Source organism: Actinomycetospora straminea (assembly GCF_028737255.1).
GTDB lineage: Bacteria > Actinomycetota > Actinomycetes > Mycobacteriales > Pseudonocardiaceae > Actinomycetospora > Actinomycetospora straminea.
The window spans coordinates 1-115,343 of the sequence record NZ_JAQZAN010000010.1 but is presented as its reverse complement, the minus strand read 5'-3'; the positions used below and the strand labels follow the sequence as shown (position 1 = coordinate 115,343).

Genomic DNA, 115,343 nt, shown 5'->3' with positions numbered 1-115,343 from the left:
GGCGCTGCTGCCGGCCGACGTCGGGCTGGTCCTCGCCATCCCCGCGCTGACCGTCGTGCTCCGCCGGTTCGGCGCCCGGGGGACCGGGGCGCTCGGCGCCGGTCTCACCGCCGCGGGGCTGTTGCTGCTGGCGCTCGGGGCCTCCGCGACGTCCTACTGGCCGACCGCCCTCGCGCTCGTGGTGTTCGGCGCCGGCACGACGCTCGCCATCACGCCGGCGACGACGCTCGTCGTGGCCGGGCTGCCGGCCTCCCGCCTGACCGTGGCCTCCGCCTTCACCTACCTCACCCGCCAGGTGGGCGTGGCCGCCTCGAGCGCCGTCGTGGGGGCCGGCCTCCTCGTGGTCTACCAGTCCCGGGTCGCCGACGCCCTCGTGGGACTGCCCGGTCCGGCCGCCGCGCGGGCGTCGGACGGCCTCAGCGAGGTGGTCGGCCTGGCCCCCGAGCTCGGCCCCGCCGGTGACGCGCTCCTCGCCGCCGCCCGGTCCGCCTTCACCGCGGGCTACCAGGTCGCCCTCGTCGGCTGCGCCGCCGCGGCCGCCCTCGGTGGCCTGCTCTGCGCCCTGCTCGCCCCCTCCGGACTCACCGAGGTCCTCGACGCCCCGCCCGACCTCACCCCGACGACCACCCCGACGACCACCCCGACGACCACCCCGCCTGCCCGCACCCGGCCCGACACCCCTGGAGGCAGCTCGTGAGCCGCCACGCCCTCATCTCCGGAGCCAGCATCGCCGGACCCGCCCTCGCGCTCGAGCTCGCCCGGCGGGGCTGGCGCACCACCATCGTCGAGCGAGCACCGAAGCTGCGCGACGAGGGTCAGAACGTCGACGTCAAGGGCGCCGGACGCGAGGTCCTGCGACGCCTCGGCCTGGTCGACGCCGTCGCCGCGGCCACCACCGGCGAGCGCGGGCTGCGCTTCGTCGACGACGAGGGCCGGGTCCTCGCGTCGTTCCCCGTCTCCGAGACCGACATCGGCACCGTCGAGTACGAGATCCTGCGCGGCGAGCTCTCCCGGATCCTCGTCGACCGGACGTCCACGGTCACCGACTACCGGTTCGACACCCGGATCGAGGACCTCGAGGACCGTGGCGACCGCGTGGTCGCCACCCTCTCCGACGGCGAGACCCTCTCCGCCGACGTGGTCGCGATCGCCGAGGGCCTGCGCTCGTCCACCCGCGACCTGGTCCTGCCCGACGCCCGCATCCGCGAACTCGGTATGTACTGCGCCTACGTGACGCTGCCCCGCACCGACACCGACGACGCGTGGTGGAACTGGCACCACGCTCTCGGGCGCCGCAGCGTGCACGTGCGGCCCGACAACCTCGGCACCACCCGCGCGCTGCTGTCGTTCATGACCGACGTCCGGGGCCTCGAGACCCTCGACCGCGCCGACCAGGCGACCATCCTGCGACGCACCTTCGCCGACGTCGGCTACGCCGCCCCGCGCATCCTCGCCGCGCTCGACGACGCACCGTTCTACTTCGACGCGATCGGCCAGGCCCGGCTGCCGCGCTGGAGCGCCGGGCGTGCCGTCGTGGTCGGCGACGCGGCGGGCTGCGCCTCGCCGATCAGCGGCATGAGCACGAGCATCGCGCTGGTCGGGGCCCACGTCCTCGGCGGCGAGCTCGACCGCCACGACGACCACCGTACGGCCGTCGGCGCCTACGAGAGCCGGGTGCGCCCCTACGTCGAGCGGGCACAGCGGCTCACGCCCGGCGCCCCGGAGCTGGGCAACCCCGACACCCGGCTCGGCCGCGCCGGCACCCTCGCCTTCTTCCGCGCGATGTCCCACCCGCTCGTGTCGCGGGCCGCGGGGCTCCTCGGTCGTCCGTCCCGCCCGCCCGCCGACGAGATCGACCTGCCGGCGGACGACGCCCCGACCGCGGCCGTCACCTCGTGATGATCTCCCGGGGCGCCGTGCCGCTCCACGTCAACGTCTACGGGGGTACCGGTCCCGCGGTGCTGCTGCTCCACGGGGCCGGGGCCGACAGCAGGAGCTTCGACGTCCTCGGCCCCCTGCTCGCGGACCGCTTCCGCCCCGTCGCGGTCGATCTCCGCGGCCACGGCGGTTCCGGGGCCGGCCCGTTCACCTGGGACGCCGTGCTCGACGACCTCGAGACCGTCGTCGACGCCCTCGAGCTCGGGTCCCCGGCCGTGGTGGGGCACTCGGTGGGCGGCCTGGTCGCGGGCCGGTGGGCGGGACGCCACCCCGACTGCCCGGGGGCGGTCAGCCTCGACGGGCACCGGCAGGCCGGGGTCGACCTCGCCCACCACGACCCCACGGGGACCGGCCTCGACGCGCAGACCCTCGGCCTCGCCGCCGCGGACTACACCACGTGGTTCGAGCAGGTGTTCGCCGGCCTCGAGGCGCAGAAGCCGTCGACACAGGCGCAGGCGAGCGCGGCGGCCCGTGCCCTGCTGCGCGCCGACGACCTGCGCTCGTTCGAGGAGGTCACCGCGCCGGTCCTGCTCGTGGTCGCGGCGTCGAGCGGCCCGATGACGCCCCCACGATGGGAGCCCCTGATGAGGGCGTTCCGCAGCGGACTACGGCGGGACCTGCTCGAGCTCGCCCGGCATCGCCCCAACATCAGCGTCCAGGAGGTCGACGCGTCCCACGCCGTGCTGGCGGAGAGACCCGAGGAGACGTCCCGGATCGTCCACTCCTTCCTGGCCGCGTCCCGTCAGGGCGTCGAGGGCGCGCGCGGGTGCGTCAGGACGACCCCGTCACGGCGTCGAGCCGTCGGGTGACGACGTCGATGAACGCGGCGACGACGGGACCGGTCGCACGCCCCCGGTGCCAGACCAGGCCGATGAGGCGGTGCGCGAGCACGTCGGCGAGGGGGACGTACGCGACGCCGGGCTCGGCGCGGCCCGGGCGCGGCGCGGGCACGATCGCGACGCCGAGCTCGGCCGCGACCAGGCCCTCCAGGGTGCCGATCTCGGTGCTCTCGAAGGCGACGCGGGGGGCGATCCCCGCCCGGGCGCAGAGCTCGTCGGTCAGCCGACGGAAACCGATCGGTTCGCGCAGGACCACGAACGGCTCGTGCGCGCTCTCGGCCAGATCGATCCGGTCCCGGCCGGCGAGGGGGTGGTCGGCCGGCACCGCGAGACACAACTGTTCACGGTGCAGCGGTGCCCAGGCGAGGTCCTCGCCGTCGGGCGGCGAGGTGGTGAGCGCGACGTCGACGCGCCCGGCCCGGAGGTGCTCCAGGATCTCGTGCGCGACGCCCTGGGTGAGCTCGACGGTGACCCCGGGTGCCCGGGATCGGTGGGCGCGCAGGACGTCCGGGGTGAGCCAGGTGGCGATCGAGTGCAGGAACGCGAGGCGGATCGTCCCGCGCTCGGGATCGCGCCAGGTGGCGATGCGTTCCCGGGCGGTGTCGAGCTCGGCGAGGCCGCGGCGGGCGTGCTCGAGGAGGATCTCTCCCGACCGGTTGAGTCGCAGCCGCCGGTTGACACGGTCGAACAGCGGCGCTCCCATCTCCCTCTCGAGACGCCGCAGGGCACGGGAGAGCGTCGGCTGGGCGACCCGGAGGCGATCGGCGGCGCGGGTCATGTGCTCGGTCTCGGCGAGCACGACGAACCACGCGAGCTCGTCGATGGTCGTCACGGGGCCATCATGGCCGCCGGCTCGTCAGTCGCGGTCGAGTCCACCGCGCTTGACCAGTTGCGAGGCGATGACGTTGCGCTGGATCTCGTTGGTCCCCTCGCCGACGATCATCAGCGGCGCATCGCGGAAGTACCGCTCGACGTCGTACTCGGTCGAGTAGCCGTAGCCGCCGTGGACGCGCACCGCGTTGAGCGCGACCTCCATCGCGGTCTCGGAGGCGAACAGCTTGGCCATCCCGGCCTCCAGGTCGGCCCGGGCGCCGGTGTCGTACTTCTCGGCGGCGTGCAGGATCAGCTGCCGCGCCGCGGTGATCTTCGTGCCCATGTCGGCGAGGTAGTTGCCCACCGACTGGTGCTGCCAGATGGGCTTGCCGAACGTCTCCCGCTCCTGGGCGTACCGCAACGCGTCCTCGAACGCGGCGGTCCCGACGCCGAGGGCACGCGCGGCGACCTGGATGCGTCCGGTCTCGAGGCCCTTCATCATCTGGGCGAAGCCCCGACCCTCACGGCCCCCGAGCAGCGCGTCGCCGGGCACCCGCATGTCGGTGAAGTTCAGCTCGCACGTCTCGACGCCCTTGTACCCGAGCTTGGAGAGGTCCTTCGACACCTCGAGACCGGGCCCGTGCTCGACCAGCAGGATCGAGACGCCCCGGTGCGCGGGCTCGGCGGCGGGGTCGGTCTTGCACAGGAGGGCGATGAGCCCGGAGCGGCGGGCGTTGCTGATCCACGTCTTGGCGCCGTTGACGACGTAGTCGTCGCCGTCCCGGTGCGCCCTCGTGGTCATCGCCTGGAGGTCCGACCCGCCGCCGGGCTCGGTCAGCGCCATGGTGGCGCGCAGCTCGCCGGTGGCCATCCGCGGCAGGTAGCGGTCCTGCTGGTCGCGGGTCCCGAACTCGACGAGCAGCTTGGCGACGACGGTGTGCCCGCCCATGGCGCCGGCGAGGCTCATCCACCCGCGGGCGAGCTCGGCGGTGACGAGCGCGTAGCAGGGCATGGAGACCGGGGCCTCGCCCCAGGGCTCGGGGATCGCCAGCCCGTAGATGCCCATCTCCTTCATCTGCTCGATGAGGGCCTCGGGGTAGGCGTCGGCGTGCTCGAGCTCGTTGACGTGCGGTTTGACCTCACGGTCGACGAACTCGCGCACGAGGTCGACGACCGCTCGTTCCTCGGTGTCCAGCGTGGGCATGGCGGGCCTCTCGGTCAGCGGAAGCGGGCGGTGGCGGTCAGGGAGGGCGGACAATCCCGGGCCCCGACGGCGAGGGACGCCCCGTCCCCGTCGGGCGCACCGGCGGCGACCAGCGGCGTCGGGAGGAAGGCCGGTCGCACCAGTCGGTAGGAGAACTCGGCCACCACGGCGTCCGGCGCGCAGGTGCGGGGCAGCTCCAGGGCGAGCAGCGCGAGCAGCGGCCCGTGGACCACGAGGTCCGGATAGCCCTCGACGCCGGTGGTGTACGGGTGGTCGTAGTGGATGCGGTGGCCGTTGTAGGTCAGGGCGCTGAAGCGTGCGAGCAGCACCGGATCGGGCTCGAGGCCGCGTCGCCAGGGGCCCGGCAGCTCGGTCCCGTCGGCGAGGGGACGTCCGATCGACGGCCGGGTCCGGCCGGGGGTCTCCGAGCGGTACACGACGTCCTGCTCCTCGACGGCGACGTCTCGCCCGTCCACCGTCAGCTCCCGGCGCACCGTGACGAAGGCGCTCGCGCCACTCCGGCCCGACTTCACGGCCACGTCCGACACGCGCTCGCGGCACCGCAGCTCGGCGCCGACGGGGAGGGGGCCGGACGACCACAGGCGACCTCCGGCGAACATGCGTCGCCGCCGGGGCAGCGGCGGCAGGAAGGGGCCCTCGACGGGGTGGCCGTCCTCGCCGATGTCGGACGACGCCCGGTGCTCGAGCAGGGTGAACCAGTGCCACAGGGGAGGGAGAGGGGCGCCCTCCTCGAGGTCCGGCGGCTCGGCGTCGAGCAGGTCCGCGAAGGCGGCCGCCGGCCACGGGTCGATCGACCGGGCGGTGCTCACCTCCGGCGGGGCCCAGTCCTCGAGGAGGTCGGCCAGCTCCCGCGTGGTGGTTTCCGACATGGCGGGACCTCACGACGTCCGGGGGCGGGGGCGGCGCGGGGTGCGCCGCACGCTCAGCCTGCGCCCGGACGACGACGGGGGAAACGGCGACCTGTGCGCGAGATCGATGCACCGGGTGCATCGACGTCGGCGACGCGGCGGGCGCCGCCCCTCCGCGGGACGACGCCGTTCCCGCGGAAACCTGACCGACCGGCCCATGTCACCCCCGGACCACGTCCCGGCGACGGGAGGCCCTTGCGTCTGCGCTCCGCATGTCGCTATTTTCAAACCACCGGTGGATCGAAGGAGGATGGCCCGTGCGGTACGTCGACTTCCTGGACCGCGGCGCGGAACTGTTCGGCGAGCAGGACGCGGTGCGGTCGTCGGAGATCGTGTGGACCTACGACGATCTCGTCGCGATCACCCATCGCATCGCCCGTGGCCTGCAGCGCGACGGCTTCACCCCGGGGGAGCCGGTCGCGATCTGGACCCCCAACCACCCGCGGGGCTTCGCGTGCCAGTTCGGCGCGGCGCGCGCCGGCCAGCCCTGGATCCCGGTCAACGCGCGCAACGGCATCGAGGAGAACGTCGCGGTCCTGACCCGGCTCGGGGCGCGCCACCTGTTCTTCCACCCGAGCGTCGCCGCCGACGCCGCCCGGGCGCTCGCCGAGGTGCCGACGCTGCGGTCGGCGGTGCAGCTCGACGGTCTACCCGTCCTCGACGGCGTCCCGACGTTCGAGGACTGGCTGCCCGGACCCGGCCCGACCGTCACGTGCCCGACCGGGCCGGACGACGTCGTCATGCTGCCCAGCACGAGCGGGACGGCCGGGCGCCCCAAGGGCGTGCGGCACACCAACCGCGGCTTCGAGGCGATGGTGGCGAACTACCAGAGCCTCATGCACTACGAGACGAACCCCGTCACCGTGGCGGCGGCGCCGCTGACGCACGCGGCGGGCTACTTCGCCACCACGCTGCTGTCCCAGGGCGGCACCGTCGTCACGCTGCCCGCCCCCGAGCCGCTCGCGATCATGCAGGCGATCGAGGAGCACCGCGCGACGACGCTGTTCCTGCCCCCGACGTTGATCTACACGATGCTCGCGCACCCGCGGGTCGGCGACTTCGACTACTCCTCGCTGCGGTACATGATCTACGGCGGGGCCCCGATGGCCACCCACAAGCTGCGGGAGGCCATCGACGTCTTCGGGCCGGTCCTCGCGCAGACCTACGGGCTCACGGAGGCGCCGGTGGTCCTCGGGTTCCTCCTGCCCCGGGACCACGTCGAGGCGCTGGCGGACCCGGCGAAGGAGCGTCGCCTGCTCAGCTGCGGACGTCCCGGCCCCTTCACCGAGATCGCCATCGCCGACGACGACGGCCGGCTGCTCGGCGTGGGGGAGCGCGGCGAGATCGTCTGCCGGGGCGGCACCGTGATGGCGGGCTACGTCGACGACCCGGAGGAGGACGCGCGGGCCTTCGCCCACGGCTGGTTCCACACCGGCGACATCGGTGAGCGGGACGCGCAGGGCTTCCTCTACGTCGTCGACCGCAAGAAGGACATGATCATCTCCGGCGGGTTCAACGTGTACCCGGCCGAGGTCGAGCAGGTGGTGTGGGACCACCCCGCCGTCCAGGACTGCGCCGTCATCGGCGTCCCGGACGACCGCTGGGGCGAGGCCGTGACCGCGGTCGTCGAGCTGAAGCCGGGAGCGGAGCTCGACACCGCCGAGCTGATCGCGACGCTGCGCGCGCGGCTGGGCGGGGTCAAGACGCCGAAGTCGGTCCGGGTCGTCGACGCGCTGCCGCGCAGCGCGGCCGGGAAGGTGCTCAAGCGCGTGATCCGCGAGACCTACTGGAAGGGCCGCGACCGTGTCATCTGAGGCGTGGTCCGAGGCGTCGGAGCGGGGCCGGCCGGCGCTGCGCGTCGAGCGCCGGGCCGGCTGCGCGGTGCTCACGCTCGACCGCCCGGAGTCGCTCAACAGCCTCGGTTCCCCGCTGGTCGAGGCGCTGGACGAGGCGTGCGCCGCGATCGAGGACGATCCCGCGGTCCGCGGCGTGCTCATCCGCGGCAGCGGGCGCAGCTTCTGCGCCGGGGGCGACCTCGCCGAGGCGCGCCGGGCCCGCGCGTCCGGGCCGGGCGGCGCCGGGCGCTACTTCGCGACGATCTCGGCGGTGCTGTCCCGGATCGAGCGCCTGCCCGTGCCCACCGTCGCGGTCGTGCACGGGTGGGCCGTCGCCGGGGGGCTCGAGCTGGTGCTGTGCTGCGACCTGGTGCTCGCCGCCGACACCGCCCGGTTCGGTGACGCGCACGCCCGCTGCGGGCTCGTGCCCGGCGGGGGCGGGTCCGTGCGCCTGCCGCGGCGGATCGGGGTGAACCGGGCCAACTGGTTGACCTACACCGGCGAGAGCGTCTCCGCCGCAACGATGCAGCAGTGGGGTCTCGTGGCCGAGGTCCTGCCCGAGGGGGAGCTGTGGGCGGGCGCCGACCGGCTCGCAGCGACCCTCGGCCGTCGCAGCGGGGCGGGGCTGCGGGCCATGAAGCACCTGTCCGACGTCGGGGGCCGGCTCGCCGTCGACGAGGCCCTCGCACTGGAGGGCGCGGTGTGCGCCCGGCACGCCGAGTCCGCGGACGCCGCGGAGGGCTTCGCCGCGTTCGCCGACAAGCGGGAGCCGGGGTTCGCGTCGTGACGGCGCGTCCACGGCCCGCCCCGCCGGAGCCCGACGCCGACAGCGCGACCTTCTGGGCCGCGCTGCGCGAGGAACGCATCGCGCTCCAGCGGTGCTCGGCCTGCCAGCGGCTGCGCTTCCCGCCGATGGGCCGCTGCCCGTGGTGCGCCACGAGCGGCGGGGCGGCGGAGGACGTCCCCGGCACGGGGAGCGTGTACTCCTGGATCGTGGTCCACCGCGCCTTCGACGAGGCGTTCGCCGCCGACGTGCCCTACGTCGTCGCCACGGTGGACCTCGACGAGGGGCCGCGCCTCGCCCTGCGCCTCGACGAGCCGGACGGGGTGGACTTCGGCGCCCGCGTCCGGCCCCGGTTCCACCACCACGAGGACTGGAGCGAGCTCCGGATGGTCCTCGATGGCTGACCGCGCCGTCGCGGTCGCCGGCGTCGGGTACACCCCGTTCACCCGGTCCTCGGGCCGCCCGGTCCTCGACCTCGCCGCCGACGCGGCCGTCGCCGCGTGCGCGGACGCCGGCCTCACGCTCGCCGAGCTCGACGGCATCGCGAGCCACATGGTCGGGTCGGACTCCGAAAACTGCCAGGCCCTCGCGACGGCCCTGGCGCTGCCCGGGCTCCGGTTCGTCCTCGACCTCAACCAGGCCGGCCACGCCCCGTGCCACCTCGTCGGGCTGGCCGCAGCCGCGATCGCCACCGGGCGCGCGGAGCACGTGCTGGTCTTCCGCGCGCTCAACGGGCGGTCCGGGACCAAGGTCGGCTCGGCGCGCTTCCCCGGGCGCGGCGGGCAGTACCGGTACCCGATCGGCTACGACGCCTACCCGATGTACATCGCGATGTGGGCGCGCCGGTACCTGCACGAGACCGGGCAGGGGATCGAGGACCTCGGATCCGTCGCCGTGGCGCACCGTGCCTACGCGGTGCGCAACGAGCGCGCGGTCCAGCGGCGTCCGCTGGACATGGCGGGCTACCTCGCGTCGCCGATGGTCGCGGACCCGTTCCGCGCGGCGGACTGCACCACCGAGGTCGACGGGGCCTGCGCCCTGCTCGTCACGTCGCTGGACCGGGCGCGGGATCTCGCCCGGCCGCCCGCGGTCGTGGCGTCGGCGGCCTACCGCGCGGGTCCCCGGCCGGGTCTCGACATCGGCGACCACGTGCTGACCGGGGACTACACCCGCAACTTCACCGAGGGACTGCGCGACGAGCTGTTCGGGCGGGCCGGGCTGACCCCCGGCGACGTCGACGTGGCCGCGCTCTACGACTGCTTCACCAGCGCCGTCCTGATGAGCCTGGAGGGCCTCGGGCTCGCCGACCGGGGCGGGGCGGGTGAGCTGGTCCGGTCGGGCCGGCTCCCCGTCAACACCCACGGCGGCCTGCTGGGGGAGGGGTACCTGCACGGCATGAACACGGTCGCGGAGGCCGTGCTGCAGGTGCAGGGGCGCGGCGGCGACCGCCAGGCGCCCGACCACGAGGTCGCCGTCGCGACGTCCGGCGCGTTGATGGACGGGTCGGCCCTGCTCCTGCGGTCCGACCGCTGAGGGCACGAGGGTCGACGGATCGGGGAGGAGGACGAGGATGCTGACGCGAGGCGCGGTCCTGCGGGAGGTGCCCGGCCGGTACGAGGTCGTCGAGCTGGAGGTGGACGACCCGCGGCCGGGCGAGATCCGCGTGCAGATGGTCGCGAGCGGGCTCTGCCACTCCGACGACCACCACGCCACCGGGGACATGAAGGTCGGGATCCTCCCCTTCGCCGGCGGGCACGAGGGCTCCGGGATCGTCGAGGCCGTCGGGCCGCACACCCCGGGGTTCGAGGAGGGGGACCACGTGGTGTTCTCCTTCCTGCCCGCGTGCGGGCGCTGCCGGTGGTGCGCCACCGGCCACCAGAACCTCTGCGACATGGGTGCCGCGGCCGGCACGAACGCCCGGTGGGACGACCCGACCAGCTTCCGGCTGGCCCTCGACGGTGCCCCCGTCGGTCAGATGTGCGGGCTCTCCACGTTCTGCGAGCACACGACCGTGGCGACGGCCTCGGCCATCAAGGTCGACCCCTGGATCCCGCTGGAGACGGCGTGCCTGACCGGCTGCGGCGTGGGGACCGGGTGGGGCGCGGCGGTCAACTCGGCCGAGGTGGAGCCGGGTCACGTCGTGATCGTCATGGGTGTCGGCGGCATCGGGATCAACGCGGTGCAGGGGGCCGCGCACGCCGGGGCGCTGGCGGTCATCGCGGTCGATCCGGTGGAGTTCAAGCGGACCCAGGCGCTCGCGCTCGGGGCCACGCACGCCGTGGCGGACATCGCCGAGGCCACGGAGATCGGTCGGGAGCTGACCAACGGCCAGGGCGCGGACGCGGCGATCGTGGCGGTCGGGGTGACGACGGGGCGGCACGTCGGCGCCGCGCTGCGGGCGGTGCGCAAGGCCGGGACCTGCGTCGTCGTCGGGCTGGGGGCGACCAGGACGGGGGACGGCGACATCCCGCTCACCGAGCTGGTGCTCTACCAGAAGCGCCTGCAGGGCTCGCTGTTCGGCGCCTCCGCCCCCACCGCGGACATCCCGGCCCAGCTCCGTCTCCACCAGGCCGGGGCGCTCAAGCTGGACGAGCTGATCACCACCCGGTACACGCTGGACGAGATCGCCACCGGCTTCGACGACATGCACGCGGGCCGCAACCTCCGCGGGGTCGTCGTGTTCTGACCGGGCCGCCGCGCGCGTCCGCGAGCGGTACAGCACGCCGGGGGAGTTCCGCCGCGGACGGGGGTGGCCGCCGCGGCTTCAAATTCCACCCATCGTTTGGTCGAATGAAGCGACGCCACCTGAGGAGGTGCCATGTCCGGGGCCGCGCAGGACACCGAGCTGCTGGTCGAGCTGCTGGTCGAGGTGCAGGGGCCGGTCACGCGCTGGACGCTGAACCGTCCCCACCGGCTCAACGCCCTGAGCCCGTCGTTGGTCGCCGCGCTGGGGCGGGCGATCGACACGTTGCCCCCGTCCACCCGGGTGCTCGTCATCGGCGCCCGCGGCCGCGCGTTCTGCGCGGGCGGCGACCTGGAGGCCGTGTCGGCCCTCGGGGAGGGCCCGGGTCTCGAGCAGTTCCACGACGACATCAGCTCCACGCTGAGCCGTCTCGCGGCGCTCCCCGTGCCCGTCGTCGCGGCCGTGGGCGGCCTCGCCGTCGCCGGCGGCCTCGAGGTCGTCCTCGCGTGCGACCTGGTGGTCGCCGCCGAGTCGGCCGTCTTCGGCGACGGGCACGCGCGCTACGGGCTGCTGCCCGGCGGCGGCGGATCGGTCCGGCTGCCGCGGCGTCTCGGGTCGCCGCGGGCCAAGTACCTGCTCTACACCGGCGAGAGCGTGCCCGCGGCCACCATGGAGTCCTGGGGCCTCGTCTGCCGCGTCGTCCCCGACGCCGATCTCGACGCGGCCGTCGACGACCTCGCGGCCACCCTGGCCGCCCGCAGCCCGGACGGGCTGCGACGGATGAAGACGCTGGTCGACGAGGGGCTCGAGCTCCCGGTCGAGGAAGCGCTGCGCCGCGAGCAGGAGGCGGCCGCCGAGCACGCCCGGTCCGCGGACTACCGCGAGGGCGTCAGCGCCTTCCGCGAGCGCCGGACGCCGGCCTGGTGAGCGCCGCGGCGGCGCGGACGTGTCAGTCGATCGAGCACCCGCCGGGGCGGGGGAGGAGAGGACCATGACCAGCCACATCATCGGGGCGAGCACCACCGCGTTCGGGCGGCGTCCGGAGGTCGGCGTCAAGGAGCTGGCCCGCGAGGCGGTCGACGGCGCGCTCGAGGACGCCGGGACCACCCTCGACGCGGTGGAGGCGGTGTTCTTCTCCACCGCCATGCAGGGAGCCCTCGAGGGCCAGCACGCGGTCGCCGGGCAGATCGCGATGCGCGACATGGGCTTCCAGCGCGGGCCGGTGTTCAACGTCGAGAACGCCTGCGCCAGTGGCGACACGGCCCTGCTGCTCGCCGAGTCGCACGTCCGGGCGGGCAACGCCGACGTCGTCCTGGCCGTCGGGGTCGAGCGGATGACCGCGGACAAGGCGGGCTCCTTCGCCTGGTTCCACGGCGCCTGGGACGTGCACGACGCGGACGCCACGACGGCGGGCCTGCTGGCCCTCGGCGCCGACGTCCCGACCCCGGACGGGGTGGCCGAGCCGGCTCCCGAGGCGAAGAGCCTCTTCATGGACGTCTACGCGGCCCTCGCGAAGTACCACATGAAGCGCTACGGCCTGACCGACCGCCAGCTCGCGGCCGTGGCGGCCAAGGACCACCGGCACAGCGTGCACAACCCGTGGGCCCAGTACCGGCGCCCGTTCAGCGTCGACGAGGTGCTCGCGGCCCCGACGATCTCCTGGCCGATCAGGCTCCCCATGTGCGCCCCGATGTCCGACGGCGCCGCCGCGGTGCTCGTCTGCAGCGACCGCGTCCTCGGCCGCCACGGCGACCGCGCGCGGAGCGTGCCGATCGCGGCCGTGGAGCTCGCCAGCGGCCAGGACCGCTCCCCGGACGACCTCGACCGCCACCTCTCGGTGGTCGCCTCGACCCGGGCCTACGAGCGGGCGGGCATCGGCCCCGAGGACGTCGACGTCGCCGAGCTCCACGACGCCACCAGCTTCGGGGAGATCCTGCAGAGCGAGAACCTCGGGCTCGTCGCGCGGGGCAACGGCGGTGCCGCCGCCGAGCGCGGGGAGACGACCCTCGGGGGCCGTATTCCCATCAACGTCTCCGGCGGCCTGGTCTCCAAGGGGCACCCCATCGCGGCGACCGGGCTGGCCAAGACCTTCGAGCTGGTCACCCAACTGCGGGGCGAGGCGGGTGACCGCCAGGTCCCCGGCGCGCGCTGGACGATCAGCCAGAGCGGCGGCGGCTTCTACGGCGTCGAGGACGCATCGACCTGCGTCACCATCCTCGGCGGGAAGTGACGCGGCGCGGCGCGGGTCAGCCGTCGGGATCCGACGGGGCCCGCGCCGCGAGCCCGCCCACGACCAGGTCGGCGAACTCCTCGCCGACCTGCTGACCGGTCTTGCGGCCGTCGGCGCGGAACCAGCGCGACACCGAGTTCACCATCCCGAACAGGGCGAGCGCCGCGGTGCGCGGATCGACCTCCGCCCGGACGGTCCCCGCGGCCTGACCGGCGGTGAGCCACTCCTCGACGGCGGTCTCGTGGCGTCGTCGCTCGTCGAGGATCGGCTGCCGGCGCTCGGGGGGCAGGGCGCGCCACTCGGTGTGGAACAGGCTCGCGCGCTCGATGTTGTCGGCGACGTGCGCGGTGTCCGCGGCGACGAGGGCGCGCACCTTGTCCAGCGGCGCGGCGCCGGAGGCGACGATCCGCTCGAAGTGCTCGAGGGTGTCGTCGTGGTACTGCGCGATCAGCTCGAACAGCAGATCCTGCTTGCTGGAGATGTAGTAGTAGACGCTGCCCTTGAGCATGCCCAGCGCGGCGCCGATCTCCTGCGTGGTGGTGGCCGCGTACCCGCGCTCGTGGAACATCCGCGCGGCGACCTCGAGGACCTCCTCGCGACGGGCGTGCTGCTGGCGTCGCCGCCGCCCGGCAGGCCGGGCCCGTCCGGACCCGGTGTCCGCCGTGCTCGCGTCTGCACTGGACACGATGTCGACGTCTCCCTCGCGCTCGGCCCCGGTCGGGAGGCCAGGATAGGCCGGGACGGGCGGAGGCCGGTGTCCCCCGCCCGTCTCCCGTGCCCGGACGCGGGTGTCACGCCCCGCTCACCCGGGTGTCGCGATCGGCCCAGTACGGGTCGCGCAGGACCTTGCGCTGGAGCTTGCCGGTCACCGACTTGGGCAGCGGCTCGGTGACGAACTCGACGCGGGACGGCTTCTGGTAGCGGCCCAGTCGCTCGGCCACCAGGTCCATCAGCTCGTCGCCGGTCACCGCCGCGCCCGGCGTGGTGCGGCAGACCGCCAGGGGTGTCTCGCCCCACCGGGCGTCGGGCACGCCGAACACGGCGACCTCGACGACGTCGGGGTGGTCGGCCAGGACGGTCTCGAGCTCGGCCGGCCAGATGTTGAACCCGCCCGACACGATCATGTCGTCCACGCGGTCGAGCACGTAGAGGTAGCCGTTCGCGTCGAGCTTGCCGATGTCGCCGGTGCGGACCCAGCCGTCGACCAGCCGCTCGGCCGTACGGGCGGGGTCGCCCCAGTAACCGCGCATCTGGGCCTCGACCTGGGTCCAGATCTCGCCCTCGGCGTCGAGGCCGAGCACGCGGCCCTCGGGGTCCCGGATCTCGAGGCGGCAGAAGGGCAGCACCCGCCCCGCCGAGCGCATCGGGGTGGAGCCGGGCACGTCGGCGAACCACTCGGCGGGCGTGGCGATGGTCAGCGGCGTCGCCTCGGTCTGGCCGAACACCTGGTAGACGACGTCGCCGAACGCGGCGCGCCCGCGGTTGATCGTCGCGTCGGTGATGGGACCGCCGCCGACGAGGATGCACCGCAGCGCCGTGAGGTCCCGGTCCGGCACCGTCGGGTCGCTCGCGATGCCAGCGAGCATGGACGGGGCCGCGAACGTGTGCGTGACCCGGTGGCGCTCGGTGAGCTCGAGGAACGTCGGCACGTCGAAGGCGCCGTAGAGCAGGTTGGTGGCGCCGGCCAGCCACGCCGGGATGAACAGGTAGCCGGCGGCGTGGGAGATCGGCGCCGCGTGGCCGACCACGGAGTCCCAGCCGAGGGCGGGCAGCCGGTAGAACCAGTTGCGGCAGTTCACCAGCCAGTCGTGCTGGGTGTAGCCGACGCCCTTGGGGCGGCCGGTCGTGCCCGACGAGTGCCGGATGATGTACCAGTCGTCCGGGCCGACCTCGACGTGCGGGTCGACGTTCGACTGGGCCGCCAGCCAGTCCTCCCAGGTCTCGTCGCGGACCAGGACGTGCGCGAGGCCGTCGACCTCCTGCTCCAGTCCCTTCACCCCGTCGGCGTGGGCGGCCTCGGCGACCACCGCCACGACGCCGGTCTGCTCGATCATCACCTGGTGGGAGCGGCGCGAGTTGCGGGGGTAGAGCGGCACGCGCACCGCCCCGGCGATCGCCGCGCCGAGGAAGAAGTCCGCGGCCCCGAGGGTGTTGTCCTCGACCGCGGCGACCCGGTCCCCGGGCCGGACGCCCAGGGCACGCAGGCCGTTCGCCACCCGCACGCCCCGGTCCCAGGCCTGCGCGAAGGTCAGGCTCCGGTCGCGGGTGACGATCGCGGTGCGGTGTGCGTTGACGGTCGCCGCCTGCCGCATGAGGCCGGGCACGTCCATGGGTTGACCTCCTAAATCCACCGGTGGTTTGAATTGTGGGGGAGGTCGTCGGCGGGCACAAGGGTCGACGTGCCGTCGGAGCGGGCCTGCGCGTGCTCGGCCGATGCTTGCCCGCTGCATCTCCTATCTTGTATCAACTATTAGGACGGTCCTGTCCGGGCGCGGTGCGGCCCTGGTCCCCGGGACCGCGGAGCCGACGAAGGAGTGCGTCCATGTACAGCACGACACTGCAGGGGTTCGAGGACAAGGTCGTCCTGATCAGCGGCGCCGGCCGCGGTCAGGGGGCGAACCACGCCCGGGCGCTCGCCGAGGCCGGGTGCGACATCGTCGCCCTCGACACCACCACCCCGATCCCGGACCTCTACCGCGTCGCCGACCGCGACGACCTCGACCGCACGGTCAAGGAGGTGGAGGCGCGCGGACGCCGGGCGCTGCCGGTCGTCGCCGACGTCCGCGACGAGCAGCAGGTCAAGGCCGCGGTGCAGGAGGCGCTGGACACCTTCGGCAAGATCGACGTCCTGATCAACAACGCCGGGATGGCGGCGATCGACCCGATCCACGAGATGCGCAGCCACGTCCTCGACGCCGTCATCGACATCAACCTCAAGGGCCCGATGTGGCTGGCCAAGTACGTCGTCCCGAACATGATCGGTCGGCGCACCGGCAAGATCATCAACATCTCCTCGGCCGTCATCGGCAGCGGCCACGCGATGCTGTCCCACTACGTCGCGTCGAAGCACGGTGTCGTCGGCCTGACCCGGTCCTGGGCGACCGAGCTCTCCGAGTTCGGCATCGCCGTCAACGGCATCGCCCCGGCCACGATCAAGCCGGACCCCGACGGCGGCTCCTACATGGTGATCGGTCTCGCCGAGGCGCTGGGCGGCATCAGCATGGCGGAGTCCTACGAGCACTTCTCGGGGCTGGTGAACTTCGAGGGCTGGCGTGCCGAGATGGACGACATCACGAACGCCGTGCTCTACCTGGTCTCCGACAACGCCCGCGTCGTCACCGGGCACATGCTGCACGTCGACTGCGGCCAGGCCACGCGGTGACGACGGCACCACGGGCCCGCACCGCGGGCGCGTCGGAGGACGCCCCGCGGTGAGGGCCGTCCACCTCACCCGCCGCGGCCCCGACGGCGGGACGCTGACGACGGTGGACGCCGACGTCCCGGCCCCGCGCGAGGACGAGGTCCTCGTCCGGGTCGAGGCGTGCGGTCTGTGCGGCCACGACCAGGCCGACCGCTACGGCCTGACGCGCGGCGCCCCGCCCGACCCGCTGGTCCTGGGCCACGAGATCGCCGGGACGGTCGAGGCCCTCGGGCCCGCCGCGCGGGGTCTCGCGGTCGGGCAGCGGGTCGCCTCGAAGCAGTTCGCGACGTGCGGGCGTTGCCGGTGGTGCCGGTCGGGCGAGGAACTGCGCTGCCCGGACCGCGCGTTCGTGTACGGGGGGTTGGCCGACGACGTGCTCGTGCGGTCCTCCGCGCTGCTGCCCGTCCCGGACGAGGTGTCGTCGCCCGTGGCCGCCGTGGTCGCCTGCGCGGTCGGCACGGCGCTCCAGGCCTGCCGCGCCGTGGGGGTGCGCGCCGGCGAGTCGGTGCTGGTGACGGGCGCGGGCGGCGGCCTCGGGCTCCACGGGGTCCAGGTGGCCGCCGCCCTCGGCGCCCGGGTCACGGGGCTGACCGGCTCGCCGGAGAAGGCCGAGACCGTACTCGCCGCGGGCGCCGACCGGGTCCTGCACACCGCCGACGTGGTCGGCCGCCGGTCGTCACCCGGCCCCGCGGTGGACGTCGTGCTCGACACCGTCGGCGCGCCGGAGACGTTCACCGCCCTCCTGCGCGGTCTCGTCCACGGCGGACGGCTGGTGCTGGTGGGGCAGCAGACCGGCCGGCCGGTGTCCTTCCACCCGTTCCACCTCTTGTCCCGGGAGCTCGTCGTCACGGGGTCGGAGTCCACCAGCGCGGCGACGTTCGCCGAGGCCCTCCGGTGGGTGGCGTCCGGGACGGTGGTGCCGGTGGTCCGGCCGTACCCGATGGACATGGTCGCGGAGGCGTTCGCCGACATGGACCGTCGGGCGGTGGCCGGGCGGGCCGTGGTCGTACCCTGACCGTCGTCGGGGGGCCGGCCGGGACGGGAGGCGGCGACGTGTCGGAGCGGGATCTCCCGGCGCGCGGTCCTCGGCGCGGTTCGGCCGCGGCGCGCCTCGCCGCGCGGCGGCCCATGCCCGCGGAGGTGGAGACCTACGTCCGGGGGCTCATCCTCTCGGGCGAGTTGGGCGCAGGCCGGCTCGTGTCCATCGACCGGCTCGCCGAGGACCTCGACATGAGCCCGACGCCGATCCGGGAGGGCCTGCTGGCGCTGCGCGCCCAGGGCTTCCTCGCCCTCGAGCCCCGTCGCGGCTTCCGCGTGGTCGAGCTCCGGCCGTCGGACATCGCCGACATGTTCGACGCGCAGGCCTATCTGGCCGGGGAGCTGGCGAGCCGCGCGGCGGCACGGATCCCCGCCGAGGAGGTGGACCGGCTCGAGGCGGTGCAGGACCGGCTGGAGTCCGCCGCCGCCGAGGGCCGGACCGAGCTCGTCGAGGACCTCAACCACGAGTTCCACCGGACGATCAACAAGGCGGCGGGGTCGCCGAAGCTGACCCTCCTGCTGGCGGTGGCGGTGCGCTACGTGCCCCGCCACTTCTTCGCCAGCATCGAGGGCTACGTCGACACGAGCGTCGCCGACCACCGGGCGATCCTCGCCGCGTTGCGCGCGGGGGCGGTGGAGGATGCCCGCGCCCGGATGCGGGAGCACATCGACCACGGCGGTGCCCTGGTGCGCGCCAACCTCGTCCGCCGGGCCGCGGAGGACGCCGGCTGACCGCCGGCCCACGCCGCGGCCGGGACGCGACGGCGGCGGCGTGGTCACCACGCCGCCGTCGTCGCCCGGATGTCAGCCCGCCGGTCAGCCCGCCGTGACTTCTGCGCGGTCCCGGACGGTGGGCGCGGCGTCGCTCAGCGAACGCCCCGAGGTCTCCGGGAGGACCCGCAGGAGCACGAGGCCGACCACCAGCGCGATCACGGCCAGGTAGAGCCCCGAGGCGACGGCGCTGCCGACCGCGCTCCCCGCCGACGAGGCCAGCGTCGCCGCGACGAGCGGGGCCGTCCCCGCGACCGGACCGACACCGACGCTGAAGGCGAGAGCGGCACCGCTGGACCGGGTCCGCGCCGGGAACAGCTCGACCAGCACGATCGAGGACATCACGTTCAGCCCGGACTGCGGGATCGCGAACAGGCACATCCCGAGCAGCGCGAGCCACGGCGACCCGGAGCCGACGAGCAGGAGGACCGGCACCGCGAGCACGGCGTGCGCGAGCGCGCCGCCGATGTAGACGGGGCGTCGGCCGATGCGGTCGGAGACGCGTCCGGCCAGCGGGCAGATCGCGCTGTAGAAGACCATGGCGATCGAGGTGACGATCAGCGCCGTGCGGCGGTCGCCGGTGATCGACAGTGCGTTGCCGAAGTACGTCGCCAGGTAGTAGAAGCCCACGCCGGTCACCGAGGTGCAGGCGAAGGCGATGAGCATCGCCGGGCGCTCGGTGCGCAGCGCGTCGCGCAGCGGGGTGGCCGAGACCTCGTCCTGGGCACGGAGCTCGCGGTAGACGGGCGTCTCGTCGAGCTTCGACCGCAGGTAGAACCCGACGAGGCCGAGGGGCGCGGCGAGGAGGAACGGCACGCGCCAGCCCCACGACTGCATGGCCGCCGGGGTGAGCGCCGACTCCAGCGCGAGCACCGACGCCGTCCCCGCGACGATCGCGAGGCCGGCGGAGGCGGAGATCAGGGCGGCGCGCGCGCCGCGTCGACCGGCCGGGGCGTACTCGGCGATGAAGGCGGACGCGCTGGTCCACTCACCGCCCGCGGAGAGGCCCTGGACCGAGCGCAGCAGCACGAGCAGGACCGGCGCCCAGAACCCGATGGCCGCGTAGGAGGGCAGCAGGCCGATGAACGTCGTCGCGCCGCTGATGCCGAGCACCGCGAGGGACAGGGCGACCCGGCGGCCGCGCCGGTCACCGAGCGAGCCCAGGAGCGCACCGCCGAGCGGGCGGAACACGTATGCGACGCCGAACACCGCGAGCGAGGCGAGCAGCGAGACGACCGGGTCGTCCGACGGGAAGAAGACCTTCCCGAGGGTGACGGCGACGGCGCCGTAGACGGCGAAGTCGAACCACTCGGTGAAGTTGCCGATGAGGGTGGCCCGCACGACGCGGCGGGGGATGGGGGCGGAGGTGGTCATCGTGGCGCTCACTTCGTGTAGTCGATGACGCCGCGGATGATCTTGCCGTCGCGGAGGTCCTGGTAGCCCTGGTTGATCTCGTCGAGCGAGTACCTCTGCGTGATCAGCTCGTCGAGCTTGAGCCGGCCCGCGTCGTAGAGGCGCAGCATCCGGACGATGTCGTACTGCGGGTTCGACGAGCCGAACAGCGTGCCCTTGATCGTCTTCTGGTTGAAGACCATGTCCGATCCGGACACGTGGACCGTCAGCAGCTCGGGGTTCGCGACCCCGGTGACGACGACCGTGCTGCCCTTGCCGATCACGGCGAAGGCGTTGCTGATGACCTCCTCGGTCATCACCCCCACCACGCAGATCGCCTGGTCGGCGCCCTCGCCCCAGGTCAGCTGCCGGGTCGCGTCGGCCGCCTCGTCGGCGGTGGCGAAGACGTGGGTGGCGCCGAACTCCAGGGCGGTGTCGCGCTTGAAGGCGACCGGGTCGACCCCGATGACGTACTTCGCGCCGGCGTGGACCGCGCCCTGGACCGCGTTCATCCCGACGCCGCCCAGGCCGTAGACCACGACGGTGTCGCCGGGGGACACCCCGCCGGCGTTGACGGCGCTGCCCCACCCGGTCGGCACGCCGCACCCGACGAGCACCGCCTTGTCCAGCGGCAGCCACTCGTCGACCTTGACGCACGACAGCTCCGAGACCGTCGCCCGCTCGGAGAAGGCGCCCAGCATGCAGAAGGCGCCGATGTCCCCGAGCTCGTCGTCGTGGGCCCGGAACGTGCCGTCGGGCATCGACCCCTCGAGGATCGTGGCCCCGGAGTTGCAGAGGTTCTGGCGGCCGGTCGAGCAGTAGCGGCAGGTGCCGCAGGCCGGGGTGAAGCTGCAGACGACGTGGTCGCCGGGCGCCACGCGCGTCACGCCCGGGCCCACCTGCTCGACGACCCCGGCCGCCTCGTGGCCACCGATGATCGGGAACCGGACGACGTTGTCGCCGTCCACCATGTGCAGGTCGGAGTGGCACAGGCCCGCCGCGGACATCCGCAGCAGCACCTCGTGGGCCCGGGGCTCGTCGAGCTCGATCTCGCGGACCTCGAACGGTCGGTGGGGGGCGGTGAGCACCGCGGCTCGCGTCTTCATGGGGCGTCTCCGGGGTCGGTGGTCGACGACGGGCAGCTCGGCGAGGAGCGACTCCCGTCTGTTCAGATATTTGATACGATTGCATCGGCTGGGTCGCGAGGCAAGGGGTCCTGTTCCACGGTGCAGCGACCGCGCCGCGGTCGTGATCGACGCCCGACGGCCCTACCGCTGAGCTGGCCAGGTAATGTATCTTGTATCAAATGTTGTCGAAGAGTTCCGGTGTCCGGTCTGCTCCCAGGGAGGCGTCGATGTCACCGACCGCGGCCACGGAGGCCGACCGGGCGGCCGCCCGGCCGTTCCGCGAGGGGCTGCTCTCGCTCGACCCCCCGCGGCTCCTCGGATCCCGCTGCGGCGCCTGCGGCACGGCCACCTTCCCGGCTCGCGACGTGTGCCCGGCCTGCCGTGCCGAGGAGGTCGCCGGCCACGAGCTGTCGACCCGGGGGCGCATCCACTCGTTCACCGTCGTCCGGCAGGCCCCCGCCGGCGTGGAGGTGCCCTACGTCCTCGCCTGGATCGACCTGCCCGCCGACGACGTGCGGCTCATGGCCCAGGTCGTCGGCGTGGCGCCCGAGGAGGTCTCCCACGGACTGCCGGTGTCGCTCGAGCTCGTGCCCTTCGAGCACGACGAGTCGGGCGCCCCGCTGATGGGCCACCGCTTCCGCGTCTCCGAGGAGGTCTCGGCATGACACTCGCCCCCGCCCACGTCGCCGGCGTCGGGATGGTCCGGTTCGGCAAGTACCCCGCGGACGTCACCCTCGAGCGGATGGCGGTCGGCGCGGCCCGCGAGGCCCTCGCCGACGCCGGTGCCGGGCTGGCCGCGGTGGACGGGCTGTACGTCGGGCACGTCTTCGGCGGCCCGGTGGCCGGTCAGCGCATCGCCGCGCAGCTCGGCCTCGACGGCGCGCCGGTCTCCAACCACGAGAACTACTGCGCCAGCGGCGCCACGGCCGTCCGCGAGGCGTGGGTCGCCCTGGCCGCCGGGCTGCACGACGTCGTCCTGGTGATCGGCGTCGAGAAGATGACCGACCGCGTCGCCGGCGGCGTCCGCCCCGACCCCGGCGACCTCGACGCGGCCGTCGGTTACGTGATGGCGGCCGGGCACGCGATGAGTGCGCGCCGGTACATGGCCGACCACGGCGCCACCCGCGAGCAGATCGCGGCCGTCGCGGTCAAGAACCACGCGCACTCCGTGCACAACCCGTACGCGCAGTACCAGAAGCCGGTCGACCTGCAGCAGGTCCTCGACGCCCGCCCCATCGCCGAGCCGCTCGGGCTGCTCGACTGCAGCCCGATCTCCGACGGTGCCGCCGCCGTCCTACTCGCGAGCCCGGCCGGCCTGCGCCGGCTCGGGATGGCGCCGGACACGCCGCGGGTCCTCGGCGTGGGCCTGGTCAGCGGGTCGGTGCAGACCGGGACCGGCGACCTCAACGCCGAGGACGTGTCGCGGCGGGCCGGCGAGGAGGCGTGGAAGCTCTCCGGGGTCGGCCCCGACGAGGTCGACCTGGTCGAGATGCACGACTGCTTCACCATCGCCGAGATCGTGCGCATGGAGGGCCTCGGGCTCGTCCCCCACGGTCAGGGGGCGGCCTGGACCGCCGACGGGCACACGACCCTCGGCGGCCGGTTGCCGGTCAACCCCAGCGGCGGCCTCCTCTCGCGCGGCCACCCGGTGGGTGCCACCGGCGCGGCCCAGGTCTGCGAACTGACCTGGCAGCTGCGGGGCACGGCGGGCGGACGCCAGGTCGAGGGCGCGCGCACCGGGCTGGCCTACTGCAAGGGCGGCACGGTCAACGGCACCGACGGCGGCTCGGTCACCACGGTCGTGATGGCCCGATGAGCGCGCCGACGGTGGAGGCGGTCGTGCGCGGCCACGGCGCCGCCACCCGCCTCGTGACCGACGCCCTCGCGGTCGCCCGCCCCACGTCGCCCTCGGCCGTGGTCGTCCCGGCCGTGCCCGACCTGCGGCCCCTCGACGAGCTGACCGACGAGCGTCTCGCCACCGACGTCGGGGACACGCTCGACGCGGTGCTCGCCGACGTCCGGGCGGTGCTCGACGGCGCGGTGCACCGCCTCGTGTTCGTCCTCCCGGCGGCGCCGCTGATGGCCACCGCGGGCGGGGCCGCGGCCTCGGCGGTGACGGGCGGGGTCCTGTCGATGGCGCGGACGCTCGCGATCGAGCTGGCGCGCGAGCAGGTGGCCGTCAACGTGGTCGCCGTCGACCCCCGGGCGACGACCGTCGCCGCCCTCGCGGGCCAGCTCGGCGTCCTGCTCGGCGAGGGCGGGGAGGCGATCACCGGTCAGGAGATCTACCTGACCGCCGGGACCGACCTCGGGAGGATCCGACCGTGACCACGACACATCCCTCGGGCCGGACGGCGATCGTCACCGGAGGCGCGGGCGGCATCGGCCGCGGCATCGTGCGGCGGCTGGCGGCCGACGGGTTCACCGTGGTGCTCGCCGACCTCGACGAGACCGCCGTGCACGAGGCCGCCGCGGAGATCGGGGGCCGCGTCGAGCCCCACCTGCTCGACGTGACCGACCCGGCCTCGCGCCGGTCCGTCGTGGCCCGCGCCGACGCGCTCGGCGGCGCCGACCTCCTGGTCAACTGCGCCGGCGTCCTGCGCGACGCGCGGGTCCGCCGGCTCGAGCCGGCCCTGTTCCGGCGGCTGACCGAGATCAACCTGATCGGCCCGCTGGCGCTGGCGCGCCTCGTCGGGCCGGGCATGGGCGCGCGCGGCGGCGGCGCGATCGTCAACCTCGCCTCCCGGGCCTGGCTGGGGACCTTCGGCTCCACGGCCTACTCGACGGCGAAGGGCGGGCTGGTGGGCGCGACCCGGTCGCTCGCCCTCGAGCTCGGGCCCCGCGGCATCACCGTGAACGCCGTGGCGCCCGGCTTCGTCGACACCCCGATGACCGACGGCCTGCCGCCCGAGGTCCGGCGTCGCACGCTCGACGCGATCCCGGTGGGCCGCGCGGGCCGCCCGGAGGACGTCGCGGACGCGGTCGCGTTCCTGGCCGACGCCGGCTACGTCACCGGGCAGGTCCTGGTCGCCTGCGGCGGCCGCAGCATCGGTGACCCCTACCTGGCCCGTGCCTCGTGACGGGAGACGAGAACGTGTCACGACCACTGACCGGTGTCCGCGTCGTGGAGTTCGCCGGGCTCGGACCGGGACCCTTCGCGGCGATGGTGCTGGCGGACGCCGGGGCCGACGTCATCCGGCTCGACCGCCCCGGGGAGCCCGCGGACGCGGGGGCGCTCGTGCGGGGGCGGCCCCGCCTCGAGGTCGACCTCAAGACCGACGCCGGGCGGGAGACCGCGCGCCTGCTGGTGCAGCGCGCCGACGTGCTGCTCGAGGGCTTCCGCCCGGGCGTGATGGAGCGGCTCGGGTTCGGACCCCGCGAGTGCCTGGCCGAGAACCCCGGCCTGGTCTACGGCCGGATGACCGGGTGGGGACAGGACGGCCCGCGGGCCCGCCAGGCCGGGCACGACATCAACTACCTCGCGCTCACCGGGGCACTGCGCTCCGTCGCCCGCCGCGGCGAGGCGCCCGTGCCGCCGCTCAACCTGGTCGGCGACTACGGCGGCGGCGGCATGGTGCTCGCCTTCGGGGTCGTCACCGCCCTGCTCGAGCGCCGCATCAGCGGTCGCGGTCAGGTCGTCGACGCCGCGATGGTCGACGGCGTCTCCCTGCTGATGACCGGCATCTGGAGCCGCGCGGCGCAGGGCCGCTGGTCCGACGAGCCCGGCACCAACGACATCGACACCGGCGCGCCCTTCTACGACGTCTACGCGACCGCCGACGGCGAGTACATGGCGGTCGGCAGCATCGAGCCGCAGTTCTGGGCCCGCCTGCTCCGGGGGCTGGGGATCGACCCGGAGTCCGTGGCCGCCCAGTGGGACCGTGCCCGGTGGCCGGAGACGAAGGAGCGGATCGCCGCGGTGTTCGCGACACGCACCCGCGGGGAGTGGACCGACGTGTTCGACGCGCTGGACGCGTGCGTGACCCCGGTGCTGTCGATGGCCGAGGCGCCCGACGACCCCCACCTGAGCAGCCGGGGGACGCTGCGCCGCGGGCCGGGCGGGGTGGCGCCCGCGGCGGCCCCACGGTTCGACCGCACGCCCTCGGCGCCGGCGGCGTACCCCGGGTCCGCCGAGGCGGCCCTGCGGCGGTGGGGCGTGCCGGAGGCGGTGTCCGCGCCGTGACCAGTGCGCCAAGGTCGGTGATAGTTTATCCGGTGGACGGGCAGCGGGCGGGAGGTGCGGGCGTGGCAGGACGGGCCCGCGCGCAGCGCCGCGGTCTCGCCGTCGAGGTGGCCGAGCACATCCGCTCGATGATCTTCGACGGCCGGCTCACCGCCGGGCAGCGGGTCCCGCAGGACGCCATCGCCGAGGAGCTGGGCGTGAGCCGCCTGCCCGTACGGGAAGCGCTGATCACTCTCGAGGCCGACGGTCTGGTGGCCTCGGAGGCGCACCGCGGGACCTTCGTGGTGCCGATCCGCTCCGAGGACATCGCGGACCACTACCGCCTCTACGGGATGGCGCAGGGCCTCGCCGCCCGGGGCGCGGCCCGCCGCATCACCGAGCCCGTGCTGGCCCGGCTCGACGAGCTGCACGCGCTGATGAGCGACAACGACGACCCGGACGTCCTGCACGACCTGAACTGGGAGTTCCACTCCCTGATCAACCGCACGGGCGCGAGTCGCCGGACCCTCTCGGTGCTCCGGCAGCTGTCGCACAACCTGCCCCGCGAGGTGTACAGCCTGCCCGCGGCGGCGAGCCCGGAGGCGAACCGGGGCCACGCCCGCATCATCGCCGCGCTCCGTGCGGGCGACGAGGCCGAGGCCGACCGGGCCAACCGGGAGCACGTGCAGCACGAGGGCGATCAGGTCGTCGCCGTGCTCTGGCGCAACGGCATCCTGGCCGACTGAGCGCGGCGGTCACCGTCCGCCGGGCGTCGACGTGTCCGCAGACGTCGTATCAATGATCAGATCAGGGAGGTCCTCATGAACGCTGCCGCGGCGGTGGTCGGAGTGGGCACGACCGCCTACGGCGCGCTCGGGCGCACCGCCGACGATCTGGCGGGCGAGGCCCTGCGCGCCGCGCTGGGCGACGCGTCGCTGGGCGCGCTGGAGGTGGACGGCCTGCTCACGCACCGCGTCGACAGCTACGAGCGGTTGGCGGCCGAGCACGGCATCGACCCGCGGTGGACCGTCGCCCTCCCGCCCGAGGGACGCATGACCGGACCGGCGCTCCAGCTGGCGGCCGGCGCGCTGCGCGACGGCACGTGCCGCACCGTCGCCGTGGTGTACGGCAACGACAGCCGGACGCGCGGCGCCACCTACGGCGCGGGCGGGTCCGGGTCGACCGCGGCCGGGGAGGGCTACGGCACGACGCCCGAGCTGGCCGCCCCCTACGGCATGACCTCGCCGGGCGCCTTCTCCGCGCTCATGCTGGCGCGCCACCGCCATCTCCACGGAACCACGGACCGCCAGCTCGGCGCCGTCGCCACCACCTTCCGCCGCCACGCGCAGCTCAACCCGGACGCGCTGCGCCGGACGGACATGACGCTCGAGGACTACCTCGTCGCGCCGCCCGTCGTCGCGCCCCTCCGGCGGCTCGACTACTGCCAGATCAACGACGGGGGCGTCGCCCTGGTCCTCACCACGCTCGACCGGGCCCGGGACCGGCCGCACCCCCCGGTGCCGGTGCTCGCCGCGGCCCAGCGGTCGCGCCTGACCGGCTCGGACCTCCCGCCGGACGACTTCTGGGCCGGGGCCCTCGCGGAGGTGGGCGACGCGGTGACGCGGGCGAGCGGGCGGGGCCGTGACGCGGTGGACGCGCTGATGGTCTACGACAACTTCAGCCCGAACGTGCTGTTCACCCTCGAGGGACTCGGCTGGTGCGGCGCCGGCGAGGGCGGCGCGTGGGTGGCCGACGGACGCATCGCCCTCGGCGGGGAGCTGCCCTGCAACACGTCGGGAGGACAGCTCTCGGAGGGCTACCTGCAGGGCTGGGCGCTGGTCGTCGAGGCCGTGCGCCAGCTGCGCGGCGACTGCGGTGCGCGCCAGGTGCCCGGGGCGCGCACCGTCCAGTACGCGTGCGCGGCGCCCGTCGTGTCGTCGGTCCTGTTCGGTGCGGACGACTGATGGACGTCCGGGAGCACCTCGACGGCCTGCGCCGGGGCGAGCTGCGCGTGGCCCTGTGCCGGCACTGCGCGGCCCCGTCCTTCCCGCCCCCGCGCACCTGCCCGCGCTGCGGCGGCCCCGACCCGGCCCTCTGGATCACGGCCTCGGGCCGCGGACACCTCTGGAGCGTCGCCGAGTTCCACCGCACCTACCTGCCCGAGCACCCCGCGCCGTACCCCGTCGCGGTCGTCGAGCTCGACGAAGGACCCCGACTGCTGAGCACGCTGACGGACCCGCGCACGCCGATCGGCGGTGCGGTCATCGCGGAGATCGACGCCGACGCCGAACCGCCGCGCGTCGTGTTCCGCCCCGAGAGCGAAGGAGGAGCACCATGAGCGCCCTGACCCGACCCGTGACCGACCTCGAGTCCCCCGAGGGGCCACCCGCCCTGACCGTGCCCGCGGCGATCGAGGCCCACGCGGCGACGCGGCCCGACGCCGAGGCGGTGGTCGGACCCGAGGGCCGCGTCACCTGGGCCGAGCTGGACGACCGCACCGCCCGCCTCGCCGCGTTCCTCGACGACGCGGGGATCGCCCACGGCGACCGGGTCGGCATCCTGCTGCCGAACGGGCTGCGCTGGATCGTCGCGGCCGCGGCGGCGCTCAGGATCGGCGCCGTGGTCGTCCCGCTCAACACCTGGTACCGGGCCGACGAGCTGCGGCACGTGCTGGGGAGCTCGCAGGTGCGGATGGTGGTCACCGACGACGTCGTCTTCGGGCGGGACACCGGCGCGGAGTTCGACCGGGCCGGGTACGGGCGCCCCTTCACCCCGGGCGGGGACGGCTACCTCGGGATGATGGTCTGGCCGGCCGCGGACGAGCTGCCGGGGGAGTCGACCCCCCGTCCGTCGGCGGGGCCGACCCCCGACGACCTCGCGCTGCTGCTGTTCACCAGCGGCAGCACCGCGCGGCCGAAGCCGGTGCCCCTGCGCCACGGACGGCTGCTCCGCAACGCCCACGAGATCGGGCGTCGCCAGCACCTCGTGCCCTCCGACCGGCTGTGGCTGGGCGCGCCGTTCTTTTTCGGCTACGGGTGCTCGAACGCCTGGCCGGTGACCCTGGCCCACGGCGTGACCCTGTGCCTCGAGGAGCGCGTGTCGGGCGACGGCTCGCTCGCGTTCCTCGCCCGCGAGCGGTGCACGGTCTACTACGGACTCGGCGTGGTCACCCGCACCCTGCTCGCCGCCCCGTCGTTCGGGCAGCACGACATCGGTGCGCTGCGCACCGGCACCACCGGCTTCACCCCCCAGGACAAGCGCCTCGCCGTGGAGGCGCTCGGCGTCACCGGGATCTGCAGCATGTACGGCCTCACCGAGGCCTACGGGCACTCGACGGTGTCCGACGCGCACGACCCGCTCGACGTCCGGCTGCACACCTCGGGCACCGTCGTGCCGACCCAGGAGATCCGGATCACCGACCCCGACGGGACCGTGGTCCCGACCGGCACGACCGGCGAGATCGAGCTGCGGGGATGCGTGATCGAGGGGTACCTCGGCGCCCCGGAGCTGGACGAGGGGAGCTTCCGGGACGGGGGCTGGCTGCGCACCGGGGACCTCGGGCACCTCGACGACGAGCAGCGGTTGCACGTCGTCGGTCGGCGCAAGGAGATGCTGAAGATCAAGGGGATCAACGTCGCCCCGCTCGAGGTCGAGGAGCTGCTGGCCGGTCACCCCGACGTGGACCAGGCCTTCGTGGTCGGGCTCCCCGGTGCCGACGGCGAGGAGCGCATGGTCGCGGCAGTCGTCGCGCGCCCCGGCGTCGCCCCGGACCTCCCGGCGCGCCTGGTGTCCCACGTGCGGGAGTGCGCGGCCAGCTACAAGGTGCCCGACCGCGTCGCGGTGCTCGCGCTCGAGGACCTCCCGCTGACCGCCACCGGCAAGGTCAGCAAGCGGGCCCTGCGCGACGTCCTGGCGGGCCCGCGGTGACGCCCCGGGTGCTCGCCGCGGGCATCGGCTTCACGGAGGGGCCGCTGTTGACCTCCGACGGCCGGCTGCTCGTCGTCGCGATGACGCGCGGACTGGTCGTCGAGATCGATCTCGACGGGGGAGTGGTCGGGACGACCGAGGTCGGGGGTGGCCCCAACGGGCTCGCGGAGGGTCCGGACGGGACGGTGTGGGTCGCCCAGAACGGGGGCTCACTGCGGTCGAGCCGGTCCGCGCGCTCCGCACGCGCCGGGCTCCAGCAGGTCGTCGGCGACGATGTCCGCGATGTCTGCGTCCCGGGAGCGAGGGCGCCCAACGACCTCGCCGTGGGACCCGACGGCCGCATCTGGTTCACCGATCCCGGCCTGCCCGGGGACACCGGCCGGCTGTGCGCGCTCGACCCCACCGACCACGTCACGACCACCGTCCTCGACGACCTCACCTTCCCCAACGGGCTCGCGTTCGGTCCCGGGGGCGACGTCCTCCACCTCGCCGACACCGATCACGGGACCGTCACCCGGCACCGGTGGGTCGACGACCGGTTGGTCGCGGACGGCCGGTCCGCGGACCTGCCCGCAGGAGGTCCCGACGGTCTCGCCCTCGACGCCGACGGCCGGCTCTACGTGGCCGCGCCCGCGGCGGACGCGGTGTTCGTGTTCGCCCCGGACGGTCGCCCGGACGGGGTCATCGACTTCCCCGAGCCGACGTTCCCCACCAATCTGTGCTTCGCCGGGCCCGCGCTCGACCTCCTCGTGGTGACGGCGGCGAAGGGCGGTCGCGTGCTCGTGGTGGACCGTGGGATCCGGACGCCGGGCCTCGCTCCCGCCGCGGGTGCTCGTACCGCAACCCGTCAGGACCGTCAGGTCCTCGGCGCGAGAGAAAGGAGCCCGGGCATGTCGCTCGGTGCCACGACCTGCACGGACACCCACGGTGAGCCCGGTCTCCGGGACGTCCCCGACGGCCGTGCCGTCGCGTCCCGCCGGTCCTGAGGCGGCCGCCGTGGACGAGGACGCGACCGCACCGGCGCCCGACGACCGGTACGCGCGGGGGCTGGAGATCCTGCGCGTCGTCGGTGGGCAGCACGACCCGGCGGTGGTGGACGCGCTCGCCGACCTGGCGCCCGACCTCGCGCGGTACACCGTCGAGTTCGCCTACGGCGACGTCTACGCCCGTCCCGGCCTGACCTGGCGGGAGAGGCAGCTCGTCACGGTCGCGGCGCTCACCGCGCTGGGCACCGCCCCGACCCAGCTGCACTTCCACATCCGCGGGGCCCTCGAGGTCGGCACCACGCCGCGCGAGATCACGGAGACCATCGCGCACATCAGCGTCTACGCCGGCTTCCCCGCCGCCCTCAACGGGCTGAGCGCCGCGCGGGCCGTCTTCTCCGAGGAGGGGGCCGCGGTCGAGGTCGCCGCCGACCGGGGTCCCGACGGGGACGAGAGCCGGTACGAGCGGGGCCTGCGCCTGCTGTCGGAGATCGACGGGGACGCCGGGCACCGCGTGGTCGAGAGCCTGCGCGACGTCGCGCCGGACCTCGGCCGCTACCTCGTCGAGTTCGCGTTCGGCGACATCTACGCGGGCACCGGTCTCGATCTGCGGATGCGGGAGCTGGTGACCGTCGCCGCGTGCACGGCCCTCGGCACCGCCACGCCGCAACTGCGCCTCCACGTCGGCGGGTGCCTGAACGTCGGCGGCACCCGGGAGGACGTCGTGGAGGTCATCACGCAGATGGCCGTCTACGCCGGGTTCCCGGCCGCCCTGAACGCCCTCGCCGCGGCCCGCGAGGCCTTCGCGTCGCACTGAGAGCTTCGACCTCGGCGGACAGCTCGTCCTGCGGGCCTCCTGCCCGATGCGCGCGTCCGCCGCTCAGGAGGGGGCGTACGGGGCGGCGACGTCGAGGTTCCAGGTGACCCCGTACCGGTCGGTGAGCATGCCGGCGGCGGGCGCCCACTGCGCGGGTCCGTAATCGGCGACGATGGTCGCGCCGGCGGCGAGCTTGTCCCAGATCGCGGCGATCTCGTCGACGCTCTGGCCGCGCACCGAGATGAAGAACGGCTCGGCGGTGAGGGTGGTGGTGTGGTTCTCCCGGCGGGTCGAGGCGCGGTGCCCGCTGCTCAGCGTGGTCGCCGGGCTGGTGGTGGGCACGTCGTAGGCCATGACCCGGAACCCGGTGTCGGACTCCACCTGCCCGAACACCACCCGCTCGGCGTCGGGCGAGCCCGCCGGCGCCCCGAGGTCGCCGTAGGTGGCGATCATGGTCTGGCCGCCGAACACCGACCGGTAGAAGCCGAGCGCCTCGCGTGCCTCACCGTTGAAGTTCAGGTGGGTGGTGGTGCTGACCGACATGCTGGCGTGCTCCCCGTGTCGCTGGTCGACCCCGGAGTCCTGGGGTCGGCCTAACGATACTGAGTGGTTCCGGTACCGACAAGTCTTGCAGGGTAGGCGGCCCCGCGACCGCGTCGGCGTGCGTCAGTCGAAGAGGACCGGGTCCAGTTCGTCGATCTTGAGCAGGAGCCCGTCCGGGGTGACCACCCGGAGCTGCCGCCCGCCGGCCTCGTCGCTCGTCGGGCGGGCGATCGTCACGCCGCGGGCGCGCAGCCGCGCCTCGACCTCCTCCAGCGGGTCGGAGCACTCGAAGCCCAGCTCGACGGCGCCCTCGCCCTGACAGGGGTACGGGGGGTGCGCCAGCAGGCCCACCCGCGCGTCCCCGATCTCGATCAGTGCCCGGTCGCCGTCCCGGCGCCCGTGCACCACGCGCGCGCCCAGCTGCTCGTAGAACGCGACGGAGGCGGTCAGGTCCTCCACGTGCACCATCGGGCGCAGTCGCACGCCGTGTCCGTGGTCGGTCCGGTCGGTCACGGTGTCCTCCTCGTCTTCCTCGGAGTCCGGTCCTCGTCGACGGCCTCGCTCGCTCCTGCCCGCGGCCCGGCGCACACCGTCGCGATCGGTGTGCCGGCTGCGTCGGGGCACCGGACCCGGACCGGGGCGGCGGGGGAGGCCGTGTCGCCGCCCTCGTCGTCGCCGGGCAGGTGCCGGTCGACGACGTCGAGCCCGGGCGCTGTCCGTCGAACTCCCGGGTGGGACACACCGGATCGGGGGATCGTCACGAGATCGCGGACGTGACCGTGATCACGTACCGAGGGCCGGGGTCACGGGGTGGGCCGAGCTGCCCGACGTCCTGCGGACCCCGGCGGGTCGGCGTCGTGTGGTGATCGTGGGCCGCCGTTCCGCCGGCGTGGTGGACCGGCGCCCCCGGTGCTGGGGGGCAGCGCCACGGGACGCCGGTGCACCGATGGTGGCGCGCATCACCACCGAAGTCGCTGTGGTCGTCCGCCGCGAACGGCGGCCACGTCTTGGTCGACCGCTCACCAACGAACGCCCGTGCGGCCCTCGGCACGACCGTCGTGGTCGATCTAGGCCGAGGACGGAACGCTCGGGAGCGTCCCGTCGAGGCGCAGTCCGCCCAGGACGACGTCGGTCCAGATGTCGGCGATCTCCGGGCCGCTCAGGCAAGATGGTCCTCGCCAACGAATCCATCCCGGGGTACGTGCAGGCCTTCTTCGAGCACTCTCGCCGCTCGGCCGGTACCACTTGTTCACCCAGTTGCACATGCCGAAGATCGCCAGCGCCGTGGCCTGCACCGGCACACCGTGTTGTGCGCCGCGATCGACATGGCCGTGAAGTGGACCGTCGAGCACCGCTCGGCCAACCGAGGTCGCGACCCCGGTGCCCGCGGGCACGATCGACGACGCGGCCGCGGCCGGCGTGACCGACACCTTCGACGGGCTCTCAGGCCGGCTTCCGCGCCGCCGGCCACCAGCTGATCACCTACCGCTCCTACGCCACCGGCACGCTGCCGGTGCAGCCCGACCGGCCCACGGCCGAACGTGGCAGCGGCCGCCCCCACCCCTCCGGGCAGCGACGGGCGTTCCTCGCCCACGAGCAGGGCTGGCAGGACGTCGACGCCTACCACTACGCGGACCTGCGGGCGGGCAGGCGTTCGCCGGCCCGGCCGTGGTGGAGGCCGACACCACCACGCTCGCGGTGCCCGAGGGCACCGCCGCCACCGTCGACCACCTCGGCAACATCGTCCTGACCCCCGGGAAGGCCTGATCGCCCGTCACCCCCGTGCCCGGGGAGACGCCGCCGAGGAAGGAAGCGACCGGCTCGCTCGGGAATCCCTGCCGAATGCGGCGCCGTCGACTCCTCGGTGCCCAGCGACATGCGATCCGCGAGTTGCCGGGGAGGCGTGGGTCGGCCACGGACGCTCGACCGACGCGGCAGCGTGACGCCGGTGACGGGATGGGGCCCGAGAGCGATGCCGACCTAGGCTCTGCTTCGTGGGGTCGCGAGTGTCGGGGCCGGAAGCACGGGTCGAGGCCGAGCGCGCCGCGGTCTCGGCGCGTCCCCAGCATCTGCTGCTCACGTTGCTGGGAGATCACTGGTACCCCGAACGCGTCGATCTGCCCTCCACGGTGCTGGTGTCGCTGCTCGGGGAGTTCGGGGTCGCGCAGGCCAACGCCCGGGCGGCGCTGAGTCGGCTGGCGCGCCGTGGTCTGCTGCTCTCGCGCCGCGACGGGCGGCGCACGAACTACGCCCTCACCGACGAGGGGATCCGCACCCTCGACGCCGGGACCGAACGAATCTTCACCTTCGCCCGGGGCACATCGACCTGGGACGGCCGGTGGACGCTGGTGACGTTCTCCGTGCCCGAGGAGCAGCGCACCGTCCGCTCCCACCTCAGGTCGCGGCTGGGGTGGCTCGGTTTCGCGCCGTTGTTCGACGCCGTCTACGCGGCGCCCGGCGACCGCGAGCACGACGCCGTGGCCGTGCTCGCCGAGCTCGGGGTGCAGAAGGCCGCGGTGGTGGTGGGACGTGCCTCGTCGGCCATCGCCGGGGGAGACCCGGCACGGGCCTGGGACCTGGAAGATCTCCGGCGACGCTACGAGGAGTTCGCCGCCCGGTTCGCCCCGCTGGGTGATCTCGTCGACGAGCTGACGCCCGCGCAGGCGCTCGTTGCCCGCACCGCGGCAATCGACGTGTGGCGGGAGTTCCCCGGCCTCGATCCGGAGCTCCCGCAGGAGCTGCTGCCCGAGCACTGGCCGCAGGCCCGAGCGCGGGAGCTCTTCGCCGCGCTGTACGACGGTCTGGCGCCGGCGGCGACCGAGCGCGTGCGTGAGCTCGTCCACGAGGGCGCCCCGGATCGAGCTCCACTGGTCTCGTTCCACACGACGTGCGACGCCCTGGATCTCGTCGCGCGCGACCAGCAAAAACTCTAGACACGTCGGTTGCCGGTCGTCGCTCGGAGCGTCTAGCGTTGGGGGGTGCGGACGGCGACGCGGCCGAGGAGCTGGTGACGATGGACATCGATGTGCGCGAGCAGTACCGGCTCGCCAACCAGTACCGGGAGCTCGCGTTCCGCGACCGCCCCTACATCGGCAGTCCGGGCGCGCCGGCCCAGGACGCGACCAACGTCAGCAACACGTGGGTCCACCTCAACGGCGGCTTCCTCATGGGCTACGAGTACACGCGCTGGTGGCGCGAGTCGCGCGCCCTGCGGGCTTCGGCCGTGCTCGGTGACTGGAGCTGGTTGAACAAGGTCCGGATCACCGGGCCACGGGCGACGGAGTTCCTCGACCGGATCTCGGTGAAGGACCCCACGCACTGCGTGGTCGGTCAGACCCTGTTCACCCCGATGACCAGCGAGGACGGACGGATCGCGATCGAGGGCCTGACGCTCAAGCTGGGGGAGCAGGACTACCTGTTCACCCAGTCCGGCGCCCAGTACTGGGTGCCGCTGCAGCAGCGCCGGCTGGGCATGGACGTCGAGATCGTCGACGAGACCCCGGACTGGACCTGCTTCGCGCTGCAGGGTCCCCGCTCGCGCGAGGTGCTCGAGGCCGTGACGGGCGAGGACTTCGGCGGGCTGCGCTTCTCTCGGTGGCGTCGCCTCGAGCTGTTCGACACCGAGGTGATCGTGCAGCGCCAGGGCGTCACCGGCGAGATCGGCTACGAGCTGCTGATGCGCACCGACGGCGGGCGCGCCCACGAGCTGTGGCGGGCCGTCCGTGAGACCGGGGCGGAGCACGGGCTGCGCGAGCTCGGGTTCAAGGCCCAGCTCATCGGCCACACCGAGTCGAACATGCCCACCATCATCCGCGACTTCCTGCCCGACCGGTTCCCGCGCGAGAAGCTCCCCCGCTTCGCGGCCCTGTGGGTCGCCCCCGAGGAGTTCGCGGCGAATCCGCAGGACCTCACCGAGCACCTCGTGACCCCGGCCGAGGTCGGGTGGGGCCATACCGTGGACCTCGATCGCGACGGGCAGGCCCGCCAATTCAGCGGTCGCGACGCTCTGGCGCGCCAGGCCGACGCGGGGGGCCCACGACGCACCTTCCGCGGACTGGAGTGGCACCCCGAGGACGTGGGCGAGCTGTTCGCCGCGCAGTTCCGCGACGCCCCCGCACCGCCGCCCCCCGACCTCCCGTGGGGGCAGTTCCGCATGCAGTTCCTGCCCGTCGAGCAGGAGCACGCGGTGGGGTGGGCGTCGGCCTGGACCTACAGCCCGACGTTGCGCCGACTGATCAGCAATGCGCGGATCGACAGCAGCGTCGCCGTCGGGGACGAGGTGACGGTCTCCTGGGGTGGACCCGGCGGCGGCGGCGTCGCGGGGGAGCCGACCTGGAAGTTGCGGGCGAGGGTCGCCGAACAGCCGTTCATCACCCAGCACCGCCGCGACGACGTCACCGCGGACACGGACGCGACCCTGCAGAAGGTGTGACGGTCATGGACACCGAGCTCACGATCACGGCGGTGCTGCGCCGCGCCGAGCAGTTCTCCCCGCGCCGCGAGGTCGTCTCCCGCGAGCCGGACCGCAGCCTGCACCGCAGCGACTGGGCGGGTGTCGGGCGACGCGCTCGGCGTCTCGCCTCCGCCCTGCAGGGTTTCCACCTGGCACCCGACACCCGGGTGGCGAGCCTGTGCTGGAGCCACCGCCAGCACCTCGAGCTCTACTACGGCGTCCCGATGGCCGGGCTGGTGCTGCACCCGCTCAACCCGCGCCTGCACCACGAGGACATCGCCTGGATCGCCACCCACGCCCGCGATGCCGTGCTGTTCGTGGACGCGTCGTTCCTTCCGCTGCTCGAGCATCTGCGCGCCACCGCCGACGGCGTGCCTTTCGACCGGGTCGTCGTCATCGGGGGCAGCGGCGACGCGCACGCGGGAGCGGTCGATTACGAGGAGCTCCTCGCCACCGGAGAGGAGCAGTGGACGCCCGCGGAGATCGACGAGCACGCGACGGCCCTGCTCGGCTACACCAGCGGGACGACGGGACGTCCCAAGGGCGTCGAGGTGTCCCACCGCGCCCTGGTCCTGCACGCGCTGTCGAGCTCCCTGCAGGGGTGGCTGGGCCTCCGCGACGAGGACGTCGTCATGCCGGTCGTCCCGATGTACCACGCGTTGGCGTGGGGCTGGCCGTACACCAGCGCACTGCTCGGGGCAGGTCTCGTGCTCCCCGGCCCGTTCCTCGATGCGGCGAGCCTGCTCGAGCTGATCGAGGACGAGCAGGTCACGATGACCGGGGGCGTGCCCACCGTGTGGACCTCGGTGCTCCGGGAGCTCGACGCCGCTCCGGGGAAGCACGACGTCAGCCGGCTGCGCGCCATCCTCTCGGGCGGCTCGACCGCCCCGCCGACGATGATCGAAGGGTTCCGCGACCGCCACGGCCTGACCGTCGTGCACACCTGGGGCATGACCGAGCTGATCATGGGGTTGATCGCTGAGCCCGGAGTGCAGGAACGGGCGCTCCCGCCCGGCGAGCTCGAGTCGGTGCGGCACAGCCAGGGGCGTCCGCTGCCGCTGCTGGAGATCCGCGCCCGGGCCGAGGACGTGGAGGTCCCGTGGGACGCGACGACCCTCGGCGAGCTGGAGATCCGCGGACCGTGGGTGGCGAGGGAGTACCTCGAGGCGCCCGAGGCGAGCGCGGAGCAGTGGACCGCCGACGGGTGGTTCCGGACCGGGGACATCGTCACGATCGATCCGCGGGGGTGGGTGCGCATCGCCGATCGGGCCAAGGACGTCGTCAAGTCCGGCGGAGAGTGGATCTCGACGCCGGCGCTGGAGAACGCCATCCTCGCCCACCCGGCCGTCGCCGAGGCCGCCGTCATCGGTGTCGTCGACGAGAAGTGGGGCGAGCGTCCCCTCGCCCTCGTGGTCACGCACCCGGACCGGAGGGTGACCCCCGAGGAGCTGCGCGCCTTCATCGCGCCCTCGGTGGCGCGCTGGTGGCTCCCCGAACGCATCACCCTCGTCGAGGCCATCCCCAAGACCGCCGTCGGGAAGATCGACAAGCGAGGACTGCGCGCCACCTACGCACCGATCGGGGACCCGTCGTGACCGGCGTCGACGAGACCGTCGACCCCACCGTGCTCCACACCGAGCGCCTGCGCGTCGCCTGGGCCGACACCGACGCCGGCGGACGCATCCACTGGACCGCCGTCTTCCGCTGGGCAGAGCTCGCCGAGCACGCCCTGCTACGTCGCCTCGGCCGCGACCGCGACGAGGCCGGTCCCTACCCGCGCCGATCCACCGACGCCGTCTACCACCGGGCGCTGGAGTTCGATGACGAGATCGAGGTCCGACTCGGCGTGGCCGCGTCGGGACGGACCTCGGTCACTTTCCGCTGGCACATCACCCGTGACGATGAGCTGTGCGTCGAGGGCCACCACACCGTGGTCCACGTCGGCGCCGACGGTCGCGCCGCCCCATGGCCGGAGCACCTGCGAGCCGGGCTCTCGTCCGACGGCCTTCGCGACACGGGCACGCCGGGTTCCTCGGCACCGGCGAGCCACGCGGCGCCCTCGCTGTAGAGCCGTCGGACCGCGGCCCCATCAGCCCGGGCTGGTCGCGCTGCGGGGTGAAGCCGACCGTGGTCTGCACGTAAGACGGCCACGAGCGCCGCCTGCGAGATGACCACCGGGTCGCGGGATGTGCTCCGCTCGGTCGCCATCGTTTCGACCACGACGAGGACCTCCCGCGACAGTGATGCGGCGGGGGCCTCACCCCCGGGTGGCGGTCAGGACGTGTGCATAAGTGGCCGGGCTGATGCGGACGTCGATCAGGCGAGGGCCCGTCCGGGCTTGGTCGAGCTCGTGCCGGAGCGCCTGCCGGTGCTCCGCGATCGTGGCTCGCATCCCCATGCCGGAGGCGATGGCCGCGAAGTCGGTGGTCCCATAGCGCACCGCGTTCGCGTCGCCCTGCCCGTCAGTCTGCTTGATCTCGATGAGGCTGAGCGCGGCGTCGTTGAAGACCACGACGGTGACGTCGAGATCGAGCCGGACGACCGTCTCGAGCTCAGCCAGGGTCATCCCCAGTCCGCCGTCGCCGACGAAACACACCACGGGAGAGCCGGGGCGGGCGAGCGCCGCGCCCACCGCTGCGGGCAGCGAGAACCCCATGGTCGCCAGGCCGTTGGAGATCAGGACCCGGCGGGGGGCCGTCGCCTCCCAGAACGGCATCGCCACCAGCATGTGTGCGCCGGCGTCGACCGTCAGCGTGGTCGAGCTGCCGACCGCCCGCGCAACCTCGCGCACCACGTCATGGGGCCCGAACTCGCCACCGCCGGTCTCGAGCGTGTCGAGCGCCTCGCGGCGGGCGTCCTCGGCCGTGCCCGACTCCCAACGGTGGAACGCGTCGCCGAGGACGGTGGGAAGGGTGGTCGCGAGGGGGCCCACGACGATCTCCGGGTCGCCGAACCAGCTGCCGTCCACCGGCTCGGGATGCAGCATGACCACGGGCGCCTCGTACGGCCAGCGAGCTGGAATCAGTTCGACGGGGTCCACGCCGACCGCGAGGACGATGTCGGCTCGGTCCAGCAGCGGGCGCTCCAGCACTCCTCCGGTGAACAAGCCCGCGGAGCGGGCATCCGGCACGGCGCCCTTGGCCTGGTAGGTGCAGAGGACGGGCAGGCCCGTCGCGAGCAGGGCGTCGGCCAGGCCCGGATGGTCTGTTGCGGCGAGGCCGACGAGGACGACGGGGCGCTTGGCCCGGGTCATCATCGCGGAAGCTCGATCCGTCGCACCCTCGTCGAGGGCCGCGTCCGCGCTCGACGGTGGCGGCGAGCTGCCAGGGGCGGTCGGGTCCATGCTCAGGTGAACCCCGCCGGCCGGTCCTCGACGAGCAAGACCGACAGCAGCGGCCGCGACCTGTGCCGGGTTCTCTGTCCCCAGAGTCCCCGACCATTTCGCGATCGGTCGCGTCATGGCCTGCTCGTCGATGCGCTGGTGCGCGACGCGGGCAGCTGACCGCTCCGGAACGGTGTCGCTGACGAGCAGGAGCGGGGACCGGTCGAGCGTGGCCTGGGCGAGTCCGGTGGCGGCGGCGGTCGCTCCGGGGCCACGGGTGACCACCGCCGCGCCGACCGTGCCGGTGAGCAGCCCGTGCGTGGAGGCCATGATCCCTGCCGCGGTCTCGTCGTGGGTCAGGACGAAGCGGATGCCGTCCTCCGCGGCCGCTCCGACGACGTCGAGGTTTGCTCCGCCACCGGGGACTCCGAACAGCACCGAGGTCCCGGCATCGCGCCAGGCGCGGACGAGGGCGGTGGCGAGGGCACGCGGACCGACGGTCACCACGGAGGCCGTTGACGACGTGTCGAGAAAGGCATCGCTGCGGTGGCGCTCCGTTCGCGGGGAGGGCGACGGCGTTGTGCCCTGGATCACGGAAACCTACGCTCGCCTCGAGGTGATCCACCAGCACCGCCACCGGGAGGCCCACCGTGAGCATCGTCGTCGCCAACATTCGAGATGTCTCCGAAGGGACGCAGCCCGGGCAGTTCACCGTCGGTGACCGCGGGGCGATCACGACGCTGGCGGATCTCGACCCGATGTACAAGCAGCTCCTCGACGAGCCGGTCACGGCGACGGTGGCGGTGGTGGGGCGGGACGGCCTGCCGAATCTGACGCCGGTGTGGTTCGACTACGAAGGCGAGGTCGTGCTGCTCAACCTCGCCCACCACCGCAAGAAAGTGGAGTGGCTGCGCGCGACACCGCACGCGACGTTCCTCCTGATGAACCCGCAGAACGCCTACCACTGGGTATCGATCAAGACCACGGTCCGCCGCGAGATCCCCGAGGACCACCCCAGCGACGGCAAACGCGTCACGGACCAGGTCGACCGAATCTGGCGGAAATATACAGGTCAGGACTCCGCATACGGGTTGCGCGACGAGTCGGTCGGCGAGAGCCGCATCCTCTTCGAGCTGTCGGTCGACAAGATCGCGACGTTCGGGCGTCCCTGACGATGGGCTCGAACCCACGAGTGGCCGTCGTCGGCGGCTCCATCGGGGGTCTGACGGCGGGCCTCCTGCTGGGCGATCTGGGCTGTGACGTCCACATCTACGAGCGGTCACGATCCGAGCTCGACGCCCGCGGGGCGGGGATCGCCGTCCTCGACGCGACCATCCGCTACTTCCGCGAGCGGACCGCCGTCGACCCGGACACGTTCTGTTCCCGGACCGGGTGGATCCGCTATCTGTGGTCCGACGGGTCCCGCCGCTACCAGGCCGAGCACCACTACCGCTTCTCCTCGTGGAACGCCATCTACCGGGAGCTGCTGCGAATCTTCGACGCCGAGCGCTACCACCTCGGCCGCGAGATGACGTCCTTCCGGCAGCTCCACGAAGGTGTGGAGATCACCTTCGCCGACGGGGCGCGCGACGAGTGCGACCTACTCGTGGCCGCCGACGGCATCAACTCCCTGACCCGCGAGACGCTCTTCCCCTCCGCCCGGTCGCGCTACTCCGGCTACGTCGCCTATCGCGGCACCGTGCCCGAGGAGGATCTCCGCCCGGAGACGTTTGCCGAACTGCGCGACGCCATCACCTATCAGGTGATCCGCGACAGCCACGTTCTCGTCTATCCGATCCCGGGCCCTGGGGGGGCCGTGCAGCCGGGCGAACGGTTGTCCAACTACGTCTGGTACCGCAACGTCGCTCCCGGCGCACCTTTCGACCGGCTGCTCGCCGGTCGAGATGGCCAACCGCGGAAAGTGTCCGTGCCGCCCGGGATGTTGAGTGACGAGGCCATCGAGGAGTTCCGCGCCACGGCAACTCGGGAGCTCGCACCACCGATCGCGGAGGTGGTGAACGGCGCGCGCGAGCCGTTCGTCCAGGCCGTCTACGACATCGACGTCCCGGCGATGACCGCGGGGCAGGTCGCGATCCTCGGGGATGCAGCGTTCGCGGTGCGCCCCCATGCGGCGGCCGGGACGGCCAAGGCCGCAGCCGACGCATGGGCCCTCGCCGACGCGCTCGAGGGTGCCGGCGGCGACATCCCGGCCGCCCTGAAGACCTGGGAGGAGGCCCAGCTCGACCTCGGTCGCCGACTCCTCGAGCGATGCCGCGAGATCGGACGCCGCTCGCAGGTGGACAACAGCTGGGACCCGAGCGACCCCTACCTCATCTTCGGTCTCCACGAGCCCGGCCGCTGAGGGCCGCGCGGCGTGGCGTCCCGACCACTGTTCTCCGCTCTCGCGACCGCAGGAGGTCATGAAGGGGTCTGCCGGTCCGCATGGCCACCGGCGATCCGTCCGAGGACCCCGGGGGCCGTGACCGACGACCTCGACCGCTCCTGTGACCCGTGAGCCAGCCCGCGCCGGTGGGCGCCACGACAGCGCAAGGCTCCACCCGGTCATCGCCCAGCGGTCCGGCGCCACTCCGGTGTCACGATCTGGACATCGACCGTCAGCTACCGGCCATGCAGCTGGACCCGCACCCGCCGAGGCGGTCGTCGTCGAGCGCCACGTCGGTGGCCGACGGCGTACAGCGTCGCGCCGAGCGCCGCGTGGGAGAAGGCCGCCGCGGCAATCAGTAGTGTCCCCGTCACCGTCGGTCCCCGTTCGTCGGTGGTGGTTCAGTCCGATGTCGCATGCACCGGTCGTGGCTGTTACCCGCCACGCCGAAGAGGGTGCAAGCGGAGTTCCCACCGGGGTCTGTTCGGGTCATCCGCGTAGTAGTTCGGGGCGTGCGGCTCGGGATGGAGGCTCTGGGGTAGCTCGACGACCTCGTGGCGGGGTGTCCAGGGGGAGACGGACGTGGACGCATGAACGAGGTCGCCGACGCACAGGCCGTGGTATCGCCGTAGTGCGTAGCGCGCTCGGCCGCGGGGCGCGGGCTCCCTGCTGCGGTTGGCGCGACCCGAGACCACCCGGTGGGCGCATCGGGGTGGTGATCGACTGCCTCTCCCGACCCCGCCCATCTCAAGGTCATCTTGAGGTTTATGGTTCCGGGCTTGCGGCGGAGGCGCGTGGTGCGGAGCTCGACGCGCACCGGCGGTCCACGGGGGAGCGGGGCGAAGGGAGGCCGGAGATGTGGCAATGGCAGGGGGGCGCAGTCGGAGGACGGAGCCTCGACGAGTACGGCGGCGAGAGCCGGCACGTGGCGTCGTCGTACGCGGGGCCGCTCGTCGAACCGGAAAGCCCGCGTACCAGTGAGTCCCGGACCTCGGTGCCGGACCCGACTCTGCCGGGGCAGCGCTGGGGGTGTGCGCAGGACGTGGTGCCGGGATCATCCGCGACAGTGCGGGGCGACTGGGAGCCGACGCCGATCTTCCAGGCCGTCGCGTCGGAGTGGGAGCGGCACCAGCGCGACGACGTCGGCGGCCATCGCCGGGGCAGCCCGCCCGCCCTCGAGGAGGATCACGTTGCCTGGGCGCCCGCGCCGCGTGTGAGAACGGGACCGCTGCCGGTCCAACGACCGCGAGACCCGGGCCGCACCCGTGATCTGCCAGCGGTGCCTGCGGTGCCGCCACCCCCACCGCGCGGCGCCCGGGTCGTCGACGTCGCCGGCCGCCAGGTGCTGGGCGTCGCGCCCTCCGGCGAGAGGGCTCCGTCTGGCTGGGTGCCCGAGCCCCGGTCGGGGTCAGGACCGTTGCCCGTCCAGCGTCCGCGGGACGCGAGCGGGCGCGATGTCTACCCGGCGGGCATGGTGCCGCCACCGAACCGCTCGATCGACGAGGAACTGACGCGTCGCGCGCAACGGCGGCGCCGGCCGCTGGCCACGTCGACGGCCGAGGGCGGACGACACGCCTTGAAGCCGCGCGATGGGGACGAACCGACGCTGCGCGAAGATCTCAACACCATCGGAGCAGCATCAGGGGCCTCGACGTCCAGCGAATCCACATAGACCCATCGGCCACCGAGTCCGGACCGAAGTCAACGGTCGGCACCGGCGGGCTCGGGGATGGATTGCTCGATGGAGGATCGCCGGTGACCACGTAGCGCGCGTCGCGGGCTGGTCTTCTTGCTGTGCAACAGGGCCGCGTCGATCCGCCGGTGAGCCCGCTCGGGCTCGTCGACCTCCACCACCACACGATGGAACGGTCGGCCGCTGAGGTAGATGACCACCACGTCTGTGCCCAGACGGGCGCTCCAGAGCTGGCGACGTTCACCGACTCCCCAGCAGCCGGCGCGGTAGCGCTGCCACCACCACAGGCCCGGACAGGGAAGGTGAGGGCTCGAGGCGACGGCGTCGGCTCGTGTCATCACCCGGATCCCGAGGACCCGCGTGTAGGGGACGAACAGCCCCCGCGAGCACGCGGCGAGCACGTCGGGGCCTGAAAAGTGCACACGCAGTCCGGTCCGGGTGACCTCGAGGCGTACCGCCATCCACACCTCCACGACGATGAGGGCAGCCAGACCGACTCCCCTCCCTGGGTGCCCCGCCGAGGGTGGCGGGTTGCTGACTTGTCGCCCTCCATCACGCCGGGATTACGGTCCTGAGTGAGTCTCTGAGCAAGTTCGACCATTCGACTGGCACGAGTACATCCGGGACGACGCAATGATCCGGCCGAGTGGACGTTCACCCTGGTGACGGCGGCCGTCCCCGATGCTCGCGCGGGCCGCCGGCGTCGTCCGGCCCGCCAGGCCGCCCGCTGCTCCCGTACTGCTCCACTACCGACACGCCCCGACCGGGTCGTCGAGCTGCCATCGGGAGGGTGTGTCGTGGTGCTTGTTCGGGCGTGAAGGCGGGTCGAAGACCACACGCTGCGGAACTCCTCGACGAGACCGGGGATCGAGCACCTCGATGACGGGGTCAGGGCATCAATGCGCACCTGTGCGACGACGAGCGCCGGCTACCCCTGGGGCAGCTCACCGGCCCCTCGACGCTCGTCTGCCGAGCACGTCAGGCGTCGCCCGCACCGGTCGGCAGGAGTGCCGGCCGCGCGCCATCACGTTCGGGGCACCAGCCAGACGATCTTGCAGATGTGGCGGCCGGTGTCGTCCTCGTCCAGCTGCAGGGCGTGCTGACCGCCAGCTGTCGGCGTCATCGCTTGCGACTCACGTCGGTGCTTCGCGCGATACTCGAGCTCGCCGTCGGGCGTGCTGACCGACGGGCGGGGCGGCGTCCTGTTCATCGATGCGAGAGTCCGCGAGCGGCCGACGTCGTGCAGCCACTGATCCGGCGACGCTCCCGAACCCGAACGCGGTACGGGAATCCCCGGATGCCGCTCATCGTGGCGGGTGGTGTCGACGCCGTTGCGGCCGCTGGCGACCTGCCGCCCCCGGTCCTCCCAGGCCGCCGCCATGGCGCGAAAGATCGGCGTCGATTCGTCCGCCCGCTCGTCGCGCGCCTGCCCAGCCCAGGTGTCGACCGCATCGAGCCGTCGCCCTTCGCGCCTCGCGTCCTCCCGCCATTCCCACATCTCTTGGTCTCCCTGTCGTCTGGCACGGTCACCGACGCCGCGCGGACTGCCCTCCGCGAGGTTCGGGCGGACCCTAAAGCTCAGCATGAGGTTGAGACGCGTGACACGCTGTGAAACGGAACCAGGACGCCGATGCGGCCACCATGGAGTGGGTGGAAAGACGTCTTGCGGGCGCCGGTGAGCAAGGCGTTGCTCGGCGGCCTCGCCCAGCGGCTCCTGCTCGACAGCCCCGTCCCCATTCTGGAGGTGAAGGCCGAGACCTGCCCGATCGGTGTCCCCCGTGGGCCCTCCTTGGGCGGCCCACGCACCGCTGTGCGTGCGAGCCGGGCAATGCGTGCCCCCGGCAGGGTCACCTCCAGGTCGCGCGTGCCGGTGTCCTCCTCCGGGATCGTGGCCGGGCTCGTGGCCGAACTGGTACGCGAGCCGTCGAGCGGAGACCCGACCGGTTTCGTGCCGTGGACCCGGTCAGATCCCGGAGGGGGTGGGGCGGCGCCGACCCTGCTGCGACCCGATCCATCGCGGTCGGGGCCTGGTTCTCCTCGGGGGTGACGCGCTCGAGGAACCGCAGCAGCTCGACGGGGAAGGGCAGCACGAGCGTCGAGTTCTTCTCGGCCGCCACCTCCACGACCGTCTCCAGGAGGCGGAGCTGCAGGGAGGCCGGGTGGTCCGACATCGTCTCCGCGGCCGCGGAGAGTGTCGCCGCCGCCTGACGTTCGCCGTCAGCGGTGATGACGCGAGCGCGACGTTCACGCTCGGCCTCGGCCTGACGCGACATGGAACGCTTCATGGACTCGGGCAGCGAGACGTCCTTGATCTCGACGCGGTCGATGTGCAGGCCCCAGTCCACGACCGGGGTGTCGATCATCAGCTCGAGGCCCTGGTTGAGCTTCTCCCGGTTGCTGAGCAGATCGTCGAGGTCGCTCTTCCCGATGATCGACCGCAGCGACGTCTGGGCGAGCTGCGCGATCGCGGACAAGTAGTCCTGCACGTCCACCGCCACGCGGACGGGATCGACCACCCGGAAATAGATGACCGCGTCGACCCGCACGGTGACGTTGTCACGGGTGATCCCGTCCTGCGCCGGGACCGGCAGGGTCACGATCTGCATGTTGACCTTCGTCAACCGGTCCGCGAACGGCCAGAGCAGGACGATCCCGGGCGCTCTCGTGGTGCCGGGCTCCACCCTGCCGAACCGGAACACGACTCCGCGCTCGTACTGGCGGACGACCCGCATGCTCGTTCCGACCAGCGTCGCGGCCACCAGGAGAACGGCGGCACAGAGCGCAAGGGCAACGATCATCTCGCCACATCCCTCACCGCGCGGCCTCCAACCGAGAGGAAGCCACCGGAAAAAAGGTAGCGCAGCGACAGCCGAGAAGCGGTGCCCGTCAGCACCATTCCTCCCGTCGGGGCGTGCGCGGCTTGGAGGAACAGCAAGTCGTGGAAGCAGTCGGTGGGGGGTGGTCTGCGCGGGTCCTTCTCCGGACCTCACGTCGGCCGAGGAGGGTGTCGACATCCGTCCCCCTGACCGGAGCCGGGGATGTTCGATGCCGACCGCCTGCGGTGGCCCGCCGCTCCGTCGGGCCAGCGAGCAGGCGGGTGCGCGGGTTTCTCGATCGTCGTCCTGGCCCATCGCACCCCCGGGTGGGCAGGGTCGCCGTCAAGCCTGCTGTCGAGGGTGATCGCTGCACCTGGCCGTCGACGTCGGCGTCGGCCATCGGTACGGGGCGGGAGGGGGTCGTCTGCGGCGTTGGAGCCGACCAGGAGCGTGGAATACGTTGCGCAACGTCCTAGCCCCACGTCCGGCAAGGACGGCAGCGAGTCCGCGTCGTCAAGCGCGGCTGCCATCCACGGATCTGTGGGCGCATCAGGGCGAGCCAAGTCGAGCACTGGCCAGGACATCTGAGCGTCTACAACGGGTGCGCTCGGAAGTAAACGGCCCGTCGGACCGGTCTGGAGTCACTCCGAAGATCGCCGCAGGGCTGTGCTCAGTAGAGAGAGTGCGCCGTCAGGGACTCGAACCCGAACCCAGTGATTCTCGACGGCGACTTCCTCGATGTCACCGACGAGTCGCTGACATCGAGGCCTACCTGAGAAGACCGGCGCATGACCCTTCGCGCAGTCGCGGTTGCTTCTGGACCGTCGTTGGACGAATCTCACGGGTACTTTCTGGGTCGACCTTGCTCAGCGCGAGGCGCGATCCGGGCCTTCGTGCCTGTACCTGTGCTGCATAGCGCGGCCACTCTCACGTACCCGGCGTCAGGCCCTGTACTCCGACCATTCGTCCATCAGAGACCTCGTCGCGGGCCGGTTTGATCTCTGCGTAGTCTGGCCCGTAGTAGAAGGCTTCCCACGCTTCCTGGGATGGGAACTCCAAGAAGACCAGTCGCGAGGGGGTCCAGTCCCCTTCGTACACCGTGAAGTTGCCCCCTCGTACGAGGTGCCGGCCACCGGCGGCTTCCAGGGCAGGGCGGGCTCGCTCCATGTGGCGGCGGTAGCGCTCGCCATTCCGGATATCGACGTCGAAGAGGATGTAGTAGTTACCGGAGGACTCGGAGTCTGTGGTCTGACTCATGTAACCATGTTCGGTCAGGCGGATAGCAGCGTCGAGGCCTCGGGTCAACTGATCTCAAGCTGCTCGAGCTCGGCACTACGGCGGGTTCAGGGTTCGCGTGCAAGTGTCGCCAGGCGTGGTTCTGGCTCGGCCGTGAGGTTCTTCTCCGAGTCGCGGCAGATGTCGAATGAGGGAACAGAAGCACTATGGAGCACCCAGGCCCCGCAAATCCCCACTTGTTGCGCCGACACCTCATGAGAAGTCCCGGATCGCTAGAGCCAAGGCCATGCCCCCTCAGCAAGCGATGCCGCAGAGGGATGGCTCGGCTCGCGACCCGGGAGTCCCACGGAGGCCGTAGCTCGCACCGACCTGATTGCAGGGCTGTCTTGGAGTCGGTCGCGCTCTGTGGCCGATCTTTTACTTCGACGACTGGCAGGACGCCGGTCGGTCAGCGGCCGGGCCAGTGCACTGGCCGCTCTGCCCAGCACCATTTCCGCCATTGGTCGGCGGGGAAGGGCTGGCGAGTGCCGGCGCAGCGGTACCGAGAGTTGCAGCTGCGATCAAAGCAGCGGCGACAACTCCACGTCGAACTGAAGCCATCGTTCCTCCTTCATGATTGCTCGGATGGGCGTCGGAGTTCGAGAGTGTGCTTGGTCAACCATGTCGTCAAGTCAAGAGGCGGACACGGCTCGCTTTCTCCAAGGCTACTTATTGAAGGCGACAAGATGTGGGGGGCGACCGACTGTGAAGTAGTGCGCGCGGTCAGTATCGAAGTCATCGATAGCCAGGAAGATTTAACTGGAGCGGGCGCCGAAGGCGCCCATGCCGACGTCCAGTTGCAGTTGCGGGGCCGCTGTCGAGAAGCCGCGATTGTCGTTATTGCCAGCTTCGGTCCGATTTCGAGCAACGTTGAGCGAATCTTCATTAATTCGGCCGAGGCCTCAACCTGTCCAGAGACTGGGGGGGCTCAGGGTCTCTCCCTCGGCGGCGCGGGCTCTGTCCTGCCGGGCCGCCCGTGCGGGTGCAAGCGCCCCTGTTGTCGATGACCGGCACCTGTGCTGCCTGGTGGCGCTCTCCACCCAGCGCGGTCGGCCTATGGAACGATCCGGGTCACCGGCGAGCCCGGCCGCTACGTCGCCCTGGCGTGGTTCCGCGACCTCGACGGCAAGGCCCGCCAGGTCGAGCGCCGCGGGGGTGCCCGGTCGGGCACGGACTGTTGTCCGGCCTCTGACCTGGGAATTGGGTGCGCCGTCAGGGACTCGAACCCCGAACCCAGTGGACGAGAGTCACGTCCGCAGTCGTGTGATGCGGTGAGCGTTCGTGCTGGTCAGCGATGGAGCCCGCTGGTCTCGATCATGAGTGATCGAGCCCTGTGTCGAGCGATGGGTTGACGTAAGCGGTACCCAAAGCGGGCCCTCCCGCCGGTGCTGGCGTGTCGGGTCCGGCTGTCCGACGGGCACGTGTGCCGTGCGCGACCGGAAGTCGTCGTTTGGCTCAAAGCCACTGATCGACGTTCTCGTGCGCGTCCGCCTGCTGAGGCTGCGAAGTGAACGAGGGGCGCACCAGGGCTCGATAGTATGTCGGAGAGGTGTGCAGGGGTTGGTCGAGGCCGGCAGGTCCTCCATGATCTGCTCATGGGCGGGATAGCAACCAGCTTGATTGCAGTGGCGGGTACATTGCTCGGCTCTTTGTCGACGTACCTCTTCCAACGTCGCACTGCGGCTCGCGCCGAAAGAGCGGCCCGAGAAGAGCGACTGAGACAAGAGCGCTTGCTGGCGTGCAGTGAGTTCCTGACCGCTATAGCCGAGCTGAAGCGCGCCGCCATCACCGCGTGGTTTCGCCGCAAAGAGGAGGGAGAGGAATGGCGCTCAGCGATGGTGGAGGCGGACCGTAGTGGGGCCGCAGCAGAGAGCGCGCAGGCGCGGCTCATGCTCGTGATTGGCGATCCGTCTCTCCACTCTGCAGCCCGTGGGCTGGCTGCATACATCGACGTCCTCCGCGAAGCGGGCGACAAGGCCGATATGGAGGTCCGAGAACTCCAGTACGAGACCAAGCGGAGCGCGTTCATCGCCGGGGCACGAGACCTTCTTGGAGGGTAAGTATTAGCCGAGCACGAGCCACCCGGCTGACCCGCTGACGCATCTCCTCTCTGAACCTACTGGCCGCCCGCACGATCACCAACTCTGAGTGGGAGCGAACGTCCTCCAGGCCCGGTGCGCTTTACGGTGACCTTCTCAGGCGCGTGACGGCGTCGACGACGAGCGCCCGCCACTCCCGGTAGGTCTCGGCGCGACGGCGCTGGGCTGTCCGTCGCGCGGACAACGCCGGGTTTATTTCGGGCGGACTGTTCAGGAGTGTGGTGAGCGTGGTTAGCCGGGCAGCGAGCTCGGGGTCGACTGAGCGCAGCCGATCCAGCAGCCTGCGGCTCCCGACGAGCTGGGACCAGAGGACTGCCCGGCTTCCCTCCAGCAACGCGAGCGCCGCCTCGGCGTCCCCGCGCCGGAGGCGGACCTCTGCTGCGTCGCCGCCAAGACCCGCTAGCTCGACGAGTCGATGCTCGCGGTCCGGTCGTTCGCGTTCCAGCGTGACCAGCGAGGGCAGTAGGGCCAGGACCACCTGGCCTGCGGCGTCCGCCGTCGCAAGGTCGCCAGCTCGTCGTGCCAGCGACGCCGCCCCCCGGGCCGCGTCGATCCGTGACGACAATCGCACACGGTCGTCACTCGCGCAGAGCTGGAAGGCCGCGAGTCCGTCGAGACAGACGTCCGTTGCGTCGTGATCGGCGCGGGTCAGCCTGCGGTAGCGCAGGTCCGCCCATCGTCCGCTGTGTAGGGCGGTGAGGGCGGACCCGGGATAGTCGGTGTCGTGTCGGCCTGCCGCCTGCGCGAGGACGGTCTGGGCCTCGGCGAGGTCGCCATCCGCCTCCGGGCCGTCCCGCTCCGCCCGGGTGATCAGCGCCGAGGCCAAGTTGCCCTCGACCCCTGCGCGATCGGGATGGTCGGGCGCGACAACGGCGCGAGCCTGGCGGAACCGGGCGATAGCCTCGTCGAGGGCAGGTCCGGCCTCGTCGACATGGAAGCGGGCCAGCAGGGCGCTACCCAGGTTGGAGAGGTACCCACCCTGCTCGGCGGAGGTTGACGGCCCGATGGCGACGGCCGCCTCGTGCGCGGCAATCGCGTGGTCGAGGTCGGCCGGGCTACCGCTGCGCTCGAAGCTCTGCCGATGGACCAGGCCAAGGTTGTTCAGGTGTCGGGCCCGGTCCGGGTGCGTGGTGTGCAGTGACTCGACGGCATCGGTGAGCGCCGCGACCGCCGTGTCGAGGTCCACTCGGTCGCCGCTCACCTCGAACGCCGTGGCCCTCAGATTGCCAAGGTTCCCCAGCAGGGCGGCTCGCTCGCCAGGCCGGCGTACCAGCTCGACCGCCCGCTCGGCGGTGTCAATCGCCTCCCGAAGGTCTTCCGCGGTACCGAACCGCTCGTACCTGCTCGACAGCGCGACTGCGAGGTTCGTGAGCCGCATCGGCAGGTCGGCATCGTCGTCAGCGGTGGCCCCGGAAGTCTCGCGGAGCAGCCCGACGGACTCCGCGAGCCGCGCCGTGTCGCCCTCCTCCTCGAACCGGCTGTGCAGCACGTTCGCGAGGTTGCCAAGGATGAGCGGGCGTAGCGCCGCACGCTCGACGGTCGCGTCGAGCGCGGTCCGGAGGGCGGCCTCGGCGGCGCGGAGATCGTCGAGCTGACCGCTGTGTTCGAAGTGCACGGCCCACGAAGTGCCGAGATTGTTCGCCGCGAGCACCACGGTCGGGTCGCCCGCGCTCGTCGCGTCAACACCGGCCTGGAAGTAGCCGAGCGCGCGGTCCAGGTCGGGGAGGGCCCCGAGCAGGTCGTAGCGGGCGCGCAGGGCGACTCCGAGGCTGTTGGCAGAGGTCACGTTCAACGACGCAGTGCTGGCGGCCTCCAGCACCTCGATGGCTTCCCGCAGCGCGGTCTCGTCCCCCGTGGCCTGGTGGAGGTCGGTGAGGGCGTTGCCGAGGTTCTGGGCGGCGGGCGGCCAGGCGGCTCCGCGGGCCAAGCCGGTCGCCTCGCGGTGGTATTGAACAGCCGCGTCGAGATCCGCGGCCCGGTCGGCGAAGCCCGATCGCTCCCGCAGGGCCGCGCCGAGCTGGGAGAGGAACAGCACCCGGCTCTCGTCTTCGAGGTCCGCCGCGTCCACAGCGCGGGTAAGAGCTTCGACGGCGTCGTCGAGGTGTGCGCGGTCTCCGGTCTCCTCGAACATCGCGCGGAGAGCGACGCCGAGATTCGCGTAGAGGGCTGCGGCGGGCTCATGGTCGATCTCGGCCCGGAGCAGGGCGACGGCTTCACGGAGGAGCTCGCCGTCGCCCCCTTGGTCGAGGGCGGCGCGGAGCAGTTCGCTGCCGTCTGGTTCAGGACTAGAGACGCCGACTAACTTCCGGAGGCTCTCTGGCACCAGCTCCGGGTACCGGTCGTGGAGCGCGGAGAAATATGCCATCGCGGCCCCTAGGTCCTCCTCGCCCTTCGGAAGGTCGAGGGCCTGGAACCGGGCCAGATGGAAAACAGCGAGGGCATGGACAAGGCGCGGGTCTGCCGCGGGCGGCGGACCCAGGAGCTCCGCGAGCTGGTCGGCGGCTTGCTCCGACGCTGCGGTGAGCACCCCGCCGGGCGCATTGCGGACAGCCGCCTGGAGGAGGGCGACGAGCTCGTCCTGCGTGCCTGAGGTCACCGAACACCGCCAGCCAAGGGCGCCGGTCGGGGAACTGTAATGGCCGTTGCACCTCGCACGACTGTCAGATCATGGTCGACCCGGCTGGTGCGAACAATGCCGCCGATCGGCGGGCGGCCCTCTCCAGGGAGTGGGACGAGCTCGTCGAGGAGGTGCGCGGCAAGGACGGTTTCGCGGACTTCCTAAGGGCGCCGGAGCCCGAGCAGCTGCGGCCCGCGAAGGGTACGGGGCCGATCGTCGTGATCAACGTCAGCCGGTGGGAGTGCGACGCACTCGTCGTCGAGCACGAGGGGGTCACGCCGGTTCCACTGCCAGCGCTCGGTCTCGAGTCGGCGACCGAACGTGCCAACCACTACCTCACGGTCCTCCAACGGGCGGAGGCGGCGGAGGCGGCCCACGCCGAAGCCGCGACCGGCACTGGGCGCGGCGCCGCGGCCCGCGTGCTCGCCGCGGCCCAGGCGGTGGAGGAGGCCTATGACGAGGTTGACGCGATGCTCACTGACCTCCAGGCCTGGATGTGGGACACCATCGCGGACCCCGTCCTGACAACCCTAGGCCTCACAATGACGCCCGAGCGTTCGACCGCTCAGTGGCTGCGGTTGTGGTGGTGCCCGACCGGGCCGCTCACGCTCCTGCCACTGCACTCCGCAGGCCACCACGCGGACGCGGCGGAGGGCCGTGCCGACCCGCGGACCGTGCTTGACCGGGTCGTCTCGTCGTATACCCCCACGGTCCGGGCCCTCCTCGACGCCCGGCGGCCGCGCGTCGAGCCAGAGGACCCCGAGATCACCGACGGCCGGCTCCTGCTAGTAGACGCGTCTAAGGTTAGTGGCCAGGCCGAGCTCGACGGCACCGCGGAGCGCGAGGCCCTCGTCGCAGCCTTCGGTCCGGACCACTGCACCCTGTTGGAGGGGCCCGCGGCCACCGCGTCGGCCGTCGCGCGCGAGCTCGAACGGCATCGCTGGGTGCACTTCGTCTGCCACGGCGACCAGGACCTGGCAGATCCGTCGCAGGGTGCGCTGCTGCTACACGGGTCCCGGCTCACCGTCGAGGCCCTGTCCCAGAGCCGGTCCGGCGGAGAATTCGCAGGCCTCTCGGCGTGCAAGACGGCGGTGGGCGGGGTGGACCTGCTCGACGAGGCCATCACCCTGGCCGCGGCGCTGCACTACACGGGATACCGGCACGTCGTCGCAACGACCTGGTCGGCGGACAGCGCGACGACGTCGACGGTGTTCGCCGAGCTATACGCGGCGATAGCCGGGGACAGGCGGGTCCGCTCCGCCGAGGCCGCGGCGGCGCTGCACGTTATCGTCCGCGCCCGTCGCGCCGCGACACCGCAGTGGCCGCATCTGTGGACCCCGTTCACCCACACCGGCCCGTGACCGGCCTGAGGAGACAGACCGTGGCCAACCCCCCCGCGCACAAGGAGCTCGAATTCGACGAGCACACTGAGGACGGATACTCGAAGGCTTTCGTGGACAGCTGTACGGAAGAGACCCCGATGAGGCGCGGCGTGCTGCTGCACGGGCTGTGTCCACGGTGCCATGGCCCGATGGATTTCCCAGTGGTGTCCCAGGCGAACCGCGGGACCCGAAGCAAAGGGAAAGCCCGAACCGCCACCGTGCCGCTGCTGTGCACGTGCACGAGAGACCACCAGGGTCGTCCCGGCGGCGAGCACGGCTGCGGTGCGTACTGGAACATTGAGCTGTCGTGATCGGGCCAGCGGCACCGGCGCCGCACCGGGCCCGGCGGGCAGCCAGGGAGAGCCTCGACCTGCTCGCGGACGAGACGCCGCGCATCCAGGCGGCCGCGCTGGCCTGGCGCAACGGGCTCGGCGCGTTGCTTGCCGGGCTCATCGGGTTCAGCCTGATCAAGGGACGCAGCGACGTCACCCAGCTGGCCCCGGTTGCGGCGGCGATCGTCGGCTGTCTGCTGCTCGCGGCCCTCATCGCCGGTGCGGCTTCGGCGGTCCTGCTGATGCGCGCCGCGCACGGACTCCCCTTCGCCAGCCGGATGACCGAGATCATCGACCAGACCGCGGCCGACCCCCGGCTGGCGTCGCGACTCGGCGAGGCGGATGGGGCATCGCGCGCGCTCGGGCGGGGTGTGGTGTCGGCGATGGTTTGTGCCGCGCTGCTCTGCGGCGCGGTCGGGCTGACCTGGTACGGCCCGCCGAAGGCCAAGCCGCGGCTGTCCGTCGTGACGGACGCCGGTGTGCGCTGCGGGGAGGTGGTCGCGCTGCGCGACGGCGACCTGCGTCTGAAGGCGGACGTGGGCGAGATCGTCGTCGACTTGGATCGTGCCGTGGGCATCTCGGCGCCCGACGCCTGCCCGGCCCCGGGCCCCGCGACACCGTGACTGACCCGGAGCCGACGCCGGACGAGATCGGCCGGGCGGGGTCGGCGGCCCTCGCCCGTGCCCTCGGCAGCGCCGACCCGGTACTCCTTGACGATGCCGTCGCCATGCTGGACCGTGCCGTGTCCCGGTCCGAGGTCGGAGACCTTGGTCTCCCGGCCCGCCTGTCCAATCTGGGTGCGGCGCTGCGCACCCGTTGGGAGCGCCGCGGGAACCCGGCCGATCTTGGGGCGGCGCACCGGGCACTGACCCGGGCGGTCGAACTTGGCGCCGGCGACCCGAGCATGCGGCGCTACTTGGCCAACCTCGGCGCGGTCGAGGTGAGCATCGCCCGGAGCACCGGAAGTGCCGACGACCTCGATCATGCAGTCGAGACGCTGGAGAAGGCACGAGCGGCCACAGCGGAGGGAGACCCCGAGCGCCGCGACCGCTCGTACAACCTCGGCGAGGCGCTCGCCCTGCGGTTCCGCCTCCGGAACACCCCGGCGGACCTCGACACCGCGATCGGCTACTACCAGGAGGCCCAGGGCGAGGACCCCGCCGACCGGCCGCACGTCGCGCTGGGGCTGGGGAGTGCGCACCTGAACCGCTACGAGCTCACCGAAGCGGTGTCTGACCTGACCGAGGCCGTCGGCCTGCTCGGCATTGCTGTGCTGCGGACGCCGGACCAGGACCCCCGCCGGCCGGCGCGGCTTGCCCAGCTGGGAACGGCCCTCGTCCAGCTTGGGAGCCGCAGCGGCGCGGCGGTCCCGTGGCACGCCGCGGTCGCGACGCTGCGGGAGGCGCTGGACGCTATCGACGAGACGGCCCCTATCTGGGCGGGAGTCGCCACGTCGCTCGGTTCAGCGCTGCGCGGACGCGCGGAACGCGGCGTGGGGCCGACCACCGACGCCGATGAGGCGGTGCGGCTGCTGAGCCTGGCCGTGGAGCGGACCCCGCCCGGCCATCCCGAGCGCGCCATGCGCCGGTCGAACCTCGTGAACGCGCTCGTGACCCGGGGTGCGGGAGGTGGGGCCGCAGTCGATGAGCACATCCGACTCCTTGAGGACATCGTCGCCGAGCACGGTTGGGACGAGCCCCGGCGGGCCATGACCCTGGTTGCGCTCGGGGGCATGCTGCGGACCCGGGGCCTCCGGCTGCAGTCAGAGCCAGATCTCGAACGGGCCGTTGAGCTGACGGCCGAGGCAGTGCGTGGGGTAGCGAACCCGACCGAACGCGGGCAGTACCTGGCCGCCCTGGCACAGGCGCGGAAGACCTGGGCCGAGCTGACCGGCTCGGTCGCGGTCGCCCGGCTCGCAGTCGAGTCCGGACGCGAGGCTCTCGCGCTCCTGCCCCGTGATCACGGAGCGAGAGCTGCCGTCCGGGCCGTCCTGGCCGAGGCGCTGCGCGCGCTCGCTGCGCGCACGGCCGACGGGGCGCTCGTCGCCGAGGCGGTCAACGAGGCGCGGGCCGCCGTCACGGCGACACCCGCTGAGCATCCCGCGCGGGCCGGCCGCGTCGTCCTCCTGGCTCACACGCTGCACACCCAAGCGAAACGGCTTGAGAGCGTGGCTCTCCTCGACGAAGGCATCGGCGTGCTCCACGAGCAGCACGACCCCACCGACCTCGCGATCCTGCTCCTCACCCGCTACGACCTGATCGGCGACCCGACCGACCTCAGCTGCGCGGTCGACACGCTCCGCGCCGCGGCGACAGGCAACGACGACGATCCCGCGCCGCAGGCGAACCTGGCCGTCGCGCTCCACACGCTCGCCGAACTCACTGGAGACTCCAGGGTCCTCGACGACGCGGTCAGGTCCGCTCGGGCCGCGCTCGGGAGCACCACACGAGGCACCCGCGACCACACGCAACGGCTTAGCAACCTCGGCCCAATCCTGCGAAGCCGGTTCGAGTACCGGCGCGACGTCGGCGATCTCGACGAGGCGATCGAGGCCCTGCAGGCGTCGGTGGCCGAGACCCCGTCCGACCATCCGGACCTTCCCGGTCGGCTGTCGAACCTCGGTGAGCTGCAGCGGACCCGCGCCGAGGCGCACAACGACCCCGCCGACGCGGATGCGGCGGTGGCCGTGCTGCGGCGCGCGGTGGCCGCGGCCCCGGACGGCGACCCCGACCGGAGCGGGATCCTCACCAACCTCGGTTCGGCGCTGCAAACCCGAGCCCGGATCGCCGAGTCGCGCGGGATCGACGGTGACCGGGACCGCGCGGCCGCTGTAGCGGCAGCGCAGGAGGCCATCGACGCCCGGCCAACGACGGGCGCAGGCCGTTACCGATACCTCTCCAACCTTGGGAACGCCCTGCTGGCGGCAGGAGCTCTGGACGAGGCCGTCGCGACCCAGCAGAAGGCCCTCGCGGCCGCTCCGCCGACAGCTGCAGGACGGGCCACGGTGCAGGCGAACCTCGCGACCGCTCTGGAACGACGTCACCGGGAGACGGGGTCGGTGGCCGACCTCCACGGAGCGCTCGCCGCGACCCGGAGCGCGGCAACGGACGCGACGAGCACCGCGGAGCAGCGCCTCGTTGCGGCATGGGCGTGGGCCGACCTAGCAGTGCGCCAGTCCGGCAAGGTGGCAAGTGCGGCCGACGCGGTCGCGGTGGCGACCGATCTCGCCGAGATCGTCGTCTACGGCCTAGGGCGCGGCGTCGGCGACCGGAGGTCCCTGCGCCGCTTCGCGGGCTTCGCCTCCGATGCGGCCGCCGTGGCAGTCGCGGGCGGGCGGCCCGACGTCGCGGTGCAGAGTCTCGAGCAAAGCCGCGGGATCGGGTGGCACCGGCTCGGTTCCCGGACCAAGGTCGACCGGCTCTACGACGCGCATCCGGAGCTCGCTGCGCGCCTCGCCCTCGTCAGGAGAGCGCTGGACCGACCGGCCGACGACTCGGCGTGAGCGGCTGACGACGAGCCTGGCAATACGTCACCGCGACTACGTCGGTCGCTTCACCGCCGCGGTCGAGCGCGTCGACCGGACCCGTGTCGATCCCGGCGAGGCGCTATTTCTAGCCGCACGCGCGCGCATACAGCGACACGCGAGCACCATCTAACGTCCCCCCATGCCAGCCGACCGTAGGAAGGCAGGGGTGCCGTGGCACTAGACAACGATCGGGGAAAGACGAAGCAGGCGCCCAGCTACCGAACGTAACGGCCGACGAAACATCGATTACCGCCCCATCGGCGGCCTAATGCCTGACATATCGGGGACTCAGTCGGCCGCTGCCGATCTTCGAGCGACCGCCTCCGACGTGATCGCGCAGGGGTAAGCGCGCCTCGAAGGTAAAGGGAGTCACCCCGGAAGATCGCTCCGTAGAGCTGTGACCAGCAGAAAGGGTGCGCCGTCAGGGACTCGAACCCCGAACCCAATGGACGAGAGTCACGTTCGTTCAGGTGACGTGCGGTGCTCATCTGCGCTGGTCAGCGACGGTGCGGCCGCGACTCGATCATCAGCCATGGCTTGTTAGCTGTGGTCGTTGTGTGACGTAAGCGGTTCCCAAACCGGGACCGTTCACCGGGAACAAGACTCCCGCGTCGAAGCCAGCGGGTGCGCGCTAGCCCTGGCTCGTCGTGCACGAAGTATGTCGCTCTCACGAGTCCCGACGGGAACGGCTCGCAGCTGGCCCATCGCGAAGTCTCGGTCGAGATGCTCGTGCCTCAGCGCCGTCCTGGCCGGTTCCGCCGGTGCTGCGTAGGCGACGGTGCCGTCGGGTGATACCGCCACGGAGTACGACTGGGAGCCAATAGCTGGCCTGTGCTGGTCTGTCCAAATGAACATCACGTTAGGTGGTCGACTGTCCGTAATTCTCCCCCTTGGCTCTGCGATGCAGGGAACGTATGACGGGTTGTGCTGGACGGGGAACGATGAGCAGCCCAGGAACGCCTCCTGACTAGGTGTGTGGGTTGGCGTCAACGCCCCCGTGTGCGCCACGCAGGCCGGTCCGCGGGGGGGGGGGGGGTGACGGGTCCGACAACCCGCACGCCCCGCCCACAGCACCGCTGGCAGCGCCGAGCGCGGAAGGCCGCGATCGCCGAGGTGGGGGTCTCCGTGGGGAAGGCGACCGACGTCACCCGAACCCTGGCAGCATAACTCAAGTCTGCTCCAGATTGTACTGCCGCATCTCGTTCTGGAGAATGAGGACGGATTGCCCGGTTCGCTCCCACTGCCAGGTATATGGCGGGCCTGATCTTGGCATGAATGTGATCGACGAGCCCGAAACAACGAAGCGCCCGTCGTCCCGGGCCGCACCCTCGGTTACCTTCGAGTATGTTCCGTTGGAAGTAAAGGTTACCTCGAGGCTTTGCGGGTAGGGATCGTTAGCGTACTGAAGTCCATACCCGCTCCATGAGCCTATTACTTCGGTCGGCACAGTTGGTGGGCGCTCTGGAATTGGCGGTGCGTCTACAGGAGGTGCAATACCTGCACCTGGAGAGTTCTGGGTCGTGCCTGGAGGGACAGGACCTGCAGGACTGTTGATGAGGTCGGTGAATTGCGCTATACCAAAGAAGCCGAGTATGGCGATCAATCCGCCTGCAATGGTTAGCCACGCCTGGATCCTGCTCATGCCGCCTCCTTTGTCACCATTGTTGTCTCTAGGCAACTCAGCCCCCAATTCAGCGTGATATGTGGCCAGAGCTACTGGGCAACATGACCTCGAGGTCAACATGCTGAGGGCTCCGTGGCAAGTAGTGCAACACCCGAATCTGCGTCAGTCGTACTTGAGTCGCTTGAGCACGACGAGGTTGCACCCGGCGTTCTTGGTATCAAGTGCTACAATGGCGCGGCCCGAGGGGAGCATCGCCAAGCCCTCGGGCTGAGCGTTCTCACCACCAGGAAGGTCTTCCTCGTCGATTCGCCATGTGATCGCGGCGCGAAAGTGTTTCCCAGGCTTCAGGTCTTTTTCAAGGCGAGCGATCACCTTCGATTTGGAGCTCAGAACGTACACCCGGCCATCAGGTCCTACTGCGATGTCGTTGATAGTCGGCAGCGCCTCCTTTGTGTTATCGGCCAGTAACCAAACTGCGAGGGGCACCAATTCTTGTGGTCCGGGCTGCGGCAGCTGGAAGGACTCGCCTGAGCCTAGAATCGTGGCAGCAGCGATGCCGTTCGGTGTGTGCTCCGCAGGCCCGAACTCAATCAGGCAGGGGTCGTCCTTCTGTCTCGCCATAAGGACATGGCCGTCCTTAAGTAGTATGAGGCCTTCTCCACGTGAGTTGGGGTCCTGATGCCATCCTGGACTCAGCTGAGGGTGATCATCCGGCACAGTAAGCGGGCAAATTTGAAGTAATTGCGAGAGGTTGGGTGTCATGGTCAGCAGCTGGGCCGCTTCTTCCCGAAGTAGAACGACTGCGCCGTTGCCGTCAGTCGCAACGCCTTCGAAGCCGGAGCCTGATTGCATTTCGACCCGCGTGTCGCGCAGAGGCAGGCACAGATCGTGTCGCCATGTTCGCCCCGGCTCGTCCTTGACATCCAGGGTGGCGGCGATCACTGCGAAGTCCTCGTCACCGACCGCGAGGAGTTCGAAGTCACCTTGCTCTCCGCGGCGAAGGTCGAGACCGGAGAGCTCACGCAGAGGCAGCGCTGTCCTGTGTCTAATTCCGACGGTCCTCATTTACGCCTCCATCTTGTCATCTGAAAGAGCTATGATCAACTTCGGCTGAGGCTCCTTGACCTCGCCCACAACATACCTATGTACACTCGACCCACCTCCTTCGTTGAAGTCGCTTGGCGCGCTTCTTCTGGATTTGAGGAAGGGACTGAATCAACGGAGCGCTCGATGCGGGTCCGGCATGCGCGTCGACCACGTATTACGGTTGTGGGGGCCACTTTTGTGGCGTCCGCGCCTCGCTTGAGCGAAAGCTGTGCTGTCCCTGACTGATAACTAGCCTCGGTCGGGCGTTCGACGCGCTGCCCCTATATCGCCCTTTTCCAGGCGATCTATGGCGGAGCCGCGGCTTCCGCCAAAACACGTCGAATAGCAGCGACCTGCTCAGTGGCTGGAGAAATGCAGCTGAGGGCAAGATCCGATCGCCTCCGACGTGCTTGGCCGCGCCCTCGTCGATTGGTCGCCACTCTCCGCCGCGCTTTCGGCGCCGGACGGTTAGATTGATTAGCGACCATCATAAGAACTGCTGGGCGGGACAAGGAGTGGCTTCCGATTCCAGCCGTGTGCCACGCGTCGAGCGCGACAACGTAGTCCTCATCCAAGAGCGGCGCTACGGACAGACCGTTCGTGCGGACGGGGAAGCTAGCGTTCGATCGCCAGGCCATCGCTTGATCGCCCCCTTGGGCGGACACTCCAAGCAAAACCGCCTACAGAGTGCGGAGCTGCAGACGCTGCAGTGACCACATGAGTCTCCCGAGCAACTCTTGCAAGAGCAAGCGATGATAGGAGTTATCACGGCAATGGCTTAGCAATCACGCCACGGAAAGCAACGATGTGTGACTGATGGTCACAATGTCACTGGGTGCACACTGGCGATTACTTCAGGCGCAGAAGTCAGTCTAGAGGCGATGTAGGCACAGTCGCATCACCGGATCTACGGGTCGGAGTGGTGGGTCGAGCCGTAAAGTACACGTCTACTGAACAGCGGAACGATGGCACGGCGCACGTTCGGTGGCTTGCAGTCCTCTTCTCGGGCGGGCATCGGGTTCGTTCGATAATTTTCCGCGAGGTTTGTCGTCGCCGCGTGTGGCCGGCGACTCTCGCTCGACGTGTGCTCCGTCATGGCCGGCGGCGCGCCCAGAACACGGCGTGCGGCCACCGTCGCTCCCGTGCGTAGTGGTCTAACTGTTGGTCCAGGAATGCGCAATACGCGTTCTGCATGATCGTCAGATAGGCCTCGCGGGCCTCTGGCCGCCCCGCAAGCAAATCGGCGATCGCGTTCCCGCCGTAGAAGCCGGAGCCCATCGCCGAGCCGACTCCGTAGGAGGAGAGCGGGTCGTACGCTGCCGCGGCGTCGCCGAGAGCGAGCCACCCCTCGCCCGCGATCGTGTCGAGGCGCGATGTATCCGCAGGCGCGACGCGGACGGCTCCGGTCACGGTATAGGAATGATGGCGTACCCGCGCCCACGTCGCATCCGTGCGCTCCAGCAGGGACCGCCAGGCCCGTCGGTCGAGCAGGTCCCCATCGGTCATGAACGCGACGGCCAGGAGCCCGTCGGCCAACACTGCCGAGTACCACCAGCCTTCGGGCACGGCCTCGACGAGGGTGTAGGTGTCGGTGTCCGGGGTGGCGCTGTACAGGAACGCGCACGCTCCGACCAGGCGGTCGTAGCGCACCCGTGTCGCACCGAGGCGACGGGCGACGAAGGCGGTTCGGCCGGTGGCGTCGGCGACGATGTCGGCGTCGAGGACACGGCTGTCGCGGCACGTGACACGCCAGCGGTCGCCGGCGCGTTCGCACCGCACGATGCGGCGTCCCGATTCCCACGTCGCGCCCGCTGCCTGCGCCCGGGCGGCGAGGTCTGCCTCGAGGACGGCACGGTCGACGTGCCAGCCGTCGCCTTGCGCGCCGGTGAGGAACGGCCGGTCGCCGGGTCGCGACGATCCCCAGACGAAACGGTTGCCGAGCGACCGGAGGTGGCCGGTTCGCTCCATGAGGTCCTCGCAGCCCAGGTGGCGCAGCAGCGGCGTCACGGACGGCGGCACGCACTCCCCGACCTTGCGCTCGGGCGCGGCGCGCGACTCGACCACGGTCACGGCGATCCCGCGCCCGGCGAGGACGAGGGCGGCGACAGACCCGGCGGGTCCGCCACCCACGATCACGACCCGCGTCACCGGTCGCGACGGACCACGTGGCGCCGCGGGCGGGGGTGCGCGGCGCGCTCGGCGTCGGGACGCGCCGGCTGGGCCTCGGCCGCGACGGTCGGGAGCGCGGCACCGCTCTCGGCCGCCGCCTCGGGCTGCTCGGCTCGCTTGACCTGCTCGAAGGTGGCGTCGGGCTCGGTGAAGCGCTCGGCCCGGCCGGTCTCGACCCAGTAGCGCGACGGCCACTCGTCGCCCCGAACAGCCTCCGGCGCGGGCTGCTCGGCGACGATCCCGACCGCGTGCCAGTTCCGCACCATGTTGTTGATCCGGGCCTCGTACTCGCCGCTGGCGTTGAGGTCGCGCAGCCAGAACTGCCGGTAGGTCAGGTGCTTCATCCGCTGGACCGGGGAGAGCGAGGGTTCTCCGAGGCGTGCGTAGGACTCCGCGGCCAGGACGTGGTTGGGCACGCGCGCGGCCCAGAACGACGGCAGCGGAAGGTAGTTCGAGGTGTTGTAGCCGGACAGGCAACTGGCCTCGTCGGTCTGCCACGGGACGCCCATCCACCGCGTCAACGTGCCGGGGCCGCTGCCGTCGAGCGGGCCGCCCGGTCCGAGCGCGGTCTCGGGGGTGAGCGAGCTCCCGTAGTCGTCGGACGGCTCCGGCCCCGGCTCGAGGACCCGCAGCCGGAACGGGGAGTCCGCGCCGCGCCACATGCGGGGCACCCGCAACGTCCAGGTCAGCTCGATCCCGGGGTGGAACGGCCCACCCAGGCAGTCGTCGAGCGGCGCGCGGTCGAGCGCGGCCGGCTGCTGCGCGAGCGGCACGTCGTCCAGGCTCGCCGGAGGTTCGTGTCGCTCGCCGGTCTCCACCTCCCCGTCGGCCCAGCGCCGCAGCCATTCGTACTGGGTCGAAGTCAGCGCCAGGTCGTAGACGGCGGTGTCGGTGTAGTCGACACCGTCGCCGTAGAAGGGCGGCAGGCCCGCGGGCTCCGGAGCCGGCAGCACCGCCGAGGTGCCCGGCTCGTCCCACGGCGGGGGTGGCGGGCGGAACCAGTCGAACAGGGCGCGTCGCGCGGGCGCGTGCGGCGCGTCGGGGTCGGCGAGCCGCTCCAGGTACTCCGGGTCGGCGAGGTCGCTCGGCGAACCGGCGCCGAATAGGACGTAGATCCCGTGGTTGACCCACTGGTTCCCGGCGAGGCGCTCGAGGATCGGGTGGACGTGCTCCCAGAAGGTGAGGCGCTCCGGCGGCGCCACCCAGCCCCGTCGGACGTGCAGGTCGTGGACGACGTCGTACATCGTGACCGGGCCGAACAGACCCTGCCCGTAGTTGGGTGGGACGACGGCCACCATCGCCGGCTCGGCGACCAGCTCGCGACCGCCGACGCGGACGGTCGCCCGCACCGTGCCGTCGGAGGTGTCGTCGAACCAGCCGTCGTTGTTGGCAAAGGTCGTGGCCCGCGAGCCGTCGTGCGACGCCGAGCGCCCGGCGCCCCCGACGACCAGGAGACGCCCCGCGTCGTCGGTGCGGATCTCACCGAGGGCCACCTGGATCGGGTTGCCCTGGCGGAAGGCGATCCAGCCCTCGTCGAGGACGTACTCGGGCCCGCTGACGTCGACGCCGCTGATGGACCGGGCGCCGGGGTCGATCACGAGGTTGCGCCTGCGTTCGGCCGGGACGTCGGCGTTGCGGCGCGGCGGGACCATGGCGAACTGCTTGAGGTCGAGCGGGTTCAGGAACTGGTACCAGGCCGCCTTGCGGTTGGCGAGGTGCACCTCCCAGGTGATCTCCGCGTCGGCGGCCGTGATCTCGCCGACCACCTCGCCCCGGGCGTCGTAGCCGTACACCCGGAACCGGGCCGCCTCGCGCCGGATTCGGCCGCTCGCGTCCTTGTGGCCACCACCGTCCCCGGGACGAGCGGGCCGGCCGGGGACCTCGGGGGCCAGGACGACGTCGTCGGGTGGGGCGTTCCCCACCCGGGCGACGCCGAGGGCGGGGTGGACGGCACAGCGAACGACGTCCTCGGAGGGCATCGGAGCTCCGTTCAGGTCGGCGGCTCGGTCACCGGACGCGCACGGTGTCGGTGCGCTCCGCCGTGGCACCGGTCCCGGTTGTGGCCAGCACGCGCACGGTGATCTCGTCGGCGGTGAGCTCCTCGGGCGCCAGGCTCACGGCGGGCTCGGCGAGGTCGACCGCCACCGTCCGCCACGTCTCGCCGCCGTCCTCGCTGACCTGGATCGTGTAGCGCTGTCCGCTCGGCGCCTCGGGCCGGTCCCACCGCAGCTCCAGCGCCGACCCCCCGCTCGGCCCACCCGCGCTGTCCGCCCTCGGGTCGGCGCCGACCACCGCGCCGACGGGGCTGACCTCGCCGCCGACCGGACGGCTGTCAACCACCTGCCCGGCGACGAGCACCTCCACGACCGCTTCTCCCGCCGGCGTGGGCAGGGTCATGTCGACGACACCGGTCACGTCCTCGTCGGCCTCCTCGCAGGCGCTCGGCATGAACACCGCCGGGCGCTCGTCGAGCACCGTCCCCTCCGCGTCGACCACGCGGACCGCCACGTCGTAGCCGGCGGCCCCGCCGGGGTCGGGATCCGCGGCCTCGGCGGACGGGAGGACCGCCGTGACCGACCCGGAGGACCGGGTCACGTTGACCGCCGCGATGAGCCGCACCATGGCCTCCGCTCCGTCGAGGACCGCCGCCGGTCCGGCCAGGGCTCGCGTCCCCGGGCCCGCCGCCAGGGCGTCCTCCTCGGCCAGTCGTTCGAGCACGCCGGCGTAGGTGAAGGAGCTCAACCACTGGTCGTCGCAGTAGGTCATGACGTCGTGCGCGACGGTGCCGCGCAGGACCCGCATCGGCAGGCCGAGCGCCGCATCCCCCACGTCGATGCCGATGAACCTCTCGTCGGCGTCGGAGAGCTGGCCGTTCGGGAACGGGTAGGGGGCGCCGCCACCGGCGTTGCAGAACTCCGCGTGGAAACGGCCGAGCGTGTGCGCGAGCTCGTGCCCGCCGTACCAGTCGCCGTACGAGCCGTCGAAGTCCCAGCTGAAGGTGCTCGGCCCGGTCGGTCCCGAGGCGACCACGCCCAGGCGGGCGGGATGCGGGATGCCCGAGGCCTTGCCCCGCATGAAGAACCCGCTGTCGGCGACCATGCCGTAGTAGTGGGTGCGCTCGTCGGTGCCGCTGGCGACGTCGACCGCCCGGAGGGCGATGAGCTGAGCGTTGATCGCCTCGGGACCGAACTCCGGTGGCGGCTGCATCGGTGGCTGGTTCGCGTCGATGGTCGTCGTGCTCAGCTCGAGCGTGGCGATGGGGTAGGCCCGCCGGAGCCAGGACGCGATCAGCGTCACGTCGGTCGCGGAGGGTTCGTGGATGCGGGGCGGGGTGCCGTACCGGTAGCGGACGCGGACGAGCCGCAGACGGAAGGGGGCCGCCGGATGGAAGGTGACGGTGCGGGTCGGCAACGCCGCCAGCGACGGCAGCGGCGTGCCGGTGTCGCGTCGGACGGCTCCCATGCGCAGCACCAGGTCGCCGGGGGCGGTCAGGTCGGCCGGCAGCTGGAAGTTCAGGCTGTGGTCGAGATCCACCCGGCGGGTGCGGAGCTGCGCGAGCGAGCTGCCGGACCGCGAGGGATGGAGCTGCGCGGCACCGATCGAGGCGACCGTGCGCCAGGGGCCGGCGGCGCTGCGGGCGATGTGCAGCTCGCCGCGCACCGACACCGGCTGCAGGTAGCTCAGGTACGCCCGGACGATCGTCGTCTTGCCCGCCACGAGCGGCACCGAGTGGTCGGGATCCTGGACCTCCTGGATGACCTCGAGGCCGTCCAGGGTCACCGCCTGCTGGGCGATCCCGGCGGCCGCGGTCGCGCCGGCCCCTGCCTGCGCGCCGCCGTCCCCGGACAGGAGTCGCTCGACCTCGTCGGGCACGTCCTGCTCGGCGAGATCGGGGGCCGCCAGGACCCGGGCGACCGCGTCGTCAACCGCTGCGGCCAACGTCGCCTCGTCGATCACGGTCTGCGACAGGTTCTCCTCGGGCAGCGTCCGTCCCATGGTGGAGCCTCCCTCTCGTGCGGCGTCGCGCCCGCCGGCAGAGCACGGACGCATGTCCCCCGCGCAGCGGCGGCTACCGGTCTGCCGCCAGCACGCCTCCCACGGCGCTGATCGGCGGGGCGAAGAAGTACCCGCCGCCCGACGGGACCACGAAGTCGCGCGGCACGGTCAGGTCGACCGTGCCCCCGTCGGGGGTCGGCACGGTGAACGACCGCGCCCGATCGCCGGCGGCATCACGCTGTCCGATGATCGGGTCGTGCCCGCCGAGGTTCGGCATCGTCGTCGCGTTGGCCCAGCGCCGTGAGACGAACTCGAACTGGTCCTCGATGGAGCTCATGTACGCCGCAAAGAGCAGGCCGCGAGGCTCGGCCGCCTGCTCGGGCGTCGGGGCCGCGACCCCGGCGATCGGGGTGCCGTACGGGATCCCCCGGCGCAGCATGAGCCGCATGAGGGTGTCGGCCGGCGCCCCGAAGTCGGTGGCGCTGTCCCGTGGGTTCACCTTGCGGATGTGCGCAGCGTGCGGGCACAGCCGCCCGAACACGTCGGCGGCCGCGAGCCGGTGGTCGTCGCCGCCGTACCCCGGGATCGGCGCGAGTCGGGAGCGGCGGGTGTCGTCGTCGAAGAGGAAGTGGTTGTTCGCGAACTCGTCGCCCGCCAGGGTCGGGTCGTCGTGGTCGGGCGAGCGCATCAGCGGGGCCCCGGTCGGCCAGCGCCCCACCAGCATCGACGCGAACGCGACCGGTGAGGTGCCGAGCTCGTCGGCGCAGGACGCCACGAACTCCCAGAAGCCGAGCACGTCCTGGTCGAGCCGGCGGCAGACCAGGTACGACCCGCGCCTCGCCCAGGCGGGGAACGTCGCGGCGCCGGCCGCGGGCCTGAGCGGGTCCTGCGGGTCCTGCCGAGGCTCGCCGAGCAGGAACTGCCCCGGCCACACCAGGGGCTGGCCGGGCTTCGCGAACAGGGCCGAGCGCGAATCGTCCGCGGCCAGGAACCGCGGGGTGAGCTCGAGCCCCGAGCCGGCGAGTGCGCCTCGCACCCCGGGCTGGGAGACGCCGTCCTTGAACCCGAAGTGCTCGTGGCCCTGCAACGGCTCGGGCAGCGTGTCGCCGCGCTGTGAGAACTGGACGGTCAGTCCGCGGGCCGTCGCCTCCGCGACGGTGTCGTCGACGGCGGTCCGCAGGTCGGCGTCGCGGTCGGCCGCCACGATGACCAGCGCGTCGGCCTCCTCGCCGGGACCCCCGACGACCCAGGAGTCGCGGTGCCCGGGACGGGCCGGGTCGCTCGGGTCACCGAGATAGGTCGAGCGCGCGGCCAGACCCTGGCGGAAGCTGTGCTCGCCGAAGGCGTCGGCCTCGGCCTGGCCCAGCAGGGCACCGATGCCGGGGTGGGACAGGGCGAGTGCGGTCCACGTCGACGACATTCCCGGGTCGCGCGTGCCCTGGCGCAGCCGCTCGCTGCGGAACTCGTCCCGGAACTGCAGGACCTCGCCCATGGACGCCAGGCGAGGATGCAGCCAGCGCAGCCACTCCCGCACCCCGTCGGGGTCGCCGAACCGCAGGAACAGGAACTCCTGGTGGTCCTTGTTGAAGCCGGGGACGACGTTGCCCTGGATATCGGCCGCGGCCTCCGCGTCGTACCGGGGCTCGGCCGGCCCCGCGGCGCCCTCGGGCGGGCCGGCGTCGGCGACCGGTGCCGCGGGCAGGTGCGTGGTCGCGGACGGCACCTCGAGGTTCGCCAGCGGCGTCGCCACGGCCTCGGTGAGGGAGGCGAGCACGTCCGAGGGGTTGGCGGTCACGGGGACTCCCTCCCGGCGACGGTACGGGCGGACAGGACGATGTGCTCTGCGACCTCGCCGCCGGTGGTGATCGGTCGCCCGCCGATGGCGATGTCGCCGACCACGAAGTCCTCCGTCGCCGGCACCTCGTACTCGAGCCGCAGCACCATTCCCTCCGCACCGCGCGCGACCGTCCAGTAGTCGTCGACGGGGGTGCCGTCGGGTTTCGTCCAGCCCGTGTCGTCCCAGTCGACGATGTAGAGCCCGGGGGGATTCCAGGGAGCGACCGAGAGGCCACGCCGGGTCATCACCCAGTTGTCGAAACTCAGCCGCGCGTCGGCTCCGGTCATGCGCTGGTAGGGCAACGGCTCGAAATTGTCGCGCGCGTCGGCCGCGTTCTGTATCTCCTCGGATACGCCGAGCATGTCCTTCATCGAGTTGATGGGCATGATGTAGTGCACGATGCCGAGGGTGGTGTTCCACTTGTTCCGCGGCTTGTACGTGCCGCCGGCGCCCACCAGGTCGGCGAGTTGGACCTGGGGGCTGACGAGGCGGCGATAGAGGTCGAGCAGGACCTGCGGCTCGGTGGCCGCGAGCACCGCGTAGTACTCGGGGGTCTCGGTGGTGAAGGTGATCTTGGTGATGGCGCCGTCGGTCCGCGTGACGTGCCACTCGAGGTACTCGATCTGCACCGACCGGTCCTCGCTCGCCGCGAACGCCGCAGGTCGGTCGTCCCGGTGCTCCATGAGCAGCGGACGCGAGAAGCCGGTCCAGGTCTTCAGGCGTTCCTCGTCGACCTCGAGGTCGACGACGCTGGGGTCGACCGAGCGGCCCGGTCGGCTCAGGGGCACCCGGTCGTTGACCAGGCGCGCGATCTCCCGGTGCCAGGCCGCGTAGAACGGCGAGCCCGCCGGGGCGTCCCGCAGGTGCGCGGGCGTGTCGAAGGTGATCGTAGCCATTCGCCCCCCCTGCTTCAATTCCGAGCGCGCGCCCGGCACGTGCCACCGGTCACCCGTCGGGATGTGAGCAATCGACGGATCTTCGTGTCGGCCACGGTTGATCAGAATTGTCGCGCTCTGCCGCTAGAGTAACGACCGGGGGATCGGGCCACCATCGTCGAACCGTTCCGGAGAATCGAGACCACCCGACCGGCGCACCGCGGACGGCCACGATACGCCGTTCGAGGTCGCGGAGCAGAGAGCGGGCCGGCGAGCCGATCTCTCGAGTGTTTCCACCGGCCGCTCGGGCGGCTCTCGGGATTCCGCGCGGGGGTGCCGCGCGTTATCGTCGCTCCACGCACGATCGATCATCCGACGGGGGACCGGATGGCTGAGTCGACGACCACGCCTCGCGCATCGGCCCGCGCCGACGCGGCATCGGACGTGAGTACGTCCCGGCGATCCACGCCGCCGGCGACCGTCGTCGGGACGAGTCACGTCAGCGGTCGCTACCGGGGGTCCCGTGACGACGGAGCTGACGTCGTCGAGCTCCGGATCGACCTCGACGGTGTGATCGGCGGACCGCGCGTCAGCGCCGACGTCTTCGCCGTGGCCGGTGCGACGACGCGGTACACCGGCAGCTTCGTCATGGCCGACCCCGTCGTCACGGGGACGGCGTCCTCGGTCCGCATCGAGGGCGCGGTGCGGGCCACCTGGCCCGCGGGACCGACCGGCGCCCGGGTCGAGGTGGCCGGGACCGAGCCCTCGGGAGCGCCCGCGCCGACCGCGCCGCCCGGCCCGGCGACGATCCGGTTGAGCTCGCCCGCCGAGTCCGCGGGTACCACGTGGAGCTGCGAGTTCGTCTCCGCCCGGTACCGCACGGTGGTCTACGAACAGGACACGGTCACCGACCAGGAGCCGTTCGTGTCCTACGACACCGGGCTCCTCCCGCGCCCGGAGGGCACGCCGCAGCGGGTGCTCACCGTGGCCGGGGCGTTCGCGGACGCCGGCGTCGAGCTCACGCCGGTGGCGGGAGGGGCCGATGTCGTGCCGGTCTCCGGCGCGGGGCCCGACCGGCAGTGGGGCGACGACGAGCTGCACGCCGCGATGGTCAACCACGCCTCGCGGTTCGCCGACGTCCGGCAGTGGAGCGTCTGGCTGCTGGTGGCCACCGCGTACGACCACCCGAGCCCGGTGCGCGGGATCATGTTCGACCAGGCCGGACGCGGGCGGCAGGGCTGCGCGGTGTTCAACGACGTCATCGCCGGCTCCGGCCCGAAGGCCCGGCGTGCCCAGCTGCGCACCTATGTCCACGAGCTGGGGCACTGCTTCAACCTGCGGCACTCCTGGGAGAAGAACCTGGCCCTGCCGCCCGCACCGCTCGGCCCGCACTCGGGGCGGGGCGACCGGTCGTGGATGAACTACCCGCAGGAGTACCGAGCGGCCACCGGCGGCGGGAGCGGGACCGAGGCCTACTGGCGCGACTTCGCCTTCGCGTTCACCCCGGCGGAGCTGGCCCACCTGCGCCACGCACCCCTGCACGACGTGATCATGGGCGGGAACCCGTTTGGTGGGGGAGCGGGCGACGTCGACCCGGCGGCCTTCGAGGCCGCCGAACGCGACGAATCCGGCCTTGAGCTCGAGCTGCGCACCCGCGCCACGTACTCCTGGGGCGAGCCGGTGGTCGCCGAGATCAAGCTGGCGGCGACCGACCCGGCGGGCGTCGCGGTGGTGCCGTCGCTGCATCCCAAGGACGACCGGATGAGCATCGCCGTGCGCAGGCCCTCGGGGCGGGTCGTCCTGCACCGGCCGCTGCTGCGCCGGTGCACCCACGAGGCACGGACACGGCGGCTGCGGCCCGGGCTCGCGATCTACGACAGCGCCTACATCGGCGCGGACTCCTTCGGCGCGTCCTTCGACGAGCCCGGCGAGTACCGGGTGCGCGGGCGCTACACGGCCCCCGACGGGTCCGTCGTGGTCTCGCCCGAGGTCCGGCTGCGGATCCGACCCCCCATGACCGAGGAGGACCAGCGCGTCGGCGAGCTGCTCGTCGGCACGCAGACCGGCTGGCTGTTCCAGACGCTCGGCTCGCGTGCGGCCGCCCTGCAGTCCGGGAACGACGCGCTGCAGGAGGTCATCGACGAGCACGGGGCGCATCCCCTGGCGACGTACGCGCGGCTCGTGCGCGGCTTCCCGGCCCGCCGACCGTTCAAGGAGCTCACCACCGAGCGCCAGCTCACCGTGCACCCGGCCCGACCGGAGGAGTCGGCGGCGCTGCTGCGCGAGGTCGTCGCGCCCTCTGGCGCCGCGGGCACGGCGCCTGCGCGCCTCGACAACATCTCGCTGAACCAGGCGATGACGGCGCTGGCCGAGGCCGAGGCGAGGCGGGGCCGCGACGAGCGGGCGGGCGCCGTCCTCGACGCCATCGTCCCGACCCTGCGCAGCCGGGGTGTCCGGACGCGGGTGCTCGAGCGGGTCGCCCGCGACGTCGAGACGTCCCGGGCGGCTCTGCCCGCGACCGACCGGAGGGGTGATCGATCGTGATCGACACACGCGAGGAGCTCGTGCTGGCCCTGCGCGAGGCCGCCGAGATCGAGCACGGCCTCATGATCCAGTACCTGTTCCCGGCGCTGACGATGAAGAAGCACCTCAGCGAGGGGCTCACCGGTCCCCAGCAGCGCCTCGCGCGCGAGTGGGAGGGCGTCATCCTGCGCGTCGCGGTCGAGGAGATGGGGCACCTCGCCACCGTGTCCAACCTGCTGGCCGCGGTGGGCGCCGGTCCGCACCTGTCGCGACCGAACTTCCCCCAGCAGGTCGGCTACTACCCGTTCGCGTTCGACCTCGTCCCGTTCTCCGACGAGGCGCTGTACCGGATGCTCGTCTTCGAGCTGCCGCAGGGACACGCCCTGCCCGACCCGCCGGCGCGACCGCAGGAGGCCTCGGCGTTCGACGCGGTGGCGCCCGACGAGCTCGAGTACACCTTCGTCGGGGAGCTCTACGAGCAGATCCGGCAGGGGTTCGCCTCGCTCGACGAGCGCACGCTGTTCATCGGGCCGCCGGAGGCGCAGATCGACGACGACTGGTCGGTCGAGCTCGACGTCCGGCGGGTCGTGGACCGGGCCGGGGCCTTCGCCGCCATCGACGACATCGTGCGCGACGGAGAGGGCACTCCCGCCGACCGGCGCGGGTCGCACTACGCGCGGTTCCTCGACGTGCGCAAGGAGTACGCCGACGCCGGCCACTTCGCCGCCGCCCGAGACGTCGTGCCCAACCCGCAGACCCGCGACCTGCGCGGAGCCGGACCAGGGACCGTGCTCACGCACCCGGACGCGCTGCGCACCGCCGAGCTGTTCAACGCCGTCTACGAGGTGGTGCTTCTGCTGCTCGCCCAGTTCTTCGCGCTCGGCGGCGGCACGCGCGCCAAGCAGGCCGTGCGCTCGGCGGCGGCGCGGCTGATGAGCACCGCGATACGACCCATCGCGGAGGTCCTGACCGAGATGCCCGCCGGCGACCCCGCCGATCCCCGACGCGCGGGCCCGCCGTTCGAGCTCTATTCCGACGTCGCGCTCTCGCCGTTCCCGGCGGCGCGCTGGACGTTCGTCCTGGAACGCCTCGCCGCGATCGTGGCGGAAGCCGTCGAGCTGGGCGATCGGACCCCACGCCTGTCCGCGGTCGGCGAGACGATCGGCTTCGTCCGCCGCAGCCTCGTCGAGGTCGCACCATGATCGAGCTGAGCTTCGCCGGGTGGTTCCAGTGCCGGCTCGCGACCGATCCGGACCCCTACGACGAGCCGCGCGGCGTGTCCGGGTACGTGCACGCCTACGCGGGCGAACCCGACCTGGACCGGATCGTCTCGTTCCAACCGCCACCGTTCCGCCGCACGCACGGCCGCGACATCGGGGTGGCCGTCGACGCCGTCGCGCACGAGGGGATCGCCGTGCCCGACCATCCCCTGGTCGGTGCGACGGTCGACCTGCTCGACGCGCCGAAGTTCGAGGGACGCAACGGTGTCGTGGCCGACGACGGCCTCGAACCCCTCTACCCGTTCCACCTGCAGGTCGCGCGCGACGATTTCCGCGCCGCGCGCGCGGTGGTGCCCGCCGACCCGTCCTTCCCCTACGCCGAGCTGTTCGCGGGCGGCGTGGAGTTCGGGGCGGCCGAGATCCGGAAGGCGACCGGCGAGCAGGATCTCACCGCCACCTGGGCCGCTCGGGTCACGGCGCTCCGCGCGGAGCTGGCCGACGCCGCCGAGCCGCTCAGGACCGCGATCGCCGAGCGGCTCGCCTTCCTCACGGGGAACCTCGGAGCCGACGGGGGCGGCGCGGCGCGGTTCTTCGGCGCGCTCATGCGCTACGACTACGTCCTGAGCTCGGAGCCCGAGATCGACGACCCGCACGGCTGGCTGGACGCGACCGACCACGACGAGCCGTGGCGCGCGTCGTTCTGGCTGGGCGGATGGGACGCCGACGTCCTCTGCGGCTACGCGCGAGGGACCCTCCGGCTGCCGGACGGTGCCGGACCGCGTCGGAGCCCCCGGGTCCCGCGGGTCACCGATCGGCGGCCGTGACCCGGCGGCGGGCGGCCAGGACGACCGACCACGCGGCCGCGGGCAGCAAGCACGCCGCCGCGACCGCCACCGGGAACGTCCCTCGGCCCGACCACGCCCAGGCCCCTGCGACCGCGTAGCACCCCGCGACGCCGATGTTGGCCAGGGTCGTCACGGCCAGCGCCGCACTGAGCGGCATCCGCACGGCGCCGGCCATCACGACCGACGTCTCGGCCAGCACCGGCACCGGCCGGCAGACGGCCAGGATCGCGACGCCGTGCCGTTCACCGAGGCGCCGGAGCCGGTCGAACGGCTCGGGGCCGAGCAGCCACCGCGAGGGCGTGCTGCCCACCCGGCGCGCCAGCCCCAGCCCGACCGCGCACCCGACGCTGAGCCCGGCGGCGCTGACCGCTGTGCCCAGCGCCGCACCGAGTAACGCACCGGCGGCAAGGCACACGAGCGAGGACGGCACCGGTGCCGCGATGTCCACGGCGAGCAGCAAGAACACGCCGACGGCGATGGCTGTCGACGAGGTGGTCGGGCTCATCACCGACGCGGTCCACGTCACGACGTCCGAGCCCCAGAGCAGGAACGGGACGACGACGAGCACCGCCGGGACGGCGGCCCACACGAGGACGCGCTCGATCGGGATGGTCACGACCTCCTCCAGGGGCCGACTACGCCACGTGCGGTCCGCCCCGTTGGACGTCCTCCCGCAGCCACGAGCGGTACTGGGCCCAGAGCGGCTCGCCGCGCACCAGGACCGGTCAAGGGCACCGGTCAGGGTCCGCAGGTGACGTGCGCGGTCGTCATCGGTGCGGGCGGCCGCGGAGGCGAGGTCGGTGCTCACCCGATTGCGTACTCCCGCGACGGGCCGATCGAGGTGCCCTGGGAGGTTAGCGCGTCCTGGGTGAGGGCTGCGTCGCTGATCGGGATCGTCACTCCGTCTGGGCAGGGAAAAGCCGCGCTCGCGAACCGGTGCCGGCTCGGTCGCGAGCACGACGTGAGGTCCGCGACGCCGATCCGGCGCGTGGGACCCACCGCCTCGAGGCGGGCGGCGAGCTCGGTCGAGATCCGCAGCGGGCGTCCCGGCCCCACCCAGCCGATTGTCAGCCACGAACCTGAACCGACGCGGTAGCCGGGACGGTCGAGGGCGATCGCGCGGCGCATCAGCGGGTCACGATCACCGAGGGGCAGGGCGCAGGAGGACGCAACCCACGCCCGGGCCGGCCGCCGCACGTCGACGGCGCTGCGGGCGCGCCTGCCCGTCGCGTCGACCCGCACGTCCGGTGCCGCCGCGGTGCCGACCTCGACCGCGCCCCGGTCGGCACCGGACCAGCGGGCGGCCGGGTCGAGGACGAATGGCAGACGGGCGACCGCCGCTACCTTGCCGAAGACTCCATGACCCTGCTCACCGCGCCCGCCAACGAGGACGCGGTGGCCAGCACGAACTGCTGAAGGCATGATTTGACCCGGCGTATAGATCACGCGATGAGCCCGAAGTTCCACCACTCCACGGGACGCAACCCACCAATGCGGCCGGTCGGGCCTGATCGCTCCCGAGGTTCGTGCGTCGACCCAATTCCTTGAGGCCTTGCCGGCTGCGTCGATGTCAGCTCCGGCCAGGGAGCGGATCGACCACGGGCTGGAGTCGGGCTTAACTTCATGACGAGATGAACTTTAGTTCCGGACCGTCCCGGTGTCGAACCCCGCTGCGCTCCCTAGACGACAACTGGAGAGGGCGAGCCGGGTCCTGCTGCGTTCGCTACTCATGGTGCTGGGGCCTTGGCGCCGAGACTAACGATGGCAGCTGGCTCGGCGGCATGTCGGACCGCGGTGCGAAAACGTCTGCCGACCGCAAGCTCCTGCAGTGCCATCTCGGCGAATTCGATGCTATTGGTCAAATGAATGGTAAAAATGTCTTCTGGACTTCTCGACTGCACAAGCCAGGTGAGAGTCTGCTCGTTAGGGTGGTGGTGCGCGACGCCGTCTGCCGAGATGACATAGTGGTCGGCATGAATTCGCTCGAAGAAGTCAGAGGTGACGTTGTTATTGCTGCCGTGGTGCGGCAGTTTCAGCAGGTCGACGTGCATCCGTGCACCCGACTTGAGAAGCTTGCATTCCTCGAGCCCCGAAAGTATCCGGTCTCCGCGCGCGTCACCGGTTAGTAGCGCCCGTCGCTCGAGGTGCTCAATGAGTAGCACAGTGCTTGAGAGGTTGGGGATCGAGTAGTCGGTGTATCCTGCGGTTACGATGCCGGCGTCGCGAGCCGACTCCGCTGCCCGCCACCTAGCCAGCAACGCGTCCAGCGCGACAGTGTCCGGCGCCACCACCTTCACGTCTAGACCGTGTACTTCAATCCGATTGCAGGAAAGTAGGGTGCGATCGGGAAATCCGACATTAAGGTCGATGCCGAGCTGCTTCGCCTGCGTTCGGACCCGCTGGCCCTGAGCGATGCTGGCTATGGACGCCGCCCCACGCGGCGTGGTCGCGAGCAGCCGGCGCACCGCGGCGGCGGACGCCGGTGCCTGGGAGTTCACAATTTGGTCTGCCGCGTTGAACCAGGTCTGGCCAACCTGGAACGGCAGGGCCTCGCCATCCCGTTGCTTACGGCTCAATTCGGTTAGGAGCCGCTCAATGCCGGCGATGTGATCATCGTCGACGTGAGTGACACATACTACGTCGATGTGCCGTCGACCGTTGCCGGTTGGCGGTAGCGTCTCGAGGTAGGGAAGAAGCGAGTCCTGGTACACCGGACTAGGCCCGCCATCGACTAGCATGACCCGACCGTCGCCCCACCGAACCAGGAAGCAGTCGCCGTGCCGGGCATCAAGGAAATCGAATCGAAGCATACCGGCTCACAGGGACTGCATGGCGCGAAGGACGTCGACGAGGCCGAGCCCCTGGAAGTCCCTCTCGCGAAGGAGGTCGGTGGCTGTATCGCAGAGGATGGCTTTGACTCGTTCGGGCCGGCCGAGAAGCTCGCGATATCGCGCCAGGAGCATCGCGGCGGCGCCGCTGACGTGAGCGGCCGCCTGGCTGGTCCCGTGCATTGCCGCCATTCCGCCTGGCACCGGCCCGTCGATGTCTTCACCGGGCGCGAGCAGATCGGGCTTGCGCCTGCCGTCCGCAGTTGGACCGCGGCTGGAGAAATAGCTCACGCCGTGGCGATGCGGGTCGCTGCGGTGCGTAGATCCAACCGTTATAGCGAGTTCTGCGTTGCCCGGATCGGAGATACTGGCGGACCGGTAGTCGGACCCAAGCGTGGTCATTACGCCGCTGAACCCGGCGTTGCCAGCCGCCGCGACGACGACCACGCCCGACCTGACGAGCCGGTCGGCCTCGATGCACACGGGCGTCCACCCGCAGGAGTGGGTAGCGACGTCGTGCGGCACCGAAAGGCTAACATTCACGCCAGCGATAGCAAGTCGTCCGGCTTGCTCATTGATGTACCGGACGGCCTGCAGCGCGGTGACGATCGAAAACTCGTCGCCGTCGCCCTCGTCGTCCAGCACGCGGAAGTCATAAAGCCGGATTGTCGGGCAGATGCCGTAAAGCCCCTTCTCCGGCCAGCACCCGCCTATGATCCCGGCGATGTGCGTCCCGTGCGCGTGCGTAGGCGCGCGGTAAAGGTGCTGTGGCGGGCGCGAGGACATGACCAGCGTTGGTGATGGTGTGGGCATCTCGAGGTGGGGCAGCAGCCGTGGCCAGTCGATAAGCCCGTTATCGAGGACCTCCTCTGAGACGGAGTCTCGTGCATCCACAAGGTCAAACGCCCGGACCACCCGGTTCCCTCGATCAATTGGGGTCGCTCCCGTCGTGTCCCAATCGTGGAACGCCTCGTGGTGAGCGTCGATGCCAGTGTCTAAGACCGCCCAACCGATCGCGCTGGTGTCCACCGAGAAAACCTGCTCGGCAGCATCGGCTTTGATCGTTCGGCGGGACCGCAGCACGGCCGGGGTCGAGCGACGATTTGTCGTGACCGAGACGATAGGATAACGGCGACGTCGGTCGACCGGGCCGATCGGCGCCGGCTGAACGGGCTGCGTTGCCTCCGGGTCCAGCACCGCGTTCTGAACAGCCTCGGCGGCCTTCACCGGTGTCCACTGTCTTGTGAGCGAGTACACGTCGCCGAGAACCGCGCTGAGGAGCCGGAGGAACCATGTGAGATGCCGTCTGCGCTCCTGCCGGCGCTCCTCGCGCTCCTGGGGATCAAACAACGGCACAATCTCGTCGCGGTCGGATACCAGCGCGATCAAGGTCTCGAGGCTCTGCTCCTGAGCTAGGCGCAGGAGGCCGTACAGATTCGTTAGGGGGAGGATTACGCGGATCAGCTCCTCGGGCGTCAGCCTGGCTACGACGAAGCCGCCAGCGGCAACAGGGGCGCAGGCGGGGATTGTGCCGAGCCGATCGAGGACGCGGCGCGTCCCGTGTTCCTCGTTGATGGCGAGGATGACGTCGAGCCGACGCTCGGTACCTTGCGGCCACGTCCCGGCGTAGGCCTGCCAGACGTCAAATCGGACCGGGCAGTCCGTTGCCCACGGTGCGGGGGCAGGCCCGGTGCCGTAGAAGATCGGGGTGAGTTCGTCGCGTTCCACCGCACCAGAAGTAGACCACCCCAGACCCGACTCGCTAGAGGAACCCTCCCTTCCGCGAGTTGCAATTCCGACGCGATTGCGTTGCTGTTGCCGTCACGGCACCGGCAGCCGGCTATAGCGCAAGGGCCGCTCGTCTGTTGGTGTCCGGGGTCAGTACGCTGTGCGTACCCAGCCACCTTTCCTGGCTCTTTCGGAAGTGGAGTACAGCTGAGGGCGTGGCGGCCGGGCAGCACGGTCGTAGGCTGCGACATCGGGTTTCCGGGACGTTGAAGTTGACTAGCTTAGGCGTCGTCATCATCAACTTCTCGGGGCCCACCTCACCGCAGCTACACGACGCAGTACCGTCGTCTCCCGGGCCAAAGCGTACGGCCTCGGCAGAGTGCCCAACCCCTGTGGAGCTGTCTCACGACCCTAATACTGCAACAAGCCCGGGAGATCATCCGTTGCTCCCGCTAACGCCACTCCCGAGAGGTCCGCCCAAAGGAACTAAACCGTGTCGCCACAGGAAAGTGGCGGGGTCGAGTCGAGCAGGCCGAGCTCCTGCGCGACGAGAACTGCCGACAGTCGATCCGAAACCGTTAATTTTGCATAGATGTGTTCGAGATGCTTATGTACTGTCCGCTCGCTGACAGATAGTGTGCGCGCGATTCTCGCGGCGGTGAAGCCGTCTGCCAGCAGGGAGAGAACCGCGACCTCGCGGCGCGTGAGCGTAGACCTATTGCGCAGGCTCCGGCTTGCAGACTTCGCGAGTCGAAGAGAACCGGCCACAGCGTCCCCCCGGCCAACGCTAAAAGGTGATGACGAACAGTGTGCCCTACCACGCCGGAGATCGTCGATTGTCTTCACTCGTTCAGCTCATGGCCTCACTGCCTATGGAACGTTCACTTCTCAAGTTCGTGTCGTTTCGCGTTCGCACGACCACGCTGTGTCTTCGTCGAGTGCAGATGCGGGCCGAGAAGCTTTGTGCTGGCTCTGGCGCGACCTACATGAGCGCCCCCAGACCTTCGTGATCGTTGACGTGCTTGCTTGCAATCCGTCGGTCCAGGCCGAGCGGAGCTTAAGTGGGTCTCTGGCCATTCATCCTTGATGGCGTGTGTTACCGCGGCCGTTCGAGCCCGCGCCTATTCTAAGACACTGTGGGTTGTGTTTCGGGGTTGGCGCACGCCTGCCCGTCTCGGCTTCGCACTTGGAGTTGCCTCGCAACGCCGGTCGCGCAAGTCTCACAGTTAGGGGCACACCCAGTTCGGTGTGTTCACCAGCAGTACCCGAGCGCCGCCAAGAATATTGCCGTTGTCATCGATCTGGGTGAGTTCGACTCCGTGAACGTCGCCGACATCGCCATCGCCGAGCCTTGCACGTAGTGTGACCGGCAGCCGATCGCCGGGCTCGACTTCGACGGTCAAGTGCTGGTCGCTGCCCTCGGCAGTGACGAGTTGAGCGTCAAGGGGGGCCGTCGCCGGACGCAGCGGGACTGGCTCCGGCATGCCTAGCAGGATGAGTTCTCCGCCCCCGGCCAGTCGCGTGCGCTCCAACGGCTCCGTCATGCACTCCAGCGGGACACGGACCGGCTCCTCGGCGCCGAGCAGGTCGACAAAGTGTGCGGTGAGGAGGGTCTCCCGCTCCAGCGGTCCCATCACCAGCTCGGGGTCAACCGGCGCCGCCTGCAGATGGAAACGCGCCAGCTCCAGGCCCGGATTGACCACGCCCATGGTGAAGTTTACCAACCCCCCGATTCGGATCACGGTGAGGTTGCGCTGGGCATGGTGCTGATTGTTCACCACGTCTACGAACCCAGACGACTTGAGGCTCCCTTCGGGTGCTGCGCCCTGGACGAAGACGTTGGCCCCGGCACACACGTGGCCGGAGTTCGGATCGCCGGTGTTGATGAGATCAGCGGTGTCTGGCGTCCACTCCACGCGAGCGATCCCGGGGGCGCCTGCCGCCACCGCGGTCATGGTGGTTCCGATCTTGCCGGTGCTCCCGCCAGCGCTGCCGGAGATGAGGACAGAATCCGGCCCGACGCCGCCTGCGGTGTAGTCGCAGACCCACACCTGCACCTTCACGTTCGTCTTCGGGTCAGGGCTGATGCTGTCGACCTGCACATTGACGACGTTGACCTGGCCGACGACCGCGCTGGGAATCCCATCACCCCGTTGGTTGGTCAGCCAGATCGATGGGGATGTCCAAGTTGCGGTGTCGGGCGGAAGGGGGCGCGCCCCGTCGTCGGCTGCGTTGACCTTGATGAATAGATCGTTCGTCATGAGAAATCCTTTCAGGACATCATCGTAGTTATCTGGATGCCGGTGAGCCGCACGGGGCCGAGGGCCGCCCCGTCAACCTGGGCGAGGACGTAGTAGCGGAACCTCTCCTCGATAGTCGCCAAGGGACCTGCGGAGATCGATCGTTTCAGATCGAAGTTGCCGTCTCTTGGCGTAACGCCGACGATCTGCTCCGGGTCGGCGCCGACGGCGAGGTCGTGGCGCATAAGGTCTACCGACAGGTTGCCAGCGCCTTTCCGCCCGGTCACGCGAAACCCCGTGAGCGTCGCCCCTGCGGGAAGGGTGAGTGCCATCATCCCCTGCGCCGATGCCAGACCAATCCGCTTCTCCGCGCCACCGGCGAAGTGCGACCACGGGTCGTCGCCGAACGACGCGAGTGTTGGAGTAAGAGTCATTGTCGTCGGTACCGCGGCACCGAGCCGGGACAGCTCAGCCTCGATCTCGGCTAGGAGCGCGAACAAGCTTGTCCGCACTGCGGCCGTGCACTCAAGGCCGCGCCGGGCGTCCGCGGCCAACGCATCAAGATCTCCGATTATCTTGTGGAAGCGGGAGTTGAACCCCTCGTCGGCCGCCGTCGACTCCGCCTGCACAATGCTTTCGCCGTCGATCCAGTCGGCATGCTCAAACGTCCGCGCGAAGGACGCGATGCAGGTCGGGTCGACCTCTTCAAACCCAGTCTGGAACTCGAAGGGCATGACGGCCTCCTGTTCGGGTCGGCTTCGGTATCGCCACTGTCGGTCATGTCTGCTCCAGTGCGCTGGGTGTGCCGGCGGCGGTGCGGCCGCGGAACCGGGAGCGACGGAACCAGCGGAACGTGCGGGAGACGTCCGGGGGGATCGGCTCCGCGCGGCCGTCGTCGCTGAGGTCGACGTGCCGCTGGCGCACCGTCGATGTATCGACCCGGACACCCATCGGGTGAACGTGGGCGAGCAGGTTCATCAGGTACTCGTACTGCAGGAGGCTGATGGTGACGCCGGCCGGCAGTTCGACGGCGAACTCATACGGAGCGGTTCCAGCCGCCTGCACTCGGACCTGCCCGAGCGCCACGACTGCATACAGTCCCGGGGCCCTCGGGGTGAGTTCGGTCCGCGCGCCGAGGTAGCCGATCGAGACCGGAGCCGGTTCTCCCGGCTCGACCGGCCAGACGCGGCTGGCATACCAGCGAAATAGCGTCGCGGTGCGGTCGGTGAGGTTGAGGCCGGCAACGGGTAGCGCGACGCCTCCGACAACGACGACAACATCTTCGTCGCCCAGCACCAGCAGCAGCGCAGCGCTCAACCGTTGCTCTCCGAAGGTGTTCAGCAACTGCCGCAGCTCGTCGACAGCCTCCGGCCGGCCCGCGGTGATCCGGCGGGCAGTGGTCGGGGCTAGGCGCAGCGTCGCGATCAGCTCAGCGGGCAGGTCCGCGAGCGCTGTGGCTACGCCGTCCGGGTCCTCGATACTCGGCAACCCGGCCGCCTCCAGCACCGGCGCCGCCATGCCCGGCGTGACGAGCGCGGCGTTCCATGCGTCCTGCGCATCGTCGCCGTCGATGACTTGCCATGGATCCCGACCGGCGCCGGTCCAGGTCGTGGCGCTGGCGGTGAGCCCGGCGAGTATCAGCGCATGGCTGCCAGGCTCTCCGGCCGCGTGGTACCGGGCCTCGAGCGTCACCGTCGACCCGCTAGTGATCGCCGCGGGCCCGGAGACCGACAGCCCGAAGGTTGAGAGGTGCGAGACGTACAGTAGGTCGTCGGCGATCCGGTGCACCGTCTGTAGACCGCCGGCAGCCAGCAGCCACGCACCATCGGGATCGGTTATTGCGTCCACGGGCTGCGCGGCGGCTAGCAGCGCCCTCGTCTCGGCCGGGTCCGGTTCGGCGCTGGTCGGCGTCGAGGGCAGGTCGATATCGTCGCTGCGTAGACGTTCTGCCATTGCGTCCAGGTCGACGGCGGCCAGGGGCTCGATGTCCGCGCCCAACCCAAGCTCGTACCGGCTGCCGCCGTCGGGGTCCTGGCCGCGGCGGACCCGCCATCGATCGGTCCCCCCCAAGGCCTGTCGGCAGCGGGCGACGCGGTCCAGTAGTTGGGCGAGGCGCGGCGCCAGCGCCACGTCCGGGGGAAGCTCAAAGGCTGCGCGCAAGCGGGCTCGCAACTCGTCGGTCGCCTCGCGCATGGCCTGTGGCAGGTACCGGGCTGCGTGCACGGCCTCGGGCGTCGCGCTGTCGCCGGGCCACACCAGGGCCGTGCGCCGGATGTGTTCGTGCAGCCCAGTCCGCAGCTCGGGGTCATCGACGGCTACCAGGTGTACGGCCACGGCCGGCTGTCGGGGAGTGTCGCGAACCGCGGCCCGTGCCGTGATCCCGATGTCAGCAAGCATGCCCGCGTTGGCCTCGTCCGCCCGGCCCGGTCCGTTGAGCAGCGCGCGAACCTGGGCCGGCGAGGGGTACAGCCAGGACCGGTAGATCGCCAGGCGGCGGCGGTACTCCCGATCCGGCTCCCGGCGAGCCTCGGCGGTGACTTCACCGGCGGAGCCCGGACCGAACCGGCGCTCGCCGAACGTGATCAACCCGAACACGGTCGCCCGCTCGTGCGCCGCCGGCTCCCGGAAGCGGATGGTGTCGAGCAGCCGAGGCACGCCCAGCTCGGCGCCCCACCGGTCTAGCGCGTCGCCATATGCACCGTTCAGGCGGCGGACGCCCGCGAGCTCGCGGGCCTGCCGGCGCAGCCGGGCCTTCTCCGCCCCGAGCAGGTACACGAGCCGGCCCAGCACGCCCTCGACCAGGCGCAGCTCGATGTGCTCGGCCAGCGCCGCGGCCGGCACCGGACGGCTGGTCGTGCCGCGGATCTGGGTGAGCGAGAGGCGCAGCCTGAAGGGTGCGGCCAGGCCCGTGCCCGGGTCGGCCGCGAGCCGCAGGACGGGCAGCGCCGCGCCCGCCTCGGTACCCGGCGCGAAGTGAAGGACGACGGTGTCGCCGCCGACCACCTCGACCCGCAGCGACAGCGCCAAGTCGTCCAATGACCGGGTCGGGGCCGCGAGAACGAGCGGTTCACGGGTCGGGCTCGACATCTCCACCGTCCCGGATGGCGAGAGGGCCAGCCGCGACTCGGCCGCGCCGGCCTGCAGCGGGCCTGTGAGGTGCTCGCGCATCAGCCGATGTGCTGCAGAGCCGTGCACGTCCGGGTCGAGCGGAGTCGGGCCCGTGTCCGTTGGGGCGGTCATCGGACCCGCAACCGAGCGTCGTCATCGACAAACACCGCAACCTGGGTGGGGGAGAGCACGACGTTCTCCCCGAGGGCGTGTACCTGCGGAGCACCCAGCGCGGGCACGGCGGGTAGCTCCAGGGCCTCCGGCCCGGGCGGGTAGCGCAGCAGCCGCAGATCGGTCACGTCGGCGACGCCCGGCTCGTCCATGAGCGCGTGCAGGATCTCCGCCCACCGCACGGGCTCGCCGAAGCGCAGCGCCTCCACATAGCGTCGGACCCGGCCGAGCAGGCGCACCTTGAGCGCCCGCGCCAGGGACGAGGCGTTGACTACATCGCTCGTGCCGCTCGGGAGCGGAAGGCCCTCGACGGTGACGGCGCCAGCGATCCCGATGCCGACCTCGTCCACCCGCTCGATCCTGGGGAAGATGCTGATCGGCCGCAGGTCCTCAATCTCCGCCTCGATCGCAGCCCGCAGCCCGTCCGGGCCGTCCCACAATGCAGCTGGCGTCGGCGCCACCAACACGCTGACGAAGAACGGGCTGGCGACGTCGCGCTCGGTAGTGAATAGCCGCTCCAGGAACCGAAACCCGCCGAACACCGCCTCCGACAGGTCCAGCCCACCCCAAGAGTCGCGAACCGTCACCTGCCGTACGCCGGGAACCAGCGAGACGGCGAGCTCGAGTGCGTCCGCCCGCCACAGTGAGCGGGGCGCGCGGAGCACAAGGTCTCGGTAGCGGGCGTCCGGCCAGCGCAGCTCGCCCCCAGTGAGCGGCAAGGTGTGGCCGATCGCTATCGGCGCCGAGCCGAGGGTCTGCTCCAGCGCGACTAGCGCGGCGAGGGAAGGGTCGTCGGGATGCCAGCGGTCCAGCTTCTGGGTCGGGTTTCCGGGGTCGAGGTTATGCTCGGGCCCGGGATAGAACGCGCGCACCGCTGCGATCCGCTGCCGGGACGCGTTCGACATCGCGACCGTCTCCTCGAGCGCGGCATGGTGCCCGCCCGCGGTCAACAGCCGCGCGCCGCGCGGGATCGTGATCACCGCGACGTCCGCGGGCAGCGTCGCAGTCAGGGTGAGGGTCACCTCACCCACGGCCTCCTCCCACGGCCGTGGCAGGCCGAGTTCCACGCCCAGCCGATCCAGCGCCGAGCCCGTTGCGGAGACTGCGAAGCTGTCGTCGTACCAGGCGGCCAGGGCAGCCCATGTGCGGGCGTCCTCCAGTGCGCAAACCTCCAGCAGTTTGCGGATCACCGAGCCGCCGGTGAGGTCGAGCCCCTCGCCGAGCACCAGCTGTGCTGTCGCCAGTTTCTCGGCGAGTAGGCGCGCGTACGGCTTTGCCACGAAGCCGGTGTCGGTGATTCCGAACCCCTCCGAGCCGGTCGACCTCGTGACGGCCTCGTCGACCGCGAGCACGTCCACGGGTTGCGAGTGATCGTCAGGCAACGGGCACCAGCCTTCCCAGGTCGATGGCGACCCTGTCGTCAGTGACGGTCTCGAAGACGACCCGCACACCCAGCTCTCGACTGCCCGGCGAAGGCGCGTCAAGGCGGAGATCGGCGATCTTCACGTCGACGATCCGCCGCACCCTAGGGTCCCGGTTGAGCACGCCGACGACCGCAACGCGTAACCGCTCCTGTACCAGCACCGGGATCTGCTCCTCGGCGATCGCGGCGAGCCCGGCGAAGCCGAACGTCGTGTTGAGGACGTCGCTGCCCAGCAGCGTCGTGAGCGCGACCGCGAGGTGCTGGGTGAGGCAGTCGACGCCAGAGACGAGGTCGAGGTCCAGGCCGTCGCGGCCGTGGCGCAGCCGGATATCGCGGCCGATGTCGACACCGGGGCTGATGAGATCGCAGCGCAGGGCCCAGCCGAGTGCGCGCTGCTCGGCGTCCTCGGAGGTCCTGGGTGGCGTGGGACTAGTCACTGCTTGCTCACATCCATGGCTTCGCCAACGGTCACGTTGACTGACTTGGCGTTGAGCGAGATCTCTCCGTCGTCACCCGCGTCGAGCGCGATCCGTTTGGCGGTGATGTGCACGGTGCCGTCCGAGGTCATGACAATGGACGAGCCGGCGTCGGCGTGCTCGATGGTGACGCTGTCGGCGGGGCCGTTTTCGACCTCGCCCGCCCGCTTCGCACGGGTGCCTGCCGAGGACAGGGCCTCCCGGGTGACGCGGATCGTCAGCTCGCCGACTTCGATCACGCGGTTGCCATCGGCGTCGACCAGGTCCTGCGTCACCTTGCCGGTGTAGGGCTCGGGAACGGTGTCGTCGGGCAGGGAGGCGCGCTGGGTGGCGTCGACCTCGGCGGGCAGGATGAGCCACCAGTCGCCGGGGTGCGCGTCGGGCCCCGAGCCGGCTTCCCACACCGCGCCGACTTCAACGGGGTCGTCGTTGTCGCCGTGGCCGTGGGCGAGCAGGACGCGGGTGCCGGGGTAGCGGGGGACCACGAGGCCGGTCGCGCCCCAGGCGAACGGACTGGCCTGAGGGACGCGTTCGCGGACGTCCGGATGCTCGCGGCGCACGGGCAGCCGGGTAATTCTGTTGGGGTGCCCGTCAGGGTCGACAAGCCCGCGCCACACTGTCGTCGTTCGTCTCGGGGGTTCCGTGGCGCTGCCCGCGCCGGCCGCGGTTGCGGCCCGGACCTCGCCGCCGTTGATGAGACGCAGCGCCGAGAGTGCGTCGGTGACGCGGTCGCCGACGGCCAGCGCTGCGCGTTCGGCTGTGTCACCGCTGCCGCGTCCGGCGCGTCGCCGTGGGGGACCCGAGGGTGGCGTCGACTCGTACAGCTGCTCGGCTGGGCCGGGCTGGTCGACCTCGACGCCGGTGACTGTCGTGACGAAGCCGGACGTGCGGCCGAGCCGGTGGGCGACGGACTCGACGTAGAGCAGCTGGGGGTTGGCGATGCTGTCCCCCAAGCTTGGGCGCGCCGGGCCGACTGCGCCGAGGCTGCGGGTGATCGCGGCGCCGATTGAGGGCGTGATGGGGGCGGTCCGCTCGGTCGGCGGCATGTCGAACTTGACGACGGCCCCGGGCTTAAGATCTGGGCGGCCTTTCAGGACGAGGGTGCGGCGGACCCGTGAGCCTTCGCCGGCTGCGGCCCCGCCGACTTCGACGAGTCCTTTGCTCGGGGTCACTTCGACGATGCCGCCGCCCACTGGGCCGTCGCGGACGCCGAGGTGCAGCCCGCCGTCGCGGACCAGGAGCACTCCCCGACCGTAGCTTGCCGTCGCGTCCTCCATAGCCCGTGCGAGCCGCCCGAGCGCGTCGCGCCAGGTCTCGCCGCGCATAAGGGTCGTAAGGGCGGTCGCGACCTCCGAGGATGATGACCCCGGGAGCGTGCCGTCCGGATGGAAACCGGTGTGGACGGTCAGCGGGATCCCGGTGTTCTGCGCGGCGAGCTCGGCGACGACCTTCGGGCTTGCCACGCAGACCGGTTGGACGATCGCGGCCGAGAGCCGTTCGAACACCCGCTCGCGGGCGGTGATCACGGTTTCGTAGCGGCGGGCGCCGGCGCGGCGGGTCACCTCGACCACGGTCAGCTCCGCCACGAGCCGCTTGGTAAATCCCCCGCTGCCCACGCCGAGCGACGCGATGCCGGCGAGGTATCCGCCGATGCCGCCGGTGTCGTACCAGAACAGATGGAGCCGCAAGACCGTCGAGCGCGGCGCGCGTGCGGCGAGGGCCAGATGGTCGGCGTCGACCATGCCCTCCACGGTGATGGTGTACGAGCCGCCCTCCAGTCCGCCGGGTAACGTCGCCAAGATCGTCGCGTCGTAGCGGTCGGAGGTGACCGCCTCCAGCAGAGTGACGCCTGGTGTGGGCAACCCGGTCTCGGCATGGAACGTGAGCGCCCAGCCCGCCTGCGTGCCGACTCTGGAATGGGGATCGTGGCCGGCGAGGATCACGAGCGCCCCCTCGGCGCCTCGTCAACGGGCCACGCCGCGCTGCCCTGGTCGATTCGCCGCCACGCCAGCGATAGCCGGGACCCGACGTCGCCCGGCCCACGCAGGCTGCCTGCCCGGATGTCCCATTCGCGCACAAGCAGCTCGATCCGCAGGCCAGCCGCGGCGTCAGTAGGTGGCAGCAGCGCCCGCCCTGCGGCGACCAGCGGAAGTGCGCCCGCAACCGTCCTTGCTTGCAACAGGACCAGCCGCGCCGGAGAGTGCGGTGGTGCTGGCACGGGTTCGCCGGGCGCGGACCCCAGCCGCGCGGCCAGTCCGGTGCGGCTGCTTGTTACGACAGCCGCCGCCGGGGCGCCCTGCCAGGCAGTAGCGAGGCCGGTCGGCACGACGAGTAGCAGCACCAGGTCCCCGGTCAGCGGTATGCGGTGCGGTACACCGGCCAGCAGGGCTTCGTCAACCGCGGTCCAGCCGGCGGGGACCCCCGTGTCCGGCGGGGCGACGAGCAGGCGTCGGAAGTCGGTCCGGGCCGCGGGCATGGTCATCAGTTGCCAGCCCAGTCTGCGAGGGCGCCGACGCCGATGCTCGCGACATCGAGGAGCACCCCGAGCGCGCTCGGCAGCGGCGCGTGGACGAGCGCCATTGTGACGTCGATGGCGTCGCGCTTGCCGGCTGTGACGTTGAACGCCAGGGACTGGAAGTACATGTCGGTGCGGATGGTCATCGACGTAACCAGGATGGCCCCACCGACAGCGCCACCGGTATAGGCGGCCAGCGCCGACCCGTGCCGGCTTGCCTCGGCGAGCCGCTCCAGCGCCAGCTTCCACGCATAGCGCTCGGGCCCGACGAGCACACCGGCGAGAGTGACGGTGTCGTCATGGGCGGCGACACCGGCGCGCGCTCCGGCCGACCCGATCGCCGGCAAGTGGTAGGTGGCGCTGACCGACATCGCCGTGACCGCCCACAGCGGAATGGTGAGCAATGCGCCATCGGACAGGATCGCGGACGGGACGGCGAGATAGTGCTGGAAGCTTGAGCTCATCCGGAGCCGCCTGTCGGGATGTCGAGGACGCCGGCCGGGAGGTTGTGCTCGACGTGCCAGCTGCCGTCGGGGTTGACGTAGATGTCGTAGATCAGCGGTGGCCCGTCCTGCACCGGCACTCGGTAGTGCACCGACTCCATGACGTCGATGTGCTCGAACGTGCCGCCGGCCAGCGGTATCGCGAGCCGGCGGCTATGCACCTCGGCGGCGACCCGCACATCGCCGCCGACGGTCTCCGCAGCGTGTCGGAGGAACCCCTCAATACCGCGGTTCTGCGCTATCTGGTTGACCCCACGGGGGGCGAGTGTGATCCCTTCAAAGAGCTCTGCGCCGAAGCCAGGCCCGATCAGATGGGCCCGCTCCCATTCGTGGCCGGCGCTGGTCAGCAGGTCAGCGAGCCGGGCCGCCAGCCATGGCGGGTCGGTCGGCAAGCCACGGATGTCATCTGGTGTCGGGAGGTGTTTCTCCAGCCCGACGTCCGGCAGGTCCCGGGCGAGCGGCTCGCCGAGCACGCCGTCCGCGCGCACGGTCGGCTCGGCGACGGTCAGCACCCCGAACAGCTCCCCAGCAGGCGCATGCACTCGTTCGGCCGTAAGCGCGTGGCGCACGGCCAGCAGGTCCGCGTCAACGGTGCCCGCCGCCGCAGCGGGGTCGGGTCGAGTAGGCACGACACGGTCCCCGGTTGTGCGCACCTCGAACCGATCGCCGAACAATCGTAGCGTCTCGTTGGCCTCGGCAACCATTCGCCGCAGCTCCTCGGCCGCCTCGTGTGCCGCCACAGGGTCGGAGTGCGTGGTACTTCGGTAGGCCGCCATCGCCTCGCGCATGCGCTCCAGCCGCTCGATGAGCCTCGGATGGGGCCGCACCCGGACCGGGTTGACCTCCAGAGTTCGGCCCGCCGCGTGCGCGGCCAGCACCTCCTCGGCCCAGCGCAGCACCTCGGCGCCGCGCCGCCGGCTCTCAACGAGGGTGGGCGCACCCTGTATCGGGGGCCGCGGCACCGGCGATGGTTGGGCACCCACTATGTCGCGGAGGATCTCCTGCACTCGGGTGGGGTCGGTGTCCAGCATGGACTGCACCCGGTCCTGGAAGCTCACCATCTCCGCCAGCGCCTCGGCCAGGACGTGCAGGTCCGCCTCCCGCATGGTTGGGGGGCGGCCCTGCGCTGCGGCTGTGCGGAGCCGGTCGACGTCCTCCATCAAACGTGCCATGACGTCGTCGATCTGGTGCAGCGCGCCGTCGACAGTCGCCTCGTGCCGGCGCATTACCGCCAGCAGCAGGGATGTAGTGAGTTCGTCGAGGGTCCGGATGCCTGGCCGGTCGCGGTAGACGATCTCCAGGGCGCGCTCCAGGGCGTTTAGGGTGCGGGCCTGCCGGCGAGCCCATGCCCGAATGGCTGGCTGTAGAGCCGCGGCACCGATTGTCACGGTGTGCTCCTGGGGACGAGCTCACCGAGGGCGGCGTCCACCTCGCCGAGGGTGCCGTGCTCTCGGGCGACCTCGCGCAACCAGGGCACGAGGACTGGCGTGATCACGGCAGGCAGCAGCCGGTCGAGTGCGGCGGTGATCGCGGCCTCCGTGACGGCTTGGCGTACCGCGTTCTCCAGGACTTCCCGCGTCATGTTCCGGACGATCTCGCGGCGGGCAGAGCGGGCCAGCGAGCGCGCTGCAAGACCCACACTGGCACGCTCGGCGACCCGCAGGCCGTACCGGGCAGCGTCGACCAGGACGTGGGCGGCGCGACCGACTCCGACGACGTCGAAAACGCTGAATGCGACCCCGAGACCGGCCATCAGCTGCGCGAGCTGCACCTCCTGCCACCGCAGGAAAAGCTCGGGATCCTCTAGCGCTCGGTACAGCGTGGACTGTCGGCGAGCCTCGAGGACATCGTGCGCGGTGAGGGCGAGCCCGGCGATGCCCGTCACTGCGGCCACAACGACCGCGCCAAGTGGGGCACACAGCAACCCGAGCAGGATGATTCCACCGGTGGCGAAAACGGCCAGGAATTGGTCGAAGGCGGCCTTACGGCCGATGGCGTCATTTATCCCCGCGACGTAGAGGACGTCGTGACCGATGGCCGGGCGCAACTGCTCGTCGGCGAGGGCATGAACGCCCTGCAGGTCATACCGCAGGCCGCGCCAATCGCGCCCGCCCTCCCGCTGGACGTACTGCGACGCCTCCAGGGCGAAGAACGCGCCATCGTCGGGGTCGGAGGCCTCGTCGAGCATCGACTTATTGGCCTCGGCCATCCTGCCGAGGAGCTGCTCGAGGAACCGCCGCGGTGCAGCAGGGTCGCGCTGCATAGCCGCGTACTGCCACTCCAGGTTCTCCACCTGCAAGAACAGCGGATCGACCTGGTTGATGAGCTGGCGACGCACGCCCACGGCGGCGTCGAGCTCGGCCAACGTCCACGTCCGGCCGCGATGCAGCACGACTCGCTCGTCGCCCCGCCGCTGCACCGTCGCGTCGCCGACCACGGCAAGGATGCGCGCCGGCACGTCGTCAATGGGCGGTGGCAGCGCGACAGACGCACCCTCCGGATCCGGCACGGTCTCCGGCACCGACAGCACCTGCCGTACCGTCCCCACGACGTGCACCTCGGCGGAATGCCGCAGGGCCGCACGCAGCGTCGATAGCTGAACCAGGGACTCGCCAAGGATGTCCAGGGTCTGCGCGAACGCGGTGGCGGTCTCGTCGAGCCGTGCGCAACGGCCCAGAATGCCGGCGCGAGAGGTGCGCAACTGTTGGAGCAGCAGCACGCGGCATGTCTCGGCATACAGATGCATGTACCCGGCCTGCACGGCGTCTGGAAACTCGCTGAGGAAGCGCAGGATCCACCCGCTGACGTTCGGACTCCCGCCCTCGTTTACGCGGACCAGGTGCCGATTCGCCGGGAGGAGGTAGATATCCGCCACCGCGGAGCCGAAGTCATGCACCTGTGCGGCGAGGCCACCGAGCAGGCGCAGGTACTCGAACTCCGGCGAGGCGCCGGGACGGACGTCGAGAAAGCCGTTGTTGCCGCGCCCGTCGTGGCGGATCGTGACATCGTTGGTGGTCGACGCCTGCGCGGCGGCCACCCCCACAGCGCGGGCCCGCGCGGCAACCACCTCCGCGGCGTTGATCGCAAACCGGCCGAGGTAGCCGCACTCGGGGACCTCCAGCGCCGCGGCGAGCCGGCCCATCCGGTCCAACAGCCCGCCGTCATCAACAAGATCCGCAGCAGCCGGTTCGCCCAGGAACGGGGTACAGGCGAGCACGTCGCCCGTCAGGCTCGCAATCGGCCAGACACGGTCAACATCGGAGGCGGTAGTACCGAGTGGACCGCCGGTCTCGACCTGGTCACCGGCGTCGCCCTCCCCGCCCCGCTGCTCATCCGACCGTCCCTCCCCGCTCCGTTCCCGGCCAGCTCCCTCGTCCCCGGCGAGTCCCCTCTCGCCTGTACCCGGTTCGTCCTCGGTACGCGGTGCGTCGACGAGCGTGACGATTGGGACGAGCTCCGCATCGAGGTCGGCCGCGACGTCGACCGTGCCCTGCAGCAGGAACGGTCTGCCGTCCACGACCAAGACGAGGAAGGTCCGGGTGTCTGCCGGGACTCCGGTTGTGGCCCATCGCCGGGCGGTCTCCTCGACGCGGGCAGCGACGAGCGCGTCCGCGTTCTCGACGCCGGTAGGCAGGTCGGCACGGACGTGCTCCGCCAGGGCCGGTCCGTAGAAGATCAGGAAAGCCTGCAGCCGCTCCGCATCGGTGTTCCCTCGGCCGAGATAGCGCAGCTGATAGGTGGATCCGGCGGATGGGACGAATGGGGTGTCGATGGCAACGACGTCGCCGGCGCTCGTTCGCAATTCGCGCACCAGCAGCGGCCCCAGGGCTCCGTCGAGCAGGACCTCCCCTGTGGCGACGCGCTCGACGTAGACCCACAGCTGCCCGTCGTCGCCCTGGAAGATCACGCCGACCTGCGCGGGCACCCGGGTGCCGTAGCGGATCTGAAGCTCAGCTCGGAATCTCTCCGACATCGCCGGCCCCGGCGACACGGGCTCCCACTGCAGACGTACGTCGTCGTTGTGGACGTCGAAGGGTTCGTCGAAGACGACGATAGTCGGCTCGCCGTCCTCATAGCCGGGAATCGTGTAGAGCCCGGCCGCTGCGGCCAGCCGGTCCGGGTCAAGCGCCTCCGCCGGGTCGTCGACGAGCCGCCGGGCCAGACCCGCGTCGCCGGCATCGTCGCCGGGTAGACCAGCCGCCACGGCTGCCGCGATGGCCCGCCGGACGGCCTCTTCGGCTAGTCGGCGCGTCGTCACCGCAACGTCGGAAAGGCCCTCGCCGTTCCAGGTCAGGACCGGGGACGCGGTCTCGTGGGCGACCCACCCGCCGCGGCGCTCCACTAGGACGTCCACTGAGCGGAGCAGGGCGCGTGTCGTCGCGGACTCGACCGCCTGGCCGAGGTCGTCCAGCCGCGACATCAGCCCGTGCGGGTCGACGACGACCCGGATCGGCACCTGAACCTTTACCGGCACGACCGCCTCAGACTCCTTCCAAGCCCTGGGCCAGACGGCTTAAGACGCGGTCGGCGACTGAGTCGAGGTCCAGGTCGGACGCCGCCGAGCGGACTTCAATCTCCACCGGAAAGAAGTAGGTGACGACACCTCGCTCGTCCTCAAGTGCTTGCTCGGCCTGCGCCTCGCTGCCCGCCGCCGGCAGCACCAGCTCACCCTCATGAACCAGTGCGATGCCGGTCCGACCGACCCGCGCGCCGCGCCCGCCGGCCGCTGTCATCGCGCTCGCCTCCCAGTCACGGAACGGTCACCTCCACGCCGCCCGCCGGCGTAGCTCCGGCGGCCAAGCTCATCCCGGAGAAGGTGGCAGCCGGGGCCCCGGAGATCGTTGCGGGGCTCGGGCTGGCACTGGTGATGATGCAGTCCGACAGGACAATCGAGTCGAAGGCCCAGTCGCTGCGGTCGCCCTGGAACTCCAGCGCGACCTTGAACCGCTTACGTTGAAGGGCGATGGTCGTGAGCTTCGCGACGGCATCACCGATCGCGCGAACCGTCATCGAGAACGTGATTGTCTGTGGGGCGTAAACGACGCCGAGGTGGGTCTGCTCGATGGAGTGCAATGGCTCGGCGTTCAGCGCGAACGACGGGCTGAACGCATCAATAGGGGTGAGTGGGTCATCCGCGTCATCGATATAGACGGCGAGACGGGTATTCCAGTCGGGCATGGCGTCCTCCGGCCGCAATTGGTGACGTCGTCGTTTTAGAAGCGCGGGCTGAGGGTGACCTTGAGGCGATGGACGGCCGGGCCGTAGGTGACGGTCACGAACATATCAACCTCGCGATTGGCGCGTGCCGTGGCAACAATCGCGGCGTCGGAAGGCGTCCAACTGCTCTCAGGGATGCGGAGGATCGCCAGCACCGGGATCGTGACCGTGTAGTCGGCGATCACGCTCGACCGCACCAGCGGCCCGAGGATCCCCGCGGCGCGCGTGACCACACGGGAAAGGCCCGCCAGAGTAATTCGGGCGCTGCCAACCAGGCCGATCAGCCCCGCCTTGAGCCTGAAGTCAATGTCGTCCAGCACGCGAACGATGTCGACATAGAGCAGGCTGGCGTCGGTGGTGAAGCACCGGCCCTCGGCAAGATGCAGACTCTCGCCGACGACCAGCGCGGGATCAATGATCGGGATGATGTTGGCGTCCGACAGGCCTATAATTTCTCCGGGTGCATATTGAGATTCGACCGGCATCGTCACGCCCCGGACCCGCTTAAGCACCGTGGAGATGTGCGGTTCGAGGCCGGCGATCGCCGCCGCCGAGGCGACGGCCGCGTCCCCCGTGCCTCCACGGGCCGCGATCATGATCATTCTGCTTGTGTCGCTGCGCAGACTGTCAACTGCGCCGACGACCGCCTGAACGTAGGTCGGGGTCTTCGCCGTCGTCGGGTCGATCATCGCAACCCCGATGCGCTTCTGACCGGCCGCGGACATCTGCTCGCAGTGCGCCTTGAGTGCGTGAAGGTCAGTTGGTGGCGCTGGCGGATTCTCCGCGGCAGGTGTCCCGACATCGGTGACCTCGGCAAGGCAGACGAACGTGACGTCGTCGGCCGCCTCCAGGGCAGCTAACCCAGCTCCGTATTGACCGGCGTCGACCTTGACCCCGTAGATCGTCGACGGACGCGGATCCTGGAGGAGTGCGGTGTTCAACGAGCGGTACAGCGGACTCGGGGTAACAACCCCATCCGCGTCGACGGACGCGAACAGCTCGGCCGCCTGGGCTGCGGTATCGATTCGCAATGGCACATTCGCCGCGGCGCTTCCTGCGGCGCTTTCACCGACGACCGCGAGCACACCTGGCGCCCGCTGCGCGGTCGGCTGCAGCCCGGAGGTGTCGATCTGGACTTCCACGAAGGGAAATGCGGCGGTGGGCATTTCGACGGTCCTCCGGGCGGGTGCTGTGGATGGGAACGGGTCGGTGGCGATCGTTTTCGGCTGCGTCAGGCGGCAGGCAGGACCGGAACGAGCGCGATGCCGGCCGGAGCGAGCCAGGCGGCGGCCGCCGTCCGGCGCGCCAGCCGGGCGGCCTCCGCGGCCTGGCCCGGCTCGGCGCCGGGCCAGTCCTCGTCGTCGAAGGTCTCGGCGGGCACGACCCAGGCGACGACGGGGCCGCGGCGCGCGTGGTCGCGCTCCTGCGGGTACGACAGTTCGGGCCCGAGGGCGCTGCGCATCGCGGCGCTGACGGCGAAGAGGTCGGCGAGTCTGTCGACCCCGGCGCGGACGAGCAACGCCACATCGACGAGGAACTGTCGAGGCATGGGCGGCGGCGCGGGGCGTTCGGCGAAGTGGATGCGGATCAGGCCGGTTGCCAAGTCGCCGGCGTGGCGGTCGGCGAGCTCGCCGACCGACGCGACTCCCGTGCTCTCGAGCAGACCGTCGACGAGGCGATCGCTAATGGCGTCCGGTTGAGCGGCCCCAGCCCTCAATCGGGCGAGCAGTACCCGGCGACGCGCCGCCTCAAGTTCTGCGGGTTCGGCGGGCAGCAGTGCGATGTCATCGTCCAGCGAGGCGATGTCCGGCCAGTCGGCCCCGATGGCGTCTACCACACCCGAAGGCGCCGCGGCGCGGGCGATGACAGTGCCATGCCACATGAGGTCGGCGTGGAGCTGATCCGGGCCGGGCGGCCAGGCAACGTCGAAGCGTGCCACGACGCGCTCGGTCTGCGAGAAGTCCGACCATCCACCCTCGGCCTTAATGACAGGCGTCGCGGACACACCCAGCCGCATTTCGTCAAATGTAGCGTCGTAAGGTCCCTCGAGGGTAATGCCGGACGTGTCGACCGCTGCTTCCAGAATATGCTGCAAGCTCAGTTCGTCGAAAATAGATCTACGCTCATTCGGGTCGGCTAGTCGGACAAGCGTGGCGTCCTCGAAGTTCACCGAAAGGCCTCCCTCAACACGACGCTTTGCCTAACGCTGGAAGCGCCGCGCGGGAGGCGCTCGGCTTGATGTTCTCGATAAACTCCATGATCGCCTCATGGACGCGTAGTACTTCCAGGGCCGTCGAAGAACGATCGTTGCATCGGTAGCTGCGGAGTATGGGTATGAGGTATCGTGCCGAAGTTCCATGACGTTGCGGTCGGTGGTCCACCGGTCGCTCTTCAAGTCGGGAGGCGTGATGTCGCGGGTCGCAGTCAGCGGTGACGTCGTGGCCACCGCGAACCCGGAGACGACCCTGTCCGGGGCACCGGGCAAATGGGCCGCAGGACCCGTTACGGAGAGCACCTGTGGAGGACTGACGGTCGGCGGGAAGCCAGTTGTGTGGCAGGCCTCGTGCACGTTCACCTTCACGAACAGCAACACCGGTGCGACGGTCCTTGTTGTGGTCGACCTCGCCGCTTCGACAGCTGCCGTGCGCGTGGGTCGGCAGGACGTACTGGTTCATGGCGATTCGGTCGCCAAGCAGGGTAACCGGCTCAAGGTTGGCGGCGTCATGAGTGGACCCTTGACGGCCAACGCGTGAGGATGCAGAAGACGTTTCCGGCTGATGGAGTTGATGTCCGCTCCGTCGCTCGAGCAGCGGCGCGCCCGCCGACGAGATCGGGGTCCGCGGACGGCTGCCTGCTGCCGCCCGGCTCGCGGGTTTGACGAGGCTCGAGCGCTCTTGGAAGTGGCAGACAACGTTTGCGCTCGGTCGCGGCCCGTGATGGCGCAAGCACAAGTATGCAGCAGCATGAACTCCAATGCGCGCTACAGAAGTCGGCTCACTGATAAGACCCAATAGCGCGCCGGAAGTGGTCGTCTTTCCAGTAAGGTTCGAGAACTTCGCGATGCGCCAATTTGACAGCCACTGCCGTTGCACGGCTCGGGCGCAGGGACACCTTGAGTGCGGAACAGCCACCATCGACCCCTGGTCCTTGTCCCAATTGATCTCCTCGAGCGTTTCACGTCGCAGCAACGCTGGGTATACGCAGATGTGCGAATGTACGGGAACAGGTCTCGGCGGTAGGCACTCGTTCGGCCCAGCAACCCGACGTTGGCGAGCAGGAGTGTCAGCCCGCTCGACTTTGTCCGCCGACGGTCTTGGGCTGTGAACCGCCGACTTGTCTGGGCCGCAGGATGCGGACAATTCTGATCTAGCCAGCGCGTCGGGCCATGACGGTGCCTAGATCCTCGCTGAGATCCGCGACGCACGACCGGCCGATAGATCTTCGGCGTCCCTCGCATGCACGACACGCTGCGCCGCTGCGAGCGACGGGTCTCGTGCAACGAACGTCGGGTGCCTCATGCGCGCCGCGGGCCTGCAGGGCGCCCACCTGCGCAATCACCTATGAACCGCGCCAGCTAGGACGTGACCCGGCTGCGCCGCAACGGCCTGATCACTCGCCTACCCGGACGCCGCAGCCGTACTTGGTCGGGTTCGGGCCGCCCGAGCACACCGCCGACTTGCTCGCGAGGACTTGGACTCGGCGAGGTCGGGCACTCGACGCCGAGGGCGGGGTCCGTGCCGGGGCGTGGGTCGCGGGCTCACCGGGATGCTCAACCTCGCCTCGTGGCCGGCGGGCATGCGGGTCATCGCTCGGGTCGAGCGCGCACCCGGGCGCCCAGCTGCGGATCACCAATCACGACGGCAACCGGGTCACCGCGTTCGCCACCAACACCCGCCCCGGGCGGATTTGGCGCCCAGATCGCCGACCGCGAACTGCGCCACCGTCGCCGGGGCTTGAAGAACCGCTCCGGCGTGTTCGGAGAGCTATCGGCTTGAGTGCGCCGGCCTCAGGTGGGGCCGGTGGTGACGGTAGTGGGGCGGCTTCGAGCTCGGCGGGTGGGAGTCGCCGCAGGTGCTGTGCAGGCGGCGATGGTTGAACCCAGTCGACCGTTTCGAGTGTGGCGATCTCGACCTGTTCGACGGTGCGCCACGGCGCTCGGGACTTGATCAGCTCGGTCGTGAACAGTCCGATCGTCGACTTGGCCAGGGCGTCCGTCGTAGGCATCGCCGACCAAGCCCACCGAGGGTGCCGCGCCGGCCTCGGCGAGGCGTTTGGTGAACGCAATCGACGTGTACTGCTCGAGTTCAAGGGGTCGTCGCAACGCCCTGATCGAGGAGGGTGTCGTGGCGGAACGAGCAAGAGGACGGGCTTCGGATCGGGCGGGACGAGCCCCTATGCAGTCGCCGGGTCGGCCGCCGGCGAATCAGCGCGATGTGCAGCGCCAGTTCTGGCGGTTGATCGCCGAGGGGCTCTCCAGCGAGGACGCTGCGCTGGGCTGCGGTGTGTCGGTCCCGGTCGGCTCGCGGTGGTTCCGTGACGGTGGCGGGATGCCGCCGTTCACCCTCGACGAGCCCCTCGACCGGTATCTCTCGTTCGCCGAGCGCGAGGAGATCGCGCTGCTGCGGGCCCAGGAGCTCGGGGTGCGCAAGATCGCCCGAGCGATCGGGCGCGACGCCTCAACGATCTCCCGGGAACTGCGCCGCAACGCCGCCACCCGCGGCGGCCGGATGGACTACCGGGCCTCGGTGGCGCAGTGGCATGCCGAGCGGCAGGCCCGCCGCCCAAAGACCGCCAAGCTCGCCAGGAACGACCGGCTGCGCGAGTACGTGACCGAGCGACTCGCCGGCCAGGTCACCGCCCCGGACGGGCGCCCGATCGGCGGCCCGCAGGTGCCGTGGCGCAAGCGCCGGCACGGGCCGCGTCAGGACCGGCGGTGGGCCACCGCGTGGAGCCCCGAGCAGATCGCCCACCGGCTGCCGGTGGAGTTCCCCGACGATGACTCCATGCGGGTCTCCCACGAGGCGATCTACCAGTCGATCTACGTGCAGGGACGTGGCGCGCTGCGCCGAGAACTGGCCGCCTGTCTACGCACCGGGCGAGTGCTGCGGGTGCCCCGGGCCCGGGTCCGCGGGCGGGGCAAGAAGTTCCTCACCCCCGAAGTGATGATCAGCGAACGACCGGCCGAGGCGGAGGACCGGGCGGTGCCTGGGCACTGGGAAGGCGACCTCATCCTCGGCGTGGGCAGCTCCGCGATCGGCACGCTGGGCGAGCGCGCCACCCGCTTCACGATGCTGCTCGAGCTGCCCCCGATGCCCGGGCACAGCCAGGGCAGCGGCCCGACGCCCAAGAACGGACCGGCGCTGGCCGGGCACGGCGCCGAGGCCGTCCGCGACGCCATCGCCACCCAGATCACCACGCTGCCCGAGGCGCTACGGCGGACGCTGACCTGGGACCAGGGTGCGGAGATGGCCCAGCACCTCCAGCTCCAATCCGACACCGGGCTGGAGATCTACTTCTGCGACCCGCACAGCCCCTGGCAGCGCGGCACCAACGAGAACACCAACGGGCTGCTGCGCCAGTACTTCCCCAAGGGCACCGACCTCGCCCGGCACGGCCGCGACGAGCTCGACGCCGTCGCCGCAGCGCTCAACACTCGACCCCGCAAGACCCTCGGCTGGCGCACCCCTGGCGAAGCCCTCCAAGATCACCTACGGTCGCCGCAGTAGCTGGTGTTGCGACGACCAGTTGAATCTGCGCTGCGAGCCCGCGTCGGAGTGGTGGACCAGCTCGTCGAGCTCATCGACGCCCTGCTGGGCGCGGGTCCACATGGCTTGTTCGAGCGCGTCGAGCACCAGGCTGGTGCGCATGCTGGTGGCCGCGCGCCATCCCAGGACGCGCCGGGAGTATTCCAAGGACGAACGCGAGTAGACCATGCCCGACCAGGTCGCCACGTAGGTGATGGCGACCCAGAGCCGGTCGGGGAGCGGTGGTCCACGGCCTCAGGCGAGGCCACCGTCTTCGAGCTCATTGACCCACCCGAGAAGGCCAGCATGCCGAGCACCGAGACAACGAATCCGACTGGCGTACTTCAACCAGCGGGCCGGGCTGGCCCTGGACGCCCGCGTGAAGAGTCGTGGCAGCACGCCCGCGACGCATGGAAAGACCTAACCCGCCTGGTGCACCACTTCGACCGGGTGGAGGGGGCAGCGGCCTCGCCGACCTGGTGAGGGCCGCTACGGAGGGCCGTCGAGCAGCCGGGCGAAGCGCGCGCGGTCGGGCAGCGAGAGCAGTTTGTAGTCGAGAAGGACATGCAGGTTGCACATGGCTTGGATGTAGGAGTGCTCCAGCAGGTCGACCGTGACCTCGCGCCCCAACGCCCGTAAGACGGTCGGAACCGCGCGGCTGTCTTCGGCCCGGCGCTGCCATGCGGCCCGACCCTCTGGGCCGTCCTCAAGCAGGGTGAGGACGTCTTGCGCACGGGTGGCACGCTCGGGCCATGCGGTCGAACTTCGGTAAGCGTCGGCAACGGTGAACGGCGACTGTGCGATGTGGATGAGGGCGCCGCGTTGGCCCTCCCCGCCCCGTGCGGCCGCGTCCCAGGCCCGGACCGACGCCTGTCGCCGCCGCTGGGTGGTTACCTGGTACATGACGCTGTTCACCCGCTTCAGGGTCGCCAACTCGCCGGCGAGGAGAAGTCGGGCGCGACGCAACGGCGTCCAGCCGGGGGGGCTGCTGCTGTTGACCACGATGACCTCGTCGAGGGTGCGCGCTGTCACGGGGAGCTGCGGCAGCCGCCGCAGCCGGTCCTGCAGTCCGTCGAGCCATTGGTCTGCCATGTTGTCGTAGACGCCGCCGTCGGTGAGCAGCATGTCGGTGGCCTTGGCGCCAGCACCCACCCCTTCTGAGAAGGCGTGCGGCCGGGTCGGCAGCCGCCGAGGTGAGAAGGCTCCTGGCAGGCAGGCTGAGGCTTGGACGGCGGTTGAGAGCCGCAACTGCGCCGGCGTCCCCACGCCGAGCCGGTACGAGTACATGAAGCGCGGGGCGATGTAGAGATGCTGCCCCGATTGCAGCTCGGTCGTGCAGAACACGTGATCGACGGATGAGTCCAGGTCCCGGAGGAGCGTCGGTCGCCCATCGCGGTGGAAGTGGGCCCGCGCCAGCGCCCCTTCTACGACGTTAGAGCGGCGCTCGAACCACCACGCCGTGACGGCGAGCACGAGCGCGGCACCGGCGACGGTTGCGCCCGCCCGCCAGGACAGCCCTTCGAGGCAGAGGAACACTACAGCCGTAACTATTCCCCCTAGGCCGGCCAGCGCGCCAGCGAAGACGGAGAGTACGTAGGCATTGGTCCCGCGGCCCCAGAAGAAAAGTCCCGTGCTGGCGACGTGGCGCACCAGCGGAGCCATCCGTGCCTCGAAGGTGGCTGCGCCGACATGAGCAAAGTCTGTTTCGTGGGCGATTACGCCGTTGGTGATCGACCCGCCGGAGACCGAGGAGATCGCGGCGACGTTGCGATTGGTCTCGGCATCCACCAGATAAAGCAGCGCGCCCAAGGACCACAGGGTCGCGCGGTGGCCTCCGCCTGAGAGTGCGATTCCAATGCGTCCAGCCATGTCAAACCTCCACCAGGGCACCGATCTGACGAGCACCGCCCGCCGAGCGCGACGACGACCTCGGGCGCGGGTGCGCAACCTGGGGGAACGGTCCTGGTGAGCCGAGGGTTTCCTGGCAAGTGTCACCTCGACGCATGAGCGTCACCGTCGACCCAGTGCCCGACACCCGCTCGCGGGTAGGGGAATCCCGTCGGCGCCTGGGCCGACGGTTCGACCCATCGCCGCACAGCGGTATGGGTCATCGCGAATCCCCAGTTCACAAGGCGCTCCTGACGAGGGTTCCAGTCGGGCCAGGCGGGTGGCGATCTCGACATACTGCGCATCGACAATGACCGCTTCTCGAACGCCCGGGTTGCTGTCGAGCAGCCTCGTCTCGTCCGTCGCGCCCTCAGTGGACATCGTCGACCCGGGCGGGCGTGGTTGTCAGGAACAACCGGTCCTCCGAGGAGTTGCAACGAACGTTGCGAGCGGCGTACTGGCGGGACGAGTTGTCAGCAGGTCGACGCCAGCATCTCGAAAGGGTGCCACCCAAGTAGAGTTGACGCCTAGCGACCGATCGAGTGATTGTCTGCAAGTGAAAGAATTCAGACTTCGATTCAAGCACGAGCGGTAGTGGCATCGATACCCTACGCCAACAATGGCGGTGCGGCGGCCGGACAAACTTTGATCCTTCGGTGAAAGTCGGTCTTGCGTGGCTGGCCTTCCCCCGCTTCCGCGGACAGCGACCCGTGGGGCGGATGTGGTCGCCGGAGGATCGTGTCCGTGCTGCACCGCACCCCGCCGGAGTTCCGGCGTCGAGTTGTGCAGCCGTCAGCTGTTCCGTGAAGCGTGCTAACCCGGTGGCGCAGATCCGCTTCCGAGTCGGAGCTCTCCTAGTCGTGTCTGCGGCGCTCGGCCGCTCAGGACGATGTCGGCGCCAGCTGTGCGGGTGGTCGCCACGCATGGCTCACCGAGCAGGTCCAGGCGATCCACCTATCTCGTTCGGCACCTAACGGCGCCCGCCGAGTGCACGCCGAGCTGCGCCTCGACTGGGCATCGCGGTAGGACCGGGGGGCTGTGCAGGTCGAGCAACCCTCCGTGGCTCTACTCGTGACTCGTTCTTGAAAGAGCGCCGCAATTCCACGTATGTATGTCCTCTCTCAGTGATCCTCACATGAGAGGAGAGTTGTGACCCTTCTTCTGGTATATCTCGGATCGGAGTTGTCGTGTCTATGTAGCCAAGGTCTCGCAAGTAGCGGAGCTTCCTCTCAAGACCTGCGTTCATCCGATACTTGCCAGACCCGCCACTCTGGTCAAGTTTCTCTAGATTCCTGTACATCCCATCTGCCATCGCCAGCTACGGCCCTCGTAACCCGCCTGTCGAGATCCGAGATCCCCTCTGCAACGTCTTGGACATCTCGCCGTAGCTCACCCAGCTCGACCGGGCCGATTTTGACCTGGCCCTCTTTTCCAAGCCGATGCGTGAGTGCGTGTCGTAGTGGCGGACGTCGGAGCGGAAGATGACCGCCACCGTGACAAGCAATGCTATCCACAGAAGCGCTTGCATGAGCGGTGCGTAGTTTGACATTCTCCTAGCTTCCTCACGAGTCAGCGTGGATCGACAGGGGCACCGACAGGCTCTTTCCTGCAGCCAATACACCCTTCGGCGCACTCCTCGGCGTGCTCGTTGTTTGCGCTCGGGTCAGCCGATTAGGCACCGCGGAGGTTGAGGACGGTGCGGGCTTCGTCGAGGTCGTCCTGCCAGGTCCAAAGCCGATAGGGTGGGTCGATCTGGTGGTAGCCGAAGAGTCCGAGGATCGTCCGGTCGCGCACGTCGATGCAGACGCGTCGGAAGGCTTGGGCGATACGTTCTGCGGGCGTAGGGGCGGGTCCGTTGGGTGGATCGGCGGCGCCGAGTTTGAGGCAGGCACGATACTCGTAGCCGAGCAGGACGTCCTGACCGAACTCGTCCCAGACGCCGAGCTTTCGTTCCCAGGCGTCTTCGGCCGCACGGACGGCGCGGTTGAGGTCGGCGTCGCGGGGCAGGGACGGGTAGATCGGGAAGAACGCGGCCCAGCCGGTCTCGATCAGCTGGAGGTTGAAGGTCCGTCGGCGCGGGTCGTCAGGGTGCGGGAGGGGCGCTTTGAGCCAGGGAGTGACGTAGGCCAGCAGACGCCCGTTCTCTTCGATGACCTCTCCGCTGACGACGATGCCGACCTTGCCGACGCCGGTGGTGGGGTCGATGACCAGTCTCTCGGCGCGCATCCGGGCGAACTCCTGGCCGGCGCGGGCGCCGGCGCCGAGGTGCTTGGCCGCTGCGTTAGTAACGAGCCGCTCGATGAGATGTTCGCGCAGGACTTCGTCGATGGCGTCGTAGTCGCCGTTCTCGAGTCGCTGTCGGCATCGGTCGAGGGTGGCTTGCGCGGTAGGAGCAGAGCCGCCGAGGTGGGTTTCAGGTGTGTCGATGGAAACCATGCGTACTGCCTGATCGATGTTGACCGTGTCGCCGTCGACACCGCGCAGTAGTGGTGCGTCGTACACCCGCCTGGTGTTGGGCGTGTACCCCAGCGCGATGTCGGTCATTAATAGCCCTTTCCGCTGACGGGTGGTCGAGCTCGATGCCGACGCACACGTGGTTTCTCGGCGAGAGGCCCCGCGGAGAGGGGGCGCCGTCGGCGCGAGCGGGGCCCAACGTCCCGTCGAGCAGCCCCCGGGCGGCAGGCTGCCACCCTCCGTGACGTCAGGCCAGGGTCGTGCCCCGTTCGGCGGCTCGCACCCGTCGAGGCTCCGCGCGGTCTTCTCCTGGTCTCACAGACCGTCGTCGAACTGCGTTGTTGTCAAGAGGCCGGGCCGTGCGGCGATGGTCCGTCAGGGACTCGAAACCCGAATGATGTACCAGGGGTAGGCGTTCCGGGGCGTGATGTCGGTGATGTCCAGGCCGGCGGCGCTCATCAGCTCCATCTGCGTCTGCGCGGTCTGGTCGTCGTTCTCCACGCATCGGAACCCGCTGCCGACACCTCGCTGCGTCTTCGGGCCCGGGTCGCGCAGCACCGTCAGGACGCGCGCGCCGGTCCCACCGTGCGCGGGCGCACGTGGGGCAGCCACCGGCGCTCGGTGCCGCTGAGTTCGTCGACGAGCTCGTTGATCGGGCGGACGTGCTCGGCGTACCGCCCGGCTTCCTGCTCGGCTCTGAAGGAGGCGTGGGCCATGCGTCGGATCCCGGCATGGTGCCGTACCCGCAGATGCCAGCTCGCGTGCCGATCGCTGGCCGCGCCGTGAAAGCCCGCTCGACTGCGACGAGCCGGCTGATTACCCTTCGCGAGCAATCGAGCTCGATGTCTACGTCTGAGGGGCCCGGGGCACGCACGCCGTCGATGAACCGGCCGTCCGGGTCGCCCACGACCACCCGGTCGACGTCATGTTCCCGATGGTCAGCACGGTCGACGAGCTCGTCGCCGCCCGCGGCGCGCTCGACACCGCGATCGACGCCGGCGGCCGGGGACGGCCCGCCGACCTTCGGGTGGGGATCATGGTCGAGGTCCCGGCGGCGGCGCTCAAGGCGGCCGCATTAGCGCCAATGGTCGACTTTCTCTCGATCGGCACCAACGACCTGCCCCAGTACGCCCTGGCCGCCGAGCGCGGCAACGACGCGGTCGCCGCGCTCGCCGACGCCCTCGACCCCGGGGTGCTCGCGCTAATCGCGGCGACCGCCGCGGGGGCCGGTGACCACGCGCTCGTCGCGGTGTGCGGCGAGGTGGCCGGCGACGAGCAGGCCGCCGCCCTGCTCCTGGGATTGGGGGTGCGCGAGCTGTCGGCGGCCCCCGCCGCCGTGGGCGTCGTCAAGCAGGCGGTGCGGGACGTCGACCTGGCCCGGGCGCGGGGGCTGGCGGCCGCGGCCCTGGCGTGTCCCGACGCCCGCGCGGTGCGGGAGCTGCTGCGCTGAGCGCCCTCGTCGTCACCCCGCGGAACCGGGCGGCGACGGCTCGTCCCGGTCCCTGGGCCGTCAGGGTGGCACTCGTTCCTCGCGGTCGTGCTCGGGCGCCATGCTCGTCGCGGGGCGAGGGGGGACCGATGTCGACGGCTGACTTCGTGCGGGCGCTCGGGCGCCACCTGAAACGGCGGATCGGGCTGTACTTCGAGATCGCCACCGCGGTGGTCGGCCTCGTGGTGTTCGTGGCGCAGTTCTTCCGGGACTTCTCCCAGAACACCCTGGTCGGGATCACGATCGGCCTGCTCGCGCTGCTGGCGATCACCGGGCTGATCGAGCGGATCACCCGGCTCGAGGACCTCGACACGAAGATCACCGCTGTCCACCAGGCCGTCAGCACGGGCAGCCTGGCGCGGAGCGTCGCCGACGCGGTCACCCGCGACGCGGAGCTCGAGACCCGGCTGGCGGAGGTGGGCGTCGCCGACGCGTCGCCGAACCTCGCGCGCACCTCGTGGACCGAGGAGGTGCGCAGGGCGACGTCGGTCCGGGTCCTCGCGAGCTGGACGGGGCCGGGCAACGACCTGGCCGAGGCGCTCAAGGGCGCCGTCACGAAGGGGGCGACGGCGCGTCTGCTCCTCCTCGACCCGGACTCCGACCACGCCGCCCAGCGCAGCGCCGAGCTTGGCAAGGCGTCGTCCTTCGCGACCGACCAGATCCGCGCCGAGCTGCAGAACTGGGACTGGAACTGTGAGACCAGCCCAGCGCTGGAGGCCGTGGAGACCCGGCTCTACGACGGCAACCCGGTCGTGTACCTCATCGGCTACGACGACGTCATCCTGCTGAGACTGTTCTGGCGCAAGCAGATGGCCGTGCACGCCCCGTTCCTGCGACTGCGGCTGACCCCCGAGGAACCCGGCGGCCGGACCCTCGCGCAGCTCGCCGACCGCCACTTCGAGGACCTGTGGCAGAACAGCCGCCCCCGGATCCGGCAGCACGCCGTCGGGCAGCAGTGACGATCAGCCCACGAGCACACCCCGTCACCGGTGGCCGACCGGGAACAAGTCCTTCGATCGGCTGGCCGAACTTGCGGGTCCTCTCCGCGACGTGACCGTCGAAATCTACGCGGGTCGGAAGTATGTTGATGCGATTGCGGAACCTCTCTCAGCTCTCGGGGTCGACCTCGTCAACCCGCTCACCGGCCCGGGAAGCGGGGAACGCCTTCACTGGTACGACACCTGCGCCGCACGTGAGTACTCAGTACTCGGTCGACCCTTCTCGCCGCTCAACGTCGGGCATCAGCGCGACTTGGAACATCGGTGGGCCGCTAAGTCTGTACTGCGCCGTGAGACGAACTGCGGGTCAGGTCCGATAACGCCCCCAGGTACGTCGCCAGACCGGAGCGCCCTGAGAGCGGATGGCGCGCATCACGAAGCTGCGTACCAGAGCAACTGGTCGAGCTCGAGAACGCTGATCCCGAGTTCATGGGCGGCCGCACCCGCGGCGACGAAGGCTGCAGGAGCGCTGGTCGCGGCGGTGTGAGTCCCAGAGCTGAGAGCTGCCGCAGGATGCGGGCGTCGGGCTTGATTGTGTCCTGGCCGCACAGCATGCGGGTGTAGGCGAAGAGGGCTGGCCCGATTCCGCTCACTGCTCCGACGTAGGGGTCTAGCCGCCAGGCGAGCTCCAGCCCAGCGGTGCCGCGTGCCCACGCCTGTGAGGCGCTGTCTTCATCTGCGATGTCGTGATCGCGCCCGTAGCGCAGCAGCGCAGAGGCCACGTTGATGACGGTGCTCGTTTCGCCCTGACGGGAGGCAAGGTCTCGGAACGACTCGGGATGGTCAGCGACCCAGGCCATGGTTGCCTTCTGATGGAGGTCCTCGATCCGCGAGAGCCAGGTCGTCAGCATCCCGCGGATTCGGGTGTCGTATCGACGCTGTCGAGAGAGCACGACCTCCAGCACCATGCGGCCCCGCCGGCCGTGGTTGCGGGCACCTACCGCTTCCGCGTTGGCACGAGCCTCGTCGGCGTTGGCTTCCCAGCGGGCCCGGAGCTCTTCGATTGCTGGCGCCCAACCCTCCGTTCTGCGCAGCGCGCTGAGGCCAAGGAAGGACTCGGGAGGCTGATTGGTCATGCCGTACGTTCGATCGTGGCGAAGTGCAGCTCAAGCCGGGCGACCTCACGTCACCCGAAGGGGATGCCCAGCCCGACGAAGACTGTGGCCCAGGTCCGGCCGCGGCGGTAGGCAACCGGTTCTATGTCGCGCGCACGCAACGCCTTCCGTGCGTCGCCGCGACGTACGACCGCGGAGCTTTCTGAGAATTGTACGGGAAGTGCTCGCACGATTGCCTCTAGCGATCGTAGTAGCGCTCTGCCGCCGAGAAGGCCTCATCGAACTTCTTCCAGTTGACCCATCCCCTAGTACCCATGTATGCGCGCCAATCTTCGTGCGTGTCGAGCAATCTCGAGAGCGGTATGAAGTAGTAACGATCGAGACTGCGAAGGCCATCCTTGGTCAAGGCCCATTGTTCGTTGACGACTTCGACCAGATTCTCGAGATACCCGTACTCGGCACCTGACAAGCCATGTCGGACGACCTTCACAAGCTTCTGCAACCTGGAGTTGAGGTCCTGGTCGTAGCCGTAGGAGATCGCGTGATCGTCCGCGAGTTGCGGGTCGAGCATCGTCCAAGGAGGAAGCGGGTCGTCATCGGACCAGGTCGCGCGCCCAACCTCCTGTCCAGAAGGAGCCAGTCTGCGTAGGACTAGGTTGTCGTCGCCCCCGCTAAGCCACACTTCTTCCCCTGAGCTTCTCCGCTCGACGAGCACGCCGTCGCTCGCCAAAATCCCCGACTTCATCGCGTCTAGGACCTGATCTCGGAGCACGGCCGTTGGCGCCTCGAATCCACCGTCTCCATGGTCTACGTGAACCCCTTCGCGATAAACGAGGTTCCGACCCACGGTGGAGTCGAGTTCCCGTAGGTCTTGGGAATTGCTGATCGAGCGCTCCTCAGTCTTCTGCAATCGCTTCTCAAACAGGCGACCGAGGGCGGCAAGCGGAACAACGAGCAGGAACGCGGAGCCAACCTGGAGCAAGAGATTGGAAAGGTACGAGCTATCTTCATAAAGCCAACCCGAGGCGATGAGGAGCAAGCCTACGAGGGTGCCGCCACCAACCCAGTACAGTCCGTGATTGGCACGTAACGGCGCGCGAAGGAGGCGACGGACCGTCTGCAGCACCTGAATGCCCCCTTGTCCTCGGCTCACGCGAGGGGTCAGATTGTCCGTGACCACGACCTCGTCGTCAACGAATGGAGCTCAGTCAAGATGGATCAAGCACGCCCGGTCCAACTGGGCAACAAGGTCGTTGGCTCACGAGTGTCGTTCAACCTCGACGGTTTCCGTGATCGGAAATCCTACCGAGAGGAGATCGGGCGAGTACTCGCTTCGCACCAGGCTCGTCTGCTCACCCTTGTCGGGCGTCGTGGAATTGGGAAGAGTGCACTCGCGGCGCGCGTGCTGGCCGGCCTGGAGAAAGACGTTTGGCCCCACACAGACGAGCGTCTTCCCGTCGCTGGCCTCGCCTACATCAGTGTTCGACGCGACGGCTTCTCCCTCGAGACAATCTACTTCAACTGTACTCGACTCTTCACGGCAGACACGGCGGCAAGGCTTCGAACGTATTGGTCACACCTACCCGGAACCATCGAAAAACTCCAACGGCTCTTCGACGAGATGGCTGGGGCCGTCTACATCGTCCTGCTCGACAACCTGGAAGACGTACTCACCGACGAGGGTCGGCCTGCGAGTACCGACCTCTCGGAATTCCTCGACGCCTTATTCCGCTCAGATGCACACCCTCGTGTGCTTGTGACATCTCGCATACCCCTGCGGTTGGAGTCAGGGCTCCAACGTAACAATCTAATTATGTCTTTGGATGACGGCTTACCGACCGACGAGGCGGTCGAGTTCATGCGTGAACTCGACCCCAACGCAACACTTGGCATTCGTGACGCTAGCGAACAGAAGCTCGCGGCCGCCGCCGAGAAACTGCACGGGGTTCCGCGAGCGATGGAGCTCGTGGTGGGTGCACTTGAGCACGACTATTTGACGCTACCAAGCTTTGACGAGCTAGTGAACAATTTCGCAGAGCGGCCCGACATCGTCGCAGGACTGGTCCATGACCAGCACGAGACCCTAAATGACGACGAGACACTGGTGTTGATGACGTTGAGCGCTCGGCGTCGGCCGACCTCGACCGAGACCGTCGAGTGGACGCTGAAGCCTTTCGCTCCCCACCTCGACGTGCCGCCAGTACTTTCGGCGCTGGCACGGCGCCACCTCGTTTCGTTCGACCGCAGGGAGCGTGTTTGGGAACTTCATCCTCTTGATTCCGACCTTCTCGACGCGCGGCTACGGGGCGATCCAGAGCTGCACAACAAGGTTCACCGAAGAATCGCCGAGTGGCATTCTGCGCGGCAGGTAAAGCCGTCGGAATGGACATCCCCCGAGGATCTTAACGCACATCGTAGAGAATTCGATCACAGGATTCGCGCTGGCGACCTTTCTGAAGGAACCTCCATCCTAGCTCGTGTATGGCAATTTCTTGTCTGGCACGGCTCGGTCAGGTCGGTGTCGCAGATGGTCGACGACCTCGGCCCGATTGCCGCGAGGGAGCGAGTGGTGCTTCCAGCGGCGGCGTTCGTCAGGCTTATCGAGGGTCCAGAGAGTGAGTGCATTGCACTCCTCGAGCCATTGCGCGCCGAGCTCGAAGTAGAAGAGAGTCGCGAGGCAGCACAGGCCTTGATGGCACTTGGTGATGTATATCGTCGTATGTACCGTCTGGCGGAGGCAGCCGTGGTGCTCCGTGTAGCGGCTACAAAGTTCGGGCGCCTCGGCGATGTTCGCTGGCGCTTCCACACACTACTGGTGCTGGGCCTGGCCCATGCGTCCGGAGGCGAGGTCGCCGAGGCAGGCGACATCTCCGAGACAATTGGGTCAGAGCTAGAGCTGAACAACGACGAGTCCCTGGGTCGCCTCCATGACCTGCGCGAGATGGTCGCCATCGCGGGCGAGCAGTGGGCGGAGGCCTATGAGCATGGTGCGAGCGCGGCTGCTCACTATGAGAGGGCCGGCGTCCTCGAGGCCTTGGGCTACGTTTACAACGGGATGGGTTTGGCACGCCTCGGGGAAGGAGCTTTCGATGATGCCATCTACTGGTTCACCCGTGGCAGTCAAGAAGGCGGCATCGCCATAGGTGACTCGCGTATCGAAGGTTTGTGCCTGCTCAATTTGGCGTGCGCGCATCTTTCGGAGCGGGATTATGACGCTGCGGCGGTAGCGGCGGGCTCTGCTCGGCGTGCATTCGCGGTCTATGGCAGTGAGGAGGCGGAGCTCGCAGAGCTAGCACTCAATGCATCGATTGCCGGCTCTTCCGGCGATGATCGTGCCGTGAGGCAGCATGTGCAGACGCTCGTTCGCTCTCGACCGCCTAATGTGGACCTGTATCCTGCGCAGGTATTGGAAACGAACTGCCTCGCCAAGTGATCGGCAGCCGCTGGTCTAGAGTGAAAGCTCGAACGGTAGCAGCTAACGAGCCCTTGTGCACGACGCTACGACGCGCTGACGACATGTAGGACCGAACTTCTAGGCGATGACATGGCCAGAGAATTGCGCATACCATCGAACCTGATCACAGATGCGTTCAACGCTATGTCTGGAGATCCTCAGACTGCCATTCGAGCGGCTCAGAACTTCAAGTCGAAGAAGGCATGGGTAGCCTGGCAAGCATCTCAGGCAGGAGCAGCAGGCGGTGCGGCCGCGGCCGTACCGGGTCTCCACTTGCCGGCTTTGGCCGCCGACTTGGCCTTCTTAATGTACAAGATGTCATTCTGTAGTTGGGGTATCGGACAGATATACGGCTGTAAAGTCGAGGGCAAGTACGACTTTGCTGTCATTTTAGCGCTGTGGGCGGGATCGCTGACCGAGAATGAGCTGCCTGAAGCTATTGGAGCAGGAGTCGCCGTGGGGGCACTAGCTGTGCCTCTGGCTGTTGGCATCTCACAGTACGGAGTAGCTGGAGTTGCGGGCAAGTTGGCAGGTACAGGGGCATCGGTTGCCGCAAGTGCTGGCGTCACGAAGCTCGGCCTCAAGAGTGCGGCAAAGAGTGCTGGCACAGTGGCGGGTGGGCTCGCGGGCAATGCGACAACGAAGCTCGTCGAGAAAGCGGCAACGAAGCTCGGGCCCAAGATTGCCGCGAAGCTGACATCAAAGAGTGTCGCGGGATTTTTGCCGTTTGCGGGCCCTGTCTTTGGTGCGGGCATCAACGCCTACTTCGTCAGGAGCATATCGAAGGCAGCGAGTGCCTACTACTTGGAGAAGAAGGCCCTGGTCGGGGCGGTGCCGTCGTGAACGGCTGCGCGCGATGATGGTTCGCTACAGCCCAAACAACACCTTCGGCTACATTCTTCTTGACCGGCATCGTGGCGTTGCCCGAGCGTACGCTCCTTTCCCACGCCCGAGACTGAAAGTCGCCCTGGGACGGTGGGTGCTGTGGCGCTCGTGGTCCGAGCGGCGAGGCAGTGCAGAGCTGTTCGGACGGGGCCTTCGGCTACGTCCGGAACCAGATAACCCGCACGGCTTCGATCATCGTCTCCAGTGCTTCCTCAAGTTCAGGTACCTCCGTGCTTCGGCGAGCGAGAACACGGTGTCGTCGTCGCCGGGTTCGAGCAGATGCTGGTAGGACCGGACGTGGGTGATGGGGAGCCGGCTGAGCACGGCCACGTCGGTCAGGCGGGGAGCGTTGCCGTCGAACTCAGCGACGTTGCCGACGTCCGTTCCGGGGGGTAGGGCCGATGAAGTCGGACTGCTGGCGTCACCATCAGGGGGCCGCCGCACACTGACGGGGCGCGCTTGCTCGCGGCAGCTTGACAGAGGTGCTGCTAGGAACTCGGGCATTGACTGAAGAAGTTTCGTTAGTCCGAGCTCGATGTCCTTGAGTTAGACGTATCGCAGTACGGCGCGCCGCGGGGGTGGATGCGGTCGGCGATTTACGTCGCCGGCCCGGATTCGGGCGACGTGGCCGTCGTACCCCAGGCTGGGTCGTCGGGTGTCCCGCTCTTACTCCGACGTCGCCCTTGCTCGTGGCCCCGGTGGGCAGCGGCGTCGAGGATCCCGCTGCAGTCAAACGCCAAGCCCGCCTCGGGGCCGACTTCTGTCGAGGCGTACCGACATGCCCGTCGGAGCCACTCTCGACCTCTATACGGAACGGCACGCATACTTCTCGGGCGAGGGCCGCAGGGGCGTCTACTTCCGGCGGTCGACCGTCTTCTGGCGAGCGTCGTCCTCAAGACGCCTGCGCTGCTCGTAGATACGGCGCGCCTCTGCTTCATCGCCCTGCCGCGTCTCTGCGCGTTCCCGGATGAGCTCTCCCTAGTAATCGGCACCAGACATGAGTACTCCTCCGGAGATGGCGGCTATTATGCCAGGGCCCACGGTCGCGCGCGCCCACTCGAGGAGTCAATACTCTGTTCGAGGCGCCATGTTTGCCAACCGTGTGACTCACTCTGCGAACCCATGTGGCTACAAGGGCGAGCGCGGCGCAGAGCCTCTAGCGGATAGGTGCTGATGCTGCTTGGCTCTGGCTCCCGACGTGCTCCGAATGCCTGAGTCACCGCTGACCACAGAACAGGCGAGCGTGCTGCGCTGACCAGGCACAGGTCGGGCTTATAACGAGGTGCTCATCGAGCGCGACAGAGTCCTCACCGGAGGAGGCTGCCCGCGTTTTGGTCGAGGAGACGTAGGGGCCGGTTCGGGACCCCCTCCTTGCCGATGCCCAGCCCAATCTCTCAGGCCCCACTCGAGGACCAGACCACCGAGTTCAACTCGCGCGCGACGCTCGATTGTTGGACGGCTCCCCCCGCGCGGGCGCTTCACTACGGTGCGGTTGAGCGGCTCGCGGACGGCTATCACGGCTGGCGGGATGGGCGGCGGGCCCTTCCAATCGTCGTGGAGGCCGGCGAGCGAGAGGGTCGTGCGGCTATGTCGACGGATGGCCCTCCCAGTGCTCCGCCGACCCTGCTGCCGTCGGTAACGCCCTGGACGGACGAGCTTCGCCGTGCCGCGGAGACCAGGATCGGGGAGGGGAAGGTCGATCACGAGCGTGAGATGGCTGTTCTCCTTTCCTGGTTCACAGCTACCTCCGTGGCCCCGTCGAGCCAGCACCTGACCGCCGACGGTGGCGAGGGCACGCGCACGGCCCTGCGGCGTTCCCTCGACGCCACCGCCGAGCGACGGTGGTCGAGCTGCCATCGTGACGGTGCCGGTCCCTCCCCCCGGGACGACGTCCGGGACCGGCCCACGCGTCCGCGCTGAGCTCGAAGGAGCCGGTGCCGCGAGCCGCCCAGCAGCGTCAGGTCCACGCGGCTGTCGTGCTTTGGTGACTACGCAGTGGCCGGCGGCGCTCAAGGGCAAGATTGTCTCCAGGTCCCACCTCTTCGAGACATGCGGTCGCAGCAGTCGCCGCAGCTCCGCGCGCGCGGCCAGCGGCAGCGGGCTCGTCCGCCCGACGACCCGGAGCCGGTCACGCCGATCGCGGCCGAGAACCAGAGCTTCTGGCTGATCGAGGGTGCCGAACACGCCGCCGATGACGGCCTCGGTCGTGCTGCGGGCCCGCAATTCTGCCAGCCGCGGACGCCGGGGCGGTACCGCTGGTCACGGCGTTTCGCGACGACGCCCTCGATGCCGGGCGGCTGGTCATGCAACCAGGCGCCGGCCGCGTCCGGGTCGGTGGTCATGGGCATCAGCCCCACGCCGCGGGGCGCCTCGAGCAGGACGTCCTCGAGCACCTGACGGCGCTCGTCGTACGACGCCGCACGCAGGTCGCGGCCGTCGTGCTCCAGGATGTCGAAAGCGACCAGGGCCGCCGGCACCTCGGCGGCGAGCATTGCCGCGCCCGCAGGGGCCGAATGACGCAGGCGCTGCTGCAGCGCCGCGAAATGCACGCCATCGGCCTGGGCGATGACGAGCTCCCCGTCGAGGGTCAGCCCGGGCGGCAGGAGCCGGGCGGCTGCCACGACCTCGGGGAAGTAGCGCCCAAGTGGCTTGGCGCGGCGCGAGTCGAGGCGCTCGTCGCCGAACTCGCTGATCGACAGCAGGCAGCGGAAGTCGTCGAGCTTGGGCTCGTAGGCCCACGGCCCCTCGGTGGGCGGAGGACGTCGACCGGCCGCGAGAGCATCACCGCGACCTTCTCGACCACCGCGAGATTCTCACCGAGGGTCGCCGAACTGCGCCGGTCGTGGAGCTATCTGCGCCGAACGAGCGGTGGACGTAGGGCACGGCGACGAAGCGTCTTGGAGGTGTGGACATCGCGCAGAAGCGCAGACACTGGCCGATCGTGCATTGCGGTCGCGCTACAGCGGATGGTCGGTGACGTTCCGGCGCTTGACCGGGCTCTCGTAGCCGGCGGGCAGCGGGCCGGGGAACTGTGGAGCTGGCTCGCGGATCGGGTCGTGCACCAAGCGCTCCGCGGCGCGGGCAGCGTGCTCCCACACCCGCGGTGATGTCGGGCGCTCGCGCCAGTCCTCGGCGAGGGTCTCCAGCAACGCGCCCAGCGCGTCGGCCGACTCGCGGTCCAGCCCGGCGAACCCGCCCGGCCCGCGCCGGCGCACCACCTCGGCGGCTTCGATCATCTGCTCGGCCTCGAGCCGGGGCTGCTCCCGGCACCGGAGCTCGGCGGGCTGGACCACAAGCACCTCCTGGACAGGACGGAAGGGGGCCCGTCCGCGGGGGAAGCGCGGAACGCCCCCAGCGTGGCTCGGCCGGCCGACACGGGCGTCCCGGCCCCTGCCCGCAGGCCCACCTGTCGCCGAAGCGGGCCCGCCTGTTGGCCGGTACGCGCCGCCCGCGCGGCGCTCCTCATGGCCGGGCGGCCGGGGCGCCTGCGGCGCGAGATCGACGCCGCTGCGCGGCGGCCGGCGCTGGAGGGCCCCGGGAGCTTGATCGGGCCGTTCCTCACGGTCAAGGGCGCCACGCGTCGCTGCGCGACCAGCCTCCGGCTGGCCCTTGACAACCCCATGTCAACCCCGGGGTGGGTCGTTCCCGTCGTGGGCAGT

Annotated in this window: 91 protein-coding genes and 7 pseudogenes (1 of these 98 running past the window's edge); 46 read left to right on the top strand and 52 right to left on the bottom strand. The window is 70.7% G+C overall.

The features are described from left to right. The 3 genes in view from PH190_RS15245 to PH190_RS15235 are tightly spaced (each overlapping or abutting the next) and all read left to right on the top strand, a layout consistent with a single transcriptional unit that may run on beyond the window. Positions 1–697, top strand: partial view of an MFS transporter gene (locus PH190_RS15245; protein WP_274232373.1) — the 3' portion only. Its footprint begins 860 nt before the window's first position; the window shows 697 of its 1,557 coding nt (coding positions 861–1,557); its start codon lies beyond the left edge, outside the window; its stop codon occupies positions 695–697. Further along, a complete protein-coding gene (locus PH190_RS15240; RefSeq protein WP_274232372.1) occupies positions 694–1,899 on the top strand; it encodes an FAD-dependent monooxygenase in 1,206 nt (401 codons plus the stop codon). Before PH190_RS15245 ends, PH190_RS15240 begins: the two co-directional genes overlap by 4 nt. Next, on the top strand, positions 1,899–2,747 hold the full coding sequence (locus PH190_RS15235; RefSeq protein WP_274232467.1) for an alpha/beta fold hydrolase: 849 nt from the start codon (positions 1,899–1,901) through the stop codon (positions 2,745–2,747). Before PH190_RS15240 ends, PH190_RS15235 begins: the two co-directional genes overlap by 1 nt. On the opposite strand, the gene PH190_RS15230 is transcribed toward PH190_RS15235, so the two are convergent. The 3 genes from PH190_RS15230 to PH190_RS15220 are packed head-to-tail and all read right to left on the bottom strand — an operon-like array spanning position 2,710 to position 5,684. Continuing rightward, a complete protein-coding gene (locus tag PH190_RS15230; RefSeq protein ID WP_274232371.1) occupies positions 2,710–3,609 on the bottom strand; it encodes a LysR family transcriptional regulator in 900 nt (299 codons plus the stop codon). The genes PH190_RS15235 and PH190_RS15230 overlap by 38 nt on opposite strands. A gap of 24 nt (positions 3,610–3,633) precedes the next feature. Continuing rightward, a complete protein-coding gene (locus PH190_RS15225; protein ID WP_274232370.1) occupies positions 3,634–4,794 on the bottom strand; it encodes an acyl-CoA dehydrogenase family protein in 1,161 nt (386 codons plus the stop codon). Between the two features lie 14 nt (positions 4,795–4,808). Beyond that, positions 4,809–5,684, bottom strand: coding sequence for an HTD2 family dehydratase (locus tag PH190_RS15220; RefSeq protein WP_274232369.1), 876 nt, complete (start codon positions 5,682–5,684; stop codon positions 4,809–4,811). Between the two features lie 296 nt (positions 5,685–5,980). Between PH190_RS15220 and PH190_RS15215 the strand changes: the two genes are divergently transcribed. The 7 genes from PH190_RS15215 (at position 5,981) to PH190_RS15185 (ending at position 13,255) form a co-directional block, all read left to right on the top strand. Further along, positions 5,981–7,537, top strand: coding sequence for a class I adenylate-forming enzyme family protein (locus PH190_RS15215; RefSeq protein ID WP_274232368.1), 1,557 nt, complete (start codon positions 5,981–5,983; stop codon positions 7,535–7,537). Beyond that, complete coding sequence (locus PH190_RS15210) at positions 7,527–8,345, top strand: enoyl-CoA hydratase/isomerase family protein (protein ID WP_274232367.1); 819 nt, start codon at positions 7,527–7,529, stop codon at positions 8,343–8,345. Before PH190_RS15215 ends, PH190_RS15210 begins: the two co-directional genes overlap by 11 nt. Beyond that, entirely contained in the window at positions 8,342–8,746 is a 405-nt protein-coding gene (locus PH190_RS15205; protein WP_274232366.1) for a Zn-ribbon domain-containing OB-fold protein, read from the top strand. The genes PH190_RS15210 and PH190_RS15205 overlap by 4 nt, the downstream gene beginning before the upstream one ends. Then, positions 8,739–9,875 (top strand): thiolase C-terminal domain-containing protein, encoded by a 1,137-nt coding sequence (locus tag PH190_RS15200; protein WP_274232365.1) that lies wholly within the window; start codon positions 8,739–8,741, stop codon positions 9,873–9,875. The genes PH190_RS15205 and PH190_RS15200 overlap by 8 nt, the downstream gene beginning before the upstream one ends. Positions 9,876–9,912: 37 nt before the next feature. Continuing rightward, positions 9,913–11,028 (top strand): NDMA-dependent alcohol dehydrogenase, encoded by a 1,116-nt coding sequence (locus PH190_RS15195; RefSeq protein ID WP_274232364.1) that lies wholly within the window; start codon positions 9,913–9,915, stop codon positions 11,026–11,028. 132 nt (positions 11,029–11,160) lie between these two features. Beyond that, on the top strand, positions 11,161–11,952 hold the full coding sequence (locus PH190_RS15190) for an enoyl-CoA hydratase/isomerase family protein (RefSeq protein ID WP_274232363.1): 792 nt from the start codon (positions 11,161–11,163) through the stop codon (positions 11,950–11,952). 64 nt (positions 11,953–12,016) lie between these two features. Next, complete coding sequence (locus tag PH190_RS15185; RefSeq protein ID WP_274232362.1) at positions 12,017–13,255, top strand: thiolase family protein; 1,239 nt, start codon at positions 12,017–12,019, stop codon at positions 13,253–13,255. Positions 13,256–13,271: 16 nt separating this feature from the next. Here PH190_RS15185 and PH190_RS15180 read toward each other — a convergent pair whose 3' ends face one another. Both PH190_RS15180 and PH190_RS15175 read right to left on the bottom strand, forming a co-directional pair. After that, positions 13,272–13,940 carry a TetR/AcrR family transcriptional regulator gene (locus tag PH190_RS15180; protein ID WP_274232361.1) on the bottom strand — a complete coding sequence of 223 codons (669 nt, stop codon included), beginning with the start codon at positions 13,938–13,940 and terminating at the stop codon, positions 13,272–13,274. Positions 13,941–14,046: 106 nt separating this feature from the next. Further along, positions 14,047–15,585, bottom strand: coding sequence for a class I adenylate-forming enzyme family protein (locus PH190_RS15175; RefSeq protein ID WP_274232360.1), 1,539 nt, complete (start codon positions 15,583–15,585; stop codon positions 14,047–14,049). Between the two features lie 212 nt (positions 15,586–15,797). Here PH190_RS15175 and PH190_RS15170 point away from each other — a divergent pair, with 212 nt between their 5' ends. Genes PH190_RS15170 through PH190_RS15160 form a run of 3 tightly spaced genes read left to right on the top strand, consistent with a single transcriptional unit; the run spans position 15,798 to position 18,446 of the window. Next, the gene (locus PH190_RS15170) at positions 15,798–16,637 is read left to right on the top strand and encodes an SDR family NAD(P)-dependent oxidoreductase (RefSeq protein WP_274232359.1); all 840 of its coding nucleotides are present in this window, start codon (positions 15,798–15,800) and stop codon (positions 16,635–16,637) included. A gap of 49 nt (positions 16,638–16,686) precedes the next feature. Further along, positions 16,687–17,691: an alcohol dehydrogenase catalytic domain-containing protein gene (locus tag PH190_RS15165; RefSeq protein ID WP_274232358.1), complete on the top strand. Its 1,005-nt coding sequence runs from the start codon at positions 16,687–16,689 to the stop codon at positions 17,689–17,691. A 38-nt stretch (positions 17,692–17,729) separates the two neighbouring features. Then, positions 17,730–18,446, top strand: a complete 717-nt coding sequence (locus PH190_RS15160; protein ID WP_274232357.1) for a GntR family transcriptional regulator — start codon at positions 17,730–17,732, stop codon at positions 18,444–18,446. 84 nt (positions 18,447–18,530) lie between these two features. Here the strand turns inward: PH190_RS15160 and PH190_RS15155 are convergent, their stop codons facing one another. After that, a complete protein-coding gene (locus PH190_RS15155) occupies positions 18,531–19,859 on the bottom strand; it encodes an MFS transporter (protein WP_274232356.1) in 1,329 nt (442 codons plus the stop codon). 8 nt (positions 19,860–19,867) lie between these two features. After that, positions 19,868–20,983: an NDMA-dependent alcohol dehydrogenase gene (locus PH190_RS15150; protein ID WP_274232355.1), complete on the bottom strand. Its 1,116-nt coding sequence runs from the start codon at positions 20,981–20,983 to the stop codon at positions 19,868–19,870. Positions 20,984–21,231: 248 nt separating this feature from the next. Between PH190_RS15150 and PH190_RS15145 the strand changes: the two genes are divergently transcribed. The 11 genes from PH190_RS15145 (at position 21,232) to PH190_RS15095 (ending at position 30,893) form a co-directional block, all read left to right on the top strand. Then, the gene (locus PH190_RS15145) at positions 21,232–21,669 is read left to right on the top strand and encodes a Zn-ribbon domain-containing OB-fold protein (protein ID WP_274232354.1); all 438 of its coding nucleotides are present in this window, start codon (positions 21,232–21,234) and stop codon (positions 21,667–21,669) included. Then, the gene (locus PH190_RS15140; RefSeq protein ID WP_274232353.1) at positions 21,666–22,820 is read left to right on the top strand and encodes a thiolase family protein; all 1,155 of its coding nucleotides are present in this window, start codon (positions 21,666–21,668) and stop codon (positions 22,818–22,820) included. Before PH190_RS15145 ends, PH190_RS15140 begins: the two co-directional genes overlap by 4 nt. Then, positions 22,817–23,332, top strand: coding sequence for a hypothetical protein (locus PH190_RS15135; protein WP_274232352.1), 516 nt, complete (start codon positions 22,817–22,819; stop codon positions 23,330–23,332). Before PH190_RS15140 ends, PH190_RS15135 begins: the two co-directional genes overlap by 4 nt. Further along, positions 23,329–24,084 (top strand): SDR family NAD(P)-dependent oxidoreductase, encoded by a 756-nt coding sequence (locus PH190_RS15130; RefSeq protein WP_274232351.1) that lies wholly within the window; start codon positions 23,329–23,331, stop codon positions 24,082–24,084. The genes PH190_RS15135 and PH190_RS15130 overlap by 4 nt, the downstream gene beginning before the upstream one ends. Before the next feature lie 14 nt (positions 24,085–24,098). After that, positions 24,099–25,187 (top strand): CaiB/BaiF CoA transferase family protein, encoded by a 1,089-nt coding sequence (locus tag PH190_RS15125; RefSeq protein WP_274232350.1) that lies wholly within the window; start codon positions 24,099–24,101, stop codon positions 25,185–25,187. A 62-nt stretch (positions 25,188–25,249) separates the two neighbouring features. Further along, positions 25,250–25,912 (top strand): GntR family transcriptional regulator, encoded by a 663-nt coding sequence (locus tag PH190_RS15120; RefSeq protein WP_274232349.1) that lies wholly within the window; start codon positions 25,250–25,252, stop codon positions 25,910–25,912. Between the two features lie 75 nt (positions 25,913–25,987). After that, positions 25,988–27,130, top strand: coding sequence for a thiolase family protein (locus PH190_RS15115; protein ID WP_274232348.1), 1,143 nt, complete (start codon positions 25,988–25,990; stop codon positions 27,128–27,130). Further along, positions 27,130–27,504 (top strand): Zn-ribbon domain-containing OB-fold protein, encoded by a 375-nt coding sequence (locus PH190_RS15110; protein ID WP_274232347.1) that lies wholly within the window; start codon positions 27,130–27,132, stop codon positions 27,502–27,504. Before PH190_RS15115 ends, PH190_RS15110 begins: the two co-directional genes overlap by 1 nt. Then, positions 27,501–29,093: a class I adenylate-forming enzyme family protein gene (locus PH190_RS15105; RefSeq protein ID WP_274232346.1), complete on the top strand. Its 1,593-nt coding sequence runs from the start codon at positions 27,501–27,503 to the stop codon at positions 29,091–29,093. Before PH190_RS15110 ends, PH190_RS15105 begins: the two co-directional genes overlap by 4 nt. Then, positions 29,090–30,079, top strand: a complete 990-nt coding sequence (locus PH190_RS15100; protein WP_274232345.1) for an SMP-30/gluconolactonase/LRE family protein — start codon at positions 29,090–29,092, stop codon at positions 30,077–30,079. The genes PH190_RS15105 and PH190_RS15100 overlap by 4 nt, the downstream gene beginning before the upstream one ends. A 10-nt stretch (positions 30,080–30,089) precedes the next feature. Further along, on the top strand, positions 30,090–30,893 hold the full coding sequence (locus PH190_RS15095; protein WP_274232344.1) for a carboxymuconolactone decarboxylase family protein: 804 nt from the start codon (positions 30,090–30,092) through the stop codon (positions 30,891–30,893). A gap of 63 nt (positions 30,894–30,956) precedes the next feature. Here PH190_RS15095 and PH190_RS15090 read toward each other — a convergent pair whose 3' ends face one another. The 3 genes from PH190_RS15090 to PH190_RS15080 all read right to left on the bottom strand — a co-directional run bounded on the left by PH190_RS15090 (position 30,957) and on the right by PH190_RS15080 (position 32,788). After that, positions 30,957–31,436 carry a VOC family protein gene (locus tag PH190_RS15090; RefSeq protein ID WP_274232343.1) on the bottom strand — a complete coding sequence of 160 codons (480 nt, stop codon included), beginning with the start codon at positions 31,434–31,436 and terminating at the stop codon, positions 30,957–30,959. Between the two features lie 123 nt (positions 31,437–31,559). Next, positions 31,560–31,949, bottom strand: a complete 390-nt coding sequence (locus PH190_RS15085; RefSeq protein WP_274232342.1) for a VOC family protein — start codon at positions 31,947–31,949, stop codon at positions 31,560–31,562. Between the two features lie 554 nt (positions 31,950–32,503). Continuing rightward, positions 32,504–32,788, bottom strand: a complete 285-nt coding sequence (locus PH190_RS15080) for a TetR-type transcription factor C-terminal domain-containing protein (RefSeq protein WP_274232466.1) — start codon at positions 32,786–32,788, stop codon at positions 32,504–32,506. A 642-nt stretch (positions 32,789–33,430) separates the two neighbouring features. Between PH190_RS15080 and PH190_RS15075 the strand changes: the two genes are divergently transcribed. From PH190_RS15075 to PH190_RS15060, 4 genes are read left to right on the top strand one after another with little or no spacing between them, the layout of a single operon-like run. Next, positions 33,431–34,369, top strand: a complete 939-nt coding sequence (locus PH190_RS15075) for a PaaX family transcriptional regulator (protein ID WP_274232341.1) — start codon at positions 33,431–33,433, stop codon at positions 34,367–34,369. Between the two features lie 38 nt (positions 34,370–34,407). Continuing rightward, the gene (locus PH190_RS15070; protein ID WP_274232340.1) at positions 34,408–35,868 is read left to right on the top strand and encodes a hypothetical protein; all 1,461 of its coding nucleotides are present in this window, start codon (positions 34,408–34,410) and stop codon (positions 35,866–35,868) included. Between the two features lie 5 nt (positions 35,869–35,873). Continuing rightward, the gene (locus PH190_RS15065) at positions 35,874–37,484 is read left to right on the top strand and encodes a long-chain-fatty-acid--CoA ligase (protein ID WP_274232339.1); all 1,611 of its coding nucleotides are present in this window, start codon (positions 35,874–35,876) and stop codon (positions 37,482–37,484) included. Beyond that, complete coding sequence (locus PH190_RS15060) at positions 37,481–37,957, top strand: acyl-CoA thioesterase (protein ID WP_274232338.1); 477 nt, start codon at positions 37,481–37,483, stop codon at positions 37,955–37,957. The genes PH190_RS15065 and PH190_RS15060 overlap by 4 nt, the downstream gene beginning before the upstream one ends. A 189-nt stretch (positions 37,958–38,146) precedes the next feature. Here PH190_RS15060 and PH190_RS15055 read toward each other — a convergent pair whose 3' ends face one another. Beyond that, on the bottom strand, positions 38,147–39,805 hold the full coding sequence (locus PH190_RS15055; RefSeq protein WP_274232337.1) for a thiamine pyrophosphate-binding protein: 1,659 nt from the start codon (positions 39,803–39,805) through the stop codon (positions 38,147–38,149). A 56-nt stretch (positions 39,806–39,861) separates the two neighbouring features. Here PH190_RS15055 and PH190_RS15050 point away from each other — a divergent pair, with 56 nt between their 5' ends. Further along, the gene (locus tag PH190_RS15050) at positions 39,862–40,383 is read left to right on the top strand and encodes a pyridoxamine 5'-phosphate oxidase family protein (RefSeq protein ID WP_274232336.1); all 522 of its coding nucleotides are present in this window, start codon (positions 39,862–39,864) and stop codon (positions 40,381–40,383) included. Positions 40,384–40,385: 2 nt separating this feature from the next. After that, complete coding sequence (locus PH190_RS15045) at positions 40,386–41,573, top strand: FAD binding domain-containing protein (protein WP_274232335.1); 1,188 nt, start codon at positions 40,386–40,388, stop codon at positions 41,571–41,573. A gap of 1,722 nt (positions 41,574–43,295) precedes the next feature. Here the strand turns inward: PH190_RS15045 and PH190_RS15040 are convergent. The 4 genes from PH190_RS15040 to PH190_RS15025 all read right to left on the bottom strand — a co-directional run bounded on the left by PH190_RS15040 (position 43,296) and on the right by PH190_RS15025 (position 47,360). Then, entirely contained in the window at positions 43,296–43,760 is a 465-nt protein-coding gene (locus PH190_RS15040; RefSeq protein WP_274232334.1) for a hypothetical protein, read from the bottom strand. Between the two features lie 551 nt (positions 43,761–44,311). Further along, entirely contained in the window at positions 44,312–44,785 is a 474-nt protein-coding gene (locus tag PH190_RS15035) for a hypothetical protein (RefSeq protein ID WP_274232333.1), read from the bottom strand. Positions 44,786–45,134: 349 nt separating this feature from the next. Continuing rightward, positions 45,135–46,019, bottom strand: a complete 885-nt coding sequence (locus PH190_RS15030; protein WP_274232465.1) for an SPFH domain-containing protein — start codon at positions 46,017–46,019, stop codon at positions 45,135–45,137. Between the two features lie 1,011 nt (positions 46,020–47,030). Then, positions 47,031–47,360 (bottom strand): DUF1330 domain-containing protein, encoded by a 330-nt coding sequence (locus tag PH190_RS15025; protein ID WP_274232332.1) that lies wholly within the window; start codon positions 47,358–47,360, stop codon positions 47,031–47,033. A gap of 1,613 nt (positions 47,361–48,973) precedes the next feature. On the opposite strand from PH190_RS15025, the gene PH190_RS15020 reads away from it, so the two are divergent. Further along, complete coding sequence (locus tag PH190_RS15020; protein ID WP_274232331.1) at positions 48,974–49,438, top strand: hypothetical protein; 465 nt, start codon at positions 48,974–48,976, stop codon at positions 49,436–49,438. A gap of 121 nt (positions 49,439–49,559) precedes the next feature. Here PH190_RS15020 and PH190_RS15015 read toward each other — a convergent pair whose 3' ends face one another. Further along, the gene (locus tag PH190_RS15015; RefSeq protein WP_274232330.1) at positions 49,560–52,073 is read right to left on the bottom strand and encodes a tetratricopeptide repeat protein; all 2,514 of its coding nucleotides are present in this window, start codon (positions 52,071–52,073) and stop codon (positions 49,560–49,562) included. A gap of 71 nt (positions 52,074–52,144) precedes the next feature. Here PH190_RS15015 and PH190_RS15010 point away from each other — a divergent pair, with 71 nt between their 5' ends. Genes PH190_RS15010 through PH190_RS14995 form a run of 4 tightly spaced genes read left to right on the top strand, consistent with a single transcriptional unit; the run spans position 52,145 to position 57,310 of the window. Next, complete coding sequence (locus PH190_RS15010; protein ID WP_274232329.1) at positions 52,145–53,455, top strand: CHAT domain-containing protein; 1,311 nt, start codon at positions 52,145–52,147, stop codon at positions 53,453–53,455. 20 nt (positions 53,456–53,475) lie between these two features. Then, positions 53,476–53,787, top strand: a complete 312-nt coding sequence (locus PH190_RS15005; RefSeq protein WP_274232328.1) for a hypothetical protein — start codon at positions 53,476–53,478, stop codon at positions 53,785–53,787. Continuing rightward, positions 53,784–54,431, top strand: a complete 648-nt coding sequence (locus PH190_RS15000; protein WP_274232327.1) for a hypothetical protein — start codon at positions 53,784–53,786, stop codon at positions 54,429–54,431. Before PH190_RS15005 ends, PH190_RS15000 begins: the two co-directional genes overlap by 4 nt. After that, the gene (locus PH190_RS14995) at positions 54,428–57,310 is read left to right on the top strand and encodes a hypothetical protein (protein ID WP_274232326.1); all 2,883 of its coding nucleotides are present in this window, start codon (positions 54,428–54,430) and stop codon (positions 57,308–57,310) included. The genes PH190_RS15000 and PH190_RS14995 overlap by 4 nt, the downstream gene beginning before the upstream one ends. 1,192 nt (positions 57,311–58,502) lie before the next feature. Here PH190_RS14995 and PH190_RS14990 read toward each other — a convergent pair. From PH190_RS14990 to PH190_RS14960, 7 genes are all read right to left on the bottom strand, one after another. Continuing rightward, positions 58,503–58,976 carry a hypothetical protein gene (locus tag PH190_RS14990; RefSeq protein WP_274232325.1) on the bottom strand — a complete coding sequence of 158 codons (474 nt, stop codon included), beginning with the start codon at positions 58,974–58,976 and terminating at the stop codon, positions 58,503–58,505. Positions 58,977–59,120: 144 nt separating this feature from the next. Beyond that, entirely contained in the window at positions 59,121–59,900 is a 780-nt protein-coding gene (locus tag PH190_RS14985; RefSeq protein ID WP_274232324.1) for an SdiA-regulated/phytase-like domain-containing protein, read from the bottom strand. 1,236 nt (positions 59,901–61,136) lie between these two features. Continuing rightward, positions 61,137–62,180 carry an NAD(P)/FAD-dependent oxidoreductase gene (locus PH190_RS14980; protein ID WP_274232464.1) on the bottom strand — a complete coding sequence of 348 codons (1,044 nt, stop codon included), beginning with the start codon at positions 62,178–62,180 and terminating at the stop codon, positions 61,137–61,139. A gap of 8 nt (positions 62,181–62,188) precedes the next feature. Beyond that, positions 62,189–64,192, bottom strand: a complete 2,004-nt coding sequence (locus PH190_RS14975; protein ID WP_274232323.1) for a LodA/GoxA family CTQ-dependent oxidase — start codon at positions 64,190–64,192, stop codon at positions 62,189–62,191. 28 nt (positions 64,193–64,220) lie between these two features. Next, a complete protein-coding gene (locus tag PH190_RS14970) occupies positions 64,221–66,209 on the bottom strand; it encodes a hypothetical protein (RefSeq protein ID WP_274232322.1) in 1,989 nt (662 codons plus the stop codon). Between the two features lie 73 nt (positions 66,210–66,282). Further along, entirely contained in the window at positions 66,283–68,004 is a 1,722-nt protein-coding gene (locus tag PH190_RS14965; protein ID WP_274232321.1) for a Dyp-type peroxidase, read from the bottom strand. Beyond that, positions 68,001–68,981, bottom strand: a complete 981-nt coding sequence (locus tag PH190_RS14960; RefSeq protein WP_274232320.1) for a hypothetical protein — start codon at positions 68,979–68,981, stop codon at positions 68,001–68,003. Before PH190_RS14960 ends, PH190_RS14965 begins: the two co-directional genes overlap by 4 nt. 510 nt (positions 68,982–69,491) lie before the next feature. On the opposite strand from PH190_RS14960, the gene PH190_RS14955 reads away from it, so the two are divergent. Genes PH190_RS14955 through PH190_RS14945 form a run of 3 tightly spaced genes read left to right on the top strand, consistent with a single transcriptional unit; the run spans position 69,492 to position 73,488 of the window. Beyond that, a complete protein-coding gene (locus tag PH190_RS14955) occupies positions 69,492–71,465 on the top strand; it encodes a hypothetical protein (protein ID WP_274232319.1) in 1,974 nt (657 codons plus the stop codon). After that, a complete protein-coding gene (locus PH190_RS14950; RefSeq protein ID WP_274232318.1) occupies positions 71,462–72,646 on the top strand; it encodes a ferritin-like domain-containing protein in 1,185 nt (394 codons plus the stop codon). The genes PH190_RS14955 and PH190_RS14950 overlap by 4 nt, the downstream gene beginning before the upstream one ends. Next, positions 72,643–73,488 (top strand): hypothetical protein, encoded by an 846-nt coding sequence (locus PH190_RS14945; protein WP_274232317.1) that lies wholly within the window; start codon positions 72,643–72,645, stop codon positions 73,486–73,488. Before PH190_RS14950 ends, PH190_RS14945 begins: the two co-directional genes overlap by 4 nt. Here PH190_RS14945 and PH190_RS14940 read toward each other — a convergent pair. The 19 genes from PH190_RS14940 to PH190_RS14850 all read right to left on the bottom strand — a co-directional run bounded on the left by PH190_RS14940 (position 73,469) and on the right by PH190_RS14850 (position 95,888). Beyond that, positions 73,469–74,125: a VTT domain-containing protein gene (locus PH190_RS14940; RefSeq protein ID WP_274232316.1), complete on the bottom strand. Its 657-nt coding sequence runs from the start codon at positions 74,123–74,125 to the stop codon at positions 73,469–73,471. The two genes, PH190_RS14945 and PH190_RS14940, sit on opposite strands and share 20 nt — an antisense overlap. Before the next feature lie 188 nt (positions 74,126–74,313). Beyond that, positions 74,314–74,955: a hypothetical protein gene (locus tag PH190_RS14935; protein ID WP_274232315.1), complete on the bottom strand. Its 642-nt coding sequence runs from the start codon at positions 74,953–74,955 to the stop codon at positions 74,314–74,316. Between the two features lie 281 nt (positions 74,956–75,236). Continuing rightward, the gene (locus PH190_RS14930; RefSeq protein WP_274232314.1) at positions 75,237–76,319 is read right to left on the bottom strand and encodes a ComEC/Rec2 family competence protein; all 1,083 of its coding nucleotides are present in this window, start codon (positions 76,317–76,319) and stop codon (positions 75,237–75,239) included. Between the two features lie 6 nt (positions 76,320–76,325). After that, positions 76,326–78,065 carry a S8 family serine peptidase gene (locus PH190_RS14925; RefSeq protein ID WP_274232313.1) on the bottom strand — a complete coding sequence of 580 codons (1,740 nt, stop codon included), beginning with the start codon at positions 78,063–78,065 and terminating at the stop codon, positions 76,326–76,328. 486 nt (positions 78,066–78,551) lie between these two features. Further along, positions 78,552–78,833 (bottom strand): response regulator transcription factor, encoded by a 282-nt coding sequence (locus PH190_RS14920; RefSeq protein WP_274232463.1) that lies wholly within the window; start codon positions 78,831–78,833, stop codon positions 78,552–78,554. 458 nt (positions 78,834–79,291) lie between these two features. Further along, on the bottom strand, positions 79,292–80,326 hold the full coding sequence (locus PH190_RS14915) for a hypothetical protein (protein ID WP_274232312.1): 1,035 nt from the start codon (positions 80,324–80,326) through the stop codon (positions 79,292–79,294). Positions 80,327–80,337: 11 nt separating this feature from the next. After that, the gene (locus tag PH190_RS14910) at positions 80,338–81,039 is read right to left on the bottom strand and encodes a hypothetical protein (RefSeq protein WP_274232311.1); all 702 of its coding nucleotides are present in this window, start codon (positions 81,037–81,039) and stop codon (positions 80,338–80,340) included. A 43-nt stretch (positions 81,040–81,082) separates the two neighbouring features. Continuing rightward, positions 81,083–83,473, bottom strand: coding sequence for a hypothetical protein (locus tag PH190_RS14905; RefSeq protein ID WP_274232310.1), 2,391 nt, complete (start codon positions 83,471–83,473; stop codon positions 81,083–81,085). 68 nt (positions 83,474–83,541) lie between these two features. After that, positions 83,542–84,942, bottom strand: a complete 1,401-nt coding sequence (locus PH190_RS14900) for a baseplate J/gp47 family protein (protein ID WP_274232309.1) — start codon at positions 84,940–84,942, stop codon at positions 83,542–83,544. Between the two features lie 16 nt (positions 84,943–84,958). After that, positions 84,959–85,444 carry a hypothetical protein gene (locus tag PH190_RS14895; RefSeq protein WP_274232308.1) on the bottom strand — a complete coding sequence of 162 codons (486 nt, stop codon included), beginning with the start codon at positions 85,442–85,444 and terminating at the stop codon, positions 84,959–84,961. Next, complete coding sequence (locus PH190_RS14890) at positions 85,441–87,426, bottom strand: hypothetical protein (protein ID WP_274232307.1); 1,986 nt, start codon at positions 87,424–87,426, stop codon at positions 85,441–85,443. The genes PH190_RS14895 and PH190_RS14890 overlap by 4 nt, the downstream gene beginning before the upstream one ends. Further along, positions 87,423–87,965, bottom strand: coding sequence for a hypothetical protein (locus tag PH190_RS14885; protein ID WP_274232306.1), 543 nt, complete (start codon positions 87,963–87,965; stop codon positions 87,423–87,425). Before PH190_RS14885 ends, PH190_RS14890 begins: the two co-directional genes overlap by 4 nt. Beyond that, positions 87,965–88,462 (bottom strand): hypothetical protein, encoded by a 498-nt coding sequence (locus PH190_RS14880; protein ID WP_274232305.1) that lies wholly within the window; start codon positions 88,460–88,462, stop codon positions 87,965–87,967. The genes PH190_RS14885 and PH190_RS14880 overlap by 1 nt, the downstream gene beginning before the upstream one ends. Then, positions 88,459–89,889 (bottom strand): polymorphic toxin type 4 domain-containing protein, encoded by a 1,431-nt coding sequence (locus PH190_RS14875; RefSeq protein WP_274232304.1) that lies wholly within the window; start codon positions 89,887–89,889, stop codon positions 88,459–88,461. Before PH190_RS14875 ends, PH190_RS14880 begins: the two co-directional genes overlap by 4 nt. Further along, positions 89,886–92,975 carry a hypothetical protein gene (locus PH190_RS14870; RefSeq protein WP_274232303.1) on the bottom strand — a complete coding sequence of 1,030 codons (3,090 nt, stop codon included), beginning with the start codon at positions 92,973–92,975 and terminating at the stop codon, positions 89,886–89,888. The genes PH190_RS14875 and PH190_RS14870 overlap by 4 nt, the downstream gene beginning before the upstream one ends. A gap of 7 nt (positions 92,976–92,982) precedes the next feature. Further along, positions 92,983–93,234: a hypothetical protein gene (locus PH190_RS14865; RefSeq protein WP_274232302.1), complete on the bottom strand. Its 252-nt coding sequence runs from the start codon at positions 93,232–93,234 to the stop codon at positions 92,983–92,985. Positions 93,235–93,250: 16 nt separating this feature from the next. Beyond that, complete coding sequence (locus PH190_RS14860; RefSeq protein WP_274232301.1) at positions 93,251–93,679, bottom strand: hypothetical protein; 429 nt, start codon at positions 93,677–93,679, stop codon at positions 93,251–93,253. Between the two features lie 35 nt (positions 93,680–93,714). Continuing rightward, positions 93,715–94,884, bottom strand: a complete 1,170-nt coding sequence (locus PH190_RS14855) for a hypothetical protein (protein ID WP_274232300.1) — start codon at positions 94,882–94,884, stop codon at positions 93,715–93,717. Positions 94,885–94,949: 65 nt separating this feature from the next. After that, a complete protein-coding gene (locus PH190_RS14850) occupies positions 94,950–95,888 on the bottom strand; it encodes a hypothetical protein (RefSeq protein WP_274232299.1) in 939 nt (312 codons plus the stop codon). A 268-nt stretch (positions 95,889–96,156) separates the two neighbouring features. Between PH190_RS14850 and PH190_RS14845 the strand changes: the two genes are divergently transcribed. Both PH190_RS14845 and PH190_RS14840 read left to right on the top strand, forming a co-directional pair. Further along, positions 96,157–96,471, top strand: a complete 315-nt coding sequence (locus tag PH190_RS14845; protein ID WP_274232298.1) for a hypothetical protein — start codon at positions 96,157–96,159, stop codon at positions 96,469–96,471. 908 nt (positions 96,472–97,379) lie between these two features. After that, a pseudogene (locus PH190_RS14840) lies at positions 97,380–97,668 on the top strand (IS1380 family transposase); the annotation flags it as partial. A gap of 85 nt (positions 97,669–97,753) precedes the next feature. Here PH190_RS14840 and PH190_RS14835 read toward each other — a convergent pair. Continuing rightward, a pseudogene (locus PH190_RS14835) lies at positions 97,754–98,015 on the bottom strand (integrase core domain-containing protein); the annotation flags it as partial. A gap of 97 nt (positions 98,016–98,112) precedes the next feature. On the opposite strand from PH190_RS14835, the pseudogene PH190_RS14830 reads away from it, so the two are divergent. Continuing rightward, positions 98,113–99,467, top strand: a pseudogene (locus PH190_RS14830) (IS30 family transposase). A 7-nt stretch (positions 99,468–99,474) separates the two neighbouring features. Here the strand turns inward: PH190_RS14830 and PH190_RS14825 are convergent. The 5 genes and pseudogenes from PH190_RS14825 to PH190_RS14805 form a co-directional block, all read right to left on the bottom strand. Beyond that, a pseudogene (locus PH190_RS14825) lies at positions 99,475–99,705 on the bottom strand (IS3-like element IS987 family transposase); the annotation flags it as partial. A gap of 246 nt (positions 99,706–99,951) precedes the next feature. Then, positions 99,952–101,331 (bottom strand): patatin-like phospholipase family protein, encoded by a 1,380-nt coding sequence (locus PH190_RS14820; RefSeq protein WP_337993815.1) that lies wholly within the window; start codon positions 101,329–101,331, stop codon positions 99,952–99,954. 1,689 nt (positions 101,332–103,020) lie between these two features. Next, positions 103,021–103,893 (bottom strand): thermonuclease family protein, encoded by an 873-nt coding sequence (locus PH190_RS14815; protein ID WP_274232296.1) that lies wholly within the window; start codon positions 103,891–103,893, stop codon positions 103,021–103,023. 285 nt (positions 103,894–104,178) lie between these two features. Continuing rightward, positions 104,179–104,304 (bottom strand): uracil-DNA glycosylase family protein, encoded by a 126-nt coding sequence (locus PH190_RS14810; RefSeq protein WP_274232295.1) that lies wholly within the window; start codon positions 104,302–104,304, stop codon positions 104,179–104,181. 59 nt (positions 104,305–104,363) lie between these two features. Next, the gene (locus PH190_RS14805; protein WP_274232294.1) at positions 104,364–104,519 is read right to left on the bottom strand and encodes a hypothetical protein; all 156 of its coding nucleotides are present in this window, start codon (positions 104,517–104,519) and stop codon (positions 104,364–104,366) included. A 191-nt stretch (positions 104,520–104,710) separates the two neighbouring features. Here PH190_RS14805 and PH190_RS14800 point away from each other — a divergent pair. The 3 genes and pseudogenes from PH190_RS14800 to PH190_RS30815 form a co-directional block, all read left to right on the top strand. After that, positions 104,711–105,253 (top strand): annotated as a pseudogene (locus tag PH190_RS14800) (putative PEP-binding protein); the annotation flags it as partial. A 128-nt stretch (positions 105,254–105,381) separates the two neighbouring features. Continuing rightward, the gene (locus PH190_RS14795; protein ID WP_274232293.1) at positions 105,382–106,251 is read left to right on the top strand and encodes a hypothetical protein; all 870 of its coding nucleotides are present in this window, start codon (positions 105,382–105,384) and stop codon (positions 106,249–106,251) included. A gap of 37 nt (positions 106,252–106,288) precedes the next feature. Further along, a pseudogene (locus PH190_RS30815) lies at positions 106,289–106,459 on the top strand (hypothetical protein); the annotation flags it as partial. A gap of 103 nt (positions 106,460–106,562) precedes the next feature. Here the strand turns inward: PH190_RS30815 and PH190_RS14790 are convergent. Together PH190_RS14790 and PH190_RS14785 are read right to left on the bottom strand one after the other, a co-directional pair. Next, complete coding sequence (locus tag PH190_RS14790) at positions 106,563–107,366, bottom strand: hypothetical protein (protein ID WP_274232292.1); 804 nt, start codon at positions 107,364–107,366, stop codon at positions 106,563–106,565. 217 nt (positions 107,367–107,583) lie between these two features. Further along, entirely contained in the window at positions 107,584–108,384 is an 801-nt protein-coding gene (locus PH190_RS14785) for a hypothetical protein (RefSeq protein WP_274232291.1), read from the bottom strand. 174 nt (positions 108,385–108,558) lie between these two features. On the opposite strand from PH190_RS14785, the gene PH190_RS14780 reads away from it, so the two are divergent. Further along, positions 108,559–110,778: a hypothetical protein gene (locus tag PH190_RS14780; RefSeq protein ID WP_274232290.1), complete on the top strand. Its 2,220-nt coding sequence runs from the start codon at positions 108,559–108,561 to the stop codon at positions 110,776–110,778. 111 nt (positions 110,779–110,889) lie between these two features. Continuing rightward, positions 110,890–111,642: a hypothetical protein gene (locus PH190_RS14775; RefSeq protein WP_274232289.1), complete on the top strand. Its 753-nt coding sequence runs from the start codon at positions 110,890–110,892 to the stop codon at positions 111,640–111,642. 2,051 nt (positions 111,643–113,693) lie between these two features. On the opposite strand, the pseudogene PH190_RS14770 reads toward PH190_RS14775, so the two are convergent. Together PH190_RS14770 and PH190_RS14765 are read right to left on the bottom strand one after the other, a co-directional pair. Next, positions 113,694–114,416: pseudogene (locus PH190_RS14770) on the bottom strand (ATP-dependent DNA ligase); the annotation flags it as partial. A 225-nt stretch (positions 114,417–114,641) separates the two neighbouring features. Further along, positions 114,642–114,977 (bottom strand): hypothetical protein, encoded by a 336-nt coding sequence (locus PH190_RS14765; protein ID WP_274232288.1) that lies wholly within the window; start codon positions 114,975–114,977, stop codon positions 114,642–114,644. Positions 114,978–115,343: the final 366 nt, after the last annotated feature.

Excerpts from the sequence above, each read along its gene's own strand:
- PH190_RS15090 (WP_274232343.1), bottom strand. The coding sequence starts at position 31,436 with ATGTCGGTCAGCACCACCACCCACCTGAACTTCAACGGTGAGGCACGC.
- PH190_RS15170 (WP_274232359.1), top strand. The coding sequence starts at position 15,798 with ATGTACAGCACGACACTGCAGGGGTTCGAGGACAAGGTCGTCCTGATC.
- PH190_RS15190 (WP_274232363.1), top strand. The coding sequence starts at position 11,161 with ATGTCCGGGGCCGCGCAGGACACCGAGCTGCTGGTCGAGCTGCTGGTC.
- PH190_RS14905 (WP_274232310.1), bottom strand. The coding sequence starts at position 83,473 with ATGCGCGAGCACCTCACAGGCCCGCTGCAGGCCGGCGCGGCCGAGTCG.
- PH190_RS15200 (WP_274232365.1), top strand. The coding sequence starts at position 8,739 with ATGGCTGACCGCGCCGTCGCGGTCGCCGGCGTCGGGTACACCCCGTTC.
- PH190_RS14865 (WP_274232302.1), bottom strand. The coding sequence starts at position 93,234 with ATGACAGCGGCCGGCGGGCGCGGCGCGCGGGTCGGTCGGACCGGCATC.
- PH190_RS14805 (WP_274232294.1), bottom strand. The coding sequence starts at position 104,519 with ATGGCCCACGCCTCCTTCAGAGCCGAGCAGGAAGCCGGGCGGTACGCC.
- PH190_RS15020 (WP_274232331.1), top strand. The coding sequence starts at position 48,974 with ATGGGCGGGATAGCAACCAGCTTGATTGCAGTGGCGGGTACATTGCTC.
- PH190_RS14775 (WP_274232289.1), top strand. The coding sequence starts at position 110,890 with ATGGCCAGAGAATTGCGCATACCATCGAACCTGATCACAGATGCGTTC.
- PH190_RS15150 (WP_274232355.1), bottom strand. The coding sequence starts at position 20,983 with ATGAAGACGCGAGCCGCGGTGCTCACCGCCCCCCACCGACCGTTCGAG.
- PH190_RS15030 (WP_274232465.1), bottom strand. The coding sequence starts at position 46,019 with ATGCGGGTCGTCCGCCAGTACGAGCGCGGAGTCGTGTTCCGGTTCGGC.
- PH190_RS14975 (WP_274232323.1), bottom strand. The coding sequence starts at position 64,192 with ATGCCCTCCGAGGACGTCGTTCGCTGTGCCGTCCACCCCGCCCTCGGC.
- PH190_RS15025 (WP_274232332.1), bottom strand. The coding sequence starts at position 47,360 with ATGAGTCAGACCACAGACTCCGAGTCCTCCGGTAACTACTACATCCTC.
- PH190_RS14885 (WP_274232306.1), bottom strand. The coding sequence starts at position 87,965 with ATGACCATGCCCGCGGCCCGGACCGACTTCCGACGCCTGCTCGTCGCC.
- PH190_RS15035 (WP_274232333.1), bottom strand. The coding sequence starts at position 44,785 with ATGTGGGAATGGCGGGAGGACGCGAGGCGCGAAGGGCGACGGCTCGAT.
- PH190_RS14780 (WP_274232290.1), top strand. The coding sequence starts at position 108,559 with ATGGATCAAGCACGCCCGGTCCAACTGGGCAACAAGGTCGTTGGCTCA.
- PH190_RS15045 (WP_274232335.1), top strand. The coding sequence starts at position 40,386 with ATGGGCTCGAACCCACGAGTGGCCGTCGTCGGCGGCTCCATCGGGGGT.
- PH190_RS15135 (WP_274232352.1), top strand. The coding sequence starts at position 22,817 with ATGAGCGCGCCGACGGTGGAGGCGGTCGTGCGCGGCCACGGCGCCGCC.
- PH190_RS15225 (WP_274232370.1), bottom strand. The coding sequence starts at position 4,794 with ATGCCCACGCTGGACACCGAGGAACGAGCGGTCGTCGACCTCGTGCGC.
- PH190_RS15175 (WP_274232360.1), bottom strand. The coding sequence starts at position 15,585 with ATGGACGTGCCCGGCCTCATGCGGCAGGCGGCGACCGTCAACGCACAC.
- PH190_RS15105 (WP_274232346.1), top strand. The coding sequence starts at position 27,501 with ATGAGCGCCCTGACCCGACCCGTGACCGACCTCGAGTCCCCCGAGGGG.
- PH190_RS15220 (WP_274232369.1), bottom strand. The coding sequence starts at position 5,684 with ATGTCGGAAACCACCACGCGGGAGCTGGCCGACCTCCTCGAGGACTGG.
- PH190_RS14990 (WP_274232325.1), bottom strand. The coding sequence starts at position 58,976 with ATGAGCAGGATCCAGGCGTGGCTAACCATTGCAGGCGGATTGATCGCC.
- PH190_RS15195 (WP_274232364.1), top strand. The coding sequence starts at position 9,913 with ATGCTGACGCGAGGCGCGGTCCTGCGGGAGGTGCCCGGCCGGTACGAG.
- PH190_RS15145 (WP_274232354.1), top strand. The coding sequence starts at position 21,232 with ATGTCACCGACCGCGGCCACGGAGGCCGACCGGGCGGCCGCCCGGCCG.
- PH190_RS15010 (WP_274232329.1), top strand. The coding sequence starts at position 52,145 with ATGGTCGACCCGGCTGGTGCGAACAATGCCGCCGATCGGCGGGCGGCC.
- PH190_RS14820 (WP_337993815.1), bottom strand. The coding sequence starts at position 101,331 with ATGGCTGGACGCATTGGAATCGCACTCTCAGGCGGAGGCCACCGCGCG.
- PH190_RS15065 (WP_274232339.1), top strand. The coding sequence starts at position 35,874 with ATGGACACCGAGCTCACGATCACGGCGGTGCTGCGCCGCGCCGAGCAG.
- PH190_RS15235 (WP_274232467.1), top strand. The coding sequence starts at position 1,899 with ATGATCTCCCGGGGCGCCGTGCCGCTCCACGTCAACGTCTACGGGGGT.
- PH190_RS15115 (WP_274232348.1), top strand. The coding sequence starts at position 25,988 with ATGAACGCTGCCGCGGCGGTGGTCGGAGTGGGCACGACCGCCTACGGC.
- PH190_RS14945 (WP_274232317.1), top strand. The coding sequence starts at position 72,643 with ATGATCGAGCTGAGCTTCGCCGGGTGGTTCCAGTGCCGGCTCGCGACC.
- PH190_RS14855 (WP_274232300.1), bottom strand. The coding sequence starts at position 94,884 with ATGCCCACCGCCGCATTTCCCTTCGTGGAAGTCCAGATCGACACCTCC.
- PH190_RS15155 (WP_274232356.1), bottom strand. The coding sequence starts at position 19,859 with ATGACCACCTCCGCCCCCATCCCCCGCCGCGTCGTGCGGGCCACCCTC.
- PH190_RS14860 (WP_274232301.1), bottom strand. The coding sequence starts at position 93,679 with ATGCCCGACTGGAATACCCGTCTCGCCGTCTATATCGATGACGCGGAT.
- PH190_RS14790 (WP_274232292.1), bottom strand. The coding sequence starts at position 107,366 with ATGACCAATCAGCCTCCCGAGTCCTTCCTTGGCCTCAGCGCGCTGCGC.
- PH190_RS15140 (WP_274232353.1), top strand. The coding sequence starts at position 21,666 with ATGACACTCGCCCCCGCCCACGTCGCCGGCGTCGGGATGGTCCGGTTC.
- PH190_RS14970 (WP_274232322.1), bottom strand. The coding sequence starts at position 66,209 with ATGGGACGGACGCTGCCCGAGGAGAACCTGTCGCAGACCGTGATCGAC.
- PH190_RS14815 (WP_274232296.1), bottom strand. The coding sequence starts at position 103,893 with ATGACCGACATCGCGCTGGGGTACACGCCCAACACCAGGCGGGTGTAC.
- PH190_RS14930 (WP_274232314.1), bottom strand. The coding sequence starts at position 76,319 with ATGCTTCGATTCGATTTCCTTGATGCCCGGCACGGCGACTGCTTCCTG.
- PH190_RS14795 (WP_274232293.1), top strand. The coding sequence starts at position 105,382 with ATGTCGACGGCTGACTTCGTGCGGGCGCTCGGGCGCCACCTGAAACGG.
- PH190_RS14915 (WP_274232312.1), bottom strand. The coding sequence starts at position 80,326 with ATGACGAACGATCTATTCATCAAGGTCAACGCAGCCGACGACGGGGCG.
- PH190_RS15185 (WP_274232362.1), top strand. The coding sequence starts at position 12,017 with ATGACCAGCCACATCATCGGGGCGAGCACCACCGCGTTCGGGCGGCGT.
- PH190_RS14910 (WP_274232311.1), bottom strand. The coding sequence starts at position 81,039 with ATGCCCTTCGAGTTCCAGACTGGGTTTGAAGAGGTCGACCCGACCTGC.
- PH190_RS14880 (WP_274232305.1), bottom strand. The coding sequence starts at position 88,462 with ATGAGCTCAAGCTTCCAGCACTATCTCGCCGTCCCGTCCGCGATCCTG.
- PH190_RS15110 (WP_274232347.1), top strand. The coding sequence starts at position 27,130 with ATGGACGTCCGGGAGCACCTCGACGGCCTGCGCCGGGGCGAGCTGCGC.